This is a genomic window from Buttiauxella agrestis (assembly GCF_900446255.1).
Classification (GTDB): Bacteria; Pseudomonadota; Gammaproteobacteria; order Enterobacterales; family Enterobacteriaceae; genus Buttiauxella; species Buttiauxella agrestis.
Window position 1 is genome coordinate 2,466,667 of record NZ_UIGI01000001.1, and the last position, 115,343, is coordinate 2,582,009.

General features: G+C 52.1%; 95 protein-coding genes (1 of these 95 running past the window's edge). 51 read left to right on the plus strand and 44 right to left on the minus strand.

Going from position 1 to position 115,343, the window contains the following annotated elements:
• The 3 genes from rhmD to yfaU form a co-directional block, all read left to right on the plus strand.
• Window positions 1-752 carry the 3' portion of an L-rhamnonate dehydratase gene (gene rhmD / locus DY231_RS11950; RefSeq protein ID WP_115628555.1) on the plus strand. Its footprint begins 454 nt before the window's first position, so only the last 752 of its 1,206 coding nucleotides appear in the window; its start codon lies off the left edge, out of view; its stop codon occupies window positions 750-752.
• A gap of 87 nt (window positions 753-839) precedes the next feature.
• On the plus strand, window positions 840-2,135 hold the full coding sequence (locus DY231_RS11955; protein WP_115628556.1) for an MFS transporter: 1,296 nt from the start codon (window positions 840-842) through the stop codon (window positions 2,133-2,135).
• Entirely contained in the window at window positions 2,132-2,935 is an 804-nt protein-coding gene (gene yfaU / locus DY231_RS11960) for a 2-keto-3-deoxy-L-rhamnonate aldolase (protein ID WP_115628557.1), read from the plus strand. The genes DY231_RS11955 and yfaU overlap by 4 nt, the downstream gene beginning before the upstream one ends.
• Window positions 2,936-2,987: 52 nt before the next feature.
• On the opposite strand, the gene DY231_RS11965 is transcribed toward yfaU, so the two are convergent.
• The 3 genes from DY231_RS11965 to DY231_RS11975 are packed head-to-tail and all read right to left on the minus strand — an operon-like array spanning window position 2,988 to window position 4,650.
• Window positions 2,988-4,025 (minus strand): type II toxin-antitoxin system HipA family toxin, encoded by a 1,038-nt coding sequence (locus tag DY231_RS11965; RefSeq protein ID WP_115628558.1) that lies wholly within the window; start codon window positions 4,023-4,025, stop codon window positions 2,988-2,990.
• Window positions 4,026-4,027: 2 nt separating this feature from the next.
• Window positions 4,028-4,342, minus strand: a complete 315-nt coding sequence (locus DY231_RS11970; protein ID WP_115628559.1) for a HipA N-terminal domain-containing protein — start codon at window positions 4,340-4,342, stop codon at window positions 4,028-4,030.
• On the minus strand, window positions 4,327-4,650 hold the full coding sequence (locus tag DY231_RS11975; protein ID WP_218568339.1) for a helix-turn-helix domain-containing protein: 324 nt from the start codon (window positions 4,648-4,650) through the stop codon (window positions 4,327-4,329). The genes DY231_RS11970 and DY231_RS11975 overlap by 16 nt, the downstream gene beginning before the upstream one ends.
• Window positions 4,651-4,963: 313 nt before the next feature.
• On the opposite strand from DY231_RS11975, the gene DY231_RS11980 reads away from it, so the two are divergent.
• Genes DY231_RS11980 through DY231_RS12015 form a run of 8 tightly spaced genes read left to right on the plus strand, consistent with a single transcriptional unit; the run spans window position 4,964 to window position 12,573 of the window.
• A complete protein-coding gene (locus DY231_RS11980) occupies window positions 4,964-5,986 on the plus strand; it encodes an MsnO8 family LLM class oxidoreductase (protein WP_115628560.1) in 1,023 nt (340 codons plus the stop codon).
• 10 nt (window positions 5,987-5,996) lie between these two features.
• Window positions 5,997-7,118 (plus strand): amidohydrolase, encoded by a 1,122-nt coding sequence (locus tag DY231_RS11985; protein ID WP_115628561.1) that lies wholly within the window; start codon window positions 5,997-5,999, stop codon window positions 7,116-7,118.
• 17 nt (window positions 7,119-7,135) lie between these two features.
• Window positions 7,136-8,446 carry an LLM class flavin-dependent oxidoreductase gene (locus DY231_RS25730; protein WP_115628562.1) on the plus strand — a complete coding sequence of 437 codons (1,311 nt, stop codon included), beginning with the start codon at window positions 7,136-7,138 and terminating at the stop codon, window positions 8,444-8,446.
• A 45-nt stretch (window positions 8,447-8,491) separates the two neighbouring features.
• Window positions 8,492-9,427: an ABC transporter substrate-binding protein gene (locus DY231_RS25735; protein ID WP_115628563.1), complete on the plus strand. Its 936-nt coding sequence runs from the start codon at window positions 8,492-8,494 to the stop codon at window positions 9,425-9,427.
• Between the two features lie 10 nt (window positions 9,428-9,437).
• Window positions 9,438-9,944: a GNAT family N-acetyltransferase gene (locus tag DY231_RS12000; protein WP_115628564.1), complete on the plus strand. Its 507-nt coding sequence runs from the start codon at window positions 9,438-9,440 to the stop codon at window positions 9,942-9,944.
• Window positions 9,945-9,953: 9 nt separating this feature from the next.
• Window positions 9,954-10,904: an amino acid ABC transporter permease gene (locus DY231_RS12005; protein WP_115628565.1), complete on the plus strand. Its 951-nt coding sequence runs from the start codon at window positions 9,954-9,956 to the stop codon at window positions 10,902-10,904.
• Complete coding sequence (locus tag DY231_RS12010) at window positions 10,888-11,667, plus strand: amino acid ABC transporter ATP-binding protein (RefSeq protein ID WP_115628566.1); 780 nt, start codon at window positions 10,888-10,890, stop codon at window positions 11,665-11,667. The genes DY231_RS12005 and DY231_RS12010 overlap by 17 nt, the downstream gene beginning before the upstream one ends.
• A 9-nt stretch (window positions 11,668-11,676) precedes the next feature.
• Window positions 11,677-12,573 carry a transporter substrate-binding domain-containing protein gene (locus DY231_RS12015; protein ID WP_115628567.1) on the plus strand — a complete coding sequence of 299 codons (897 nt, stop codon included), beginning with the start codon at window positions 11,677-11,679 and terminating at the stop codon, window positions 12,571-12,573.
• Here the strand turns inward: DY231_RS12015 and DY231_RS12020 are convergent, their stop codons facing one another.
• On the minus strand, window positions 12,574-13,161 hold the full coding sequence (locus tag DY231_RS12020; protein ID WP_115628568.1) for a TetR/AcrR family transcriptional regulator: 588 nt from the start codon (window positions 13,159-13,161) through the stop codon (window positions 12,574-12,576).
• 96 nt (window positions 13,162-13,257) lie between these two features.
• Between DY231_RS12020 and DY231_RS12025 the strand changes: the two genes are divergently transcribed.
• Window positions 13,258-14,148, plus strand: a complete 891-nt coding sequence (locus tag DY231_RS12025; protein WP_115628569.1) for an ABC transporter six-transmembrane domain-containing protein — start codon at window positions 13,258-13,260, stop codon at window positions 14,146-14,148.
• Here the strand turns inward: DY231_RS12025 and tyrP are convergent, their stop codons facing one another.
• From tyrP to DY231_RS12040, 3 genes are all read right to left on the minus strand, one after another.
• On the minus strand, window positions 14,149-15,360 hold the full coding sequence (tyrP, locus tag DY231_RS12030; protein ID WP_115628570.1) for a tyrosine transporter TyrP: 1,212 nt from the start codon (window positions 15,358-15,360) through the stop codon (window positions 14,149-14,151).
• A gap of 150 nt (window positions 15,361-15,510) precedes the next feature.
• Entirely contained in the window at window positions 15,511-16,269 is a 759-nt protein-coding gene (locus tag DY231_RS12035) for a transporter substrate-binding domain-containing protein (protein ID WP_115628571.1), read from the minus strand.
• 31 nt (window positions 16,270-16,300) lie between these two features.
• Entirely contained in the window at window positions 16,301-17,461 is a 1,161-nt protein-coding gene (locus tag DY231_RS12040; protein WP_218568340.1) for an amidohydrolase, read from the minus strand.
• A gap of 91 nt (window positions 17,462-17,552) precedes the next feature.
• On the opposite strand from DY231_RS12040, the gene DY231_RS12045 reads away from it, so the two are divergent.
• The gene (locus DY231_RS12045; RefSeq protein WP_115628572.1) at window positions 17,553-18,518 is read left to right on the plus strand and encodes a LysR family transcriptional regulator; all 966 of its coding nucleotides are present in this window, start codon (window positions 17,553-17,555) and stop codon (window positions 18,516-18,518) included.
• Here the strand turns inward: DY231_RS12045 and DY231_RS12050 are convergent.
• The gene (locus DY231_RS12050) at window positions 18,442-19,362 is read right to left on the minus strand and encodes a DMT family transporter (RefSeq protein WP_115628573.1); all 921 of its coding nucleotides are present in this window, start codon (window positions 19,360-19,362) and stop codon (window positions 18,442-18,444) included. The genes DY231_RS12045 and DY231_RS12050 overlap by 77 nt on opposite strands.
• A 155-nt stretch (window positions 19,363-19,517) precedes the next feature.
• On the opposite strand from DY231_RS12050, the gene DY231_RS12055 reads away from it, so the two are divergent.
• The gene (locus tag DY231_RS12055; protein WP_115628574.1) at window positions 19,518-20,432 is read left to right on the plus strand and encodes a LysR family transcriptional regulator; all 915 of its coding nucleotides are present in this window, start codon (window positions 19,518-19,520) and stop codon (window positions 20,430-20,432) included.
• A gap of 40 nt (window positions 20,433-20,472) precedes the next feature.
• Here DY231_RS12055 and tynA read toward each other — a convergent pair whose 3' ends face one another.
• Window positions 20,473-22,734 carry a primary-amine oxidase gene (gene tynA / locus DY231_RS12060; protein WP_115628575.1) on the minus strand — a complete coding sequence of 754 codons (2,262 nt, stop codon included), beginning with the start codon at window positions 22,732-22,734 and terminating at the stop codon, window positions 20,473-20,475.
• Window positions 22,735-22,921: 187 nt separating this feature from the next.
• Window positions 22,922-24,952 (minus strand): phenylacetic acid degradation bifunctional protein PaaZ, encoded by a 2,031-nt coding sequence (gene paaZ / locus DY231_RS12065; protein WP_115628576.1) that lies wholly within the window; start codon window positions 24,950-24,952, stop codon window positions 22,922-22,924.
• Window positions 24,953-25,238: 286 nt separating this feature from the next.
• On the opposite strand from paaZ, the gene paaA reads away from it, so the two are divergent.
• The 13 genes from paaA to paaY all read left to right on the plus strand — a co-directional run bounded on the left by paaA (window position 25,239) and on the right by paaY (window position 36,625).
• The gene (gene paaA / locus DY231_RS12070) at window positions 25,239-26,168 is read left to right on the plus strand and encodes a 1,2-phenylacetyl-CoA epoxidase subunit PaaA (protein ID WP_115628577.1); all 930 of its coding nucleotides are present in this window, start codon (window positions 25,239-25,241) and stop codon (window positions 26,166-26,168) included.
• A gap of 65 nt (window positions 26,169-26,233) precedes the next feature.
• Complete coding sequence (gene paaB / locus DY231_RS12075) at window positions 26,234-26,521, plus strand: 1,2-phenylacetyl-CoA epoxidase subunit PaaB (RefSeq protein WP_034495418.1); 288 nt, start codon at window positions 26,234-26,236, stop codon at window positions 26,519-26,521.
• 8 nt (window positions 26,522-26,529) lie between these two features.
• The gene (gene paaC, locus DY231_RS12080) at window positions 26,530-27,285 is read left to right on the plus strand and encodes a 1,2-phenylacetyl-CoA epoxidase subunit PaaC (protein WP_115628578.1); all 756 of its coding nucleotides are present in this window, start codon (window positions 26,530-26,532) and stop codon (window positions 27,283-27,285) included.
• 10 nt (window positions 27,286-27,295) lie between these two features.
• Entirely contained in the window at window positions 27,296-27,793 is a 498-nt protein-coding gene (paaD, locus tag DY231_RS12085) for a 1,2-phenylacetyl-CoA epoxidase subunit PaaD (RefSeq protein ID WP_115628579.1), read from the plus strand.
• A gap of 7 nt (window positions 27,794-27,800) precedes the next feature.
• On the plus strand, window positions 27,801-28,868 hold the full coding sequence (gene paaE / locus DY231_RS12090) for a 1,2-phenylacetyl-CoA epoxidase subunit PaaE (protein ID WP_115628580.1): 1,068 nt from the start codon (window positions 27,801-27,803) through the stop codon (window positions 28,866-28,868).
• Entirely contained in the window at window positions 28,868-29,635 is a 768-nt protein-coding gene (paaF, locus tag DY231_RS12095) for a 2,3-dehydroadipyl-CoA hydratase PaaF (RefSeq protein ID WP_115628581.1), read from the plus strand. Before paaE ends, paaF begins: the two co-directional genes overlap by 1 nt.
• A gap of 2 nt (window positions 29,636-29,637) precedes the next feature.
• Window positions 29,638-30,423: a 2-(1,2-epoxy-1,2-dihydrophenyl)acetyl-CoA isomerase PaaG gene (gene paaG, locus DY231_RS12100; RefSeq protein WP_115628582.1), complete on the plus strand. Its 786-nt coding sequence runs from the start codon at window positions 29,638-29,640 to the stop codon at window positions 30,421-30,423.
• A gap of 2 nt (window positions 30,424-30,425) precedes the next feature.
• Window positions 30,426-31,907, plus strand: coding sequence for a 3-hydroxyacyl-CoA dehydrogenase PaaH (paaH, locus tag DY231_RS12105; RefSeq protein ID WP_115628583.1), 1,482 nt, complete (start codon window positions 30,426-30,428; stop codon window positions 31,905-31,907).
• Window positions 31,897-32,322 (plus strand): hydroxyphenylacetyl-CoA thioesterase PaaI, encoded by a 426-nt coding sequence (gene paaI / locus DY231_RS12110; RefSeq protein WP_115628584.1) that lies wholly within the window; start codon window positions 31,897-31,899, stop codon window positions 32,320-32,322. The genes paaH and paaI overlap by 11 nt, the downstream gene beginning before the upstream one ends.
• Window positions 32,319-33,527, plus strand: coding sequence for a 3-oxoadipyl-CoA thiolase (pcaF, locus tag DY231_RS12115; RefSeq protein WP_115628585.1), 1,209 nt, complete (start codon window positions 32,319-32,321; stop codon window positions 33,525-33,527). Before paaI ends, pcaF begins: the two co-directional genes overlap by 4 nt.
• A 22-nt stretch (window positions 33,528-33,549) precedes the next feature.
• On the plus strand, window positions 33,550-34,866 hold the full coding sequence (paaK, locus tag DY231_RS12120) for a phenylacetate--CoA ligase PaaK (protein WP_115628586.1): 1,317 nt from the start codon (window positions 33,550-33,552) through the stop codon (window positions 34,864-34,866).
• A 220-nt stretch (window positions 34,867-35,086) separates the two neighbouring features.
• Entirely contained in the window at window positions 35,087-36,019 is a 933-nt protein-coding gene (gene paaX, locus DY231_RS12125) for a phenylacetic acid degradation operon negative regulatory protein PaaX (protein WP_115628587.1), read from the plus strand.
• 9 nt (window positions 36,020-36,028) lie between these two features.
• Complete coding sequence (paaY, locus tag DY231_RS12130; protein ID WP_115628588.1) at window positions 36,029-36,625, plus strand: phenylacetic acid degradation protein PaaY; 597 nt, start codon at window positions 36,029-36,031, stop codon at window positions 36,623-36,625.
• 30 nt (window positions 36,626-36,655) lie between these two features.
• Here paaY and feaR read toward each other — a convergent pair whose 3' ends face one another.
• A complete protein-coding gene (gene feaR, locus DY231_RS12135) occupies window positions 36,656-37,564 on the minus strand; it encodes a transcriptional regulator FeaR (protein WP_115628589.1) in 909 nt (302 codons plus the stop codon).
• A gap of 247 nt (window positions 37,565-37,811) precedes the next feature.
• On the opposite strand from feaR, the gene DY231_RS12140 reads away from it, so the two are divergent.
• Window positions 37,812-39,311, plus strand: coding sequence for an aldehyde dehydrogenase family protein (locus tag DY231_RS12140; protein WP_115628590.1), 1,500 nt, complete (start codon window positions 37,812-37,814; stop codon window positions 39,309-39,311).
• A gap of 329 nt (window positions 39,312-39,640) precedes the next feature.
• On the opposite strand, the gene DY231_RS12145 is transcribed toward DY231_RS12140, so the two are convergent.
• The 6 genes from DY231_RS12145 to DY231_RS12170 all read right to left on the minus strand — a co-directional run bounded on the left by DY231_RS12145 (window position 39,641) and on the right by DY231_RS12170 (window position 51,947).
• Entirely contained in the window at window positions 39,641-40,948 is a 1,308-nt protein-coding gene (locus tag DY231_RS12145) for a glycoside hydrolase family 10-like protein (protein ID WP_115628591.1), read from the minus strand.
• 68 nt (window positions 40,949-41,016) lie between these two features.
• Entirely contained in the window at window positions 41,017-42,351 is a 1,335-nt protein-coding gene (locus DY231_RS12150) for an HlyD family type I secretion periplasmic adaptor subunit (protein WP_034495382.1), read from the minus strand.
• A 6-nt stretch (window positions 42,352-42,357) separates the two neighbouring features.
• Window positions 42,358-44,097, minus strand: a complete 1,740-nt coding sequence (locus DY231_RS12155) for a type I secretion system permease/ATPase (RefSeq protein WP_034495379.1) — start codon at window positions 44,095-44,097, stop codon at window positions 42,358-42,360.
• A gap of 10 nt (window positions 44,098-44,107) precedes the next feature.
• Window positions 44,108-49,432, minus strand: a complete 5,325-nt coding sequence (locus DY231_RS12160) for a peroxidase family protein (RefSeq protein WP_115628592.1) — start codon at window positions 49,430-49,432, stop codon at window positions 44,108-44,110.
• 737 nt (window positions 49,433-50,169) lie between these two features.
• The gene (locus DY231_RS12165) at window positions 50,170-51,129 is read right to left on the minus strand and encodes a YbgA family protein (RefSeq protein WP_115628593.1); all 960 of its coding nucleotides are present in this window, start codon (window positions 51,127-51,129) and stop codon (window positions 50,170-50,172) included.
• Window positions 51,130-51,218: 89 nt separating this feature from the next.
• Window positions 51,219-51,947: a MerR family transcriptional regulator gene (locus DY231_RS12170; RefSeq protein ID WP_115628594.1), complete on the minus strand. Its 729-nt coding sequence runs from the start codon at window positions 51,945-51,947 to the stop codon at window positions 51,219-51,221.
• 118 nt (window positions 51,948-52,065) lie between these two features.
• Here DY231_RS12170 and DY231_RS12175 point away from each other — a divergent pair, with 118 nt between their 5' ends.
• Entirely contained in the window at window positions 52,066-52,590 is a 525-nt protein-coding gene (locus DY231_RS12175) for a lipocalin family protein (protein ID WP_115628595.1), read from the plus strand.
• A gap of 89 nt (window positions 52,591-52,679) precedes the next feature.
• Here the strand turns inward: DY231_RS12175 and DY231_RS12180 are convergent, their stop codons facing one another.
• Together DY231_RS12180 and DY231_RS12185 are read right to left on the minus strand one after the other, a co-directional pair.
• The gene (locus DY231_RS12180) at window positions 52,680-53,171 is read right to left on the minus strand and encodes a DMT family transporter (RefSeq protein WP_115628596.1); all 492 of its coding nucleotides are present in this window, start codon (window positions 53,169-53,171) and stop codon (window positions 52,680-52,682) included.
• Window positions 53,172-53,180: 9 nt separating this feature from the next.
• Complete coding sequence (locus tag DY231_RS12185; protein ID WP_115628597.1) at window positions 53,181-53,615, minus strand: DMT family transporter; 435 nt, start codon at window positions 53,613-53,615, stop codon at window positions 53,181-53,183.
• Between the two features lie 97 nt (window positions 53,616-53,712).
• Here DY231_RS12185 and DY231_RS12190 point away from each other — a divergent pair, with 97 nt between their 5' ends.
• Both DY231_RS12190 and DY231_RS12195 read left to right on the plus strand, forming a co-directional pair.
• Window positions 53,713-54,648, plus strand: a complete 936-nt coding sequence (locus DY231_RS12190) for a LysR family transcriptional regulator (protein ID WP_115628598.1) — start codon at window positions 53,713-53,715, stop codon at window positions 54,646-54,648.
• A gap of 199 nt (window positions 54,649-54,847) precedes the next feature.
• Window positions 54,848-56,251 (plus strand): ISNCY family transposase, encoded by a 1,404-nt coding sequence (locus tag DY231_RS12195; RefSeq protein WP_034500118.1) that lies wholly within the window; start codon window positions 54,848-54,850, stop codon window positions 56,249-56,251.
• A 43-nt stretch (window positions 56,252-56,294) separates the two neighbouring features.
• On the opposite strand, the gene DY231_RS12200 is transcribed toward DY231_RS12195, so the two are convergent.
• Both DY231_RS12200 and DY231_RS12205 read right to left on the minus strand, forming a co-directional pair.
• Window positions 56,295-56,939, minus strand: coding sequence for a DUF6904 family protein (locus DY231_RS12200; RefSeq protein ID WP_256682708.1), 645 nt, complete (start codon window positions 56,937-56,939; stop codon window positions 56,295-56,297).
• A gap of 179 nt (window positions 56,940-57,118) precedes the next feature.
• Window positions 57,119-58,063 (minus strand): LysR substrate-binding domain-containing protein, encoded by a 945-nt coding sequence (locus DY231_RS12205; protein ID WP_115628599.1) that lies wholly within the window; start codon window positions 58,061-58,063, stop codon window positions 57,119-57,121.
• 108 nt (window positions 58,064-58,171) lie between these two features.
• On the opposite strand from DY231_RS12205, the gene DY231_RS12210 reads away from it, so the two are divergent.
• Together DY231_RS12210 and DY231_RS12215 are read left to right on the plus strand one after the other, a co-directional pair.
• Window positions 58,172-58,753, plus strand: coding sequence for a nuclear transport factor 2 family protein (locus tag DY231_RS12210; protein ID WP_115628600.1), 582 nt, complete (start codon window positions 58,172-58,174; stop codon window positions 58,751-58,753).
• Window positions 58,754-58,834: 81 nt separating this feature from the next.
• Complete coding sequence (locus DY231_RS12215) at window positions 58,835-59,557, plus strand: LysR substrate-binding domain-containing protein (RefSeq protein ID WP_115628601.1); 723 nt, start codon at window positions 58,835-58,837, stop codon at window positions 59,555-59,557.
• Window positions 59,558-59,613: 56 nt separating this feature from the next.
• Here DY231_RS12215 and DY231_RS12220 read toward each other — a convergent pair whose 3' ends face one another.
• The 3 genes from DY231_RS12220 to bepA form a co-directional block, all read right to left on the minus strand.
• Entirely contained in the window at window positions 59,614-63,078 is a 3,465-nt protein-coding gene (locus DY231_RS12220) for an autotransporter outer membrane beta-barrel domain-containing protein (protein WP_172588688.1), read from the minus strand.
• A gap of 488 nt (window positions 63,079-63,566) precedes the next feature.
• Window positions 63,567-64,466, minus strand: coding sequence for a LysR family transcriptional regulator (locus DY231_RS12225; protein WP_115628603.1), 900 nt, complete (start codon window positions 64,464-64,466; stop codon window positions 63,567-63,569).
• A gap of 56 nt (window positions 64,467-64,522) precedes the next feature.
• Entirely contained in the window at window positions 64,523-66,037 is a 1,515-nt protein-coding gene (bepA, locus tag DY231_RS12230) for a beta-barrel assembly-enhancing protease (protein WP_115628604.1), read from the minus strand.
• A 570-nt stretch (window positions 66,038-66,607) separates the two neighbouring features.
• Here bepA and DY231_RS25220 point away from each other — a divergent pair.
• The 5 genes from DY231_RS25220 to DY231_RS12250 all read left to right on the plus strand — a co-directional run bounded on the left by DY231_RS25220 (window position 66,608) and on the right by DY231_RS12250 (window position 76,877).
• Window positions 66,608-71,512 carry a pectate lyase-fold domain-containing protein gene (locus tag DY231_RS25220; protein ID WP_172588642.1) on the plus strand — a complete coding sequence of 1,635 codons (4,905 nt, stop codon included), beginning with the start codon at window positions 66,608-66,610 and terminating at the stop codon, window positions 71,510-71,512.
• A gap of 285 nt (window positions 71,513-71,797) precedes the next feature.
• A complete protein-coding gene (locus DY231_RS12235; protein WP_115628605.1) occupies window positions 71,798-72,343 on the plus strand; it encodes a fimbrial protein in 546 nt (181 codons plus the stop codon).
• A gap of 95 nt (window positions 72,344-72,438) precedes the next feature.
• Complete coding sequence (locus DY231_RS12240) at window positions 72,439-74,964, plus strand: fimbria/pilus outer membrane usher protein (protein WP_115628606.1); 2,526 nt, start codon at window positions 72,439-72,441, stop codon at window positions 74,962-74,964.
• 11 nt (window positions 74,965-74,975) lie between these two features.
• Window positions 74,976-75,698, plus strand: a complete 723-nt coding sequence (locus DY231_RS12245; protein WP_115628607.1) for a fimbrial biogenesis chaperone — start codon at window positions 74,976-74,978, stop codon at window positions 75,696-75,698.
• 12 nt (window positions 75,699-75,710) lie between these two features.
• Window positions 75,711-76,877: a fimbrial protein gene (locus DY231_RS12250; protein ID WP_115628608.1), complete on the plus strand. Its 1,167-nt coding sequence runs from the start codon at window positions 75,711-75,713 to the stop codon at window positions 76,875-76,877.
• Between the two features lie 63 nt (window positions 76,878-76,940).
• Here DY231_RS12250 and DY231_RS12255 read toward each other — a convergent pair whose 3' ends face one another.
• The 5 genes from DY231_RS12255 to DY231_RS12270 all read right to left on the minus strand — a co-directional run bounded on the left by DY231_RS12255 (window position 76,941) and on the right by DY231_RS12270 (window position 87,508).
• A complete protein-coding gene (locus tag DY231_RS12255) occupies window positions 76,941-85,523 on the minus strand; it encodes a GH36-type glycosyl hydrolase domain-containing protein (RefSeq protein ID WP_115628609.1) in 8,583 nt (2,860 codons plus the stop codon).
• A 182-nt stretch (window positions 85,524-85,705) separates the two neighbouring features.
• The gene (locus DY231_RS25225) at window positions 85,706-85,870 is read right to left on the minus strand and encodes a YnfU family zinc-binding protein (RefSeq protein WP_172588689.1); all 165 of its coding nucleotides are present in this window, start codon (window positions 85,868-85,870) and stop codon (window positions 85,706-85,708) included.
• An 86-nt stretch (window positions 85,871-85,956) separates the two neighbouring features.
• On the minus strand, window positions 85,957-86,673 hold the full coding sequence (locus DY231_RS12260; RefSeq protein WP_115628610.1) for a GNAT family N-acetyltransferase: 717 nt from the start codon (window positions 86,671-86,673) through the stop codon (window positions 85,957-85,959).
• A 6-nt stretch (window positions 86,674-86,679) separates the two neighbouring features.
• On the minus strand, window positions 86,680-87,042 hold the full coding sequence (locus DY231_RS12265; RefSeq protein WP_115628611.1) for a VOC family protein: 363 nt from the start codon (window positions 87,040-87,042) through the stop codon (window positions 86,680-86,682).
• Between the two features lie 10 nt (window positions 87,043-87,052).
• Complete coding sequence (locus DY231_RS12270) at window positions 87,053-87,508, minus strand: NUDIX hydrolase (protein ID WP_034495352.1); 456 nt, start codon at window positions 87,506-87,508, stop codon at window positions 87,053-87,055.
• Between the two features lie 200 nt (window positions 87,509-87,708).
• Here DY231_RS12270 and DY231_RS12275 point away from each other — a divergent pair, with 200 nt between their 5' ends.
• On the plus strand, window positions 87,709-89,316 hold the full coding sequence (locus tag DY231_RS12275; RefSeq protein WP_115628612.1) for an ABC-F family ATP-binding cassette domain-containing protein: 1,608 nt from the start codon (window positions 87,709-87,711) through the stop codon (window positions 89,314-89,316).
• Between the two features lie 82 nt (window positions 89,317-89,398).
• Here the strand turns inward: DY231_RS12275 and DY231_RS12280 are convergent, their stop codons facing one another.
• Entirely contained in the window at window positions 89,399-90,565 is a 1,167-nt protein-coding gene (locus DY231_RS12280) for a methyl-accepting chemotaxis protein (protein ID WP_115628614.1), read from the minus strand.
• Between the two features lie 216 nt (window positions 90,566-90,781).
• Window positions 90,782-91,372, minus strand: a complete 591-nt coding sequence (locus tag DY231_RS12285) for a lipid-binding SYLF domain-containing protein (protein WP_115628616.1) — start codon at window positions 91,370-91,372, stop codon at window positions 90,782-90,784.
• Between the two features lie 194 nt (window positions 91,373-91,566).
• On the opposite strand from DY231_RS12285, the gene DY231_RS12290 reads away from it, so the two are divergent.
• Window positions 91,567-92,292, plus strand: a complete 726-nt coding sequence (locus DY231_RS12290) for a substrate-binding domain-containing protein (protein ID WP_115628618.1) — start codon at window positions 91,567-91,569, stop codon at window positions 92,290-92,292.
• Here the strand turns inward: DY231_RS12290 and DY231_RS12295 are convergent.
• The 3 genes from DY231_RS12295 to DY231_RS12305 are packed head-to-tail and all read right to left on the minus strand — an operon-like array spanning window position 92,276 to window position 95,071.
• A complete protein-coding gene (locus DY231_RS12295) occupies window positions 92,276-93,028 on the minus strand; it encodes an ABC transporter ATP-binding protein (protein WP_115628620.1) in 753 nt (250 codons plus the stop codon). The genes DY231_RS12290 and DY231_RS12295 overlap by 17 nt on opposite strands.
• On the minus strand, window positions 93,025-94,029 hold the full coding sequence (locus DY231_RS12300; RefSeq protein ID WP_115628621.1) for a FecCD family ABC transporter permease: 1,005 nt from the start codon (window positions 94,027-94,029) through the stop codon (window positions 93,025-93,027). Before DY231_RS12300 ends, DY231_RS12295 begins: the two co-directional genes overlap by 4 nt.
• Window positions 94,016-95,071 (minus strand): ABC transporter substrate-binding protein, encoded by a 1,056-nt coding sequence (locus tag DY231_RS12305; RefSeq protein WP_115628623.1) that lies wholly within the window; start codon window positions 95,069-95,071, stop codon window positions 94,016-94,018. Before DY231_RS12305 ends, DY231_RS12300 begins: the two co-directional genes overlap by 14 nt.
• 229 nt (window positions 95,072-95,300) lie before the next feature.
• Here DY231_RS12305 and DY231_RS12310 point away from each other — a divergent pair, with 229 nt between their 5' ends.
• From DY231_RS12310 to DY231_RS12320, 3 genes are all read left to right on the plus strand, one after another.
• Window positions 95,301-96,014 carry an ABC transporter ATP-binding protein gene (locus DY231_RS12310; protein ID WP_256682663.1) on the plus strand — a complete coding sequence of 238 codons (714 nt, stop codon included), beginning with the start codon at window positions 95,301-95,303 and terminating at the stop codon, window positions 96,012-96,014.
• A 113-nt stretch (window positions 96,015-96,127) separates the two neighbouring features.
• The gene (locus DY231_RS12315) at window positions 96,128-97,084 is read left to right on the plus strand and encodes an ABC transporter substrate-binding protein (protein ID WP_502305910.1); all 957 of its coding nucleotides are present in this window, start codon (window positions 96,128-96,130) and stop codon (window positions 97,082-97,084) included.
• Window positions 97,084-98,088, plus strand: coding sequence for a FecCD family ABC transporter permease (locus DY231_RS12320; protein ID WP_115628630.1), 1,005 nt, complete (start codon window positions 97,084-97,086; stop codon window positions 98,086-98,088). Before DY231_RS12315 ends, DY231_RS12320 begins: the two co-directional genes overlap by 1 nt.
• A gap of 3 nt (window positions 98,089-98,091) precedes the next feature.
• Here DY231_RS12320 and DY231_RS12325 read toward each other — a convergent pair whose 3' ends face one another.
• The gene (locus tag DY231_RS12325) at window positions 98,092-98,601 is read right to left on the minus strand and encodes an RrF2 family transcriptional regulator (RefSeq protein WP_034495333.1); all 510 of its coding nucleotides are present in this window, start codon (window positions 98,599-98,601) and stop codon (window positions 98,092-98,094) included.
• A gap of 224 nt (window positions 98,602-98,825) precedes the next feature.
• Here DY231_RS12325 and DY231_RS12330 point away from each other — a divergent pair, with 224 nt between their 5' ends.
• On the plus strand, window positions 98,826-100,025 hold the full coding sequence (locus DY231_RS12330) for an NAD(P)/FAD-dependent oxidoreductase (RefSeq protein ID WP_115628632.1): 1,200 nt from the start codon (window positions 98,826-98,828) through the stop codon (window positions 100,023-100,025).
• Window positions 100,026-100,072: 47 nt separating this feature from the next.
• Here the strand turns inward: DY231_RS12330 and DY231_RS12335 are convergent, their stop codons facing one another.
• Window positions 100,073-100,360, minus strand: coding sequence for a VF530 family protein (locus DY231_RS12335; RefSeq protein WP_115628634.1), 288 nt, complete (start codon window positions 100,358-100,360; stop codon window positions 100,073-100,075).
• Window positions 100,361-100,494: 134 nt separating this feature from the next.
• Here DY231_RS12335 and dsbG point away from each other — a divergent pair, with 134 nt between their 5' ends.
• Window positions 100,495-101,259, plus strand: coding sequence for a thiol:disulfide interchange protein DsbG (dsbG, locus tag DY231_RS12340; protein ID WP_115628636.1), 765 nt, complete (start codon window positions 100,495-100,497; stop codon window positions 101,257-101,259).
• A 24-nt stretch (window positions 101,260-101,283) separates the two neighbouring features.
• On the opposite strand, the gene DY231_RS12345 is transcribed toward dsbG, so the two are convergent.
• From DY231_RS12345 to sad, 5 genes are all read right to left on the minus strand, one after another.
• Entirely contained in the window at window positions 101,284-102,219 is a 936-nt protein-coding gene (locus tag DY231_RS12345; RefSeq protein WP_115628638.1) for a zinc-dependent alcohol dehydrogenase family protein, read from the minus strand.
• Window positions 102,220-102,317: 98 nt separating this feature from the next.
• Window positions 102,318-103,769: a tagaturonate reductase gene (locus DY231_RS12350; protein WP_115628640.1), complete on the minus strand. Its 1,452-nt coding sequence runs from the start codon at window positions 103,767-103,769 to the stop codon at window positions 102,318-102,320.
• A 152-nt stretch (window positions 103,770-103,921) separates the two neighbouring features.
• Window positions 103,922-105,361 (minus strand): GGDEF domain-containing protein, encoded by a 1,440-nt coding sequence (locus tag DY231_RS12355; RefSeq protein WP_115628642.1) that lies wholly within the window; start codon window positions 105,359-105,361, stop codon window positions 103,922-103,924.
• A 144-nt stretch (window positions 105,362-105,505) separates the two neighbouring features.
• The gene (gene glsB, locus DY231_RS12360; RefSeq protein WP_115628644.1) at window positions 105,506-106,432 is read right to left on the minus strand and encodes a glutaminase B; all 927 of its coding nucleotides are present in this window, start codon (window positions 106,430-106,432) and stop codon (window positions 105,506-105,508) included.
• 49 nt (window positions 106,433-106,481) lie between these two features.
• Window positions 106,482-107,858 (minus strand): succinate-semialdehyde dehydrogenase, encoded by a 1,377-nt coding sequence (gene sad, locus DY231_RS12365; RefSeq protein WP_115628646.1) that lies wholly within the window; start codon window positions 107,856-107,858, stop codon window positions 106,482-106,484.
• A gap of 101 nt (window positions 107,859-107,959) precedes the next feature.
• Between sad and ptrR the strand changes: the two genes are divergently transcribed.
• Window positions 107,960-108,820: a putrescine utilization regulator PtrR gene (ptrR, locus tag DY231_RS12370; protein ID WP_115628648.1), complete on the plus strand. Its 861-nt coding sequence runs from the start codon at window positions 107,960-107,962 to the stop codon at window positions 108,818-108,820.
• Here ptrR and DY231_RS12375 read toward each other — a convergent pair.
• Entirely contained in the window at window positions 108,817-109,611 is a 795-nt protein-coding gene (locus DY231_RS12375) for a PhzF family phenazine biosynthesis protein (RefSeq protein ID WP_115628650.1), read from the minus strand. The genes ptrR and DY231_RS12375 overlap by 4 nt on opposite strands.
• 167 nt (window positions 109,612-109,778) lie before the next feature.
• Between DY231_RS12375 and DY231_RS12380 the strand changes: the two genes are divergently transcribed.
• Window positions 109,779-110,972, plus strand: coding sequence for a sugar transporter (locus DY231_RS12380; RefSeq protein ID WP_115628652.1), 1,194 nt, complete (start codon window positions 109,779-109,781; stop codon window positions 110,970-110,972).
• A gap of 43 nt (window positions 110,973-111,015) precedes the next feature.
• Here DY231_RS12380 and DY231_RS12385 read toward each other — a convergent pair whose 3' ends face one another.
• A complete protein-coding gene (locus DY231_RS12385) occupies window positions 111,016-111,687 on the minus strand; it encodes a MarC family NAAT transporter (protein WP_115628654.1) in 672 nt (223 codons plus the stop codon).
• 200 nt (window positions 111,688-111,887) lie between these two features.
• Between DY231_RS12385 and marR the strand changes: the two genes are divergently transcribed.
• Genes marR through marB form a run of 3 tightly spaced genes read left to right on the plus strand, consistent with a single transcriptional unit; the run spans window position 111,888 to window position 112,979 of the window.
• Window positions 111,888-112,322 carry a multiple antibiotic resistance transcriptional regulator MarR gene (gene marR / locus DY231_RS12390; RefSeq protein WP_034495310.1) on the plus strand — a complete coding sequence of 145 codons (435 nt, stop codon included), beginning with the start codon at window positions 111,888-111,890 and terminating at the stop codon, window positions 112,320-112,322.
• Between the two features lie 20 nt (window positions 112,323-112,342).
• A complete protein-coding gene (gene marA / locus DY231_RS12395; protein ID WP_034495308.1) occupies window positions 112,343-112,717 on the plus strand; it encodes an MDR efflux pump AcrAB transcriptional activator MarA in 375 nt (124 codons plus the stop codon).
• 52 nt (window positions 112,718-112,769) lie between these two features.
• Entirely contained in the window at window positions 112,770-112,979 is a 210-nt protein-coding gene (gene marB / locus DY231_RS12400; protein WP_115628656.1) for a multiple antibiotic resistance regulatory protein MarB, read from the plus strand.
• Between the two features lie 45 nt (window positions 112,980-113,024).
• Here the strand turns inward: marB and eamA are convergent, their stop codons facing one another.
• Entirely contained in the window at window positions 113,025-113,918 is an 894-nt protein-coding gene (gene eamA / locus DY231_RS12405; RefSeq protein WP_115628658.1) for an O-acetylserine/cysteine exporter, read from the minus strand.
• Between the two features lie 187 nt (window positions 113,919-114,105).
• Here eamA and ydeE point away from each other — a divergent pair, with 187 nt between their 5' ends.
• Window positions 114,106-115,308: an efflux MFS transporter YdeE gene (gene ydeE, locus DY231_RS12410; protein ID WP_115628660.1), complete on the plus strand. Its 1,203-nt coding sequence runs from the start codon at window positions 114,106-114,108 to the stop codon at window positions 115,306-115,308.
• The last annotated feature ends 35 nt before the right edge of the window (window positions 115,309-115,343 follow it).

Sequence of the window (115,343 nt, forward strand, 5' to 3'; positions counted from 1 at the left end):
TTTATAAGCTGTTAGGAGGAGCGGTGCGTGATGAAATTCAGTTTTACGCCACCGGCGCTCGCCCGGATCTCGCCAAAGAGATGGGGTTTATCGGCGGCAAAATGCCAACGCACTGGGGGCCGCACGATGGCGATGCGGGTATCCGTAAAGATGCCGCTATGGTGGCGCAATATCGTGAAAAATGCGGGCCAGACTTCTGGTTAATGCTCGATTGCTGGATGAGCCAGGATGTGAATTATGCCACCAAACTTGCCCATGCCTGCGCCCCGTACAACCTGAAGTGGATCGAGGAATGCCTGCCGCCTCAGCAATACGAAGGTTATCGCGAACTCAAGCGCAATGCGCCTCCAGGTATGATGGTTACTAGCGGTGAACACCACGGCACCTTGCAATCCTTCCGCACGCTGGCGGAGACGGGCATCGATATTATGCAGCCGGATGTAGGCTGGTGCGGTGGTTTAACCACGCTGGTAGAAATTGCGGCGATTGCTAAATCTCGCGGGCAGCTCGTTGTGCCGCACGGTTCGTCGGTCTACTCCCATCATGCGGTGATAACTTTTACTAATACGCCTTTTAGCGAATTCCTGATGACCAGTCCGGATTGCTCAACGATGCGTCCGCAGTTTGACCCGATTTTGCTCAATGAGCCGGTGCCTGTGAACGGACGGATGCACAAATCGGTGCTGGATAAACCTGGCTTTGGTGTTGAGCTTAACCGGGAATTAAACCTTAAACGTCCTTACAGCCATTAATCATCCCGTGTCACGTTCAACAGGGCACTAACGCCTTTTATTCGTGACACTGTCACCTTTATTGGTCTCATTGAGAGGAAGACTGCTATGGATTCCGTTTTAAATCGCGCCGTGAAGAAGAACCGCGCACGCCTGATTCCGTTCATGCTGGCGCTGTATATTCTGGCATTCCTTGACCGCTCTAATATCGGTTTTGCGAAAGAGACCTATCAGATAGATACCGGACTGAGCAATGAAGCGTATGCGCTTGGCGCGGGGATCTTCTTTGTGGTGTACGCCTTCCTGGGCGTTCCGGCGAATTTGCTGATGCGAAAATGGGGGGCTCGCCGCTGGATTGGTGGCACAACTTTGTTATGGGGAATGCTCTCGGCTGCCATGGGGTACGCCGATACCGAAGCGAAGTTTCTCATTGTTCGGACACTGCTGGGTGCGGCGGAGGCTGGGTTTTTCCCCGGCATGATCTATCTCACCTCACAATGGTTCCCGCAGCAAAATCGCGCTGCAATTATGGGGCTGTTTTACATGGGCGCGCCTCTGGCGTTAACCCTTGGCTCACCACTTTCCGGTGCGTTACTGGAAATGCATGGCTTTATGGGCAGCCCCGGCTGGTACTGGATGTTTCTGATTGAGGGGCTGCTGGCCGTGGGCGCTGGTGTGTTCACCTTTTTCTATCTCGACGATACCCCACAAAAAGCCCGTTTTCTGACGGAAGAAGAGAAGCGAGTGTTGCTGGCTCAACTGGCGCTTGAAGACGAGAAGAAAACCAACTCGCGGTTTATGGACGCCATCAGCAACAGCCGGGTATGGCAGCTCGCCATCATCTACATGACCATTCAGATTGCGGTATACGGGCTGATTTTCTTCTTACCCACCCAGGTCGCAGAACTGATGGGCACCAAAGTCGGGTTTACCGCCTCCCTGGTCACCGCCATTCCCTGGATAGCCGCTCTGTTTGGTACCTGGTACATCCCGCGTTACTCCGACAGAACCGGCGATCGTAAAAATGTGGCGGCTCTGACGCTGCTGGCCGCGGGCGTGGGTATTGGGGTTTCTGGCTTAGTCAGCCCTGTTTTCGCCATTGTTGCGCTGTGTGTGGCGGCCATTGGTTTTATTGCCGTACAACCGGTTTTCTGGACGATGCCCACGCAGCTTCTTTCAGGGACGGCGCTGGCCGCAGGCATTGGTTTTGTGAATCTGTTCGGCGCGGTTGGCGGTTTTCTGGCACCGCTTATTCGAGTCAAAGCGGAAACGGCTTTTAACAGCAATGCCGCAGGATTGCTGGCGCTGGCTGGCATCGCCATTGTCGGTGCGTTGATTATCTTCACTCTTAGCGTGGCAAAACAGGCACCGCTAACACGAATTAATAAAAAGGAATCGGTATGAATTCGCTGTTATCTAATCCGTTTAAGCAGGGCATTTTGAACAACGAGGTACAAATTGGGCTGTGGTTGAGTAGCACCTCATCCTACCTGGCTGAAATTGCGGCGACATCAGGTTATGACTGGCTTTTGATAGACGGTGAACATGCTCCCAATACCGTGCAGGATCTCTATCATCAGTTGCAGGCCATTGCCGCTTACCGCAGCCAGCCGGTGATCCGTCCCGTTGAAGGACAGCGGAGCATTATTAAGCAGATGTTGGATATTGGCGCCCGCACTCTGCTTATTCCGATGGTGGATACGCCTGAGCAGGCGCGCGAGATTGTCAGCGCCACACGTTACCCACCGCTTGGAACCCGTGGCGTTGGCGCTAGTGTGGCTCGCGCCGCCCGCTGGGGGCGGGTAGAAAACTATATGGCGCAGGCGAACGATGAATTATGCGTGTTAATTCAGGCCGAAAGCAAAACGGCACTGGATAACCTGGACGCTTTACTGGAAGTCGATGGTATCGACGGGATTTTTATCGGTCCGGCAGATTTGTCCGCATCATTGGGTTATCCGGATAACGCCAACCACCCGGAAGTGCAGCGCATCATTGAGCAGAGCATTCGCCGCATTCGTCATGCAGGGAAGGCGGCGGGATTCCTGGCGGTTAACCCGGAAATGGCGAAAAAATGCATCGAGTGGGGCGCTAATTTCGTCGCGGTTGGCGTGGATACCATGCTCTATACACAAGCGCTGGATGCCCGGCTGGCGTTATTCAGCCAGACGCCAGTGAGCAACGGTAATAAAAACAGCTACTAACAAAGCAAACCGTAGGTCGGGTAAGCGCAAGCGTCACCCGACATTTCCCAATCTACAATTCCGCCTCATCCAGGCGCATCAACCTGTCCAGGCGCTGATGGTAACAACGCAGCGTGGCGTCAATCGCCTCGGGCGGCATAAACGAATCACGATATACCGCTTCCACAATGCGACTCTCTTTTTGCAAATCACTTAATAACTTGACGATCAGTTTGTCGGTCAATCCTATCGCCAGGCCGAGTTCCCGGAAATCCATACCCAGATATTCGCCGTATGCGGTTTTAAAACCGGGCGCTAACTCGCGTTCGCCTTCCTCGCAACTCAGTAACGGCAGCGCCATAAATCCTGAGCTAAAAATGGCCGGATAGGGCGCAACCGAGACAAAATCATAAACCGGCGATAGCGTCGGCTCGCCCATACGCGGGTGTATCAGCCCGAAATTGCGCAGGTGCATATCGTTATTGCCCAGCAGATACGCGTAAGCAATGCGCCGGAACAGGTCGATTTTAAAGGCGAGGTTGCTATTCACATGCTGCGTCAGGAACTCGGCTAATTGTTGATAGCTGACGTTCTGTTTGCCGTCGCTGCCGGTTTTTCCGTACTTTTCGCCGACATTCATCGCCGCATCCAGTTGTTCCTGGTGGATTGCCGCCCCGGTTTGAATGTCTCTGTCAAAGCGGCGGATCACAAAGGCCAACTCTGGCGTGGCTTGGTTGTCTTCACACGCAAATCTCACCAGCCCATGAGGCGGCACGTCAAATCCCAGCCGCGCCATAAGCGTCATGGTGGCGTGTTCGTTTTCCGCCAGATGGGGGAATTCTGCCGGGGACGGTTTTAGGATGTATTCGCCCTGGTGTTCAACCACGGCAAATTCACCGTCGCGCACCACCATTTGCAATTTAGGCTGATAGCCGGAGATGCTCATCCCGCGCTGGGCTTTGGGCAATTCATGAATAAATTCATTGCGCGTAAAACTTAGCTGCGGGTTCACTTTGCCAGAGCCAGTCAGGTGCTTCAGCCCTTTGGTTGAATAGCCGGACTCTCGCTCTTTGGCCTGCACCAGCGGCGTCAAAAGAATAGGGCAACGCATCGTTAATCCTCTTGCATGCTGACCAGTTGCACCGCACCAATCAGGTTTTTACCGTTATCGATAAGCATCCCGAGAAGGTCATGCTCGTCGCGCTGCTGTAATTGGCTGTAGCGCATTTTCAGCCAGCCTTCCGGTGCCAGCGAGGCAAAAAAGGGCGGCAGCGTCGGGCTTTGAAAATGACCCACACGCACCGGTAAACTGAGCGACAGCGGCGGGCCGACGTAATCTGCGCGATAGCTAAATGCAAAACCGTTGTCGTCCTGGCGCAGCTCACCCACCGGTTCACCGTATAACCAGACCTCTACACGGCGGCGCATAATTTCACCCCCAGCGCCTCGGCAACGCGTAATACCGTGCCAAATTTGACCTGTTCCGGATCTTTAAACAGGCGTTTGAGCGTGGATGCCGACACGCCAGTTTGCAGCTCAAGTGTTGCCAGGTCGATGTCGAGCTCTTTGCGGCGCTGGTTGAGTTGCGCCCCGAGTTGGGCTGATTCGCTAATGACGTGTTCGCTTACGGCCAGGTCTGATTCCTGCGCCCGCAGAATCACCGCTTTTTTAACGTCATTCAATAATTCGCCCATCGCATGCAGTTTGTCGGCAAGCGTAGTGGTGTCGTAGTTCATTTCTGACCCCTTTCTTTTCATTTAAGCAGGGAAATGGTTGTCTGTGAGCCTTTGATACAAAAATGTATCATGCGTGAGCTTTATTGTCTTTTTTTTAATTTAAATGGCTCATATTTGGTCTGATCCATATTTAATAGATTATTAAAGACCTTTTTATGAATGATAAACACGACAATAGACCATTTGTGAGCTTTTAACAGGAAGCGAAATCGGCTTATCCAGATTCTGGATAACCAAATGTAAATTAATTGTTTCACTCAGGTAGCGCGAATCCCTATTAATGAAGGCATGTTAATCAACACGAGTTTGTTGCATGTCTTATCGAATCAGTTTGTTGGATAAAATCCCGGTCGCTCAGGATGACACGCCTGCTGAGGCGCTGAAGCACACGTTGCATCTGGCACAACAGGCCGAAGCCTGGGGCTATCACCGCTTCTGGATTGCCGAGCACCATAACACCGCCCGGCTGGCAAGCCCTTCACCGGAGCTGCTTATTGCGTGGATCATCGGGCAAACAAACCGTATTCGTGTCGGTTCCGGCGGGGTGATGTTGCAGCACTACAGCCCATATAAAGTGGCCGAAAACTTCAACTTACTGGCGAACCTGGCACCGGGGCGCATTGATCTCGGTGTTGGTAAAGCGCCTGGCGGTTTACCGCTTTCGACCAAAGCGTTGCAGCGCGGCGTGCAGGATAAATCCTCATTTGCCGATCAACTCGCCCAGCTCGATAACTGGCTTTCTTTACCTGCCGCACAAGATGACGAAGAAACCCTGCGCGCCACGCCGGTTCCCGCTCGTAGCGCCGATCGATTCTTGTTAGGTGCCAGTCTTGAAAGTGCGACGCTTGCCGCAAACCTGAACTGGAATTTTGTCTACGCCGCCCATCTGAATGGGGACAAAGCCCTGATGCGCGAAGTATTGAGTTCATGGCGCAGCCGCAGTTCGCTCGACACGATAGTGGCGGTGCAGGTGATTGTCGCCGCTGACGCTGAAAAAGCTGACCAATTAGCCAGTCTTGTCGAGATCTGGAGTGTTGAACTGGAAAACAACCAGCGCGTCAGTGTGGCCAGTGAAGCGCAGGCCCACGCGTTTGCTCGCCAGGCGGGGAGCGCCATCAAAAAAATCGAACGCCGCGAACCTTCACTGCTAAAAGGCACTGCGGAGACGGTTCACGCCGGGCTTGCGGCATTGAGCAAAGAGTTCGCTATCGACGAATTTATTATTGATACCCCGATTGCCGACCCGGTCGCTCGTCTTCAATCGCTGCGTTTGTTAGCTGGCGTTCAGCCTGCCATATCGCACCTCGATTTTGCTGCCCAGCATGATGCCTGGTAAGGGGACGCAGATGACATTTGAACAGCAGCTTATCGACTGGCGGCGTGAACTCCACCAGAACCCGGAACTGTCGGGGGAAGAGGTGGCAACTACCGCGCGGATACGCCACTGGCTGGAATCTGCTGGCATACGGTTATTGCCTTACTCACTGGCGACCGGCGTGGTGGCAGAAATCGGGCAGGGCGAGAAGATGATCGCGCTGCGTGCGGATATTGACGCGCTGCCGATTCAGGAAACCAGCGGCGTTGCGTTCAGTTCACACAATGAAGGGGTGATGCACGCCTGCGGGCACGACGTTCACAGTAGCGTGATCCTCGGTGCCGCATTGTTATTAAAAGCGCGGGAATCGCAACTGGCCGGGCGCGTGCGCTTGTTATTCCAACCTGCGGAAGAAAACTTTACCGGCGCGAAAGCGTTGATTAAAGCCGGGGCGCTGGAAAACGTGACCGCGATTTTCGGCATGCACAACGAGCCTGGTTTACCGGTAGGCACCTTTGCCACCCGAGGCGGCGCGTTTTATGCCAACGTTGACCGTTTTGTTTTGCGGGTGCAGGGGAAAGGTGCGCACGCTGCCCGTCCACATCAGGGAAATGACGCCATTGTGCTCGCCAGCCAGTTGGTGATTGCCCTGCAAACCATTGCCAGCCGCAATATCGACACGCTGGATTCAGTGGTCGTCAGCGTCACACGCATTCAGGGAGGGAATACCTGGAATGTGTTGCCTGAACACGTCGAACTCGAAGGAACCGTGCGTACCCATAACGCCGATGTTCAACGTCACGTTGAGAAACGAATCAGTGAGATTGCAGCCGGTTTAGCCAGTGCGTTTGGCGCACACATAGAAGTGGAATGGTTTAACGGGCCAATAACATTGCTCAACGATGAACAATGGGCGGCTTTTGCGATGCAGGTCGCACAAGATTTTGGATATCAGACCCAAACCTCTGAACTGCACATGGGCGGCGAGGACTTCGCGGTTTATCTGCAAAACATTCCCGGCGCATTTGTCAGCATTGGCAGCGCCAGCGCATACGGTTTACACCATTCGGCATTTAATCCGGATGAAGCATTAATAGAAGATGCGGCGAGATATTTCGCCACACTTGCTGAACAGGCGCTACTGGTCAATTAACTATTTGGAGAACCACCATGTCAAACAACAGACAATTGCGCCTGGGCACCATATTACATGGCGCGTCCGGGAATATGTCGGCCTGGCGTCACCCGGCAGCTATTGCGGATGCCAGTATTAATTTCGAGTTTGTCAAAGAGACGGCATTAAAAGCCGAAGCTGGAAAGCTGGACTTTTTATTTGTGGCGGATGGTTTATATATTAACGAAAAATCTATTCCGCATTTTCTGAATAGATTCGAGCCGCTCACGGTGCTGTCGGCATTAGCCAGCGTGACCACACATTTAGGGCTGGTCGGTACGCTGTCCACCTCTTACAGCGAGCCTTTTACGGTCGCACGCCAGTTCGCCAGCCTGGACCATTTAAGCAAAGGCCGCGCGGGCTGGAACGTGGTGACGTCACCGCTGGAAGGTTCGGCGAAGAACTTCTCACGTGAGAAACACCCGGAACACGCGCTGCGTTATCGCATTGCGGATGAATATCTCGATGTGGTGAAAGGGCTGTGGGATTCCTGGGAAGAAGATGCGTTTATTCGTGACAAAGAAAGCGGGCAGTTTTTTGATGCGAATAAATTACACACCTTAAATCACCACGGCGATTTCTTTAAAGTGGCAGGGCCGCTGAATATTTCTCGCACCCCACAAGGTCGCCCAATTGTATTTCAGGCGGGCGCTTCTGATGATGGTAAAAAATTAGCCGCACGCCATGCGGATGCTATTTTCACCCATCATGAAACCCTTGAAGAAGCGCAACATTTTTATCATGACGTGAAAGGCCAACTGGCCAGTCACGGTCGCTCGCCTGAAGATCTGCATATCTTCCAGGGTGTGAGCGTGATTGTCGGTAAAGATGCCGCCGACGTTGAAAACCAATATCAAACCACCGCCGCGCTGGTTTCGATTAACGATGCGCTGAATTACCTCGGTCGCTATTTTGAACATCACGATTTCAGCCAGTATCCGCTGGATGAAGCGTTCCCGGATATCGGGGACCTGGGGCAGAACAGTTTCCGTAGCACCACGGATGAAATCAAACGTAATGCCCGCGAGCGCAATCTGACATTACGCCAGGTGGCGCTGGAAGCGGCATCGCCTCGCCCGCGTTTTTCTGGCACCGCGCAACAGGTTGCAGACGGATTACAGCAGTGGTTCGAAAGCCACGCCGCAGACGGTTTTATCATTCAGGGCGGTACGCCGGACACCTTCCCACGCTTTGTGGATGAAGTGGTTCCGGTTCTGCAAGCCCGGGGGTTATTCCGCACCGAATATCCAGGGACCACGCTGCGCGAAAGCCTCGGGCTGGCGAGTCCGGTTAATCAATATTTGTAAAAGCGTCATCCGACAAAAAAATCAAAATAAGAAAGAGAACCTGTTATGAACAAAACATCGCTAATTCTGACTATCGCTCTGGCACTGTCATCGGCACAAACCTTCGCACAGGAGGTCACGATCAACGGCACTGGCGTCAGCCTGGAAGCCAATAAAACGCCTGTTAATACCGCCGTGAATCCGGCTGCGGTAGCACAACTGCCTAAAGACTATCGCTTTGCGGTGCCGGGGAAATTTACCGTGGCGGTTGCCGCACTCAACTCACCGCCGCTGACGGTGTTTGCCGAAGACAACAAAACGCTGCTGGGCAGTGAAGTGGATATTGCCCGCCTGGTGGCAGACAGCTTAGGGCTGGAGCTTAACGTGGTGCCAACCTCCTGGGAGGACTGGCCGCTGGGCGTGACATCAGGGAAATACGATGCGGCAATCAGCAATATTACCGTCACCAAAGATCGCAAACAGAAATTTGATTTTGCCACCTACCGTAAAGACTCGCTCGGGTTCTATGTGAAAGCCAATAGCCCGATTAAGAAGATTGAGAAAGCAGAAGATATTGCCGGGCTGCGCATTATCGTCGGCTCAGGCACTAACCAGGAATCTATTTTGCTGGCGTGGAACGAAGAGAACCTGAAAAAAGGGCTTAAACCTTTCACGCCGGTTTACACCAAAGATGATGCCGCACAAACCCTCGCGTTGCAGTCAGGTCGCGCCGATGCCTTCTTTGGCCCGAACGTGACCGGTGCCTGGAAAGCGGCGTTAACCCAGAAAACACAATTAGTCGGCGTGGTGGATGGCGGCTGGCCGAAAGCGGCGCATATCGCCGTCACGCTCAAGAAAGGCAGTGGCCTGGTTGATCCGGTACAAACCGCACTTAACGGCGTCATCAAGAATGGCGATTACAACAAAGTGCTGAACCGCTGGGGAGAAGGCGTCGAGCAAATCCCGGCATCTGAAATCAACCCGGCAGGCCTTGGCGATTAAGGAGACGAACATGAGTGAACAATTTCGTGATGTTTCCCCGGAAGCATCAGAACTCCAGCCTATTATCGCCGGGCTGTTTGGCGAGTATGAAGCGCGTTATGGGGACTACTTTTCCCGTGATGCGGAAGTGGAATTAACCGAATGGTATCTGGCGCCTCAAGGGTTGTTCATCGTGCTTGAACGTGACGGCGAGATTATCGCTACCGGCGCGTATAAGCCATTCGATAAATATACCGCCGAGATAAAACGTATCTGGACGCATCCCGAATTACGCCAGCAAGGGCTTGCCCAGCGCATGATGCGGGAGCTGGAAAACAGGGCGCAGCTTGCCGGTTACAGCCATCTTTATCTCACCACCGGCTTTCGTCAGCCGGAAGCGGTAAAGCTGTATCTGAGCCTGGATTACCAACCGCAGTTTGATATCTACCGCGACCGCGAAGAATACAGCGTGGCTCCTTTCGACGGGCGCTTACGGTTTACCAAACAGCTCACCGTTGCGCAGCTGAAAACGGCCTGAGGAATCATCATGACTACACCTTCAAATACACCTTCAAATACCCCATCAACTATCAAAGTGGTTCCGGCGCGTTATCCGTGGCGCACTTTCGGGGCGATTGTCGCCCTGTTTGTGCTGGCGATTGTGGTTCAGTCGGTAGCGTTTAACCCGCGCTGGGAGTGGAGCGTGTTTGCCCGCTGGTTCTTTGATCCGGTGATTCTGGAAGGGCTGGCGCAAACATTGCTGCTGACATTGATTGGCACCGCGCTGAGTGTCGTATTTGGGGGATTGCTGGCGCTGGCCAGACTCTCATCGTCATGGCTGTTGAATAGTCTGGCGTGGGGTTATATCTGGCTGTTTCGCTCACTGCCGCTGATTGTGGTGCTGATCATCCTCTATAACTTCTCCTATTTGTACGACACGCTTTCGATTGGTATTCCTTTCACCCAAATCAGTTGGGGAAGCTATCAGACCATTAACGTGCTCGGCCAGTTTTCAACGGCGGTTGTCGGGCTGACGTTAGTGCAAAGCGCGTATACGGCGGAGATTATTCGCGGCGGGTTTCTCGGCGTCGATCACGGGCAATATGAAGCGGCTGCGGCGTTAGGGCTTCCGGCATGGCGACGTACGGTGCGCATTATTCTGCCGCAGGCGTTGCGGACCATTTTGCCTTCCGGCTTCAATGAAATTATCAGCCTCGCGAAAGGGACGGCGATGGTTTATGTGCTGGCGATGCCGGAGTTGTTCTACACCATTCAGATGATTTACAACCGCACCCAGGAAGTGATCCCGCTGCTGATGGTTGGCGCGGTCTGGTATCTGGTTATCACAAGCGTACTGTCGTTGATTCAGCATCTGGTCGAACGCTGGCTGGCTCGCAGTGAACGCCGCTCGGCCATCAATCAACAAAGTCCGGCCCGCCTGGCACCACGCCAGCCCGTACTGCAAACTCAGGAGGCCGCCCATGCTCCACTCCCATAATCCAACCGGTCATATTTCGATTACTGGCGTCAGTAAATATTTTGGCCGCCATAAAGCGCTGGATAATATTTCCCTCGAGCTGGAACCGGGTTCAGTCACCGTGATCCTCGGGCCGTCAGGTTCCGGTAAATCCACCTTATTGCGGGCCATTAACCACCTGGAACGTGTTGATGAAGGGTTTATCCAGATTGACGGCGATTACATAGGCTACCGTCAGTCCGGGGACAAACTGTATGAGCTGAAAGAAAAAGAGATCCTGCGTCAGCGCGTGAATGTCGGTTACGTATTCCAGAACTTTAATTTGTTCCCGCATCTCACGGTGCTGGAAAACCTGATTGAAGCGCCGATTGCCCATAAGCAACTCAGTCGCAAAGCGGCGGTTGAACAGGCGTATCAACTGCTGGATGTGGTGGGTCTGCGTAATAAAGCGGACGCATGGTCACGGCATCTTTCCGGTGGGCAGCAACAACGTATCGCCATTGCCCGCGCTCTGGCGCTGCGCCCGCGAGTGATGTTGTTTGATGAGCCCACCTCAGCGCTTGACCCTGAACTGGTGGGCGAAGTGTTGGACGTCATCAAAAAGCTCGCGCGTTCCGGTACTACGCTGGTGGTCGTGACCCATGAAATCGGTTTTGCCCGGGAAGTGGCAGATAACGTGGTGTTTATGGTGGATGGCAAAATTGTTGAGCAAGGTAGCAGCGACGAAGTGCTTAACCATCCGCAACATTCGCGAACGCGTCAGTTTTTATCGAAAGTTCTTTAAGGAGCAGGCATGAAATTTGTCCCACTGGCGCTGATTGTTTTGAGTACCGCGAGCTTTGCTCAGGGAAGCCTGGATCTGAAGGCGAATGAACAGCCGATACATACGGCTAAAGACCCGATTGCTATCGGTAAAATTCCGCAGAACTATCAATTTGTGGAACCGGGAACGCTGACGGTGGCGATTTCCGCGCTCAATTCGCCGCCGCTGGCGATGCTGGCGAGTGATAACCGCACCAGGATCGGCAGCGATCCGGATATCGCCCGTTTGCTGGCCGATAGCCTCGGGCTGAAACTCAAACTGGTGCCGACCGCCTGGGAAGACTGGCCGCTGGGGATTACGTCCGGGCGATATGATGTGGCACTGGTGAATATCGCCGTTACAGAGCAGCGTAAAACGAAGTTTGATTTTGCGACCTATCGCGTAGATTCCCTGGCGTTTTCGGTGAAATCAGACAGTCCGATTCAAAAAATTGCAGGCCCGGTAGATGTTGCCGGGTTACGGATTATTTTGGGTTCCGGCACCAATCAGGAAAAGATCCTGTTGGGTTGGAATGAGCAAAATGAACGCGAAGGGCGTAAACCCGCCCAGCCGATTTACCTGACGGACGACGCTTCCGGGAATCTGTATATTCAGGCTGGCCGGGCAGATGCGACGTTTGGCCCGCAAAGTGTGGCCGCCTATAAAGCGGCGTTAACCGGGAAAACGCGCGTTGTGGGGCTTGGGCCTAAAAAAGCGTATGTCGCCACTACCACCAAAAAAGGTAACGGGCTGGTTTATGCCTTACAAGCCGCGCTTGATGGTGCGGTGAAACGGGGTGAATACCAGCAAGTTCTCGACCGTTGGGGAGAAAAGGGCGAAGAAGTCGCGGCGTCTGAGGTGAATCCACCCGGCATTACTTATCCTTGATTAACGCTTAACAACGAGCAAAACCTGCTCAATAAAGCCATAAATATCTTCCAGCGCCTGTTCTCTCGCCAGCGGGGCGCTGTCGATGATCAGTTGATCCGAGTACCCGTTCAGCAACGCTCCAAGCTGGCGGGTCACTCGCCAGACATCGGTCTGGCGAAATACGCCGCTTTCAATGCCCGCGCGAATGATATTCGCCAGCAACGCATCCCACTTTTCAGTCAGCGTTAGCGCAAAGTCGGCATACACTTTGTTATGCACCGCGAGACGCCACAACGAACCATACAGCTCCCAAACCGCATCGGCGCGGTCAGGCAAATAATCTTCAATAAAAATCTTCAAACCCTGCTCAGGCGGCAGTGCGCAAGACTTTTGGCTAAACGTTTCCAGTTCCGCATACATGAAGCGCGAAAACGCTTCGAGACACAGCGTCTGCCAGTCGGGGAAATAGTGATAAATATGGCTGCGCGCGATGCCGACTTGCTCGGTTAATTCACGCGTGGTGACTTTTTCCACCCCTTTTTCAGTGAACAACACGATCGCGGCATCGAGAATATTCTCTTTCAGAACAGATGCTTTTTCTTTCATCACAGTACCCCCGGTTGACTTTGAGCAAGTGCTCAAATAGACTCTTTTCATTCTTTGAGCAACCGCTCAAGAATAACAACTAAAGAAATTAAAGTCATGGAAACTTCACAAGCCGCGCAGCTTCAGCCTTCACGCGGTGCATTAAATACCATCAAAAAACTCGCAAAACTCCACAGTAAAAAATTAGTCATTACTCTGATGCTGGTGGTCGCCGAAAACATCATTTACCTGCTTTACCCGCTGATGGCCGGTTTTGCGATTAACGCCATTATCAAAGGCCAGCCACTTCATGCATTGCTGTATGCGCTGGTGGTCTTTGTGATGTGGGCGATTGGCGCGGCACGTCGCAGCATGGACACCCGCACCTTTGCGAGAATCTACGCAGAACTGGCTGTGCCGGTGATTGTGGCGCAACGTAAAGATGCGCATAGTCATTCGACTATCGCTGCACGAGTGACGTTGTCACGTGAATTCGTCAATTTCTTCGAAACACACCTGCCGCTGCTGATTACTTCCGTGGCATCAATAATCGGTGCCGTGGTGATGCTGCTGACGATAGAGTTCTGGGCCGGGGTGGCGTGTCTGGCGGTGCTGATTTTCTTCTCGCTGTTCCTGCCGAGCTATACGCGCAAAAACGAAATGCTGTATGAAAAGCTCAATGACAGGCTGGAAAAAGAGGTCGGGTTCGTCGGCACAGCCAGTGAAAATACGCTAAACAAGCATTACGACTTTTTAGCTCGCGTGCGTATCCGCCTGTCTGACCGTGAAGCATTCGGTTATTTATCGATTGGTATTGCCGCCGCGTTCCTGTTTGCCACGACCATCTTCCTGATGACCGCGAAAGGCGTCGGGAACGCCGGGCATATTTATTCCGTCATGACGTACATGTGGATGTTCGCCATGAGTCTTGATGACGGCCCATCTCTGCTGGAAAAGTATTCCCAGCTTAAAGAGATAGGCAAACGGGTAAATACCGGACTGGTGTAATTAACCCACTTCCGGTAACGCGCCGCTGGCAATCAACGCCTGAATAACAATCACGGCGATACCGCAGGCGAACACCAGAATCAGCAACGGTTTGCCGCCAGCCACACGGTAAACCGTTTCCGTTTGTAGCTGGCGGCTTTTCCAGACCAGCAAAGACGGGATAATCAGCGCCAGAATCGCCAACGCCACACCGGCATAACCGAGCGCCATCACAAAACCTTGCGGGTAGAACAGCGCGAATACCAGCGGTGGCACAAAGGTCATCAGCCCGGTTTGCATGCGCCCGGAGGCCTTGCGATTGCGGTTAAACAGGTCGCCCAGGTAATCAAACAGCCCCAGCGAAACTCCGAGGAACGACGTCGCCAGTGCCAGATCGGCAAACAGATGCACCGCCAGTTCGACGTGCGGCGAGGCCACCACTTCACGCACCGCCTGCAACAAACCATTCAGCCCTGAATGGCTGGCTAACAGCCCGCTGAATACACCCGAGTCAATCGCGCCAAGTGTGGCGATTTGCCAGAAGATATAGGCGACTAACGGAATGGCGCTGCCGATGATAAACACCCAGCGCAGTTTGCGCAGGTTGCCATCAAGATAACTGACAATACTCGGCACGCTGCCGTGGAAACCAAACGAAGTGAAGATCACCGGAATCGCCGAAAGCGCGAGGCCTTTCTCGAGCGGCAACGTCAGCAAATTAGTGTGGTGGATGTGCGGCATCATCAGCGCCAGCATCACCACTAACATGACTATTTTTGCGCTGAACAACACGCGGTTGAACATATCCACCATGTGCGTGCCGATACAGACAATCCCTCCGGCAACAATCGTGAACAGCAAAACCCCGCTGGTCACTGAAATATCGGTAGAGAACCACTGGCTAAGGCTTGCCGATAATAGCTCCCCCGCGCCGCTGATATACGCCGCCGTCAGGGCGTACATCAAGAACAACATGCTAAAGCCGGTCAGCCATTGCCCAGGTTTCCCCAGGTAGCGGCGGGCAAGGGTGCCAAGGCCGGTGTCGGCGGATACATGCTGGTAAACCTCCACCAACAGCAGCGCGGTGTAACACATCAACCCCCACAGGCCGACCAGTAAAAGCAATGTGACGCCAAAACCCACGCCCGCAGAAGCCAGCGGCATTGCCAACATTCCTGCGCCAATAGTGGTTCCGGCGACGATAAAGATACTGCCAAGAGTGCGATTCTTCACGCTTCCCTCTGAATTTACGCTTGTAATAACGAGATTATGCCGCGCAGGGTAAGGGATTGTGGTGAAGTCGTCAAATGAGGGTTACAGAGTGTGTAATGTAAACTTTACGATAAATTGCGCTGTCTCAGCCATCACTGAGACAGCGGTAGCTTAGTGCTTGCCGAGATACTCTTTTTCCAGCCGGGCAACCGTGCCATCCTGGGTCATTTTAGTCAGTGCGTCATTGATGAGCTTCAACGTCTGTTCATCACCTTTGCGCACGCCGATCGCACTATTGGCTGAGAGCATTGGGTCTTTCACCGGCTCGCCCGAAAACGCGTACTCTTTGCCAATCGGCTGGTCGAGAAACGCCGATTGCCCGGAGGTGGCAACGACAAAGGTCGCATCCAGTCGGCCATTGGCTAAATCGCCGTAAATCGACTGTTGATCCGGGTACTCCGTCACGTTGGCACCTTGCGAGCGCCATTTCGCATCAGCATATTTCGCCTGCACAGAACCCTGTAACACCCCGACGTTTTTCCCGCTTAGTGACGCTGAATCAGGTTTCAACGGCGCATTTTTGGCAGAAATTAAACGGCTGTCGTCTTCATACAATGTCTGGCTGAAGTCGATGACTTTCTGGCGCTGCGCATTCGGGGCCATTGAGGAAATGACTGCATCAAATTTTTTGGCATTCAGGCCAGGAATTAAGCCATCAAAACCGGACTCGACCCACTGGCAGGTCACGCCCGCGGTTTTGCAGATTTCATTGCCAATCGCAATATCCAGCCCAACCAAACTGCCGTCAGGTTTTTTTGACTCATAAGGTGGATAGGTGGGGTCAGTGCCAAAACGCAGTGTCTGAGCCCCAACGGCCTGGCAGACCGTCAATGCCAGCAATCCACAAACCCCTGCAACGTATTTGTTCATCTTAAGCTCCGGTGGTAGTCAGTTTTGGCTGTCATGCTGAGAGACGGTCAAGGGCGAGGGTGATGAAATAGCGCACACCCAGCGGCAGGACATCGTCGTTAAAATCATAATGTGGGTGATGGCAAAAAACGCCGCCCTGGCCGAGCAGCACGTAAGCACCAGGCCTGCGCAGCAGAAACTCTGAGAAATCTTCTGAGCCGTTCATCGGCGGGAAACTGCGTAAGACGTTCTCTTCGCCAAACACCTTTTCGGCACTTTGGGCTGCGGCCTCGGCTTGAGCAGGATGATTCACGGTTGCCGGGGAACCGTTGGCAAAACGCACGGCAATCTCACACTCACAGGTTTTTGCCACTCCTTCGCAAATCGCCTCAATACGACGTTTTGCCTGAGTTCGTACCGCCTCGTTAAAGGTGCGCAAGGTGCCTGCAAGCGAGGCATGAGCCGGAATAACGTTCGGCGTGCTGCCAGCATGAATGCTGCCGATACTGAGCACCGACATTTCTGAAGGGGAGATCGTGCGGCTGACTACCGTTTGTAGCGCGCAGACCAGTTGGGCTGCGGCAATGACCGGGTCGCGCGTGAGTTCTGGCGCGGAGCCATGTCCGCCCACGCCATCAATGGTGATCAGCACATCATCGCATGAGGCCAGCATCGCGCCGTCCAGCACGCCAAAGGTGCCGGGCGCAAAATGGGGAGCATTATGCAGGCCGTAAATTTCATCCCAGTCGAACTGGGCTTCAACACCCGCTTCCAGCATCGCCAGCGCGCCACCGCCGTTTTCCTCGGCGGGCTGGAACACAAACACCACTTTCCCGGCAAAATCGCGGTTTTGACTAAACCATTGCGCCGCGCCTAACAGCATGGCGGTGTGTCCGTCATGGCCGCAACCGTGAAAAGCTCCGGCACGAGTCGAGCGGTATTCCGGGTTGCCTTCTTCTTCCATCGGCAACGCATCCATATCCGCACGCAGGGCGATAGTGCGTCCGTGGCCGCGTTCGCCTTCCACCACGCCGACAACGCCTGTGCCGCCAATATTGCGCCAATGAGTCACGCCCCATTGTTGCAGGCAGTTGACGACACGTTCACTGGTGCGGGTTTCTTCAAAAGCAATTTCGGGATGGGCATGCAAATCACGGCGTAATGCTACTAACTCAGCAATATTTACCGTCAAATCAAGGTTATTGTTCACCACTTATAAAGCCCTCTATTATACTGAGTTCGCAAAACGACCGGCTTTATGATGCTAGAAGAGACTGAAATCATTGGTCAATTTCCAGTTTCTTATGCCTATAACAAACGGTTATAGCGGAGGGTGTATCAAAACATCTCAATTGCGGATTTTAGTGGCGGTGGCCCGACACGGAACGCTGATAGGCGCCGCTGGCGAGCTGGGATTATCTCAACCGGGTGTCACGCGCAGTATCAAAGAACTGGAATCCAGGTTGGGGGTACAGCTACTGGTGCGCAGCGGTGCAGGTGTGCGTTTCACCGCTTATGGCAACACGCTGCTGCGTTACGCTCGCACCGTGATGGCCGAAATCAGCCGCGCCGAACAAGAAATTGCCGCCATGAAAGCGCAGTCGCATGCCAGTTTAAATATTGGTGTGTCACTGCTTTCAGCCACCGTTCCGGTGTATGAGGCGTTGCGTCGCTTTCGCCTACGCTTCCCGCAGGCGAGAGTGAACGTTCACGAAGGTATGCCAGGGCAAATCATTGATGGATTACGCAATGGCGATTTTGACCTGTGCCTGGCATTTGTGGCGCAAACCGACCCCATTGCTGAATTTCGTCTGATTGCTTTGCAGCACTGGCCGCAAGTTCTGGCGGTGGCGAAAGACGACCCGCTGGCCCGCGCTGAAAATCTCAATCAACTGTGTGATGCGCAATGGCTGTGCAGTCATACCCGGGAAAGCTGGCAACCGTTTTGGCAACAGCTGGCGGGGGAACAAAACGTGCAGGAACCCACGCAGGTGAATATCTGCACTTCTCTGGGGCTTTATTCCGCGCTGGCGCAAGATGCCAATACCGTCAGCATCTGGCCAGATTTTTTACTGCGGGCGCGCACCGGGCCTGGCAAGTTAGTGCCGTTAAATATTCAGACGCAACTTCCCGATATCACCTTTGGTTTTATGCTGCGAAAAGACCAGGTGCTAACGCCAGCTTACGAATATTTTATCGACTGCATGGGTCAGGAGCTAAAGGCTTCTGCTTTGGAGCCATCGAGCAAAGGGCAATTCCCAGCGCAATAAGCAGGGCGCTGATCAGGTGAAAACCGTGTAACGGCACGTTGAGAAACAGCACGCTAAACACGCCGCCGGTCAGTGGAATCAGGTGCGAATAAACTTCACCCCGTGTCGCACCAATCGCCTGAATCCCTTTATTCCACAGCAGATAAGACAGCCATGACGGGAAGATAACCAGATAAGCCAGCCCCAACATGAAGCCCGGATCTAAAGACAACTTTAACGGCGGGCCAAAATGAGTTGCCGAGTAAAACGATAAAACGGGCAGCAGAACGATGGCGCCAATCGCCGCGCTCACCGCGACAAAGGCGTTGCCCCCAATCTGTTTGGGTTTGAGGCGTAAGAAAGCGCAATAAAGTGCCCAGCTAATGGCCGACGCCATTGTCCAGACATCGCCTCGGTTCAAATTTTTGAGCGTATTCAAATGTAGAAGGTCGCCCTGCATCACCAGATATATCACCCCCAACGAACTGAGCACCACGCCATAAATATTGCGCCGGGAGATCGCCTCTTTGAAAATAAACTTATTGATCAACAACACCAAAGCGGGCGTGGTGGATAAATAGATCGCCGCATTTAATGAAGAGGTATATTGCAGGCCAACGTACAGCGTCACCGGGAATAATACTTGCCCACACAATGCGAGGAAAAACACCGTGTATTTTGCCTCCGTCATCGCCGCCCACTGCGCTTTTATCTGGCGGAAATAGAGGCTGATGAGCAACAGCGCGGTGAGCATCCAGCGGGCTTCCGACAGGACAATAGGGTCAACCTGCGCCACTAACACATGGCCAACCACGTAGTTTCCGCCCCAGAAACAGGCAGCAAGGCTTAACAGTAAATACGGCATAATTTGAGTTCCTGAAGACGGTTTAAGCCACTCAGCTATAGATTCAATGCATACCCGAAGGATAATAAGAACATCGATTTGTGGACTACCATGCTAAAATTACGAGGAGTGAAAATCTAATTCATCTTTTTCGTGGCGAGGTATAGTTTAAAACTATGAGATTCACATTGCGGCAACTAGAATTTTTCATCGCTTTAGCACAGACGCAACAGATATCTAAAGCCGCGTCTCAATGTAATATCTCGCAGTCATCAATGACGGTGGCGATGCGTAATCTCGAATCCGCACTCAACAATCAGTTATTTATTCGTCTGCCAAAAGGGATTCAGCTCACGTCCGCCGGTGAGCGCTTTGCGCATTACGCACGTAAAATAATTAATGACAGCCAGATTGCGATAGACGATTTGCTGTATCAGCCCCAACTGGAAAAAGGCACGGTGAATATTGGCATTGCCAAAACCCTTTCCGCTTATTTATTACCGGCGATTATTCTTGAGGTTGAGCAGCATTTCCCATTAATGACGATCAACTTTATCGAAGCCAACCCGCAGGTATTAACCGAATCATTAAAACGGCGTGAAACAGACTTTTCGCTATTATTAACCTCGAATATTCCGCCAGACAGCGCGTTAAATACTGAAATCTTTATTCGTTCACCTCGTCGCCTGTGGGCGGCCCAGGGGCATCCGCTATTAAACCAGTCGGTCATTCATCTTGCCGATATCGAAAACCTGCCATTTTTATTGCTCGATACCGACGAATACCCGGATGTGATCACAGAGCACTGGCGCGCGCAGGGTGGCAGCCCAAATATCAGCTTTACCACCACCTCATTTGAAACGGTGCGCAGCCTGGTGGCAAAAGGAAAGGGCGTGACGATATTGTCGGACCTGGTTTATCGCCCATGGTCGCTTGAAGGTTTGCGCGTTATGCGTCGCAACATTGCGGATAGCACCACATATATGGATGTCGGGGCGGTGACGCTGAATCACTCGTCGATGACGGAGGCCGCCACGACAGTACTGAATTACTTGCGCAGGGCCATCACCCGGCTGGGTGATGAGAGTTGAAGGCGACAGGAGCGATATTCACTCCCGTCGCCATTCTGTATTACTTCGCTTCTTTTTTCCCCGCCAGATTTAACGTTGGCGTTTCGTCAAAGAAGTTCCACGGTTTGAGCAACGAATGAACCCATTCGGTTGGCATAATTGGCCACTCTTCAGCGCGGGCGACGTGGGTGGTGCCGGTGGTCATCCACACCACATCATCCTGATTATCCAGCGATTGATTATCTTTAGTGTAAGCCCCTAAACCCGTGTCATGCGCCGAACGGTTAGGGTATTTGCCTTCCGGGTAGCGTTCATCCGGGTTATAGCGCGTCACCCATAACTGTTTATCCATAAAGCTCAGACGGTGATAAATCCACTCGTCCGGGGCGAATTTCGCGCCGGTAGCCACGGGATGCGTGCCACCTGCATAGGGGATGATTTGATACGAAACCGGGTTGCCCATTTTGTTCTCCTTGCTGGTATTACTCAGCAAACGAATGGTGCCGGGGTCAAACTTCTGCGCCGCTTCCTGCTCGGTAGCAATATCATGCTGATTAATTTGCAGGGTACTGGTGCGCGGGCCGCCCGCCGTGTTTGGTTTCACTTCCGGGTCAAGTGCGACGAGCTTGTTGTTCTCGCCATCGACGTCCATATCAAGGCGGAAGTTATAGATGTGCTGATGGGTGGTGCCGACAATATTATGGTCGATCAGCGTGCCATATTGGGTGTCGTCTTTGGCGGTTTCGTCGTGCATGGTTTTGGCTTTCACGCCTTTTACCGCTTCAATACCCGTCGCGCCCGCATCAATGCCGATGGTGCCATTCTGATGGAATACCCAGTCGAAAATGTAATCGTAGTTACCGACTGTGCTAATCCAGCGCACCACTAATTCCCGGCGCTCGGTGCTGATATTCGGTTGACTCATTTCCTGGTGTTTATATTCAGGCCCGGCGTAGCGTTCAAAAATCGCCACCGCATGGGGAATGGTGGTCGGTTTACCGGTGTAATCGGCAATCGTTTCATCGAGTAATACAGCGTTGCCCGGTGCGTCTTTTCCGCGTGCAATGGGGGAGGTCAGCGTACCCATGCCGTAATCGCCTGCATCCAGATAGGCCTTGAAATACCAGCCCACATCCGGGTCGCCATAAGGCACAATCATGCCGCCCAGCGAGCCTTCATACATCACTTTGCGTTTGGTACCGTTGTCGTTATAAGTCACCGTTGACAAGATCGGCCCAACGCGCGAGTTCAGGCGCAGGTGGAAATCCCAGTTCTGCCAGTGAATGGTGTCGCCCGTGATGGTGTAGTTTTTGCCTTCCGGCTCGATGATTTCCAGCGGCTTAACAACCGGTGCCGTGCGGTCACGGCCATCAAACGGACGCGGGTTCATCGGCACCGGAATGACCTGGCCTTCTTCGATTTTGATGATTTTCTTCTGCTCAAGATCGACTACCGCTACCAGGTTTTCGATAGGGTTCGCCCAATAATTACCATCGCCAACGTCAAGATAACTCACGACTTTCAGCAAGCGCTGGTTTTGCTCCAGCCCGTCTTTCCCATCGAAATATCCCACGGTCAGTGGGGTAGTCATCACCTTGCTCGGATCGTTTACGCCATGTTTTTTCAGCGCATCTGCGTATTCTTTGCTGCCATTAATAATTGACTGCACGCTGGCGAAATCATCAAGCAGAACCATGCCATGCGCGCCCTCAATTGGCTTCCAGGACACCACTTTCCCGGCGTTTAAATCCACCACGCCTTCAACAATATGAATCCCATCGAGCATAATCACGTCGGCCATGCGCGGAGCCGTCACCGCCTGGCCGCTCAGTACAAACTGCCAGACCTGATCCTTCGGCGGTTCATGGAGTGATATTTCGGTAAAGCGGCTCCCGGTTTTATATTCAGGTGCGGCCTGAATTACCTTGACCACCTGATTTATTTCATTCGCCGTCAGGGAATTAAGCGGATGGGGTTTTTTCTCGACCGCGAAAGTTTGATCCAGGCCAGACTGGAAAACCTCGTTAATAAAATCTTCAGAGATATAAGCGGTTTTATTTTTGAAGATGACCGGCACCTGTAATTGCAAAGTCTTGCCATTCACCATGGCCGATTTTGTATTGGGTTTTACCTTCACAAACGCACCATCTTTAACGATGGTGAACATTTGCGCGTAATCATCCCATTGCACATCAGCGCCAAATTCAGCCAATGTTTTTTCCATCGGCACCATATGCGCTTCACCGCCGTGAGCCGAAGCATGCGAAGAAATCAGGAGTGCAATGGCTAAAGCCAGGGCTTTTTTTCCGGTGGTTAAATTCATCAAATTCTCACTCCTGGAAGATGTCGATTATTGTTGTGGGTTTTATAAATAAGCCTGAATTCAACATAACAACTTCCTGAGCCGGATATATTGTGCTGCTTGCCAGGTGTTTTGTTAGTTTTGCCAAAATAACGGTGGATAAGGCTTACGCTTATCCACCAGACAGCAGTCATCCAACAAAAATGGGCTAATTCTTACGCGCAACCAGCGTCAAAATGGAATACAACGCCACGGATTGGTTGTCCTGATTTAGCACTTCTACCGCCCATTCCACGACACCGACCGGTTTATCCTCCGCCGTTTTTTGCGGTTTGGCCGTTTTGCGCTTACATGTCAGGCGCACCTGAATGGTATCGCCGATTTTGACCGGCTCGATAAAGCGCAGGTTTTCCATCCCGTAGTTGGCGATGACTGGCCCTACGCCAGGGTCGACGAACAGCCCGGCGGCGGCAGACACCACAAAGTAACCGTGGGCCACGCGCTCGCCAAAGAACGACTCTGCCGCGCCGATTTTATCGACATGCGCGTAGAAATGGTCGCCGCTGAGGTTGGCGAAATTGACAATATCGGCTTCGGTAATGGTGCGGCGGGCGGTCAGCAAACTCTCGCCAATGACCAGCTCTTCAAAATGTTTACGGAAAGGATGAACCGGATCTTCTTTGACTGCCGCGCCATAGCTCCACTGTTTGCTCACGGCGGCCAGCATAGAAGGGCTGCCCTGAATCGCTGTGCGTTGCATGTAATGTTTTACCGCCCGCAGGCCGCCTAACTCTTCACCGCCGCCCGCGCGGCCTGGCCCGCCGTGCACCAGCATCGGTAGCGGAGAACCGTGCCCGGTAGATTCCACTGACGACTCCTGATTCAGCACCTGAATACGCCCGTGAGCACGCGCCGCACCGAGAATAAACTGACGGGCAATGTCACCATCCGCCGTCACCAACGTTCCGACAAGGCTACCCTGGCCTGCACGCGCCAGCGCCATCGCATGTTCGCCATCGTGATAAGGCATGACGGTGGCGACCGGGCCGAAGGCTTCGAGTTCATGTACGGTGGGTGTTTCACCCGGTTGCTGGCATAACAATAACGTCGGCGGGAAGAATGCCCCAGCGCGTGTGGTATCGGCTTTTCCACCCACAACCACCTGGCAGCCAGCCGCGATCAGCTGATCCACTTTGTTTTGCACATCATCACGCTGTTCGAGACTGACCAACGCGCCCATTTTCACGCCTTCCTGCGCCGGGTCGCCGGGCTGGATTTTTTCAAGTTTTGCCTTCAGCGCCTGAGTCACATTCTCCAGTTGCGCCTGCGGAACGATAATCCGGCGGATAGCGGTACACTTTTGCCCGGCTTTGGCCGTCATTTCGCGAACGATTTCGCGAATGAACAGCGCAAATTCAGGCTGCTCAGGCGTGACATCTTCCCCCAGCACGCAGCAGTTCAGGGAATCTGCTTCCATGGTGAAGGGGACTGAGCGGGCGATAATATTTGGGTGACAACGTAACTTTTGGCCGGTCTGTGCGGAACCGGTAAACGTCACCACGTCCTGCTCGTCGAGCAAATCAAACAGGTTAGCCACGCCACCGCTAATCAGGCTGATCGCACCTTCCGGCACCAGCCCGGAATCGACAATAGATTTCACCATCGCGTGAGTTAACTGAGCGCTGGACGTACCTGGTTTTATCATCGCAGGCATTCCCGCAAGCCAGGTCGGCGCCAGTTTTTCTAACATGCCCCAGCACGGGAAGTTGAAGGCGTTGATATGCAATGCCACGCCGGATTTTGACGTCAGCACATGGCGAGCGGCAAAACCGCCTTGTTTCGACAGCGGGATCATTTCGTCTTCAGGCCACAACACGTCGTCCGGTAATTCGCGGTTCCCCATTCCGGCATAGGCGAACAGCGTGCCAATTCCGCCTTCGATATCCACCCAACTGTCAGCGCGTGTCGCACCCGTCTGGTAAGAAACCTCGTAAAACGACTCTTTGTTTGCCAGCAGATGTTTCGCCACTGCTTTGAGCAGGGCGGCGCGCTGCACGAAGGTCATGGCGCGTAAAGCTTTGCCACCGTTGTCGATGGCATAACGACGAGCCAGCGCCATATCCAGTCCTTCGCTCGTCACCTGGTACAACGCTTCGCCGCTAATTGCATGATTTATCGTGCGTTCTTTGCCATGACCCATCAGCCATTGGCCCGAAAGATAACTGGTTAACTGCTGCATCTCACACCTCATTAAGTATTACGTTTAATGCAATCAATGTTTGATTTGTGAATCATAAAAATCAAGCTGTAATTTAATAATTTGTTAACAATGTGATTGAGTGTGGTTTTGGTGATTTTCATATCGGTATGTTTAATAACGATTTATGAAAATATATCGTGATAACGCTCACAAAGCGTACGTGTTATTTTTGCTGTTTTAGTTAACTTATCTGTAACTTTTAATCATTAAGTGATTCACATAAACCGATTATGTGAGTCTAAATTGAATCATAAAAGGTGATGACGTGACTGAACAACACCGCTTTGATGAGCGAATCGCACAGGAAATTGCGATTGAAGCGCAGGACTGGATGCCGGACGAATACCGTAAAACGTTGATTCGCCAGATTGGGCAACACGCACATTCCGAGATTGTGGGCATGTTGCCTGAGGGCAACTGGTTGACGCGTGCACCGAGCCTGAAACGTAAAGCGATTTTGCTGGCGAAGGTGCAGGACGAAGCCGGGCACGGGCTTTATCTGTATAGCGCGGCGGAAACGCTGGGTTGTGCGCGGGAAGACATCTACCAAAAGATGCTCGACGGAAAAATGAAATATTCCTCGATCTTCAATTATCCCACGCTGAACTGGGCCGACATTGGCGTGATCGGCTGGCTGGTTGATGGCGCGGCCATTGTTAATCAGGTCGCGCTGTGCCGCACCTCTTACGGCCCGTATGCCAGGGCGATGGTGAAAATCTGTAAGGAAGAGAGTTTCCACCAACGTCAGGGGTTTGAAGCCTGCATGGTTCTGGCACAGGGAAGCGATGAACAACGCCAGATGTTGCAGGACGCAATCAACCGTTTCTGGTGGCCAGCACTCATGATGTTTGGCCCCAACGACGACAACTCGCCGAACAGCGCCCAAAGCCTGGCGTGGAAAATCAAACGTTTTGGCAATGACGAACTGCGCCAGCGTTTTGTCGACAACACCGTGCCACAGGTGGAAATGCTCGGCATGACGGTTCCAGATAACGATCTGCGTTTCAACGAAGCCACCGCTCATTACGAGTTCGGTGAAATCGACTGGGAAGAATTTAACGAAGTGATCGCCGGTCGTGGACTGTGTAACGAAGAGCGCCTGGCCGCCAAGCGTAAAGCTTGGGAAGAGGGGGCATGGGTTCGTGAAGCGGCGCTGGCTTACGCAGAAAAGCAACATGCGCAAAAAGTCGCATAAAGAATTTGTAGGTCGGATAAGCGCAGCGTCATCCGACATTTACGCCCGACTTAAAGGAAAAACTGATGAGCAATGTTCACTGGCCGTTATACGAAGTATTTATCCGCAGTAAACAAGGGCTGTCGCATCGCCACGTGGGCAGCCTGCATGCCGCCGACGAACAAATGGCGCTGGAAAACGCACGGGATGCGTACACCCGTCGCTCCGAGGGCTGTTCGATTTGGGTGGTGAAAGCGAGCGAAATTATTGCCTCGCAGCCAGAAGAACGGGGTGCGTTTTTCGATCCGGCGGAAACCAAAATTTATCGCCATCCCACGTTCTACACCCTGCCTGATGGCATCGAGCACATGTGAGGCGCGAAATGACTTATTCCCCGTTAACCACATACACCCTGCGCCTTGGTGACACTTGTCTGGTTCTGGCCCAGCGTTTAACCGGCTGGTGTGGACACGCGCCAGAGCTGGAAATTGACCTCGCGCTGGCAAACATTGGCCTGGATTTACTCGGCCAGGCACGCAATTTCCTGAGCTACGCGGCAGAGCTTCAGGGCGAGCAGCTTGATGAAGACAAACTGGCGTTTGGCCGTGATGAACGCCAGTACCACAATTTGTTGTTAGCTGAACAACCAAACGGTGATTTTGCCGACACGCTAATGCGCCAGTATTTGCTGGATGCCTGGCATGTCGAACTGTTTGAGCGCCTTGCTCAAAGCCGCGACCCGCAACTGGCCGCAATCGCGGCGAAAGCCATTAAAGAGGTGCGCTACCACCTGCGTTTCAGCCGTGGCTGGCTGGTTCGCCTGGGCAACGGTACAGAATTCTCACAGCAGAAAATGCAGCAATCCCTGAACAAACTGTGGCGTTTTAGCGGCGAAATGTTCCAGACCGACGAGCTGGAAATCAGTCTGGCAGAACAGGGTATTGCGGTTGACCCGCGTAGCCTGCGTGCAGCCTGGGAAGCGCAAGTATTTGGCGCTCTGCATGATGCCTCGCTGGTCAAACCGCAGGAGGCGCAATACCGCAGCGGCGGCAAGCAAGGGCTGCACACCGAGCACCTCGGCCCGCTCCTGGCAGAAATGCAGTATTTGCAACGCGCTTATCCTAATCAGCAGTGGTAGCGAGGTGAAGATGCAAACTCTCGACGTGGTTGAACCGGCGCAGGTGCGCGAAGTCTGGCGCATTCTCGGGCAAATCAGTGACCCGGAAATCCCGGTCCTGACCATCACCGATTTGGGGATGGTGCGCAGCGTGCGCCATCGCGAAGACGGCTGGCACATCGGATTTACGCCAACCTATTCCGGCTGCCCGGCGACTGATTTTCTGCTCAAAGCGATTCGCGAGGCGATGGAAGCCGCCCGGCATACCCCGGTGCATATCGAACAGATGTTGCATCCCGCCTGGACCACCGACTGGATGACACCAGACGCGAAAACACGTTTGCGTGAATACGGCATCAGCCCACCGCAAGGGCATGCGTGCCACGCCGATTTAGACCGCGAAGTGAGTTGCCCACGCTGCGGCAGTTTGCAGACCTCGCTGATTAGCGAATTCGGTTCCACAGCCTGCAAAGCGTTATACCGCTGCGATAGCTGCCGCGAACCCTTTGATTACTTTAAATGTATTTGAGGTTGCCATGACGACGTTTCATTCGCTAAAGGTGGCGCGCATTGAGCAGGAAACTCCTGAAGCGGTTGCCATCACTTTTGCAGTGCCCGCAGATTTGCTGACCCATTACGCCTTCAAACCCGGTCAGCATTTGACCCTGAAAGCCCGTCTTGGGGGCGAAGAACTGCGCCGCTGTTACTCCATTTGCCGGGCCGAAAAGCCGGGTGAAATTTGTGTCGCGGTGAAGGCCATCGACGGTGGGCGTTTTTCGCAATATGCCGTAACCGATTTAATCGCCGGAATGGAGATGGACGTGATGATCCCGCAGGGGACATTTGGCTACCAGCCGCAGCCTGAAACCGCAGGCAACTATCTGGCGCTCGCCGTCGGCTCCGGCATTACGCCAATGCTCGCCATCGTCAGCACGACACTGGCGACCGAATCAAACAGCCGCGTGACGCTGGTTTATGGCAATCGCAGCAGCCGCAGCATGATGTTCCGCCAGGCGCTGGCCGACTTAAAAGACCGTTATCCGCAGCGCCTGCAACTAATCTATCTGTTCAGCCAGGAACTGCAGGAAAGCGAGTTACTGTGCGGGAGACTGGATGGTGCGAAGATCAAAGCGTTGGGCGACAATTTGCTCAACCTGAAAGGCTTTGACCGTACCTTCATCTGCGGCCCGCAAGGCATGATGCAGGAATCCGAGGCGGCGCTGCTGGAAATGGGTGTCGCGCAGCACAACATCTTCATTGAGCACTTCAACACACCAGGCACCGTGCCAAGCCTGCGCCGCCGTGAACAAGCGGCAGGCAAAGTGGTGACGCTGCGCCAGGACGGGCGCGACCGCCGCATCACCCTCGATTCCCACGACGAAAGCATTCTGGATGCCGCATTGCGCCAGGGCGCGGATTTGCCCTACGCCTGCAAAGGCGGCGTGTGCGCAACGTGTCGCTGCAAAGTGGTGCGCGGCGAAGTGGAAATGGGCGTCAATTACAGTCTCGAACCGGACCAACTGGCGGCGGGTTATATCCTGAGTTGCCAGGCGTTGCCCAAAGGTGATGACGTGGTACTCGACTTTGACGCGCAGGGGCTGTGATGAGTGAATTACTGATTAGCCAGAACGAGCGCGTGCTCACGCTGACGCTCAACCGTCCGCAGGCGCGAAACGCCCTGAACAACACACTGCTCGAACAAATCGCGCAAGCGCTGGAAGCCGCGCAGCAAGATGAAACACTCGGTGCGGTAGTCATCACTGGTAACGCGCGTTTTTTTGCCGCCGGAGCCGATCTCAAAGAAATGGCGAGCCGCGATATGCCCGCCACGCTAAACGATCCACGTCCGCAGCTTTGGGCGCGAATCGAACGCTTTAACAAACCGTTACTGGCGGCGGTCAACGGCTATGCGCTCGGCGCGGGCTGCGAGCTGGCGATGTTGAGTGACATCGTTCTGGCGGGCGATAACGCCCGTTTCGGGCTGCCGGAAATCACGCTCGGAATCATGCCCGGCGCAGGCGGCACGCAGCGCCTGATTCGCAGCGTCGGTAAAGCGCTGGCCTACAAAATGGTACTGACCGGCGAGGCCATAACGGCGGAACAAGCGCAGCAGGCCGGATTAGTTGCCGACGTTCACCCCAGCGCGCTGACGCTGGAATACGCCCAGAACTTAGCTGCCCGCATCGCCCAACACGCTCCGCTGGCGTTGCAGGCAGCAAAAATCGCGCTGCGCCAGGCGCACGAACTCTCTCTGACCCACGGATTACAACAGGAGCGCCAGCTTTTTACGCTGCTTGCTGCCACTGAAGACCGCCAGGAAGGCATCAATGCTTTCCTCGAAAAACGCCCCGCAGCGTTCAAAGGACGATAACCATGACTTTTATTGTGAGTGACGTGCAAAACGGCGTAATGACGCTGACTCTAAATCGCCCGGAACGCCTGAACAGTTTTAACGATGAAATGCACCGCCAGCTGGCGCAAGCTCTGACGCAAGCTGAACGTGATGACACCATTCGCTGCCTGTTAATCACTGGTGCAGGCCGTGGATTTTGCGCGGGGCAGGACTTAAACGACCGCAACGTTGACCCGAGCGGCGAAGCCCCTGATTTAGGCGCGTCGGTCGAAAACTTCTATAACCCGCTGGTAAAACGCCTGGCGGCATTGCCAAAACCGGTCATTGCGGCGGTAAACGGCGTGGCCGCAGGGGCTGGCGCGACACTGGCATTAGGTTGCGACATCGTGATTGCCGCCCGGTCGGTAAATTTCATTATGTCTTTCAGCAAATTAGGCCTGGTTCCCGATTGCGGCGGCACCTGGTATTTACCACGCCTTGCCGGGCGCGCACGGGCGATGGGGCTGGCGCTGATGGGCGACAAACTCAGCGCAGAACAGGCGCAGCAGTGGGGAATGATCTGGCAAGTTGTTGATGACGAAGCGTTGAGTGATACCGCTCGCCAGCTTGCCAGCCATTTTGCCAGCCAGCCGACGTTTGGCCTCGGTCTGGTGAAAAAAGCGCTGCTGGCCTCTGAAACCCACACGCTTGAAGAACAGCTCGATATCGAGCGTGATTATCAGCGTCTTGCGGGACGCAGCGAAGATTATCGCGAAGGGGTATCGGCATTCCTGGCGAAGCGCCCACCCGTGTTTAAGGGGAAATGATAATGCTGACGCCACAATCAGTGATCGCCGTGATTGGCAGCGGAACCATGGGCGCAGGCATTGCGCAGGTTGCCGCGCAGGCCGGGCATCCGGTCAAAATTTATGACATTCAACCTGGCGCTGCGTCACGCGCAATCGACAATATTGCGACCGTACTAAGCGCCAGGATGGCGAAAGGCAAACTTTCTGAAAGTGACAAAAATGCCACAGTCTATCGATTAAGCGCCGCAAACAGCCTCAATGATCTGGCCGATGCTGCCCTGGTGATTGAAGCCGCCGCCGAGCAAATCGACATCAAACAGGCGATTTTCCGCGATCTTGCTGCGGTCTGTTCCGCGCAGACGATTTTCGCCAGTAACACCTCGTCAATTTCGATTACTGCCATTGCCAGCGGCGTTGAGCATCCGCATCGCGTAGCCGGAATGCACTTTTTTAACCCGGCTCCGGTGATGAAACTGGTGGAAGTGGTGAGCGGGCTGGAAACCGCGCCAGCCGTGCTGGAAAGTTTAACCACGCTGGCGCTGCGCTGGGGGAAACAGCCGGTACGTTGCCATTCAACGCCAGGGTTTATCGTCAACCGCGTGGCGCGTCCTTTTTATTCGGAAGCGTGGCGGGCGCTGGAAGAAAATATTGCACCTGCGGGTGTGATTGATGCGGCGCTGCGTGACTGCGGGGGCTTCCCGATGGGACCGCTGGCGCTGACCGATTTGATTGGCCAGGATGTGAATTTTGCCGTTACGTGTTCCGTGTTTAACGGCTTCTGGCAGGAGCGACGTTTTCTGCCCTCGCTGATTCAACAAGAGCTGGTACTCGGTAAGCGGCTGGGTAAGAAAACCGGGCAGGGAGTGTATCGCTGGCCGCTCAACGAAGCGCTGCCGTATCTGCCCGCCGAGCCAGCTATGGCCGGGGCAAAACAGATTTGTCGCCACGGACGTGCTGCCTGGCTGAATAATCACTCATCAAGTGACGGTGTCACTGAATCTTCGCTGGAACTCGACGATGTCTGGGTGCAGGTGACTCAGGGCGAAACGGCAACGCAACTGGCAAAACGTCTGCAACGCCCGGTAGTGCTGCTGGATTTAGTGAATGACTGGCAGCGCTCGCCCCTGGTCGTGCTGGCTGCGGCGGCGAATAACCGCCCGGAAGACACCGCCAAAGTGATTCACTTCTTCCAGCAACAGGGCAAACAGGTGCTGATGATCAACGACTACCCTGGCATGTTGGTGTGGCGCACGGTGGCGATGTTGGCAAACGAAGCGACAGACGCGGCTCAGAAAGGCGTCGCCAGTGAGCAAGACATCGATACCGCGATGCGCCTGGGCGTGAATTATCCGCACGGCCCGCTGGCGTGGGGGGCAGAACTTGGCTGGCAGCACGTGCTGCGCCTGCTGGAAAACCTGCAACAACATTACGGCGAAGAGCGTTATCGCCCCACGTCCTTACTGCGCCAACGCACGCTGCTGGAGACGCAACATGAGCATTAATGCATGGGCCAACGCCCGGGAAATGTACGCCCGCGATAACTGCGCACAGCAGATGGGCATTGAAATCCAGGAGATGGGCGAGGGTTTTGCGCGCCTGACGATGACCATTACCGAAGCGATGCTCAACGGCCATCAAACCTGCCACGGCGGGCAACTCTTTACGTTGGCGGATACTGCCTTTGCTTATGCCTGCAACAGCCAGGGGCTGGCGGCAGTGGCATCCGGTTGCAGCATTGATTTTGTCAGACCGGGTATGGCGGGAGATACGCTAACGGCGATTGCCCAGGTGCGCACTCAGGGGCGACAAACCGGCGTTTATGACATTGAAATCATTAACCAACATGAGAAAACGGTCGCGCTGTTTCGCGGGCGTTCACATCGCATCGGCACAACAGTTTCTGGAGCCAAACTATGAATGACGCATTTATCTGTGACGGCGTGCGCACCCCAATTGGCCGCTATGGTGGAGCGCTTTCCTCCGTGCGTGCCGACGATTTGGCGGCTATCCCGCTTAAAGAACTGATGGCGCGTTATCCGAATCTTGACTGGAGCGCGGTCGACGATGTGATTCTCGGATGCGCGAACCAGGCGGGGGAAGACAACCGCAACGTGGCACGTATGGCGACGCTGCTTGCCGGATTGCCGCAGTCACTTTCTGGCACCACCATCAACCGTTTGTGCGGCTCCGGCCTTGATGCGTTGGGCATGGCGGCACGCGCGATAAAAGCGGGCGATGCCGAACTGATGATTGCCGGTGGCGTGGAGTCGATGTCGCGTGCGCCGTTTGTTATGGGCAAGGCCAGCACGCCGTTTCAGCGCCAGGCGGAGATGTTCGATACCACGATTGGCTGGCGTTTTGTGAACCCGCTCATGGCTGAACACTTTGGTACTGACAGCATGCCCGAAACGGCAGAGAATGTAGCGCAGTTGTTAAATATAAGCCGTGAAGATCAGGATGCTTTCGCCTGGCGTAGCCAGCAACGTGCGCAGCAGGCTCTCGAGAAGGGTGTTCTGGCGCAGGAAATCGTCCCGGTGGTGTTGAAAGATAAGAAAGGCGTGGTGACGGAAATTCGTGAAGACGAACATCCGCGCCCAGAAACAACTTTGCAACAACTCAACGGGCTGAAAGCGCCATTTCGCCAAAACGGCGTGATCACAGCCGGAAACGCCTCCGGTGTGAACGACGGCGCTGCCGCGCTGATTATTGCCAGTGCCGCCGCTGCTCAGCGCCACGGTTTAACGCCAAAGTCACGCATTGTGGCGATGGCAACGGCGGGTGTGGAACCCCGTCTGATGGGCCTTGGCCCTGTGCCAGCGACGCGCAAAGTGCTGGAACTGGCGGGGCTGTCCATTACCGATATGGACGTTATCGAACTGAATGAAGCCTTTGCCGCACAGGCGTTGGGGGTTTTACGACAATTGGGACTTCCTGACGACGCCCCACATGTTAATCCCAACGGCGGTGCAATTGCGTTAGGCCATCCATTAGGTATGAGTGGAACCCGACTGGCGCTGGCCGCCAGCCACGAACTTCATCGCCGCAAAGGGCGTTACGCTCTGTGTACGATGTGTATCGGTGTTGGTCAGGGCATTGCCCTGATCCTTGAGCGTGTGAGCTAATCAACCCTGCGAGTACCCTATAATGATAACCTCTACTACAAAGCTGGAACCGATTGAAACCGCGTCAGTTGATGAGCTGCAAGCCCTGCAAACGCAGCGAATGAAATGGACGCTGAATCACGCCTACAACAATGTGCCGATGTACAAACGCAAGTTTGATGCGGTCGGCGTGCACCCTGATGATTTTAAAGAGCTGAAGGATATTCGCCTCTTTCCTTGCACCACCAAGCAAGACCTGCGCGACAACTATCCGTTTGACACTTTTGCGGTGCCGATGGAACAGATCGTGCGTATTCATGCGTCGTCCGGCACGACCGGTAAACCAACGGTGGTGGGTTATACCCAAAAAGACATTGATACCTGGGCGGATATTGTGGCTCGCTCTTTGCGTGCTGCGGGCGGTACGCCGAAAGATAAAATTCACGTTGCCTATGGTTACGGACTGTTTACCGGCGGCTTAGGTGCGCACTACGGTGCAGAACGCCTGGGTGCCACGGTGATCCCCATGTCCGGCGGGCAAACTGAAAAACAGGCACAGCTTATCCGTGATTTCCGCCCGGATATGATTATGGTGACGCCATCCTGGTGCCTGAATTTGATTGAAGAACTGGAACGTCAGATGGGTGGCGATGCTCGCGATTGCTCGTTGCGCGTGGGGGTGTTTGGTGCTGAACCGTGGACTCACGCCATGCGCCGTGAAATTGAACGCCGCCTGGGCATTACCGCGCTGGATATTTATGGCTTGTCAGAAGTGATGGGGCCGGGTGTGGCGATGGAATGCCTGGAAACCACCGATGGCCCAACGATTTGGGAAGACCACTTCTACCCGGAAATTGTTAACCCCATCAGCGGCACTCCGCTGGAAGATGGTGAGCAGGGCGAATTACTGTTTACCACGTTGACCAAAGAAGCGCTGCCGGTGATTCGCTACCGCACCCGCGATTTAACGCGTTTGCTGCCAGGAACCGCGCGTACCATGCGCCGCATGGATCGTATTACTGGCCGTTCAGATGACATGTTGATTATCCGTGGTGTGAATGTGTTCCCGTCGCAACTCGAAGAAGAGATTGTGAAATTCGAACATCTGGCCCCGCATTATCAGTTGGAAGTGCATCGCAACGGGCATCTCGACACGCTTTCCGTCAAAGTGGAACTCAAAGAAAGTAGCCTGCATCTGAGCCATGAACAGCGTTGCTCCGTGTGCCACCAGTTGCGCCACCGCATCAAATCAATGGTGGGGATTTCGACGGATATCAGTATCGTGAATTGTGGCAGCCTCCCACGCTCGGAAGGGAAAGCGATTCGCGTAAGTGATTTGCGCCAGGCTGCGAATCAGTAGAACCACCCTCACCCTGACCCTCTCCCTGAGGGAGAGGGAATAAACCATTTAGCTCCTTCTCCCTGGGGAGAAGGTTGGGATGAGGGGAGGATTGAATACACTTCACCCCATGCCAAAGTTCGAAAAATTGTGAATCACATTGTTAATGACATGATTTAAATCATCTTTATTGTGCTATGTTTTATATTGCTATCGACTTTAACCACGGATTTGGCGGGCCATGAGCAACAAACTGGAACAGTTTATTCAGCAGGCGGTGAGTGCGGTTCCTATTAGTGGAACGTCACTGATTGTCTCTTTGTACGGCGATGCGCTGGCGCATCGCGGCGGTGAAATCTGGCTTGGCAGTCTGGCGACGATGCTGGAATCACTGGGCTTTGGTGATCGTTTTGTACGAACGTCGCTGTTCAGACTCAATAAAGAGGGCTGGCTTGATGTGGAGCGCGTTGGACGGCGCAGCTTTTATCGCCTGACCGAAATGGGGCAGCGTATGACTCGCCGGGCAGAAGCCAAAATTTACCGTGCCGGGCAACCGGAATGGGACGGTAAGTGGCTGCTGTTGCTTTCAGAAGGGCTGGAGAAAAACACGCTACAACAAGTGAAGAAACAGCTTATCTGGCAAGGGTTTGGCACGCTTGCGCCGAGCCTGATGGCATCGCCATCGCAAAATCTGGCTGATGTACAAAGCTTACTGCATGAGGCAGGGGTGTCGGACAACGTGATGTGTTTTGAAGCGTCTTCACCGCTTCAGGCTTCGAAAACGGCACTTAAAGCGCGTGTTGAAGAGTGCTGGTTGCTGACGGACAAAAACGAACGCTATGGCGAGTTTATCAACTCGTTTCGTCCTTTGCTGCCGTTGCTGCGAGAGGCCGATGAGAGCGAGTTGACGCCGTTACGCTGCTTCCAGATTCAGCTTTTGCTTATTCACTTCTACCGCCGTGTGGTGCTGAAAGACCCTCTGTTGCCTGATGAATTGCTGCCGCCGCACTGGCAGGGGCAAAGCGCCCGCCAGTTGTGCATCAACATCTATCAGCGGGTTTCTGCTGGCGCGTTAGCGTTTGTCACTGAGCACGGTGAAACTTCAGTGGGCGACTTGCCGCAGCCGGGTAGCGGTTATTTCCAACGTTTTGGTGGACTCACGCTGAGTCCGTAAGGAGAGATTATGCCGATATATCAAATTGACGGGCTGACGCCTGTCGTCCCCGAAGATAGTTACGTGCACCCGACTGCGGTACTGATTGGTGATGTGGTGCTCGGTCATCGTGTTTACATCGGGCCAAATGCCAGCTTGCGCGGTGACTTTGGGCGCATCATCGTTAAAGATGGGGCGAACGTGCAGGATAATTGCGTGATGCACGGTTTCCCGGAACAGGATACGGTGGTTGAGGAAGACGGGCACATCGGCCACGGTGCGATTCTGCACGGTTGTGTAATTGGCAAGAATGCGCTGATCGGAATGAATGCGGTGATTCTGGATGGCGCGCAAATCGGGCAGAACAGTATTGTTGGGGCCGCTGCGTTTGTGAAAGCCAGGGCTGAATTTGGTGCCAGCCAAATGATCCTCGGTAGCCCGGCGAAGTTTGTCCGTGAATTACGCCCCGATGAGATCGAATGGAAGAAAAAAGGCACGCGTGAATATCAGGATTTAGTGATTCGCTGCCAGCAAACCATGCATCAGGTGGAGCCGCTGCGCGAAGTCGAAGCGGGTCGCGGTGAGAAAACCATGAGCAGTATTTACCAGCCAAAATTGCAGAAGTGAGTGAGCTAAGGGGAAGGAGTAAAAATCCCCTTACTGCCAGCGCTTACGATATTCCCCCGGCGACACACCGAAACGCAGCTTAAAGGCTGTGGAGAAGTGACTGTGATCCGTAAACCCCCAGTGGTAGCCAATTCCTGCTAACTTTTCTGAGCTATTCGCCGTGCGTAATGCCTGAGCGCAGAGATCCAGACGACGGTTTTTGATGTACTGCGCCACAACTAAACCTTTGTCGGCAAACATGCGATAAAGGCTGCGCACGGACATTCCTGCTTCGCTGGCGATCCACTCCGGGCGCAGGTCTTCAGACTGAATGTTGTTATCAATCAAACCCATCACCCGGTCTAATTGCTTTTCGCGTTTTGACGGCACCGCGTCACGCACCTGCAACACCGGGCGCAACAGGCAAATAATCGCTTCCAGTGCCGCCTCACTTTCACCGACGTTAAGCGTTGGGTTCTTCATGCTTTCGTGCAGCAGACGCTGGCTCATTTTCACCACCGGCTTCCCGGCATCTAAGCGTTGCGCGCATGGGATAACACCAGTGCGCAGGTTTTGCTCAAGCAAATGGCGCGGCACCAGAAGGGAAATTTGTCTCGCGGTTTGCGAATAGGTAAAGCGGCTGGGACGGGAGGCATCAATCAGGGTGATATCACCCCGGCGCATCAACGCCTGGCTCTCGCCTTGTTCCATCACGGCTTCGCCATCAAGCTGAAATACCGTGTAAAACCAGGCGTCGTTGCCACCGTCGATTTCACGTTGTGTGCGGAGCAGGCGGGCATGGGCAATGTTGACCATGCTGAGTTTCATGGCGTTGGCGTGGTATTCCTGCAAGCTGCCATGGAAACCCTCGGCCAAAAATTGCCCGGAGAATTGGCCGCAAGCGCGGTTGATATGCCCCAGCCAGCGATCAAAACGTTCGTTAGTTTGCGATTGTGCCATTGCTTACCTCACCAACTGCTTAAGTGTTAATTCATTGTTACAGCTTGCGCGATACGGGAGAAGAGCTTCGCGTCTGGTATAGGAATTCACTATAGATAATTCCCGCATCAAAACGGCGAGCTTTGTCGCCAAATGCGTGTGCTGTCACAGGGAACAAAGCAATTGTCAGGCAGAGAAAAACCTTTTCTGCGGCGTGACTCTAGACTTCTGGCAGGGCTTTTCGCCATGACGATAATAAGGAGAAACTATGTCTGCAAATACAGTTGCTGTTCTCGAGTCGGTTCAACGCTTTCTGGCACGCCACCATGGGTTGTACATCAACGGAAGCTGGCAGCCTTCAGAGTCTTCATCGCGCCTGAGCGTGTTTAACCCGGCTGACGGACTGCAAATATCCAGCAGTGCAGATGCCAACGAAGCCGATGTCGATAAAGCCGTCGCGTCAGCCTGGCGGGCATTTACCAGCGGAGTATGGGCGAATATGCTGCCTGCCGCGCGTGAGAAAATCCTGCTGAAGTTTGCCGATCTCGTTGAGCAAAACAGCGAAGAACTGGCGCAGCTTGAAACGCTGGAGCAGGGCAAATCGATTAACATTTCTCGTGCGTTTGAAGTCGGCTGTGCGCTGAACTGGATGCGTTATACCGCGGGGCTTACCACCAAAATCAGCGGTCGCACGCTGGACGTGTCGATTCCAATGCCGGAAGGGGCGCGTTATCAGGCGTGGACGCGCAAAGAGCCGGTCGGCGTGGTGGCGGGCATTGTGCCGTGGAATTTCCCGCTGCTGATTGGCATGTGGAAAGTGATGCCCGCGCTGGCGGCGGGGTGTTCGATTGTGGTGAAACCCTCGGAAACGACACCGCTCACGCTGTTACGGGTAGCGGAATTAGCCAGTGAGGCGGGTGTACCAGATGGAGTGTTTAACGTTGTTACCGGGAGCGGTGCGGTCTGCGGGCGGGCGTTAACGGAACATCCGCTGGTCGCCAAAGTGAGTTTTACGGGTTCTACGGCTACCGGGAAAGGCATTGCGCGTGCCGCGGCAGACCGTTTAACGCGTGTTACGCTCGAGTTGGGCGGTAAAAACCCGGCGATTGTTCTCAAAGATGCCGACCCGGCGATGGTGATTGAAGGCCTGATGGCGGGAAGTTTCCTGAATCAGGGGCAAGTTTGTGCGGCAAGTTCACGTATTTATATTGAGTCACCGCTGTTTGATTCGCTGGTGAGCGGCTTTGAACAGGCGGTGAAATCCTTGTCTGTGGGCGCAGGAATGGATACCAATACGCATATCAATCCGCTGGTTTCACGCGCGCACCAACAAAAAGTCGCCAGTTATCTGGATGATGCGCAACGAAATCATGCGGAGCTGATTAGCGGCAATCATGGGCCAACCGGCGAGGGGTATTACGTGACGCCAACGCTTGTGGTGAACCCGGCGGCGGAACTGCGTCTTAATCATGAAGAGGTGTTTGGCCCGGTGGTTAATCTGGTGCGGGTAAAAGACGCAGAGGAGGCGCTCCGCCTTGCCAACGATACGGAGTATGGTCTGACGGCCAGTTTGTGGACTCGCAACCTACAGGCGGCGATGAGTTACACCTCGCGCATTCAGGCTGGCACCGTTTGGGTGAACAGCCACACATTGATTGACGCCAATATGCCGTTTGGTGGGATGAAACAATCGGGTTCCGGTAGAGATTTTGGCCCGGATTGGCTGGATGCTTACACTGAAACAAAATCAATTTGTGTGCGCTATTAATTAATTACCCCGGATGCTTCCGGGGTGAATTTATACCAGGCTTATTCTTAATGGTAGTGGTGGTGATGCCAGCCGTGGTGACGGCCACCATCGTGATATATACATCCTGAAAGACTCATAACAATTACTATACTGCTGATAATCAATGCAAATTTCTTCATGTGTTCATACCGCTTGTCACTGTGAATATTGCATTTGATTATCGGTTTATATAAATCTGGAACAACCAGAATAAACTCAATTTTCCGGCCTTCACATTTTCCTCAATATTGCTCACTTATTATCCTGGGCAACAATTTAATATATTTTTCTATATTAATGGTATTGCGTTAGCCGTTATTCCAGCGATGTTTAATGTAACTGACCGCTTCCTGCGTTTGTGGCTGGTTGAGATAATTCTCCCGGAACAAAATTGTGCCGTTGATGTTGGGGAGAGACTCATTTAAATCGAGCTGTTTTTTCAGTTCCGGCACACCGCCATTGACCGTCCAGTCGGGTTCATTTTTTGATGACTCACCGACTTTATAAAACGCCACGCCAATATAAAGACGAGTGTTGGTCGGTTTCACCACATCAGCCCACCATTTTGCCAGCACATCATAACGCGCCGCTTTGCGTGAGAAGGGCCAATAGACCTGCGGGGCGATGTAATCCAGCAGCCCTTTTTGCACCCAAAGACGCGTATCGGCATAGGCTTCATCATAAGCCGCGGCACCAGAAGTTTCGGAACCGGCCGGATCGTGTGAGCGGTTGCGCCAGACGCCCGCAGGGCTTACCCCAAATTCGACGTTGGGATTTAACTGTTTGATAGTCCGGGAAACTTGTTCAATTAACAGCTGCGTATTGTGCCTGCGCCAGTCTGCTTTAGACGCGAAACCCTGACCATATTTCTGGAAAGTCTGGCTGTCATTGAGCGTCGCCCCTGGCGATTCAGTATAGAAATAGTCATCAAACTGAACACCATCAACAGGATAGCGTTTAACGACTTCAGCAACGACACTGGTTATCCAGTCCCGAGCTTCAGGAATGCCAGGGTCCACGACATAACGATCGCTTGCCGTGCGAATCCAGTCGCGATGCAGCACAAATACGCTTGGCGGCTGATTCGTTAAGGTGTTGTTGAGTTCCGCGACGGTTGAGGCTTTGGTGTTCGTCGATACACGATAGGGGTTAAACCACGCATGGACTTTCATGCCGCGCTTGTGCGCTTCATCAAGCATAAACTGCAACGGATCGTAGCCAGGATCTTCGCCAATTTTGCCGGTTAATGTGTCTGACCACGGCAAAATCTGTGATGGCCACAGCGCGGTGCCATCCGGTTTCACCTGGAAAAATACCGTGTTGACCCCCAGGGTTTTAAGCTTATCGAGCTTATCGGTTAACGCTTTTTGTTGCTGGCTAATCCGGTTTGCGGGACTGGCATTCACGGAGGCGATAGGCGGCCAGTCAAGACGTGAAACGGTTGCCAGCCAGACGCCACGCATCGGTTCTTTATTCAGCTGAGATTTCCCCGGTAAGGGCTGTTTCGCGACCGGGGGAAAAGGCGTAACCAAAGACTGCGGCGGTTTCGATGAACAACCTGCAAGTAAAAGAGCAAACGCAACGAGCGTTCCTGTTCGTTTAACCGTTAACTTCATCGTATCCAGGCTCTTTTAAGGCGTTATTAATGCATGGCCTGCAAGATTATCAGTAAATAAAGAGGGTGTCAGTATTCCTTAAACGCCAGCTCCAGGCGGGCGATCAGCGGCTTGAACAAGTAACTTAAGAAGGTTCGTTCCCCGGTTTTTATCGTTACGCTTGCGGGCATACCGGCTTTAATTTTGTAATCGCCAAGCAACTGTACGCCTTCTCGTGAAACCTGGACTTCTGCGAGGTAGTAGGGTTGTTGCGTGACTTCATCCATTAAACGGTCTGCCGAAATAGTCAGAACGCGAGCCGGAACCGACGGTAATAAAGCATGGTTGAGGGCAGGGAATAACACATCCACTATTAGCCCTGGCGCCATTTTATCAATCGCATGCACCGGGATTTTGGCGTCTATTTGCAGAGGCTGCCCGGCGGCGACAATATCCATTAAATGTTCACCCGGCTGGATAATCCCGCCGACGGTACTGACTTTAACATCCAGAACAATGCCATTAATCGGCGAGCGAATTTCGGTGTTATCCAGTTCATGCCGTGTCGATACCAATTCATCTTCCAGCATCGCGACTTCTTTTTGTTTATCTGATAACTCGGACTCCACTTCGCGCAGGTATTGATGACGTACTTGATAGGCTTTGATCTTTAGCTCGTTTTGCTGGGATTTTAGTTTGGCAATATTCAGAATATCTTCGGAGACACTACTGGATATTTCAGCCGCTTCACGTTCAAGCACCAGTAATTGTGCTTTTGGGTAGTAGTTTTTTTCACTGAGCGCTCTGATGGCACCCAGTTCGCGGCTGATCAGCGTGAATTGGTGATCGCGGAATCCTTTTATTTTATTCAGGTTTTCGGTTTGCCCCACCAGGCCGTCGAGTGTTTCCTGAATCATTGATAATTCGTCCTGAATTGTTTTCCGGCGCGTATCGAATAGCTTTTCCTGGAGATTTCTTGCATCCGCCAGGCGTTTATTATTGGCGAACTGTTTTGTCAGGCTCGCATCGAAAGCGATAGTTTCCAGACCATCTCTTTCCGCCAGCAAACGGTCTTCATTGCTTTTGGCTGAGATATATTGCGCGTTTAAGGCACTGAAACGCATGTCGAGTTGCATTTTGTCCAGGCGCACTAATATCTGATTTTTTTGGACCGCATCTCCCTCTTTAATAAAGATGTCGGTCACTCGACCACCGCTCAGGTGTTGAATTGTTTTGCGGTTGCTTGAAACGGTGACGGTGCCGTCAGCCACCACGCCAGCGTCCAGCGGTGCCTGTACCGCCCACAATAAGAACCCTCCAACGCCTATGACTATCACAATAATCCCGCGCAGAATCGGGGGCCAAATTTGAGTGTCCACGCTGCCGGAACCGTCTGTTTCAGGGTTATTTTTGTTCTTTTTCATTTTCTGTCAGGCCTCACGTTGCTGAACATTCGCCGCTGAAGCAGGAGTGGCTACCGGTTTTAAGATGTTGGCTTGTCGCAAATTCGCGAAGACCTGATCGCGGGTGCCGAACTCCTGCACGGCCCCCTCGTTGAGAAGTAAGACTTTGTTGACCACGCCGAGCAGTGTTGGGCGGTGAGAGATAATGACGGTGGTTTGCCCCTGTGTGCGCAGCGTATTAATGGCCTTCACGAGGGCAAATTCACCGGCATCGTCGAGGTTGGCGTTGGGTTCATCAAGGACGATAAATGCCGGATTGTTGTAAACCGCACGCGCAAGCCCAATTCGCTGGCGCTGCCCGCCGGAGAGTTGATGCCCGCCCGCGCCCAGTGGCGTGTCGTAACCTTGTGGGAGGCGTAAAATCATGTCGTGCACGCCCGCCAGTACCGCGGCTTCGACGATAAGCGTGCTGTCGTTGTTGGAAAAGCGGGAGATATTTTGCGCGATGCTGCCATCAAATAATTCAACATCTTGCGGCAGATAGCCCATGGATGGGCCAAGCAGTTCTTTATCCCACTGGCAAATGTCCGCTCCGTCCAGGCGAACTTTGCCGGATAACGGTTTCCAGACCCCAACCAGAAGTTTGGCGAGCGAAGTTTTGCCGGAAGCCGATGGGCCGATGATGCCCAACACTTCGCCTTTTTCGAGTTGGAATGAAATATTACGCAGCAGCGGAGCATGCTGACCGGGCGCTGCGGCAAAGACACTTTCAACGCTGATATTGCCCTTTGGGCGCGGCAGCGTCAGGACTTCTTTCGCCGCCGGATATTCTTTCAGTAGTGTGGATATCTGGTGCCACGCGCTACGAAACTGCACAAACTGTTTCCAGCTACCAATGATTTGTTCTACCGGATTCAACACTCGGCCAAGAATAATGGAGGCGGCAATCATTAACCCCGGAGTAATTTGCCCCCCGATCACCAGTAATGCCCCCGCCCCGAGTGCAACGGATTGCAGTAATACCCGCACAAAGCGGCTCAGACTGCTTAAATTCGCGGTTTTGTCGGCAATCTGGGTTTGTAGAATCAATACTTTGCTGTGCTGTTCCTGCCAGTTAAGTTTCAGGGTGGAAAGCATGCCCATGGCTTCAATCGTGTCGGAATTTTGCAGTTGTTTATTGAGTTTTGTGGCGTTATTGATGGTTAACGCATGGGCTTGCTGGATAGGGCGTTTGGTTGAGAATTCAGAAACCAGCGTCAGAATAAAGAGTATTAATATCCCGGCCAGAGAGAGGTATCCCAATAGCGGGTGGACAAGAAAGGCCATGAATAAATAAATAGGCGTCCAGGGGATATCCAGTAACGCAAATAAACTGCTGCCGGAAAGAAACTGGCGAATTTGATCCAGTTCTGCCAGTGACTGCGCGGGGTTATTTTCGCCAGTGGCGACCTTGCGTTTAAAGGCGGCATTAAAGACTAACTGGCTTAATTTAACATCCAGGCGATTACCGAGTCTTATCATGACGCTGGAACGCGCGGATTCAATCATTGCAATCACGATGTAAATACCGACAATCAGTAACGTTAACATCAGTAAAGTGGTGGTATTTTTGCTGACCAGAACACGGTCATAGACCTGCAACATATAGATTGCCGGCGCCAGCATAAGCATATTAATCACACAACTAAAAAACAGCAGCATAATAAAGGTGGGTTTCGTTCCCTTTAATGCATCCTTCAGTTCTGTTGGCGTATGCTGGCGCGACATGGTATTCCCCTTACGCGATGAGTGAGTTATTGCCGTTGTTAGCGGCAAACGGTGTCGGTATTTCCAGTACAAAATCACCCATATTGACGGTGGTAGAGTTAACGCCGACTAAAGTAATGGTATCCGCGCCGATGGTAACGGTGGTGTTACCACCGCTGCCGCCAATCGCGACGTTGCTGGCGAAGGTACTCGACGTAATGCCCAGCAGACTCAAATCGAGGTAATCTTGTCCGCCTGTGGCATTGCTATCGAACCCGTTAATGCGGTCTTGCCCGAAGCTTGCGCTAAAGGCGAAGATGTCATTTCCGGTGCCGCCGTCCATGATGTCATTGCCTGCCTGACCATTGAGTCTGTCGTTGCCTGTGCCGCCGGAAAGGGTATCCACACCCGCGCCGCCGAAGAGAACGTCATCGCCAATCCCGCCTTGCAGATTATCAACACCATCGCCGCCATCGAGGGTGTCATTTCCTGATCCCCCCACCAGTTGGTCGTTTCCTCCCATGCCAGACAGCGTGTCGTTACCATTACCACCGGTCATAAGGTTGGCCGTCGCATTCCCGATGCCGACGAAATTGCCCTGGCCGGTGAAGACCAGTTGCTCCACGTTTTCGGTCATGGTGTAGCTATTGAGGCTGGTTTCGACGATTTCCGTCCCGCCATTTAGCGCTTCGATGACGATATCGCCTGCGTTATCAACGATGTAGGTGTCGTTGCCGTCACCGCCTGCCATGGTGTCGGCACCCTGGCCACCATCGAGGTCGTCGTCACCCGCATCACCTTGCAGAGTGTCGTTTCCTGTGCCGCCGGAAAGGGTGTCACTCCCGGTTCCGCCGACTAACAGGTCGTCACCCGCGCCGCCATTAAGGGTGTCGTTGCCACCTTCACCGCGCAGAATGTCGCTCCACGCCGTCCCGGTGAGGACGTTACCGGTATTTGTGCCCGTGATGAGGTCGCCAACAGGTTGAGTCGTCGTCGAAGTCAGAACGACAGGCGGGTTGCCTTCATCATCAATGACGGTGACAACGACCTGTATGGTTCTGCCCACCATGGCCTGCGTCGGGGTGTAAGTTGCCGCGGTAGCGCCGACAATGTTGGTGAAACCCGTCCCGTTGCTCATTCTCCATTGGTAGCTAAAGTTGCCGCCGCTCAAGCCATCAGCATCCGCGATACCGGAGACCACCGCCGTCAGCACCAGGCTTTCGGTTGGCGTCGCATCGCTGATCACCGGAGCCCCGGTGGTCGGCATATTGCGTGGGACAACCGCCTGAGTTTGACCCGACACTAATCTTTCGGCGTCACCCATACGGTCGTTGAACGTGGCGACAACGCGCACTGGCGCACCCTGAATCGTGCCCGGTACTCTGAACTCCTCGCCGACGGCCTGATCCCGCCATTCGCCGCCAATCAGTGCCTGCCAGGTCAGGGTGATAGCGACGTCGGCGACCAGCCCGTTACCATCATGCAAATCGGCAATGTTGACGCGCAGAAGATCGCCCACCTGAGGCGTTGCGCTACTGACGGAGAGATTGCCCGTGGCCTGTTGCGCCGTGACCCAGAGCTGTTCACCGTTGCCAAACTCCAGTTTTTCGATGTTCAGCAGGCGGTCGATACCATCATCAAGATTCAACGCGGCATCCGGCGTGGCGTGGTCAACTCTGAGGCTGCCGTCCTGCATACGGGTAAAGACATAGTTGCTGCTGATATCGCGATACACTGCGACGTCAGTTTCTGTGCCATCACCTTCATGCAAGATTTCACGCACGATCGCGAGTTGGTCGGGTTTTAAGGTGCCTGCCAGCATGTAAGATTTCAGTTCGTTCATGCTGTCGACACTGGTGATACCCGGCAATCCCGTGACTGCGATGCGAACGTTCAGCCACGCGTCACCATCAATAATGTCATTGCCTGCTTTACCGGTAATGCGGTCGCTCCCGCCGCCACCGAGTAAAATATCGCTGCCATCATCCGGGTTTAACAACACCGCGTTAGGGTCTGCGGAGTGCGCAACGCCGAGGATGTCCTGAAGCCCAGTGATCCTGTCAGCACCTTCCTGGGTGAGATTATTAGAGAGGGGAGTTCCCAGAACCGGCGCGGTTCCGAGAGGCTGTTCGGTGCCAACTAACACATCGTTATATTTCCATCCCGATAACCCTTCGACCAGGTCGAAACGGTCGCGCAGGATGAACTCCTGTTGGTTGACGAAAATCGGAATGCCGAGGTCAGAGTTCGCGCCGTGCGGGTCGCCTTTGTGGATGGCCCAGTCGAAACCGGCCATGCCATTGTTGCGCTGAATACCCGCCCCCTGAACCATGATGTCGTCGCCCGCTTCGCCATCGTAGTCCGTATCGTTACCCTGGCCATTGAGCACGTCGTGGCCGACAATAGTGCTGTTGAAGAACAGTTCAGAGTTTTCGCCCGTTAGCGAGTCAAACCCGTCACCGCCTTCCAGCCAGTCGTCACCTTCGTTGCCAAGCAGGGCGTCAGCGCCCGATCCGCCCAGCACAAAGTCATTGTCCCGGCCCGCAAACACTTCCTGGGCATCTTCGCCGACAACTACAAAATCACTGCCGCTGCCGCCGAAGACCAGGTCGTTACCGTTCCCGGAGAAGATCACGTCATTACCCGCATCACCATGCAGGAAATCGGCATCACCAACTGGTGTTCCGGTGTCGGTAATAATGTCATCGCCGTCACCGCCGTGGACCACATCAGCCTCGTCGCCACCATCAAGGCGGTCGTCGCCACCGTCGCCCCACAGGCTGTCGATACCTTTGCCCCCGATGAGCGTATCGTTCCCGGCGGAACCGCCGAGCACCACATGACCATCTCCGGTGTATTTAAGATATGCCCCGTCAGCCGCGCCATCGCCGTCCACATCCTGAGTGGCTGCACGCCGCGTCATCAACGGAGTGAGCAAATCCTTGAGCGGATTTCCCCATTTCGGGTCGACTTCTGTTTGCAGCGCCTGGTTCACTTCGAAAATGTGATCCGGGGTCTGGAACAGGTTCGCAGGCAGGTGCGAGGAACCGTTTTCGCCCAGGTCACTGTTGCGCATCACCAGAGCGGAGAACGAGTTCGCTTCCAGTTCATTGAGCATATTCATCCCTTGAACACGGCTCAGGTAGTAGAAACGGTCGCCGTCTTGCAGCATTTCCATTTGCGTTTCAAAGACGAAGTTGAAGGTCGAACCGAGCATGCCGCCAAACTCGTTTTTGCGCTCCGCAAGGCCGCCAATCCAGAAATCGACCATATTCAGGCCGCTCTCTTTGGTCGCCCAGGCGCCGGTGCTGTTGAAGAAATCAAGTGCATCGGCAGGCGGCGCGTTAACCCCATCACCGAACAGCAGGAAATTCACCGCATCGCGTTTCCCTTCGATAGTGGAGGCGGCCAGAATCAGCTCGTGTTGGCCATATGCGGCCATAAAGTTGATGATGGAAGCCGGGTTTTTGAGGTAAGTCGTAAAATCAGACCAGCTGGTATAAGGCCGCAGTTCACTGTTTCCGCTTAATTCAAAGAACTGCTCGCGAGCCTGGTTCAGCGTCGGCATTGCCGTATCACGGCCACGGGCAATGTTCAGCGCACCTAAATCCAGCGGCAGTCCAATCAGGTTATTACGCAGGGCATCGGTAATAAATTCATCAATTTCGTTACCGACTTGACGCGTCATACCTCGCACAATCGCGCCGATTGCCTGCTCATCCGTGACGTTGGCACCGTTGATTTCATTAAAAGCGACTGGATTGAGGAACGCTTCAATCAGGCCGATATCGCCGTTTTCCATATCAATATCGGTACGGGCGACGGTTTCTGTCAGCATCGAGTGGCCAAAACGGTAAACCACATGCGCAAACTCAGCGAAGATCAGCGGGTTGATATCCGCGCTGTTGGAGAAGACAAATGGGTCGACTGCGGGTTGCACGGTGCGGGCGAACTCTTCGAAAACCAGGTGCTGATACTGCATTTCGGTAGTGAAGCGACCCGCCTGGAATAAGTATTCGCCGTTCCATACCAGGGTACTGGTATCGGCTGGCAGTTCAGTTATCTGGTGCGAAGGCATCAGCCATTGATTGATTAGGCTGATATCCCCGGTTTCCAGCAGGGTCGTTTTGTACTCTTCCACCAGGCGGTTGTGTTCGCTGTGGAAGACGGCGTGTACCGCGGTTAAGCCGATGTTTTCGTTACCGCGTCCGTCGCCGGTGATGAAGTGGCGGTCGAGTAATTCGTCATCGTAAGTTCCAGCGGGTTGAGCGCCACCGATCACATCATCGTCATCGGCCACCAGCCCGGCTTTTGGTGCGGCGGTATGGGCAATATCGTCGAGGAAAGCGTGCCCGGTGCGCAGCGTTCCGGCAGGTAAAAAATCACCGTTAGCTTCAACCAGCCCGGCGGTGGTCACAATTTGCACTTTGCCGTTTTCACTTAAGATTAAATTGCCGTAGCGGTCGGTGGCGAGCAGCGGAACATTGAACACATCCTGATCGGTGAGTTTGATACCGAGTAGGGTTTCAGCCTGGTTTTTGACATCGGCCCAGGTTGCCAGCCCGCCATTCGCACCGCCTAATAAATTGCCGGTGGGTTCAGGCTTGCCGTCGATCATGACGTATTCGCGAATGAATATTTGATGTGAAGGGTGGGAAGTATAAGTTTGGTTTTGATCGATGAATGGGGTGGTGAGGTTTACCGTTTCATGGTTGGCATCTACTTTTGCTCGGGTTAATACCATGAAGTTGGTCGATGACCCTTCCACATATAAGGGGTCATCGGGTTGCAACGGAATAAATACAATGCCGTTTCCCTCCTTAGGTATTAAATCCAGACCATGGTCAAAGAATTGCCCGAATAACGTCATCCAGCCGTTAAAAGCAGGGGAAAGGCCGACATCTGGCGAAAGGTTAGGAATCGACAAGCTGCCATTTGCCGATGTTGTTCCTCCTCCTGGGGCATCTTGCAGGCCATTATGCGCGTCGACCGCAGCCGGGTTAGACGCAGTTTGATCCGATATTAAGTTACTGATAATTCGCGGGTCTGCATCAACAACCATCCCACCGAGTTGGGTATAACTGGTCATTGCATCCGCATCTTGCCAGTTTAATGCGGTTAATCTTGGCATATTTTGATCGGCGGCACCGTAGAGTTCCTGGCCCGGCAGAAGGTTATTCCACGAGCCATCGACGGTACGTATCCCGTAAGGAAGCAACGGGCTGGAAACTAAATCGCGAAGGGCATCGCCATTAATACTGCCGTCCGGGTTTGTCGCTGCTTCAGATATTTTTATCTGCTTGAGAATAAAAGCAAGATCGTGCAGCGTGACAGTAAAGTCATATTGTGAGGCCATAAATAATTACCCCTATCTTTACTTTGAACTAGCTATCATCACTCGTTCCTGTCGTTTTCAAAAAAGGCAGGAGAATGAACCGTGTGTATTGAAAGAAATTATCGAGTTGCAATGAAGCAACCAGGGTCCATTTTTATTTAATTTAAATTGTGCACTACCTTTTTAGAGTTATTCTCCTTGCGTAAATCCTTAGCGGAATAAGTTTAATTTCACTCGTAAAGATAATTATTGGTCATTTACAGGCGGCCTCAGCCCTTTGAATGCGTGGATGCATTCAAGGCAAGGGGGTTTAAATATAAGCGTGCTATTTATTTGCCTGAGGTTTTTATCTCACATGACACCGTAGTTATGTTCCTAACTATGGTTTTTCTTTGTGTTACTTCTCTCATGCTTTTTTATTACCAATAAAATAAATCTGTAACTAATTTGTCATGCTTTATACATAAAACGGAACTTTTATCAGGTGCCTGGCCGATATAAAGTGAGTAAATGATAAATAAAATAGTGCTGCTGATTATTTTTTGGGAACCATCTGACTGATAAATATGGATTGTTCTATTGGGGGGCAGGGTGAGTTTATTGCGCCAAATGCATAAAACTCACAAATAAGAAGGGTTCTCATTAGCTATAGAGAAGAGGGCTTATTTTCATTTCTTTACGTTACTATTTAACGTTAAGCCCTGATTACCATTTTCAGATTTCAGCAATTTAGGCGATAGCAGCGAAAGGGGTAATGATCAGTTAACCATCAAACGCAGGCATAAATTATCGGGATAGGGTGAAAAGTAGTTTTGCGTCTCCAGGTAACGATCCGGGTAATCGCCAAGATAATGCTTCAACAGGGTCAGCGGCGCGAGGAGCGGCAACAGCCCATCACGGTAATGCAGAATCACATCCCGTAATTCTCCGCGCTGGCGGCTGTTTAACTGATTACGGAAGTAGCCCTGAATATGCATCAGAACGTTAGTGTGATTTTTCCGCGACGCGGGCGTTTTCAGGATCGCCATTAGTTTTGCGCGATATTCTACAAAGAAGCTCTCAAGGTTTTCCCACTCGTGCAAAGAGGCGACGAAAGGCCCGATTTCCCGGTAGCCTGGCTGGTGATGCGCCAGCAACTGAAGTTTGTAGCGACTATGGAAGTCCAGCAGCGCGCGACGAGTCAGGCCATTTGCCCGCAGGGTATTCAGCTCATGCAAGGCGAAGACGCGCTCGACAAAATTTTCCCGCAGCACCGGATCGTGCAGACGGCCATCCTCTTCAACGGGCAGCCACGGGTATTTCTCCAGTAGCGCTTGCGTAAAGATGCCAACTCCCTCCTTGCGCCCGCGATTGCCGTTTTCGTCATACAGCCGCACGCGCTCCATACCGCAACTTGGTGACTTAGCGCAAACGATAAAGCCAGACAAACCGCCTTGCGATGACAGGAACGAGTCCGCGAAGGCGGTCATTTTGTCCGTAACATCATCATGAGGTGCATGGCTAAAGCGCATCCGCAAATCCCCTTCGCCGGTCTGTACCAGACGTAGCGCCGGACGCGGAACGGGCAGGCCGATGGCCATCTCCGGGCAGATGGGTTTGAAATTCACCCACTGCGCGAGTCCGTCCATCACAAATCCCATCCGTTTATGACCGCCGTCAAATCTGACTGTGGAGCCGGTTAAGCATCCGCTGATCCCAATGACTGGTTTAGTGCTCATGAATTTCACCTTGCCTGTGAACAATGTGGTAATCACATTATTAAAACTTAGACAAATAATAGTGTTTGTACAAGTTTAGGGGAAGGATTTTAGAGCGCAATGACCTCGAGCGAAGCGACTTGTTGCTGCCAGAGCTCAATCTGATTTTTGCGCGCGGCGGTCAGTTTGCCACTAGTGACCAGCAGCCATTTTCGATCCGGGAAGATCTCCGGGGCCAGCATGACAGGCGGCACGGGAAGCACGTCAATCCGCTGTCCTTGCCCTGTACGCTTTAACGCTTCAAGCCAGATTTCACAAGGATCGGTAAGGTGCCAGCCGGTGATTAAGTAATTATCGCCCGGCGCTTTTTTATCACCTTCGAGGCAAAATGAGGTGTAGGAGATGATGATGCCGTCGAGGATTTCGCGCAGCGTCATTATCGCGGGAATGTTGGCGGAGACTTTACTTCGCAGCGGACGCAGGACTTCCGAGACCAACTCCGGGCGCGGATATTCGCGGCCCGAATCGTAAATTTGTTGACGCAGAGACTCGATTTTTCCCTCTTTCAGCCGCTGCAACATGCTCTCCTGAAGACTGAGCCAGTTGTTTGTCTGACGTGTTTCAGGCCTTGCCAGCAAGGGTTTAACCTGGCTGACCGGAACGCCTTTTTTCACCCAGTCGAGAATTTTTAACGCCTGCTCGACATCATCATCACTATAAAGACGGTGTCCGCCATCAGTGCGCATCGGCTTGATCAGACCGTAACGACGCTGCCAGGCGCGGAGCGTGGTGGCGTTTATCCCGCAAAGACGGGCAAATTCACCGATGGAGTAGGGCATAAGTCTCACCTGATAATAGAGAATATTCTCAATATACTACGAATATTACCGGGCTGAATGTAGCGCAGGATGTTTGCACTACACTTTATTTCCAACCGCGTAGATGAAAGGAGTTCCCATGAAGCTATGGCCTGTTGTGACCGGAGTCGCTATCGCACTAACCCTGGTTGCTTGTAAATCTCCCACGCCGCCGAAAGGAGTTCAGCCTATTACTGGGTTTGATGCCAGCCGTTATCTTGGCAAATGGTATGAAATCGCTCGCCTTGAAAACCGTTTCGAACGTGGCCTTGAGCAGGTCACTGCAACTTATGGTAAGCGCAGCGATGGTGCGATTAGCGTGCTCAATCGTGGATATGATCCGATTAAAAACAAGTGGAATGAGAGTGAAGGGAAAGCTTCGTTCACTGGCGCACCAACGACGGCTGCGCTGAAAGTGTCATTCTTTGGGCCGTTCTATGGCGGGTATAACGTGATCAAGCTGGATGATGATTACCAGTACGCGTTGGTTAGCGGTCCGAACCGTGACTATTTGTGGATTTTGTCTCGAACGCCAACCATTCCGGATGCGGTGAAGCAGGATTACCTGAACACGGCACGCACGCTGGGATTCAAAGTCGAGCAGCTCGTGTGGGTGAAGCAGTAAGTCATTGCACCGGGTTCTGTCCGGCGAAAGATGCCTGAATCGAACCCGGTCATTATTACTGGCAGAATGCGCGTGTATCTAATCTGCGTTTAGCCTTGCTCTGACACCTGACCGGTATTTTTTTCTGTCGCCGCGACATTAGCTTTATTACTGGAATAGATGAAGAAAAGCGCAATTCCCAGGCAGACCACAGCACCCAGGCGTGTCGCTGAGAAGTGAATGACCTCATTACCTAACCAGCCAAAATTATCAATAAGCATACTCATTGTCAGTTGACCTAAAATTACCGCAACTGTTGCAACAGCCGCACCAATACGCTGAACAGCCAGCACCATAATGACGATATAAGGAACACCACAAAGTGCGCCAAGCAATTGCCATTTCGGCACATCCAACAAGGTTAGGGCATGCTTTGGTTCGAAGAAGAAAATAAGCAGGGCGGTGACCAGTGCGCCAACGGAGAAAGTCAAAAACGCACTGCGGAACACGCCAACATTGCAGCCTAACTTTCCATTAATGGCAGCCTGCACGCTAAGGACCGCACCGCCGATGACCGCCAGAAAAATCATTAATATATTCACAGTTTCACCTTAGCCTTTGGCCACAAGGAACAGAGCCGCAATAATAAAAATCAGCGCAATAATTCGCTTACTGTCAATTTTGCGATGCGCCGCACCGAACAAGCCGTAGTGGTCAATGACCAGGCTCTTGAAGACTTGTCCTGCCAGAATGCCAATCATCGTCATTGCAATCCCGATAATGGGAACCGCAACGGTCAGGATGACGACATATACCGGGCCCAAAATTCCACCCAACAAAGTCCATGAAGGTTGAGTAAAGAATGAAGGGCTGTTTCGTGGGCTAAAGAACAGCATCAGCAAGAATGTCAGCGCCGCGCCGACCCCGAAAATGCTGAAAGTGGCCCATAAGTCGCCGACCTCACCGCCCAGCGGCCCTAATAAACCCGCTTCAACGGATAACCCCATCCCGCCGGAAACGACGAGAAATATAAATAAAAGCTGCATATAACACTCTCCAGTGGCTTAGGTGCAGGATCCTATAGCAGCGGGGAATAATGAAAAACGGTATAATTCAGGAAACACCTTTGCAGGAATCGAGATAATGTACGATCCGAGCGCCATTAATTTCCGCACGCTGATGTTTTTCATCGGTGTGTTTGACGAACAGAGTTTTTCAGCTGTCGCAAGGCGAGAAGGGGTCTCAGCGTCAATGATTTCGCGGGTGATCCTGCAACTTGAGGACACGCTTGGGCAGCAGCTTTTTTATCGTAATACCCGAGCAGTTATCCCCACTGAAGCGGGTCGCCTATTTATTGACTATGCCCGCGCAATGACTGACCAGCTGAGTGAAGCGCGTAAAGCGATGCTGGACCGATCCCTCGAGCCCGCAGGGCTGATACGAGTCAATGCGCCAGTATTTTTTGGCCAGCGACATATTGCTCCATGGCTTACTGAACTTTCAGCCCGCTATCCGAGGTTGCTGATTGAACTGACGCAGACTGATAACTATATCGATCCCCACAGGGACGCGGCAGACGTGATTTTCAGAATTGGCACACTGACGGATTCCTCTTTCCATGCCCGCATATTTGGAACCCAGCATTATCATCTGGCAGCTTCCCCAGGCTATATAGAAAAGTATGGAGAGCCGGAGCTCCCAGCGGATCTCATTCATCATAAATGTCTGGTTTATAAAGGATCAGTAGGGCCAAACCGTTGGTTATTCAGGGAGCAAGGCGGCAGTTGGACTCATTATCCGGTAACAGGGTTACTGACATCTAATAATGCGGAATCGTTACTGACCAGCGCGCTGGGTGGTATGGGATTGGTTCTTTTCCCGGACTGGCTCATTGGCGACAGTCTTAAAAATGGTGATCTTGTCAGAGTCATGGAGGGATTCGAAGCGGCAATTAATACAGAGCCGCAGCATATCGCCGCCATTTATCCCAACGCGCGACGACCGCCATTAAACGTACGGGCGGTCATTGATTACTTTGTGGAAGTTTACGGCACGCCGCTTTACTGGCAGCTCGATTGATGTGAGGTGAGTTAGCCTGGTGAGTTCTGAGATGGTATCGGGTTTGTATCCTGATAGTCTATTTAACATAATATACATTATGCGCACCAAAGTTGTAGCAGCTCAATAGTAGTGTCCGCCTGTAGCTCAATTCACGTGACCGCGATATGGTGAGTCTCACGGAGTCGTTTTTCATCAGTAAAAACTACCGGAGATTGCCATGTGCGCAGAAAGCTCAGGAATGTTTACCTTGAAAGAGATCAACCGCGTCAAAATTATCCAGGATGTCATCGAGCGCCGAATGACAACGCACCGCGCAGCTGAACACCTCGGGATCAGCGACAGGCAATGCCGCCGGCTTCTGGTGCGTTACCGTGAAGAAGGTCCGCTCGGTATGGCCAACCGGCGACGTGGCATGCGTGGTAACAGGCAACTTATGCCCGGTCTTGCCGATCAGGCTCTGGAACTTATCAGGACACGTTATGCTGATTTCGGTCCGACACTCGCGCAGGAAAAACTCGCAGAGCTCCACGGTCTGATCCTCGGTAAAGAGACCGTGAGGCGCATTATGACGCGTGCGGGTCTCTGGGTTCCCCGTAAACAACGGGCAGCCAGGATCCATCAACCTCGTTACCGGCGCCCGTGTACTGGTGAGCTGATACAAATAGATGGCTGCGACCATGAGTGGTTCGAAGACCGTGGCCCGGCCTGTACCGCTCTGGTCTACGTTGATGATGCAACCAGCAAAATTATGGAGCTTCTGTTCGTCAAATCAGAGTCCACGTTCTCTTATTTTGAAGCCACGCGACGCTACATCGACAAACACGGTAAGCCACTGGCGCTGTACAGTGATAAAGCGGGCGTTTTTCGGGTGAATAACAAAAATGCGACCGGGGGTGATGGCCATACGCAGTTTGGTCGGGCCATGCACGAGCTGAGCATTCAGACTATCTGTGCCGATACCAGTGAGGCGAAAGGTCGCGTCGAACGTGCACATCTCACCCTGCAGGACCGCCTGGTGAAAGAGTTCCGGTTACAGGGGATCAGTTCAATGGAAGCGGCCAATGCATTCGCCGAAACATACAGGGCTGATTACAACCGACGCTTTGGTAAAATCCCGAGGCATGATTTTGATGTTCACCGCACCGTGGAACACGATGAAGATCTGGATCTGATATTCACTGTTCGCGAGAAGCGAAAGGTCTCAAAAGCACTGACCATTCAATACGATAAAATGTTGTATCTGATAGAAGACAGTGAATATAGCCGCCGCGCCATGGGTAAGTATATTGATGTATATCATTACCCCGATGGGCAAAAAGAGCTGCGTCTGAATGGTGTGGCTCTTCCCTGCTCTACCTACGATCGGCTCTCTGAAATCGACCAGGGTGCCATTGTTGATAATAAACGTCTCGGCAGAACACTTGAGTTTATCCGGCTGGTACAGAGCAACCGCGATGACACTCGCTCACAGTCCGTTCCTGCAGGTGATGGCCCTTCCCGACGACGTCCCAGAGCGGCCGGTAAAAAGACCCAGCGTGCGCTGAACCAGGATGACATGCTTGAAGCCCTGAAGCAGCTTCAGTCGCGTTCTGAGCAAATCTTTGGCAAAAAGCCTGGCTGATTCAACCGTTATTGATGAGTGCGACGACAACTTAATGACGTGCTTACCAGTGAATCGTATCTGGCCAGACCCAGTCCGTATTATTCATGGTATTCAGCATTTTTGTATCCGGCTTTTCACGGGCATATTGACTCCAGAGTGAATCAAAGGAGCAAAGGATCTTATCCAGTTTTTCTTTTCTCTTTGCAGGTGGCTGACTGAGGAAATAACAACACCGGCTGTCAATATTGTCCTCAAGCCATTCAAAGTCAGAGTCAGCTGCGCTGCTGGCCAGTTTTATCATCACTTCTGCCCGGTTACCCGGCAGAAACGCCTGTAAAGCGGACTCCAGAAGATGCTCGAATGCATACATAATGGATAACTGTTTTTTATCTGTCTGGATGTAACTCATTGAACGTCTGAGGATTGCAGACTGAAGCAAGACCAGTGGCCATAACAGTTCCACGCCATAAAGCTGATAGGAATCCCCTTCTTCATACTGATACTGCTCAGTACGGCGACAACCTTCCCGGGCTTTGCGGATGTCATAGGCCAGGGCGAGCATAAAGCCATCTTTAATCTTTATCAGAGGACTTTCGTCCACAGCGAAATGGATAAACTGGTGTAATTCATCCAGTGCTGCCGTATCTCCCCATAAAATAATACCGGCATTATTGGGTGTTAATTCAAATCGGAACATAACGTCCATCTTCACATTATTTCAGTATGAAAAAAGACTATCAGTAATGATTTCATTCAGCATCCGGTATTAAACAAAACACCGAGATTAATTGAAAAGAAACAGGATTAATGGTCATTTCAATTGAGCCAGATAACGGTCAGTTTAATTGAGGTTTGACAAAAGTAAGCTAAGGCAGAATCCAGTGATTAATCAGCTTCATTGCCCTGGTGGCTGATAGCCTCTGAAAGTTCATTCTCCAGCACTGATTCCATCATTCGTTTCCGACTGTGGTTGAGATAAGCAATAACCGCGGCGCTGGATTCGTCTTTACGACTAACCATCATCAGATTTGCTGACAACTCTTTCGAATCAAGTACCCGATAAACGACACCGGGGATGGCCACCTGAGCTAACGGCGCGGGAACCAGAGCAATACCCAGCCCGGCACCGGCCATGGCGAGAACACTCAGTGAACTGGAAATACGCCACGCAATGTTCAGGGAATCGCCAAGTAGCCTTTGTAACTGAGTATCCAGTTGCGAATCCACATCATTAATTGAGTACATAATCATTGGTTCATGAGCCAGCATGTCTATTGTCAGGCGCTCTTTGTCGGCGAGCTTATGATCGCTTGCCATCACCACGACTCTTGACCATTCTCCCACGCATTCATACACAAGGGCTGAATCATGCACCGGATAGTAATCCGGCATATAGCCCACATCTAAAGTCCCGTTCTGGATGGCTTCATGTTGCAACTGCGGCGCAAGTTCCTGGCAAATCAATTCAGCATCCGGATAAGCCTGATGAAATGAGCGTATGTCCTGCATCAGCCTGCCACTGAAAACCGCATTACCGGCAAACCCTATCCGCACCCTGCCCGTTTCACCGCGAATAGAACGCTCAACGGCAAGGCGAGTATGTTCCACTTGTTCCAGCGTGCGCGTGGCCTCAACCTGCAAAAGTTTCCCGGCATCGGTGAGTTCAACATGGCGGCTGGTACGAATGAATAACGGGCCGCCCAACTCAGCTTCAAGGGCTTTAATTTGCATACTTAAGGCCGGTTGAACAATGTTGAGCCGCTGCGCCGCCCGGCCAAAATGTCGCTCTTCGGCGACGGCTAAAAAATACTTCAGGTGACGTAAATCCATAACCACTCCATTAATCATTAAAAATGATTAATCAGTAAAATCTATGTATTTGAGCTTATCGCATTTTGCGTCCAAACTAAATCCAGTCAACTAACAGGAATTGAAAACATGCAAAACCCACTACAAGATCGCCAACAACTTAATGACCTGATGAATGGCTGGATGCACCGCGATTTAGGCGAATGGGATCGGTTACGTGACCTGTTTCATCCTGATGGCACGATTGAAATTACCTGGTTTGAAGGACTGGGAAGCGATTTTGTCGATGGTTCAATGCGCATGGGGGCTTCTGACCTGCGCACTAAACATCTCATCGCAACACCTGCCATTACCTTCAATGAAGCCGGGGATAAAGCGATTCTTGAAACTAACGCGATCATCATCGCCGAGAACGTGAAGCTCAATATTGGCTGTGAGTGTCACAATCGTTTTTACGATCTGGTAGAAAAAAGAAATGGCGAGTGGAAACTGTTCCACCGTCAGAGTGTTTACGATATCGGCACCTTTACGTTCCCGTTAGGTCCGGTGGAGATTGATCAGACGATTGTTGTGAAATATCCGCGCGAATATGCCGCGCTGGCCTATTTGCTGGAGCAAAGCGGATTTCCTCTGGGTCGCGTATTTGCGACGCGCGGCAGTGAACTTGAAGCAAAAATGAAAACCGACGGTCAGCGCTGGTTGGCAGCATGATTTCAGAAATACCCTCGCCCTTCCCCGTAAATTCGCAGTTTTTTCTCTGATCCGCTGTTTGTTCGCGAGGGGAAAGGTCTGGTGGCTACGACGGTCGCAGAAAATTTGCATCTTCACCTCAATGATGGATTTAGCCATCTGCTAAACAGTCTGGATTACTTCTCTGATGCCAGTACGAAAAGCAAATTTACTATCCATTCAACTGCTTATGCTGCTACTCGCTTGATGCCTGATATTTGTGCGCATGTCGAAGCAAATGCGTTGCATTGCACTATTTCGCATATCAGTTCAGATGCCATCATGGATAACGATGAAGATATTTTGATTTATCGCAAAGCGGATATTATTTTTGACACCAAGCCTTTCTACAGCTTTTCTACTATTACTGAACCCTATATCAGCGAGCATGTAGTGGCTATCTGTCGTCAGGATCACCCTCGCCTGAAAAATACATTAACGATGGAAGAAATGGCTCTCGAAAACTCCACGTTTCTGACGGTGGGTTCAGATGGTGTGAAACGGCTTCAGAATGATATTAATAGTTATTTCGGCGACCGGGAATTTTCCTTTAGTAGTAGTTCCATTATTGCTAATACAGCGATTGCCGAAAAAACCAATTGTGTCAGCTTCATTCCTCAATGGTTTGCCAATAAATTTGCAAAAAGTTTCAACATTAAGATTCTGGAGTGCGAATTTCAGACCGAACCCGTCACCATGTATCTGACATACAATAAATCCTCGCTAAAAAATAATAATTTCATCGAGGTTTTAAAAATAATTAATCAATGCAAAGAATTGTATTAGAAGTGAACATGAACCCGCACCATTACGAAATACAGTGCGGGTTCTGCTTTCATGTCTTACCAGGAATACTTGCCGCCCACCAGGCCGTGCACACTTGAGTAACCGTCTTTACCCGCTTCTACACCGGTAGCGACCCACAGTTGCCAGTTTTTACCGACATTTGTCTGCGCGCCAATTTTCACCTCGTAGCGGTTAACCGGAACGTTATCGCTTACTGTTGCGTCATCCATCTGAATACTATTACTGCTGCCGCCATGCCACCAGTTCACTTCAACATAAGGTTGCGTCGATCCGGCATCGTGTAACTGGCCGTAGAGACGTGAGCCAAGACGGGTTGTTACGCCGCCAGAATCGTCACTGTGGACGCGCGTTCCGTTGGATTCGTACTGATCTCCCTGGCTGTATTTTGTATAAATCGCCTGGAACTGAGGCTGTATATACAATCCGTGTGCTGAACTGAGTTCCAGGTCATAACCTGTTTCCAGGGAGCCGGTCCAGTTGTGACTGCTGTATTTCTCTTCCGGTAAATCGCTGCCGTTAACGGTGTTATGGAAAGTGCCATATTGCAGCCAGGTATCGACGTAAGGCCCGGTTTTTTGGTCTGCGGATCCACCATACCAGGTGCCATAAATCCCAAAGTTGTACCCTTTGAGATTGCTGTCGGAAGTGGCGCTTACGCCGCGCGAATCGGTGTGCGAGCTAACATCGGCATACCCTGTCATCACCCCAACATTGATGCGCTGATTCCCGAAATCATGGCGATAAATATCGCTGCCGACGCGCAATATCGCGGTGTCGGAACCGGTCGAAAGAGAATCGCTTCCGGCCTTGCTGTTGATACGTCCTGCATCAAAATGTGCCCAGGTTAACGGTGAATCGTCACCGGACTGACGGTTTTCACCATTACGATCGTGCATTGTCGTCAGGAATACGCTGTTCGCCAGCCTTTGGTTAGCGAGATACGAGCCATCTTCCGGGCGCAGCACGGGTGTATCGGAGCCGGGTTCAGGCGTTGGGCCATCAGGGTTTGTCGGGTCGGTAGGATCAGTGGGGTCTGTTGCGTTTGATTGTGAACGCAGGTACCAGTTGCCGTCGTTTTCTGTCGGTGTACCTTGATACAGAGAGTATTCGTAAGCGCCCGAAACTGCGCGCCCTTTCAAGGTAAAGGTGCCGTCAGACTGGCCGCCAACGTTGACCACCTCAATTCCGTTGACCGTCTGCTCACCCAGCCCATGCATATTATTCACGGTAACAAGAGTGTTGCCGCTGGTATCACCATTGACGACCATTTCATCCGTCGGAGAATCATCACCATTAAGATCGCTGTTGATAATCAGCTGGCCATCGTTGCTGCTGTAGTTACCCTCCACCGTCAGGGTATTGCCAGCGACGTTGTTGGTCAGGTCAACTATGCCATTGTTTTCCAAATCCCCGGCTATGTGTAACTGGCTGGTGCTGTCACTCAGTACGCCGACGACGCCATTGTTGACCACGGACCCGCCAACGAAACCATTTCCGCGTAACGTACCCGCTGCCTCAACGTAGACCGTACCGGTACTGTCGAGACTGCCCTGCGTCTCGCCAATTTGCAGCGTCCCCCCGCTGATATGGGTATCGCCACTGTAGGTGAGGCCGCTATTAATGATCAGTGTGCCGCTGCCGGTTTTATTCACGCCGCCGCTGCCACTGATAGTATTGGTTAACGTCCAGTCGCTATCGTTATTAAAGTTCAGCAGGCCGTCGTCGGTAACGCTGGCACTGCCGAGCTGGGAAGCCTGAGTCACAATGGCACTGCCCGTGATATCCCATAGCCCTGCAAACGCCGTATTATCACCAGTGATTGCCACATCCGTTCCGCTCACCAGCGCCTTTCCGCTGCCGCTTATGTCGTTGCTGAAACTCTCGTCGTTGAACGCCAGTTCCAGCGTGCCTTCATTATTGATTAATACACCGCCCGTTCCCGTCGCCTGTGCCTGCGTCAGTAACAGATCGCCCGCTTCTACCGTCGTTCCTCCGCTGTAGGAGCTGGTTCCACCCAGACTCAGCGTGCCGCTGCCCTGTTTGGAGAGGCTGCCGCTGCCTGTAATCACACCGTCAAATTGATCGTTGCCCTGCGCAACGTCAACACCGAGTTCCGCGCTACCAAGGGACACATTCCCCGTGCCGGTCAGCCCATTAAGCGTTTGATTGTAACCATTCAGAATAAGGCTGGCTCCGCTGGCAATGTCCACGCCGCTGCTGCTGTCCAGCGTATGCGCAATACCCGTCGTTAATGAACCGCCGTTAATCAGCGTAGCCCCGGTGTAGGTGTTCAGCGCGGACAGCGTTAAATTACCCTCGCCAGCTTTGGTCAGGGTTTTGCCATCCCAACCGGTCGCGGCATTTGCTGCCTCATCGGCCAGGACCACGTCGACATCAAAATTGTCTGTTGCTGGCGTCAGCGTGAAGTTGCCGTTAGCGTCTGCGCCGCCGGAGGTCCAGGCCAGCTCATAGCCCACGTTGTAATCCAGGTTGTCTGCCGATTTCTCACCGTGAGCAATCAGATAATCCGGCATTCCCGTGGTTCCGAAACTGACAGTGGAAAAATCACCTCGAATACCCGCGGTGGTGTGTATCACTGTCGTCAATGATTGTGGCAGTTCACTGGCTTTGGTCGGCGTACTGCTCCCCAGACCGACAATGTTCAGGGTAGCCTGAGGGCCAATGATGGCATCTTTAGCCGTAATCAGCCCGCCGTCGCTACTCACGTCGGTATCCAGTTCGCCAAAAAGATAAGCGCCGCCAGTGGTATTCAGATGCGCCCCTGAATCCAGACGGAGGGTGCTTTCTTGCTCACTCGTCACCCCGCCGCTGCCGAAATTCACGGTCGCGGAAGACGCCACTTCAACGCTCCCCGAGGTGATATAAAGGGAGTGTTGGGATAGCTCGTCACTCAGGATTAAATTACCGCTACCTGACTGGTTCAAGTCTCCCGTCCCGGTGAGTCCACCAAGGGTATAATCATCGCTGTGAATAACCGTCAGAATGCCGTTATTGACGATATCGCCAGCCACACTGCCGGTGGTTCCCCCATTACCCAGGAAGAGAACCCCTTCATTGGTCGTCAGCCCTGTGTAGGTATTATCGGCAGTAAAATGAATGTTCGCGGAAGGATTGCTAATATTCACATTCCCGGTGCCGGAAATCGTCTGCGCAAAAGTTTCGTCATCATGACGATCAATAACCAGCGTGCCGTTATCAATGATATCGCCGCTGACCATGCCAGAGTTTCCGCCAATGCCCAGAGAGAGCGTGCTCCCGCTGTCAATGGTGGTGGTGCCGGTAAAGGTGTTATCACCCGTTAAAAATAGTATGCCGCTGCCGGTCTGAACCAGACTACCCGTCCCGGAAATATTATCGGAATCGACAACACTATCACTGTTGTCAAAGACCAGTGTCTCGTCATTAATAATACTGTCGCCCAACACTGTCGCAGCCTGCGCCACCCCACCGATACCGGCAATCACCGCTGCTGTCAGCATTTTTATTAAAAAAGGAGACCTTCTGATATTCGTTTTTGCGGATACCTTATTAGTCTGCGGGTAACGCTGAGAATTACGTTCAGTTTTCATCTTTACCATGCTTATTGAATTAAATCTGAAGGAGGTGTGGTTATTATGAACAACCAATATGAGCAACAATAAAATGGATCACTCACTAAACTTAAAAATATGATAAAGATAAATAGCGCTATTGTTACGTTTGTTAAAATAATTTGGATGAATTTATTACACTGTCGCTATTTACCCTGATAACTTTCACCACCTTATTAAAGGAGTCATTAATAATAAGTTCAAATTAATGGGCTGGTGCTACTGATAAACCATTTTATCTTTTTTCTTTGGAGCACCAACTTAATGATATTTTTAGTTCAACTAAAGATATCGATCCGGGAAGAAATCACAGGCAGGGTCTGCTACATGCCATCAACACGAGCAGACCTTTGATGTCTTATCCTGATAAAATTTCACTAACGCATTTTTTCCAGTAGTTTGAAAATGGACTTTTTACCCTCTTCATCACGGAGGTTTTTTCGATAACTCATATAGACGTCTGGTTCTTTAAATCCGGGACCAAAGTTGTGGTTCAGGCTTTTTATCGAAAATGACATGTTCAGTTTAAGGAAGACGCTCACCGGTATAATGCCAATCATTTCAGTAACTTCTACGGCGGAGAGTAAATTAATATAGTTATTACAACAAAACCCAACATTTAGGCCAGGCAACAGGTTTTCCCATTCTGGAGTACCCCACTCTTTAATTAAGTGTTGTTGTTCAAGGACGGCATGCGTTTCCGCAACGTAATTTTTTAAATTAATCGACTGTGATAAACGCGGGTGATCTTTACTACAGATGATGCAAACTTCTTCTTTAAACAGTTTTCTGAACATGACCTCCTGATGATAAATCGGGTCATAATCAAAAATAACATCAATGCTCTTATCCAGCAGTGAGTCCAAAAAATCACCGTGTGAAGCCGGTAAAGGCACAAGCCTGACACCGTTAATATTTTGCTCTTTCGCCAGATTGAACGTTAAAGGGATAATGTTATTAGCAACATAATCCGTGCTGGAAATAACGAGTGAATACTGTTGCGATTGCACAAAGGTATAGTCTTCTTTGATTTCTGCAGGGTTCAACATATCCTGGATTTTATCATGTAACGATAAGGCGAAAAGCGTGGGCGTAAATTGCTTATTCTTCCTGACAAAAAGTACGTCAGAATAAATCTGACGCATCTTTTTGATAGCATACGTGACACTTGACGATGAAATATTCAATGAGTTTGCTGCATCCTTGGTACATTTCAAACGCATAACTGCATCAAATATTTTCAGAAGCCTTAATTCCGCATGGATGACAGGTATCATTTACATACATTCCTTTTATGAAAATAAGTGTCATTATTAAAAATAAAAATAGATTTTTACTCATTTGTATAAACACTGAATTTTTTTACTAATTCCCTGAGCTGATCAATTCGGGCGTCGTAGCGCGCCTGATCCAGTTTGCTTCCGGTACCCGAAGCACTCGCTTGCTTAAGGAGTGTTACCGCATCCTCGAGTTTACCTTTCAACGCTAAACTCTCGGCTCGCGCTGCAAGCTCCTGGTCCCTCTCGCCTTCTGCGGCACTTGCTCTTTCCAGCAGCGCCCAGCCGTTGGGATCATCCGGTCGGGTAAAAGTATAATTATTCAATAAATTATGAGCTTTAGCGTTTTGCCCAGCTTCGATACAGGCATTGGCCAGATTGAGTTGCAGAACCGGACTGGTTTTGACTGCCCTGCTCTTTTCAAGCCTGGTCACGGCCTGCCCGGTTTGTTGATTGGCGACATCGACATCGGTCAGCGCATCTAAAAACCACTCGTTATCCGGTGCCTGCTTGTTCAGAACTAACAGCAATGCGCTGGCTTTATCGTATTGCTGATCCTGATACGCCAGAATAGCCTCGCCATATTGCGCGGCGGTCTTTTCATGCGCGGAACCCGCAGACAGTTGTTGCAGGAATTGCCGGGCATCAGCCGTGTCATTCCCGCCATACATCGTCATGACGCGCACCTTGGCCAACAGAAAATCGAGCGAAGCAGCGTGATGAGGCGGCCGCGCCATCTGCCCCGCCCGGTTACGGATATCGGCCAGACGGCTGTTAGGCAACGGGTGCGTCAGCAGCATTTCCGGAGGCATGGCTGAACCTCGGGATTCATCGGCCAGTTTTTGTAAAAAATCAGGCATGGACTGGGGATCAAAACCAGCCCGCTCGAGCACCTGAATACCAATGCGGTCGGCCTCTTGTTCATTGGCTTGCGTGAAGCTAATCATATTTTGTTGACCGCCCGCCAGCGTACTGGTCAGTGCAGCCATACCCGCTTGCGGACTGGCAGTGGCCAGAATGATTGACCCTAATGCCCCGACCCAGGTTAACGGCGCATTACTCTTTTGGTCTTCCATCGCTCGGGCCAGGTGTCGCTGTGTGACGTGCGAAATTTCATGCGCCATCACTGAAGCTAACTGGTCTTCATTATCGCTATAGCGAAAGATGCCTGAGTGAATAACCACATTGCCGCCAAAAAAGGCAAAGGCATTGAGTTCATTGTTATTCACCAGAAAGAAATGGAACGGTGTTTTTACCGAATAAGCATGGGAAACCAGCTTTCCACCGAGTTGATTGATATATCCCGTCAATAAAGGGTCATCAATCAACGGGGTGGCGGCCCGCAGCTGACGAACATAAAAGTCCCCCATTTGCATTTCCTGGCCGATGCTCAGTGTGTTACCTGCGGTGGTGCCAATGTCAGGCAGCGTATCTGTTGATCCGCTTGTGGGTATCGCAGCCGGGGTTTTATCCAGCCCCCAGTAGTTCTGTTCTGTTGCCGCTGAAACAGAACCCCCTAATAGAGTACCGACGATAATGGCTAAAATCTTTGTTCGTAATTGCGTTGCCATAGTTTTGTTTTCCGCCTGGCTTTATATCTTTAATAAAACAGGTGTAATAAGGAATAGAGCGTACGGGGACATTAACACTTCCTGTACGGGGCAATTATAATAACGCATATGCTGAAATTATCATCACCCGAGCACATTAGAATTACTTACATCACTTGTTATAAAAATTTAATCCAGTCGCCCTTCGTAATAACGCATCCAACTCTAACAACCCAGCAAAACATTTTAATGAGAGAGTTAGTCACTATCGAGCCATTTTTAATTCACCCTTAATTATCATGCACTTAGACATAGTGAATTTTAAAGTAATTGTATTAAGTTATTCTAAATGATTCATTTCATAAATCTAATAAATGACCGTATATTTACACTCATAACTTCGTGATATATTTCATCGTCAACTACGAAATAGCCCTATCACCTTTGAAACAAGAGTCGCTGATATCAACACACTCAGGCGAACCATACAGTTTATGCATGAATTCTTGTTTTATTCTTGATGAGCATTCGAAAGATCTCTCAATAACGGACCTCAGTTGAGATTCACATCTAAAACAAATGGATATATTTATGCAAAAGAAAATGATCTCCTTATGTATTGCCCTTGCCGTCAGTAATAACGCTCTGGCAAGTGGCGAAATTGAATCAAAACAAAAAGCTAATGAACAAACTTGCCCCACAAAAGTCGGTTCGTTAACTGAAGAACAACGCGCTAAATTACCTAAAAAATGCCTGACCGCAGAAGATGACAACACCTGGCTTTGGATTGCGGGCGGCGCAGCGGCAGCCGTTGCAGGTATTGTCGCGGCGGCCAGTGGTGGCGGTGGCGGCGGTGGCCATCACAGCAGCGATACGCCGGTTGACCCAGTCGACCCGGTTGATCCGGTGGACCCAGTCGACCCTGTTGATCCCGTCGACCCTGTTGACCCTGTTATTGTCTCCCCGACGACGTTTGCCAACGGGGCTATTTTTGACCCTGCCAATCACTCCGTGACGTTCAACAATATTGCCTATCAGTACGCTCAGGAAGGCGATCATTATGTTCTGACCGCTCCGGACGGCAGCGTGCTGTATACCGACAGCGCGCACTGGTCTGTGGATGATAAAAACGATCTGTCCATCAGTGGGAAAAATGCCGATGGCCAGTACTGGGCTTATGATGCGAACGGTAAATTCATCCAGGCTGATGCCAACACCAACGTAGTGATTGGTGATGGCACTAACACCACGATTGATAAGCCAAACAACGCGTCCGGCAAAGATAGCGCCGGGACGATTGTTTCCGGGGATAACACCAATACGGTCATCAGCGGCGGCACTAGCGCAACGGATGGCGGCACCGGGACTAAAGTTGATGGCGACAGCGCAACCGTTGCTAACACAGGTTCCACCACCGTTTCCGGCGAAGGCTCAACCGGTACCGATATCACCGGCGACAGCGCAGCCGTTGATAACACGGGTAATACAGACGTAGCTGGCGGCGGCACAGGTACGGCCATTTCAGGCGATGACGCCATTGTCTCCAATAAAGGCGACACTGGCGTTTCCGGCGATGGCTCAATCGGTACCAATATCACCGGTGACGGCGCAGCCGTTGATAACACGGGCAAAACTGACGTGACTGGCGGCGGTACAGGTACGGTAATTGGAGGCGATGACGCCGCTGTTACCAATAACGGTGACACTGGTGTTTCCGGCGATGGCTCAATCGGTACAAATATCACCGGTGACGGCGCAGCCGTTGATAACACGGGCAAAACTGACGTGGCTGGCGGCGGTACAGGTACGGTAATTGCGGGCGATGACGCCACTGTCGCCAATAACGGTGACACTGGCGTTTCCGGCAATGGCTCGACCGGCACCGATATTTCCGGCAACGGCGCAGTCGTTGATAACACGGGTAATACCGTCATTGCTGACGGCGGTACGGGTACGACAATTTCAGGCGATAACGCCACTGTCAACAATACAGGCGACACGGCCGTTTCCGGCGCAGGCTCAACCGGCGTAATTATTACCGGCAACGATGTTGTGGTTGATAACAAAGGTGATACCGACGTCTCTGGCGGTGCCACCGGCACCCAAATTGACGGCGACAACGCCAAAGTTGATAACACAGGCGATACGGCTGCCAGCGGAACAGACAGTAAAGCAGTTGTGGTCAATGGCAATGGTGATCAGGTCAATCTCAATGGCAACATCGCCGTGGCAGATGGCGCAATTGGTACTGAGGTTATTGGTAACGACGCGGCGATAACCATTAAAGGCGACGGCTCCACCCCGACAAAAATTGATATCAAATCTGGTGGTAAAGGTGTGGTGATCAAGGGGAATAATACCAATCTGGTCATTGATAACATGATAGCCACTGCGGATGGCGCGGGTTCTGTGCTGGCCGAAATTACCGGTGATGATGCCAAAGTCAGCGTGGGCGGTGAGCTTCATGTCACTAATGGCGCGACGGGTATTGATATTGACGGTGCGCGAGCTGCCGTAGACACTGCTGCGAATATCTTTGTTCAGGATTTGAATTCTGTTGGTATCAATATTTCTGGTGCTAACGCAACGTTTAACAACACGGGTGGTATCGACGTAAAAAATAATGCTTCCGGTGTCGTTATTAGCGGTGATTCTGCTGCTACTACACTGAATGGTGATATTAATGTCACTTCAGTGCTGGGTTCAGATGATGTATTGCAGCTGGCCAATGGCGTTGTGGTGAGTGGTAATGGCGGCACCACTAAAGTGGTCGGAAACGTAAATGTTTCAAATCAAGACATTTCAGGCGCTGATAAAAACATCATTTCAGGGAAAATGAGTGGTGTAGATATCAAGGGTGAGAATAATGTTATTGATATCGATGGTACTATAAACATCGAAGCAAAAGGAAATACTACCACTCTCGATAGCAAGGTAGGGACAACATTTATTGGTGCAAAGGTAGAGGGTTCGGGTAATCAGGTAAATATCACTGGTGGTGTGAATGTAACCAAAGAAATCGCCAAAACTCTTGGTAATTCCGCAAGAATTCAAGGCATCTATATTACTGGAGACAATACAGTTACAGTCAGCGGTCTTTCATCTGTAGAAAATAACACTGACTGGTTGAACCAAACACAATATGCCTATGTAACAGATGGGGGGCAATTGTTGTTGACAAAGGATTCCGTACTGAATATTGATAATAAAACACTCAGCGACTATGGGGCCCAGTCAGCTGGTGTAATCATAGCCGACGGGATGAATTCAACACTCAACAACGCTGGTGTAATTAAAGCCAACATTAACGCTGGTATTATTTTGCAAGTAAGTGGCAGTGCTACAGGTGAAAATACCGGTAAAATATCCACGACTTTCATTTCTGGCAATCAGCCGAACCAGGGAATTATTGCTAGCGCGCTAGCTAATTCAAAGTTCGACAATAGCGGGGCTATGAACATTACCAGTAATAATACCCCGTCAACCGCATACGGCGCTGTCAGTATGTATTCTGATGCTTGGGTCGTTGGTGCATATACAGGTATTCAAGCAACTGGTGTAGGAAGTATTGGTGATAATACAGTTGAGGGGAAAATCAACCTGGCGGGTGCCGGTCTTTATGGCGTTGCCGCAACACAATCGGGCACAGCATTAAACGAAGGAGATATTTCGCTCAATGGCTTCATTCAGCAAATGGATGAAGCGGGAAATGTGACTTCTCAGGAGAAATATACTGTTGAGGATAAATCAGCTTATTATCGCGGTGCAGGCATGATTGCTGGCTCCGATAATGGCGCTGCTAAGGGTGGTGGTGCAACAGCGTTAAATACCGGTAACATTGAAGTCAAAAATTCAGGTTTCGGTATGTTGGCTATGGCGGGCGGCACGGTGACTAACCAGGGCATTATTACTCTGGATGCCGATGCCACTACCGTCAGTGACAATACCCCGACGCAACTTATCGGCATGGGCGCGATGCAAGGCGGTAAAGCCATCAACGACACGACCGGTGTTATCAACATCAATACCGATTTAGGTAAAGCGTTCTACGTTGATAGCGGTAAAGGCAGCGTTATTGTTAACAAAGGCACCGTCAATTATAACGGCGTCGCTATCGATAATTCTGACTCGCATATGGGTAGCACACCGCTGGCAACCGATCCGGTTTCTGGCCAGCAAGTAGTGAAATCCGTTCGTGGTTATCAAGTGGGTACTAACGCCGACGGTTCAGCGGGTACGTTCAACGGTAGCCATATCGATGTCTCTGAGGTGACGGTTAATACCGGCTTTACCGAAGGAACGGCGGATAAAACTGCCAGCTTCGATAACGTGTTTAAAGGTACCGATATTCAGGGTGCTGAAAACATCAAGTCAGACACCGTAATGTGGAATGCGCAGGCTCAGACGGATACCAGCGGTAACGTTGATGTCACCATGACCAAGAAAGACTACCAGGAAGTGGCCGATACCAGCGTCAGCAATGTCGCCGGTGCTCTGGAAGCGGGTTACACCAACAACGCGCTGTTCAACAGCCTGAACCTGAAAACTGCCGGTGAAGTAACCAATGCCATGAAGCAACTTTCTGGCATGAACGCGACCAGCGCCTTTAACGAAGCGCGTGTCCTGAGCAACCGCTTCACCATGCTGGAAGATAACGCTGTTGTCACCTCAAGTGGTCTGGGCTTCAACGTGGTCGCCAAAGGGGACAAACGTGCCGAACTGGGCAACAACACCCAGTACGACATGATGGCCCTGAGCCAGAAGTTCACTTTAAGCCCGAACCAGAACATGAAGCTGCAATACGGTATTGCGCGTCTTGACGGTAACGGCGATGTGAAGAATGCCGGTGACAATGGCCTGACTGGCGGTTACAGCCAGTTCTTCGGTCTTGAGCACAGCCTGAAACTGAGTGAAAACTACAACCTGGATACCGCGCTGCGTTACGACAACCAGCAGTTAGACAGCAGTCGTTCCATTCAGTACAGCGGCGTTAACGAAGTGGCGAACTCCAGCAACAGCCAGCAGTACATGGAGCTGAAATCCGGCGTGAGCCGTGGCTTTGCCCTGAGCGACACGCTGAACTTCAAACCGTCTGCGGGCGTGAAACTGCGCCACACGGTTGAAGGTGCTGTGAAAGAAAGCGGTGCTAACGACTTCAACCTGAGCATGGATTCCAGCACAGAAACCGCAGTCGATGCCGTTATCGGTATGCAGCTTGATTACGCTGGTAAGAACGGCTGGTCAGCGTCGGCGAAACTGGAAGGCGGGCCAAACCTGTCTTACAGCAAGAGCCAGCGCACCGCTGAACTGCAGGGTGCCAAAGGCCAGCGCTTCAGCGTTGACGATGGTCAGAAAGGCGGCGGCATCAATGGTCTGGCGCAGGTTGGCGTGCATTACAACCTGGGCAACACCACCATGGGTGTGGACGCGTATAACTGGCAGGAAGATGACGCCAACGATAAAGGTCTGAACCTGAACGTTAAAGTGAAGTTCTGATCACGTTGAAAGTCTAAAATTCTTTACGTAGTCACCACATGCCCTTCTGATTAATATCGGAAGGGCATTTTTATTTATGCATAACCATTTTTAACATCCTGCCCTCCCCTTATACCAGGATGATTCTTGTCAAGCCCCCCGCTACTCACTGCTATTTTACTAAATATTGAAGTAAGTATAGCTAATTTCAAATTAAACAGACTCTCTGTATAATTAAATTATGTTGATGCCAGTAATAACTTATCAACACATTTCAAATTACACTCACTTTCTTCAGGCGATATTATGAAATTAAAAACATTGGTTTTAATGGCTCTTTGTCTTTCACCTTTAAGTACATTCGCTGCAGATGGCGATATTACTTTTAATGGTGAAGTGACAGCAGCAGCCTGTACTTTCAACGGCTTTAACAATGGCACTACCACCACCGGTGCTGTCATGGTTTTACCAAGCGTGACGCCAACATCTTTCGTTGGCGCAGGCGGTTATGCCGGGATGCAGGATTTCACCATTGACCTTAAAAACTGTACTACTACCACACTCAAGAATGCCCAAGTTTCTTTCAGTGGCACTCCAGATGTGACTGATAACTCTATTCTTTCTAACATAGCAGGTACTTCACCCGCCACCGGCGTAGGTATCGCGCTTCTGGAAAATGACGGCTCCACCCCGATCAGCATCAACGGCGGTGCCCCGGCGAAGGCTCAGGCGTTAGTCGATGGTGATAACTCCCTGAAGTTTAAAGTCGCTTACAAAGCGAATACGTCTACTCCGGCAGTCACGGCGGGTAAAGTCAGCGCCAAAACGTTTGTCGACATTGCGTATAATTAATCCGTTTTCAGACTTAATAACATTTCTTTAATAGTTTAATTTACCCGCTTATAACAAACAGGCCATTCGTGATGTGGAATCATTTATCATTAATAATGAAGACTATCATTTGTGTGCCTGTTTTATTTATTCCTGTATTACATGCCGCAGATAACCCAAACAGCACAAATAAAGAAGCATCAGAATTCGATGCCGATTTCTTACGTAAAGATTCAGAGGTTATTCCGCAACAATTTTATCATCCTGAAAACATCACTGCGGGGATTAAAACCGTAGATGTGGTTTTAAACGGCCATACCTTATTTAAAACTAAGGTCGAGTTTATCCCCGTTAAAGGCCACGACAGCGCAGTGCCTTGTTTAACCCAGGCTTTATTGCACCAGTTGGGGTTGGAGCATCATCTCGATGAGCTGGCGAAGTCTGGCAATGAAGTGTGCTACGACCTGCTAGCCAAATGGCCTGATGCCAGCATTAAATATGATGAGTCGATGCAACAGCTGCTGATCACCGCTCCGCAGGCGGCAATGAACGTGGCGACGCAAAGCGAAATGATCGATCCGTCATTGTGGGATAACGGCGTAAACGCGTTGCGGTTGAGTTATTCAGGGTACGTTTATCATTCGGAAAATCACGGTTCCAACTCAGATTCATCCGGCAGCGACAACGCCTATCTGAGCCTGAACTCCGGTCTGAATCTTGGCTCATGGCGTTTTTACAGTTTCGATACGTTCAATAAATCCGACACGGGCTGGGAACAAAACCACGATCGGGCGTACGCTGAACGCGACATCTCATCGCTGGTATCACGTTTTACGGTCGGGGATGTTTACGCCTCCACTTCCAGCGATATTTTGGGCATTTTGCCCCTGCGCGGCATCACGCTGGAAACCAATAACCAGATGCTTCCGGCGTCCACATTCAGCTATGCGCCGGTGATCCGTGGCGTGGCGCGTACCAATGCCAGAGTTGTTATCCGCCAGCGCGATAACATTATTTACAGCAGCACTGTCGCCCCAGGCAGCTTTGCGATTACTGACCTGACCAATGGCCAGATTGGCGCTGACCTGGACGTAACGGTAGAAGAGAGCGACGGCAGCCAGCAAAAATTCACGGTGCCCTATACCTCGCTACCCAACATGATCCGCCCCGGAACCTGGCGTTACAGTCTGAGCGGCGGCCGTTACCGCGATGACTCGCTTTCATATCAGCCGTTGGTGGCTCAGGGCAGCCTGCAATACGGCTGGGATAAAATCACCCTGAGCGATCTCGTCATTGCCGGGGAAGGCTATCAGTCTATGGCCGTGGGCGGTGCATTTAGTCTGGGGGCGTTCGGCAGCGTGTCCCTCGACTGGGCGCTCGAGCGTCACCAAACGGTTGAAGAGTTAAACAACGCTTATGGCACGAATGGACCGGAAGCCGCCAATGACAGCGGTCGCGCCCTGCGCCTTCTTTATGCGCGCCGCTTTGATGCCACCGACACCTCGTTACAGCTGATGGGTTTTCGCTATCAGACGGCTGAATTCATGGATTTCCCGGAATATGCGGACTGGCGCTGGGGCGACGATGAAACGCATCATCACCGCAAAAATGAAGTGCAGGCCACGATCAATCAGGGGCTGGGCGATTATGGCAACGGTTATCTGACGTTGCAGCAGGACAGCTATTACGACTCCAGCGCCAAAGATACCTCACTGACGCTGGGCTACAGCTTTAACATTAAATCGGTCAATGTCAGCGTGAACTACAGCTATCAGGCCAATACCGACGGTGACGGCACAACAGCCAATAGCCCCGACCGCCAGCTGTCGCTCAATTTTTCCGTGCCGCTTGATGTCGGCGAAAAACGCAGTCGAAATCTGTCGTTTACCACCAACACCAGCAATCACTCCGGCGATTCGCAGATGGCGACCGTCTCAGGCACCGAACTGGATAGCGCCATGAACTATTCACTGTCTGTCCAGCATGACCACAGTGGGTATTCGCCGTCAGCGGCGGTCGCCTATCGCAATAGCATTGCCAACATGAATGCCAGCGCCAGCGTCAGCCAGAACAGCAGCCAGTACTCCGCAGGGATCTCCGGCGGCGTGGTGGCCTATCGCCACGGTGTGGTGCTGTCTCAGCAATTGGGCGACACCATCGCCATTATTGAAACCCCTGGTGCGGAAGACATCAGCGTGGAAGGCCAGCCGGGCGTGACGACCAATCGCTGGGGTCGCGCGGTCGTCCCGTCAATTTCGCCGTATCGCGACAATTCATTGTCGCTCGATACCCGCCATGCGGCGGATAACGTTGAATTGATTGATGGTGGGGAGAACGTTATCCCTACCCACGGAGCGGTAGTTGTCCGCCGTTTCCAAACAAAAGTAGGACGCCGCGCTATAGTGATGTTATCGCTGACAGACGGCAAGCCAGCACCTTTTGGCGCAAGTGCATGGCAAGGGAAAGAGCAGGTCGGCATGGTGGCCGATAACGGATTGTTGTATCTCAACGGCGTACTGGCCGATGGCGAGACAACTCTGCACGTGACACTGGAAAATAACACCCAGTGCCAGTTCGAACTACCTGCCGCCGGCGGTCATTCCGACCCCTGGTATCAACAAATTAATGCGGTTTGTCGCTAAGTAGAGAAAGTATGAAATTCAATAAATTTGCAGCATCACTGATTGTCAGCACCTTAATTTTATCCGGCGTCGCCAGCGCGGCTGTGCGCCCCGCCCTGACCCGCGTTGTCGCGCTGGAGAGTGATAAAGAAACCTCCATCAAGCTCATCAATGATGATAAAAACAAGGACTATCTGGTGCAGTCCTGGGTTGAAGATTTGCAGGGTAACGATAAAAACTTACCGTTAATTCTGACGCCGCCGCTGTTTAAAATCGGTGCGGGTCGTGAAGGGAAACTGCGCATGGTGATTGTGCCGGGTAAAATCCCGCAGGATCGTGAATCCGTGTTCTGGCTGTGGGTCCAGGAAATTCCACCCGTCAGTAAAAGCACCCAAAACCAGCTCGAAGTGGCGGTTCGTACCCGTCTGAAAGTGTTTATTCGCCCGACGACATTGTCTGAAAAACCTGCCGATACGGTGAACAAATTGCAGTGGCAAGTGGTGAAGGAAGGCGGCAAAGCCTGGCTGACGGCGCAAAACCCAACGCAGTATTACGCCAGCCTTTCCGAGCTAACCGTCACCGTGGCGGGCAAAACCGTGGCAGTCGAGGGTAAAAACACCATGGTGCCCGCAAAAGGCCAGTCCCGCTATGCGCTGCCTGCCAGCGTGGCCGGTAAATCAGGCTCCCTGAATTATTCCGCCATCAATGATTTTGGCGGTGATTCTGCGGTGCTGCATCAGTCATTGACGTTCTAACGGACAGATCCTATGAGAAAACGGCGCCCACTGACCACAATCCTGCCTGCCATCATGCTGATGCTGGCAGGCTTTTTCCCCGGCCTGAGTTGGGCTGGCGTATTACATTGTGATATCGACTCCGGCGGTGCCTCGCCGTTTTCCCCTTACACGCGTGAAAATCCGATCGCGGCAGATCAAAACACCCCGGATTATACCGTAGTGCTGTCGCTCGATTACGCCCAGTTTCTGCCGAATATGCGCCTGACCTGCACGTCTGACGGCCAGGAGTTCACCGCTCCGGCCTCTTTTGACGGCGATATATCGCTTAGTCTCAGCGCGGTCAATGACCAGCAACTGGACTGGGCGGGCGAGGCTCAGACCAACAATAATGGCATCAAAATGAAGATGTACATCAAGGCGGTGTCTATTAACGAAGAGCCGCTGGCGAACAGCTATCCCCCGGCGAAAATGGCGGCGGGCAAGCGCCTGGGGGTCGAATATCCGATAGTCGACGGTAAAGATGACACCACACTGGTTCAGTTCGGCGCGCAATATAATGCCGATAAGTCATTGTATAAATACGATACTAAATACAACTTCGCCATTGAGTCGATGCGCGCGGAGCTTATCAAATTGGGCTGGATGGAATATGGCTCAACCGCTGTTATTCCCCCTGGCACACATCTCACCTTTTCCATTGACGGACTGGGCGGAATTGCCACCGTCGACGTGCCTTTAGGCTCCGGCGTGTATATCGCCGCGCCGTCGTGCTCGCTGGACAACAAACACCAGATAGTCGAACTGGGTGTGCTCCACCCTGATAGCACGGGCAGTTATCCGCAGAACGGGCCGATGACCCGCTTTGGTATGGATTTCACCTGTAGCAGTTACACCAATAATGTTGAATTCACGTTTGAAGACGCCAATGCCGTTATCAAAGGTAAAAAAACGCTGGTCGTGCACAGCGCGGCGAATGGCAAAACCGTGAACGGTCTGGCGGTCGGAATGTATAACAGCGAAGGCAAGGAAGTGGTGACAGGGGTGAAACAAGACCTGGGGATTGGCCAGAAAGGGAAAAATACGGCCTCATTTCAGGCCGCTATTATCCAGACCGCAGCCGAAATTACCGATTCAAATAACAACGCTTTCACCGGGAAATTTACAGCAAAAGCGAATGTGACGATTACCTATTACTAATGAGAATCAGTTTTGCAGGGTGGATAAGCGATAGCATCCACCCTTTCCCTTTGTTATTCGCCATCACTCGGGCATGGTGATTTCCACAACATGTCGCTGCCCATCATCAACCAGCGGAATGTTATGTTCCGGCAGCAACACGTCATTCAGCATGGCCTGATACTCCCCCGCACGGCGCTGCACATTAATCTGATAATCACTCGAACCGTGGCGATAAACCAGGCTCACTGAAGGCCAGTCACGCGGCAGTAACGGGTGAACGGTGATCGAATCGCCGTGGCGCTCGATCCCCAACAACGTTTCGATGATTAACCGATACGCCCAGCCTGCCGAACCGGTATACCAACTCCAGCCACCGCGCCCGGTATGCGGCGCAACGCTGTAAATATCCGCTGTCATCACGTACGGTTCGACTTTGTAACGCGCTATCGCATCCGCATTAAGGCCGTGATTTATCGGATTGATCAGCGCCCAGAGCTGCCAGGCCCGTTCGATATTGCCGCTGCGCGCAAAAGCCATCACCACCCAAATAGCACCGTGAGTATATTGCCCGCCGTTTTCACGCACGCCAGGCAGATAACCCTGAATGTAACCGGGGTTTGGCCCATTGCCGTTAAATGGTGGAGTCAGCAGTTTTATCAGCCCGGCCTCGCTATCAACCAGGCGTGAGTCCAGCGCCTGCATCGCTTGCGCACAACGTTCCGCACTTCCCGCGCCCGACAACACCGCCCAACTTTGGGCAATAGCATCTATCTGGCACTCTTTCGCACTCTGCGACCCGAGCGCCTCCCCGCTATCAAAATAACCCCGGCGATACCAGGCGCCATCCCAGGCTCCCGCCTCAAGTTTGATTTGCAGTTTTGCCGCCTCATCACGGCACAGCGTGGCGGTTTCGTCATCGTGGATTTGCTCGGCAAGCTTCGCAAATTGCTGCAAAACATCGTAGAGGAAGAACCCCAGCCAGACGCTCTCGCCCTTGCCTTCCAGCCCGACGAGATTCATGCCATCATTCCAGTCTCCCGCGCCCATCAAAGGCAAACCGTGTTGACCAAAACGCAGACCGTGGCGAATGGCTTTAACCCCGTGTTGCCACAGCGTTTCTTCCAGCGCGCTGATAATCGGCTGTTCGTAGGCCGACTCTTCACCCGGCTGCAATTCACGGCCTTCAAGGTATGGCAAAGGATGTTCGAGTAAACCGACATCACCGGTCGTCGCCACGTAATGGCAAATAGACAGCGGCAGCCAGAGATAATCATCGGAACAACGGGTGCGAACGCCATTGCCTAACGGCGGATGCCACCAGTGTTGAACGTCGCCTTCCACAAACTGACGCGAAGCGCAGAGCAGAATTTGCTCGCGCAGGCGTTCTGGCGCGGCATGGCTCAAAGCCAGCGTATCCTGAAGCTGATCGCGGAACCCAAAAGCACCACCAGACTGGTAGTAGCCGCTGCGAGCCATCAGGCGGCAAGCGATGGTCTGATACAGCAGCCAGCCATTGGCAAGCAAGTTAACCGCCGGGTCAGGCGTGGAAACGACAATCTGGTCAAGCATGCGGTGCCAGTAACTGTGAACATTCGCCAGCTCGCTGCGGGCGGCATCTTCATTCAGATACTGATTTATCATCTGTTCCGCATCCTGCGTGTTCTGCCCGATACCCAGCACAAAAATAAATGTCCGCTGATCGCCGTCAATGAGGGTGGTGGCAGACTGAATCGCACCGCACGGGTCCAGCCCCGCGCCGGTTTTACCCGACAAAGTACGCTGTTTCATGGCCGCTGAATCACGCAGTGAACCATTGCGCCCCAAAAACTCCCGGCGGTCGCCCGTGACGGAACAATGCACGCCCGTCACCGCAAAGAAAGCGGTTCTTTCCGACCCATTGCTACTGTAGAAATTATTCGCCAGCACCCCACAGCCAAGCCCGGTCGTCGAGGCGCGAGTCACCACATGCATCGCCGATTTGCCACGAGACTCACCCAGCGCCCATTCCACATAACCGGTAACAGAGATTTTGCGCGTGCGCCCGGAGGTGTTACTGAGCGTCAGAATAGCGATTTTGACCGGAGCATGTTCCGCCACCAGCACTGTTAATTCCGTGTCGATGCCCGTTTCACGGTGCGCGAAAACGCTATAACCAAAGCCGTGACGGGAAAGATAGTGCCCGTTGCCGCGCACCGGTAACGTGGTGGGCGACCAGACGGCTCCGCTTTCTTCATCGCGCAGGTAATACGCCTCCCCGGAACGATCGCTGATCGGATCGTTTTCCCACGGAGTGAGGCGATACTCATGGGCATTTTCATACCAGGTATAGGCTTGCCCCGCTTCAGATATGACCGTACCAAAACTGGCATTCGCCAGCACATTTGCCCACGGCGCGGGCGTCTGGTCGTTTTCATCAAGCGTAATCTGGTATTCACGGCCATCTTGCGAGAACCCGCCGCGGCCATTGAAAAACACCAGAGCGCGGATATCCGGCTGCCACGGTTCGTGCTGATTAGCCGGTGTAGCAATGCGCGGAATAAACGCCTGCTGGGTTGGGATCGTTACCTGAAGCCGCTGATTGAGCTGCTCTTTCAGGCCACCAGCGCGATCGTCCAGGACAATTTGCGCCACACTCAGCAGCAAAAGCCGGTCTTCCGCCGACATATGCTCGCCGTTACGCACGAAGATACCGCCGGGTTTGTCTATCTGGCTGGCTTCAGAACCGGCCATCAGCAGTTCCACTATTTGATTTTGTAACTCCTGCTGATAACCCCCAGGATTATCGTTGAGAATCACCAAATCGACCGCCAGGCCTTTTAAGCGCCAGTAATGGTGCGCCTGAATCATGGTGGTGATGAGCAGAATACTTTCATCGCTAGTGATATTAAGAATGACAATCGGCAGGTCGCCGGAAATAGACCATCCCCACAAACCTGACTGCCCGCGCCGGTTACGACACAGGGTTTTCGCATCCGCACGCAGTTCCGGGCCTGGGAAAAGCACCGCGCTTGCCAGGCGGTTAAACAGCGTTGCATCGTCTTCATTGGCATTAATCTGGCGCAAGACTATCTGGCTGTGCGACCACGCGAGTTCAAATACGCGATCGGCAATCGGATGGTCATGATATTTCTCGACCAGTGCCAGGCTTTGCTGGCGGCTTTCCGTCACGCCATAAATAATATCGACCGTAACCGGCAAGCCAGGCTGTAAAACGATGGACTGGCGAATGGCCAGAATCGGGTCGAGCACTGGCCCGACACTGTTACTGAGCAAACCGCCTTGTTCAGTCACAACGGCATTGGCGGGCGTTCTTCCGCGCCCCAGGAATTTTGCGCGGTCAGTTTCAAACGAGATTTCGTTTTGCGCCTGCCCGTGTACCACCATGGTATGAAACATCCACGGGCAACGTTCATCCGGCGCGCGAGGGCGACGATGGCAAAGAATGCCGTGCTGCTCAGGGACCAGCTCCGTCTGAATAAACAAATTACTGAATGCCGGATGCGCCATATCACTATCATTGGGTGCCAGAACCACTTCGGCATAAGTCGTCAGTTCAATAGTGCGCGGTTGCCGCCCCCGGTGCAGCAGCGTCACCCGGCGCAACTCAATATCATCTTCGGGTGAGACAACAATCTGCGTTTTCACGCCAACCGTTCCCGCCACAAGTTTGAACTCGGCTCCGGCATCGGTAAAGATCGCGTCGTACTGGCTGACCGGTTCACCGAGCGGTTGCCAGGTATTACTCCATACTTCATTTGTGACAGGGTCACTGATATAACAAAACGCGCCCCAGTTATCGCAGGTCGCGTCGCTGCGCCAGCGGGTTAACGCCAGATCTTTCCAGCGGCTGTAACCGCCGCCTGACTGGCTAACCATCAGGTGATAATTTGAATTCGATAACAACTGGACTTCGGGAATCAGGCTATCAACATCGGTAAACTCGCGGGTTTCATACTGAACGGGTTGCAGTACCCCTTCGTGAGATTCGAAATGACGACGCGGGCTGTACAACTCAACCGCATCAGGCACCCGTTCTTGCAATAACAACCGTGCCGACTGAAATGCCGGGCTGGTCATAAATCTGTCTACCATTGGCGCACCTGAAAGCACATGCGAAAGTGCCTGGAAGGCCATTCCCTGGTGGTGCGCCATCCACGAACGCACCACGGCATACATCTGGCCGCTGGCGAGGCGTGACGGCGTGTAGTCCAGCGATTCGTAAAAACCGTATTCACCACGAGCGCCGTTTTTCTCAAGTTTCAGAAGATTTTCACAGGCTTTATGCGGCGAGATAGTTAACGCCATCATGGTGGCGTAAGGGGCGATCACCATGTCATCCGCAAGCCCACGGCGTAAGCCAAGCCCTGGCACACCAAAAGCGTGATACTGATAATTTTGCAGCGCATCGAAGGAGTAGTAACCCGACTCTGAAATCCCCCACGGCACGCCCCGCTCTTTGCTCCAGTCAATCTGGCGTTTCACCGCCGACTGGCTCATCTCTTCGAGCAGGCTTCCGGGATAGGTCGGCATCACCAGGTTTGGCATCAGGTATTCAAACATTGATCCACTCCACGACATCAACGCCGTTTCGTTATCAATGGTGGTAAATAGCCTCCCGAGCGCAAACCAGCTTTTCAGCGGTAATTGATTGGTGGCAATCGCAAGGAAACTGGTCAGGCGAATTTCAGAGGGCAGCAAATCGTAATGGCTGTTATCGAGCTTATTGTTATCGCAGTTATATCCCACACTCAGCAGGCTGGTGACTTCGTTATACAGGAAGACGAAATCCATTCGGGCGTGTTCAGTCAGGCGTTGTTCCAGCTCGGTAATAATATCCAGACGCGTGCGAGCCTGGCGAATCACGGATTCCGGGGGTGTACCTTCGCCGCTGTGTTTCGCCTGCGCCAGCCAGGACAGCGTGGGTAGCGATTCACTCTCCCACTGCGCGGGCAGCCAGCTGAGAAAATGCGTCCACTCGTGGCAGATAAGCACTAACTGATGCTGAAGATGATCCACCCAGCGGCGAATCCTCCCGTCCTCGTGACTACACAGGGCGTGCAGGCGATTACTTTGCGCCCGCATATTTTTCAGTTCTGGAAAGAGTAACGACGGATGGAGTGTAAACGCCGTTTTGCAATGGTTGTGCAACTGGCGCAACGACGTCGGGGCATGTTGACCCCAGGTTTTCTCGAGGATTTGCAACGTATCCTCAAGCCCCATCAGCAATTGCCGGGTGTTAAGGATCGGTTGGTTGCGCAGCCCGGTTAAACCCGCGCTAAGGGTAAGCAAATGCCCGGCCATATTCCCGCTATCCACACTTGAGACATAGCGCGGATTGAGCGGAGCCAGGGTGCGCGTGTCATACCAGTTATATAAATGCCCCCGGTAATGCTCCATTTTGTCCAGCGTGTCGAGCGTCAGCGTGATGCGTTGCAACATGTCACCTTGCGGAATATAACCAAAATCCCACGCCGTCAGGTTGGCCATCAGCGACAAACCAATGTTGGTCGGCGAAGTGCGGTGCGCAATCACCGGCTGGGGAATTTCCTGGTAGTTATCCGGCGGCAGCCAGTTTTCTTTCTCAGTGACAAACGTTTCAAAAAAGGCCCAGATCTCGCGGCTACTCTGGCGCAACAGCCGTTTGTTTTCAGCATTAAACGTGATGGACTGACGGACAGGTTCGCGGCTCAACCAGCTTAATAACAAAGGTGCCAGGCACCACAAAACGCCGATGGGTACAGCAAAAAACAGCAGCATCGGTGAAAGCCAGGATGCCAGAGCGATTAACGCCATACCTGAAACCACATTGAGCCACATCGCTCGATAAAAACGCAGCGGTGATGTTTTGGCTCCTGACACGTTTTGGTCAAAACTGGCCCACTGATTGAGGTTGTGATGGCTAATACCCAGACGCCATAACGTCACCGCAATGGCCTGAAGCGAATACCCGGCTTCATGAGGAAGCGTGATAAACCCCATGCCAACGCGCATCAGACGTTTAAGCCCTCCGTAAGAAACCAGTTTTAGATGCTGCAAGAACGGTCGTCGGGCAGGTTTATTCACAATATCCTGGGCCAGAACCAACGCGCCAGGAAGTAGCAGCGCAACGGTCAGCACCGCCAGCCAGAACAAGGGATTTGGAACCAACAAAATGGCGCAAAACACCAGTATCAGAAATGACGGAGCGACCAGGCTGCGGCGCAAATTATCCAGCAATTTCCAGCGAGAAAGCGTGGTCAGCGGGTTTTTGTCATGCGTTCCGTCCGCCTTTCTGACGTTGAATTTCAGCCAGTTGAGCAACTGCCAGTCACCGCGTATCCAGCGGGTACGCCGGGAAACATCAGTCAGGTAATTATTAGGGTACTGCTCATAAAGCAAAACTTCACTGAGCAACCCCGAGCGGGCATAGCATCCTTCAAGTAAATCATGGCTCAGTACCAGATTTTCCGGGCAGGTATTACGCGTGGCTTGCGCAAAAGTATCGACATCATAAATGCCCTTCCCGACAAACGATCCTTCGCCAAACAAGTCCTGATAAATGTCCGATGACATCATTGAGTACGGGTCATTCCCCGGCACATTACTGGACATCGCCGCATAGCGGCCCTGCCCGTCACGCGGAATTTCCTCCGCAAGCCCAGGCTGCAAAATCCCATACCCTTTCACGACGCGCTGTTTTACCGGGTCGTATACCGGGTGATTGAGCGGGTGCGCCATCGTCGCCACCAGTTTATGCGCGGTATCTCGCGGCAGAACGGTATCGCTATCCAGGGTGATGACATATCTCACGCCGGAGGGTGGCGTGATGACATTGCCGTGGACTTCAGAAAACTGCGCTGCGGGTTCGCGTAACCAACTGTTCAGCATCGACAGTTTGCCGCGCTTACGCTCATAACCCATCCAGACGTTTTGCTGTTCATTCCACTGCGCCGAGCGGTGAAGCAGGAAAAACAGAGGCTGGGAGACAGAGGCATAGCGCCGGTTCAGATTCTGCATTTGCGCTTCCGCCCAATGCAGCAACTCGTCATTTGCCACCGAATTTTCATCCGGGGAATCGGCAAAATCCGTCAGTAATGCAAAGTACAGGTTTGGCGTATTGTTACCGAGATAGCACACTTCCAGGCTGTTAAGCAGCCGGTCGATTCCCGCCCGACTGGTGAGCAGACAAGGAATCACCACCATCGAACAAAACTCAGGCGGAATGCCCGTCGAGAAATCCATACGTGGCAACGGCATGGGTGAGCGAAAACGGGTTGTCGCTTCACTGAGTAAATTCACCGCTAACTGGCTGACTATCACCACCAGCGGCAGCGCCAGAAGCGCCAGCGGCCAGGTCATACCTTGTTCGTGGGTACGGGACAAAACGTGGGCAGTAAAGGCAGTCGTCAACAGGCTGAGACTACCCAGCCAGGAAAGCAGCGGAATTTGATTAAAGCTGTGGCGCAACCGCACCACCCAGGACGTATTGGCCCCAAGCTGTTGTTCGAGGGCTACGCGCCCTTCACCGATTAAGTAATACCCCACATGATGCCCCGGCGATTCGGCGTCCGCAGCCTGAGCCATGCCCAGAATATGACGCGCAACTTCCGGCTCACTGTGATGGCTGTGCCTGGCGAGTATTTCAATGATGTGCCGATAATGGTCGCGGGTATCAAAATGCATGGCCGGGTAAATCCCCGACGGATCGCTACGCAATGTTTGTTCAACCAGGCTCATGGCTTCGGCGAAGTCCGCCCAGTTGGTTTCACTGAGCAGGCGCAAACCGGCGATGCTGTTACTGACGGAAAGCTGGCTGGCGGCAAGTTGCTGGTTAAAGCGATGAATCAGGTAATCGGTCGTGACACCTGTCTCCGCCAGGCGCTGTTCAACCCAGGTCAGCGGCAAAGAGAGCATATTCCCTCGCCCCTGTAAGCGGCGAACCAGCTCCGCCACAAAAGCACTGCTTAATGGCGGGCGCGAACGGGCCATATCCGCAATCACCATAATCAAATCGGCTGGCGTGTTTTCGGCGCATTCAAAAATTCGCGTCACCCAGACATCCGCCAGATTACGTTCTTTCTGAGCTTCGGCCACTTCGATACTGACCCGGCGTAAATTCTCAATCAGCGCCAGGCGCAACATGCCCGGCAGCGCCCAAAGCTCGCCAAGCGTTAACGGCGTCACCTGCTGATACGCCGCGATATAGCTTGTCAGGCTGACTGCATCCCAACGCCCATCGGCATGCGCAATGGCTTCGGAGGCAATATCATAAATACGTGGGCAATTGTGCGGCGCGGCAAGCGGTGGAAGCCCCTTGCCAAAGTTCTTGGGCAAATGATGGCGAACCACGCGGATCTGTTCTTCAATCAGATAATAGTTATCCAGCAGCCATTCACCCGCAGGCGTAATACCCGATTTTTCACCCGCGTTGAGCAAATAACAGTTGCTGGTAATGATCGCTTCGTTATCTTCCAGGCGTTTAAGCAAATAGTAAGGCAGCCTGGTGGTCGATATTTTATGGGAACGCGCCAGCTTCTGGCCGTAACGTTCCATTTGAGCGGCAGAAAATAGCTCTGCTTTGATAGGGCTTTCGTTTGCGGGTTCTGTACCCAACCAGCCAGGAATTTCTGAATGGGGCTCCAGTGTGTTACTCGCGGTAAACCACTGTTTTAAATTTAATTTCATGAATTTGCTCGTCAGGCGATGTGAACGCGCAGGAGCAGTTGTTCAATCAAATCAGAAACGTTCTCTCAGGATGGGGTGTCAGGCATCAGGGATTTAACAGCTGCAAGATTCTTCAAAGTATAGGTTAAAACTTGTTCGTTTTATTCTTGCGGGATTTTCGTCAGGCGTGCCAAAAAGGGTAATCAGCGCGGAACGACGAAGAGTGATTTGCATTTCGGGCAGAGCAACGTTTGTCCCTGACGGATTTTGCTGGCGGCAAACTGGGATTTGTTGCCGCAGATCGGACATGTGACGGAGCCGTTAGCGGCATTTTTGAAGCGTTTCATTGCGGAATCTAAGAAGGACATGATGATTTACCTTTCAATGAATGAGGTTCATCGTATCACGCCCTGAATAAATAACGCACAGTTATCGGTTGGTCAGTTTCAATAGACTAGCGAGCCAGGCTGGAGTCTTTGAAAAAGGTTTCAAGTTTGCGTTTTTGCGCGCCGTTCCCGGTGAAATTATCCGGCGAAAGCCATTGCGCCAGCGCTTTTTCAATCACTTGCCATTCGCCGTCAATAACAGACAACCAGTCCGTATCGCGGTTACGCTGCTTGCGGGTCATCGCCTGGCGGAACCGCCCTTCAAAGGTGAACCCCACGCGTTCAGCCGCATAGCGTGACGCCACATTCAGAGAATCACAGCGCCACACCACGCGCCTGTAACCCAGAGAAAAAGCATATTTTAGCAGCAGGTAAATCGCCTCAGTGCCCAGAACAGTTCTTTGCATCAGCGGCGACCAGGTAACATGCCCTATTTCCAGCGCGCCGTTAACCGTATCAATATTGTTAAAGCAGACCACGCCAACCGCCCGGGAGTTTTTTACATCTGTCACCGCCCACGCCACCAGTTGACTGTCTTCAATTTTATGCGCGATCCAGTTCATCATTTCTTGCAGGCTCGCGGGCTTTTCTGCACCCAACCAGGTCCAGTCCCGGTCATCTTTCGCCTGCGAAAACGCCTCGAACAGCGCTTCGCAATGGCTGACTTCAAGCGGCTCGAGCTGACAATGCAGCCCCTTTTTCAGGCAGCGCTCCGGGAATGCCACCGGTTGCCAGTCAGGCAATGAAAAACCCACTTGCTGACCGTATTTATTGGTATTCGACATGAAATCTCACCAGGCCTCAGGTTCGCGCAGCATATGAACGATATTGCATGGACTCATCACCCATCCTCCTTTAAAACCCTCTGGTAGCGGCTCGACCGCATCACAGCGAACAACGCCAGAATCAGCAATATGTTTTTCAGCCTGCTTGAAATCCGGGGTAAACAGTTCGAGCCAGACTTCAGCCTGGCTTAATGCAGGCGCTTCATCTATCCACAAGCGGTTCGGGCCAAGTTCGAACCCGGTGGCAGGCGGTTTATCGGTAATCTCAGGAAGCCCGAGAACATTGCGGTAAAAATCGAGTGTCTGTTGAAACTGATGGGATGGAACTTTGATGGCAATATCAATCCCACCTTTAAATTCTGCGCTCATAAAGTTCTCCTTATTGATGGCTTTTAAACGCTGTTTCGATCATTTCAGTCAGATTGTGCGGGTAAACCAAATCAGAAGTCGCGCGTAACTCATCCGCACTCCACCAGTGATGGTCGCTGATAATTTTAACTTCATTATGGCTCCAGCACTGGGTATTTATCGCATGACTGCCCGAGCGCACCACGTAATACCGCTCCTGCGCCTGAACGATTTCCCCGCTGGGTAGCTTCATGATGAAATCTCTGCGCGCGACAGACTCCCCCATATCCTGGCAAACAATGCCAGTTTCTTCCTGTAGCTCCCTGATGGCAGCTTGCTCGAAGGATTCACCTGCTTCAACTCCGCCACCCGGCGTGGCCCAATAAGACTTGCCTGCCAGCGCATCATCCTTATGGGTGTATCTGAACAGTAATAGTCGCCCTGCTTCGTCAATAATCAACAATCTGGCTGCGGGTCGCTTTCTCAATTTTATTCTCCTGTCTGACGAGGCGATTCTGCTCAAAAAAAATCCGATTCTTTACTTTATCGCTCCCTGAATTAAAATAGCTCACTTCATTTCTTCTCTATAGGTATTCGTCCAATGCGCTATTGATGCTGCCGTCACCGTGACGGCCAATGTTCTTGCCCCGCATTTGCGGGTCAGTTTCTGGCATCTGTGGAGTACCTATGACGAATATTTATATCGCGCTGGAAAGCGTTGGTTTTACCTTACCTGACGGCACACCGCTGTTCACTCAACTTAACGAAAGTTTCGACTCGCGACACACTGGCCTGGTCGGGCGCAATGGCGTGGGGAAAAGTGTGCTTGCACAAATTCTGGCGGGCAAAACCTCTCCGTCGTCCGGGCGCTGTATCCGTTCCGGCTCGGTGTATTACCTGGCGCAACAAGTTACCACCTGGGCAGACAAAACCGTCGCTGAACTGGCGGGTGTCGGGAATATTATTGCTGCGCTGGAACGTATCGAAATGGGCAGCGTATCTCCCCTGGATTTTGATACTGTCGGCAACCGTTGGGATATCCGTCAGCAGCTACAACATGAACTGGAGCGCTGCGGCCTGGGATACCTGGAAGCATCAACGCCCGCCCAACGGTTAAGCGGCGGTGAATCTATGCGCGTTTCGCTGATTGGCGCATGGCTTTCCGAAGCCGATTTTTTGATTCTTGATGAACCCAGCAACCACCTCGACCGCGCCGCCCGACAGGCACTCACTGCGCAGTTACAGCGCTGGCCCGGAGGATTAGTGGTCGTCAGCCATGATCGGGATTTACTGCAATCCCTGTCGCGAATTGTGGAGCTATCATCACAAGGATTGAGCAGCTATGGCGGTAACTATTCGCTCTATGCACAGCTCAAAGCGCAGGAAACACAAGCCACGCTGCAACAGTATGAATTACGCAAACGCGAGCGTCAGCGCGAACAAAAAGCCCTTCGCGAGCAAAAAGAACGCCACGAAAAACGGCAGGCGCGAGGAAACCGCCAGGGACGCGAAGCCAATCAGGCTAAAATTTTACTCGGCGGGCAGAAGCAACGAAGTGAAGCGTCAGCGGGTAAATTGCACCAGCAGCATGCCGCCACGCTCTCGACTCTCGACCAACGGGTACGCGAAGCGGCAAGCCAGGTGGAGGAAAACGCCGCCATCGTCGTGCATTCGCTGGCAGTGAGTTCGCCCTCGCGTCGCCAGATTTGCCAACTTAAGGATGTCCAACTTCCCTTCGTGGCAAACTTTGTTACGCCGTTGAATCTGACGTTAACCGCCCAGCAACGCGTTGGTGTCGTCGGGAATAATGGCTGTGGGAAATCCACCTTATTGAAAGTTCTGGCGGGAAAACTCCAACCGTTAGCCGGAGAGTGTCAGGTTGTTGAGCAGAATGTCTGGCTTGATCAACACCTCGCCACCCTTGACCCACAGCGCACGGTTCTTGAGCAAATGCTGGAAGCTAATCGCACATCAGGGGAAGCCGATTTACGTATGCGGCTGGCGCAGATTGGCCTGGACGCAGATAAAATCCAGGCGCCCAGCGGATCACTGAGCGGCGGCGAACGCCTGAAAGCCGCGCTAGCTTGTGTGCTGTATGCCGATCCCACGCCGCAATTACTTTTGCTTGATGAGCCTGGCAATCACCTGGACTTACCGTCAATTCAGGCACTCGAAACCATGTTATGCCACTACCAGGGGGCAATGGTTGTGGTTTCACACGATGAGGTGTTCCTGAAGAATCTGAATTTAACCGAGCGTTTATCACTGACTGAAGGGAGTTGGTGTCTTGAATAAATGGGTTTTGTGAGGTGGATGAGCGTCATCCACCCTTTGTGCCAGAGGTGTCGGATGACGCTGCGCTTATCCGACCTACAAGTTAAAATGTCTGCCAGTGTCCTTCTGGTGCATTTTTACTTAATTTCTTTGGCACCGGTTGTGCAATTACCGCCGCCGCGACATTTTGCTCGTCACTCAAACGCAAATTGCTGGTTCTGTTTTGCAATTCGACAACCTGATTTTTAAGCACGTCGGAGGATTCAGCGAGTTCATCAACGACCGCGGCATTACTCAGCGTGACCTTTTCCAGCTCGGACAAGGCAATCGTAATTTGCTGAATCCCTTTTTCCTGCTCGTTTGTTGATAAGAAAATATGCTCCATCAAAACATTAAGATCTTCTGACCCCGATACGATGGCCTGCATATTTTTTTCAGCTTCAGAAACCAGTTTCGCCCCCTGCAAAACATTGGTATTGGTCGTTTCAATCAGCGATTTAATGTTTTTCGCCGATTCTGAGCTTTTTTGCGCCAGCACCCTGACCTCACCGGCGACCACCGCAAATCCTTTACCGTGCTCGCCTGCTCTGGCGGCTTCAACAGCGGCATTCAAGGCTAAAATATTGGTCTGAAAGGCAATGCCGTCGATGATGCTGATGATTTCCGTCATTTTCTTCGAGCAATGGGTAATCGATACCATGTTCTCGGTCAGCTTCTGCATCAGTTCGCTGCCATGGCCTGCGGACTGATGAGCCTCGCTGGTAATGGTATTTAATTGACGGGTGTTTTCGGCGTTACTTTTCGTCCCAGCCGAAATTTCTTCCATGCTTGATGCGGTTTGGATCAACATGGCGGATTGCTGCTCTGTTTTTACTGATAGTTCGGCACTCTGATTAGCAAGCGTGGCGGATAATACGCTGGCCGAATTAGAAGACTTTCTAATATCCATCACCAGACTGGAAATTTCTCGAGCGAGGCTGTTTATACCGGGGATTAATTTACCTGCACAGTTATTACCAAATTCACGGATAGATATTGATAAATTCCCGGAGTTGATTTCATCAATATTTCTTTTTACTTCATTAATCGGTTTCACCAGATATCGCGTCATGTAAAACCAAAGCGTTAAAAGTAATACGATGCCGATCCCATTCAGCATGAGGTAAAAATTCATATTTGCTGATAATAAATACGCCATGACATCCATCATGACCAGAGAGGCTGCTGTAAAAACAATGATAACGGTTCTGACGCTGTAATTGTTAAGCATGTTTTACTCTGGAGACTATTTTGTTGGTACCTTTATTTATTGCGGGTATTCAGGGAAAATCCAGTCCGGAATACAAATTGAAGCTATCTCCTGACATAAGTAAATGAAGGAGTCTTTTACACTTCTTTACTTGTCGCCTGTTCAAGGCTGGCGGGTAATAAATGGGTTTGTTGGGTGGATAAGCGTCAGCGTCATCCACCGTTTACCGTTGCTCTTTTATTTACCGTTCAGCGCATCATCAGGCCAGTATTTATAGCCGTTGACCATCGCCTGGGCTGCAAGGCCTTTTTCGGTAATCTCATAAACATCGACAGGTTTTGGAGCCGAGATAGTACCCGGCGCTACGGCGCTGGCTGATGCGCCAACGGCTGGCAATCCTTTATCGTCATATTTAGCGGCGGCATTCGCATCTGCCCCCACGATATAGCCATTCTTAACGAAATCGCTCAGCGCTTTGCTGTCATTGAACACTAGTACAGTGCGCAATTGTTTCACGCCGATACCCACCCCGGCACCGGCCTGAGCCATTTTCATGTAGGTGTCTTTGCCCGTTTTGAGGTCTTTTACCACGCCGTAGCCACTGCCAAATCCGAAGACAAAAATCTTGCTGCTGTTATTGGAGAAAACGGCATACCCTTTTGAGTTCAGAATTTCACTTCGCGCTTCGGGATGAATCTTATACAGTTTCGATAACGTATCAATGCGCATATGTTGGATACTATTTCGTTGCTGACTCGCGGTATCCCCTTTCGCACTACAACCGGCCATCGCCAAAACAGCAATAAGGATCAGTTTTTTATAATTCATGTGTACCCTAAAACAAAAAGACAATCGGCAAACCTTAAGCGCGTAGCGGGTAAAGCTGCCAAAAAGAGCGCGAATGTTAATGGAATGAGCAGGCAAACTATTATTTTTTTGTGCGAGTTCTGAATCTAAATTGTTTAATTTTGCATAAAATAGGGTTGGATTTTAGAGAGCTTGTAATCTAAGGAACACAATTAATCATGTCTCCATTACACTTATTTGCCGCAGGCAGTTTACGACTGGCTTTCACGCCGCTGCTGGCGCGATTTACGGAACTAACCGGCATTGAAGTGGCGGTTCAGTATGGTCCGGCGGGCCTGCTGCGAGAGCGCATTGAAGCAGGCGAACCCTGCGCCCTTTTCGCCTCCGCTAACCGTGAGCACCCGCAGCATTTGCTGGCAAGCGGCAAAGCGTGTGAAACCCACACCTTTAGCTGGAATCAACTGGCTTTAACGACGCAAAAAACGGGAGACTGGCTGACGTTATTGTGTGACCCCACATTACGTATCGGGACTTCCACTCCAGGTTGCGACCCTTCTGGTGATTACACCTGGGCGCTATTCGATAAGCTTGAGCGGTATAAAACCGGCTTAGGGCAACAACTGCGTGAACGCGCGATTCCCCTGGTGGGCGGTCGCGACACGCTGCATATTCCGGCGGGTGAACTTGCCAGCGCGTGGATCCTGCGCCAGGGATTTGCGGATGTGTTCATCGGCTACGCTCATTACGCCAAAGCGCTGTCCGGGCAAACGGATATTCGCTGCATCACACTTGCGGATGATCACAATATCTTGTGTGAATACCAGTTGGCGGTGCTCGACAGCACACGCGAAGTCCACATGCTGGTCAGTTTTATTCTTAGCCCTGAAGGGCAAGCGTTTTTGACGGCTGCGGGCTTTTTAACTGTCACTTCTCAATCATAAAAAGCGGCGCAATAAACGGGGTGGCGTAATTCTCCACCCTGAATTTACGCAACGCTAATCCATACGCCTGATGCATATTTTCTTCAGTTACGATGGTATCGGTCGCTCCGGCCAGCCATTTACCTTCCGGCAAAAGTAGCAGCGTATGGGTTGCGACCTGTAATGCATGAACCGGGTCGTGAGTGGTGAAAATAATGCCGCGCTGCTGGCGGTGCGCCAAATCGCTGATGAGCTGTAACACCACTTGTTGATTGGCTAAATCCAGAGCCGCGCAGGGTTCATCCAGCAACAGCGTTTGACTGGCGGTCACTAACGCGCGGGCGATCATCACCAGTTGCTGCTGGCCGCCGGAAAGCGAGCTAAACGTGCAGGCGGCCAGATGCGCGATATTTAACTGTTCCAGCACATCAATTACCGCCTGTTTATCTTTACGCCCCGGCTGTGAAAAAAGCCTCACATGTTGAGCGCGTCCCATCAGCACCACATCGCTCACCCGATATGGGAACGGCAGGTGCGAATGCTGGGCCACGATGCCGACACCGCCCTGCTGTTCGATACTCCCGCCCAGCGGTTTCAGGAAACCGGTAAGCGTATCGAGCAGCGTGCTTTTCCCCAGCCCGTTGCGCCCGAGCACCGCCCAAACGTGTCCACGCTGGCAGTGAAAATCCATTGCTTCAAATAGCGCTGAATCATGGCCGTATAACAATTGCTGAACGCGCAATTCCCCGTTTTTCATCGGCGTCCCCGGCGGCTGGCGTGAATTAACAGAACGGTAAACAGCGGCGCCCCCACCAGCGCCGTAATGATCCCGATGGGGATTTCGGCCTGCATCAGCGTGCGGGCGATATCATCGACGAGAATCATAAAGCCACCGCCCAGCAAAAAAGCCGTGGGCAGCAAGCGCCTGTGGTCAACGCCCACCAAAAGCCGCGCCAGATGAGGGATCACCAGGCCAACCCAGGCAATACTGCCACTCACCGCAACTTGCGCTGCCACCAGCAAAGCACAACAAAACAGCACACAACGCCGCAATGCCACGACCGAAACGCCCTGCGCTCTTGCGTCTTTATCGCTCAGGGATAACAGATTGATGCGCCAGCGCAACTGGAACAAAATTGCGGCAGCAATACTGACCGGGATCGCCAGCATCCAGACTTTGTGCCAGTTTGCGGTAGCAAAACTGCCCAACAGCCAGAACACAATGTTGGGCAAAACCTCTTCGGTGTCGGCCTGGTATTGAATCAGGCTCACCAGCGCGGCAAAAAAACCGCTCAGAATGATGCCGGAGAGAATCAGCACCAGCGCATTTTCTCGCCCTTGCAATGCCGCGATGGCGTACACCAGAATCAACGCGCTCAGCCCAAAAAAGAACGTTGAACCCATCATCAGCAATGGGTCGAGACTGAGCAAAATCGCCAGTGTGCCGCCAAAGGCAGAACCGGAAGTTACGCCGATAATATGCGGATCAACCAGCGGGTTGTGAAACACGCCCTGAAGTGTTGCGCCGCACAAACCCAAAGCGCCGCCCGCCAGTAGCGCCATTAAAATACGCGGCAAACGTACTGACCAAATCACCTGACCCGCGATACCCGAAGATGGCGAGTAATGGGTTAGCTGGTGGAAAACTTCACTCAGCGGCAAGGGATAATGGCCGAGACTCAGCGAGCCGACGCCCAGCGCCAGCACAGCGATAACCAGTGCCAGCTGCCGGGTAATAAAAGCCTTACTGCTTTGCATTGGTCTGCCAGTTCACGCGGTAAAAACGCTGATAATAATCCTGCGCCTGGGCATCCACATCGACGTTTTTATAGGCATCGGGATAGAGTTTTTTCGCCATCCACAACTCACCGATTGCCAGCGCTTCCGGCATAGGATAACCCCAGGCTTTCGCATATTCCGGCATCAACCAGACACGATGATTTTTCACCGCATCAATGCCCTGCCAGTTCGGATCGTTCTCGATTTCAGATACCACTTCCGGGTAGCGATCCTGCACAAAAATAACCTGCGGATCCCACTGCAACACCTGCTCAAGGGAAACCTGACGCGCGCCCTTCACACTCGCGGCTGCCACGTTTTGCGCCCCGGCGTGCTTCATCATCAGGCCGGTATATTTGCCAGAACCGTAAGTCATCAAATTCGGGTTCGCCATATAAACGCGGACTTTTTTGGCATCGGGAATGTTGGCTACTGGCGCATTAAATTTAGCGCGAGCGTCAAAGGTATATTTGATCAGCTCCTCGCCTTGCGTTTTACGCTCCACCACATCAGCGATTAAACGAATCCCCTGTTTCAAGCCTTCGTTGTACGCCTGCTCTTCATCACCCATCGTCGGGTTCATTTTGTCTTGCTGACCGCCCGCATCTTTTCTGAGCGAAACTGCCACGACCGGAATGCCCGCGTTCTGAATCTGCTCAATCATCGCCTCAGGCGCGTAGTTGGCGACGAACACCACCTGCGGGTGGATCGCCAGCAGGCTTTCTATATTCACCTCGGTCAGGTCGCCAGGCGTTGGCAACGAGGTAATCGACGGCATAAAGCGGGCAAACTCAGGGCCGAGCTGCTTTTTCCAACTGGTCATCACGCCCGCGATATTTTTTTGTGCATCAAGTTGCACCAATAGATTCAGCGTCTGATGCTGGAGCACCACCACCTTATTGACGTGATCGGGGATCGTGACCTGGCGGCCAAGCTGGTCGGTAATCATGCGGTCGGCGTGAGCAGAGGATGCGAAGAACGCACTGGCACAAACCAGCGCGATATGACGAAGAGTTAACATAAGTGCCATCTGGATAAGAAGAAAATTCGATGTATATTAAATTATATAACGAACTGTCTGGCAACTGATTATCGCGGCTTTTGACTTGCCCAAGGCAACATGGCTGTTATGCTACCTGCCAAATTTTTAGTAAATGACATGCCCGATGAAATCGCCACAGCCTGAATCCTTACTCTCAGTTCGTCACCTTACACACTTTTTTTCCGGTAAAACTCCGCAGGTTAATGCGGTGTCTTTCGATATTAATGCCGGAGAGTTTGTGTCGATCATCGGACCGAACGGAAGCGGGAAATCCACCGTGTTACGGCTGATCATCAGCGAACTGCAACCCGCAGGCGGTGAGATTGTGATTCAGGGTAAGACGCTCAAGTCTATGAAGCCGTTGGAACGCGCTCGCTCCGTGGCACTTCTGACTCAGCATGACAACGCCGATCTGCGTCTTACGGTCAGTGAATATGTGGCCCTGGGGCGCATTCCCTGGCAGGCTGAATACTCGAATGGTGAACATGAAAAAGTGATTACCGATGCGATTAACGATGTCGGTATCGCGCATTTACAGCATGTTTCTTTAGGGAAATTATCCGGCGGTGAGCGCCAGCGCGCGGGGTTTGCACGCGTTTTAGCCCAGCAGCCCGCATTGTTATTGCTCGATGAGCCGACGAACCACCTCGACCCGCTGGCCCGGCATCAGTTACTCAGCCTCATCAAACACAAAAACATGACCACCGTTGCCGTGTTGCACGACCTGGAATTGATTCAGCCCTTCTCCGACCGGGTTCTGATGATGAATCAGGGGGAACTGGTGTGCAGCGGAACGCCTGCACAAGTTCTGGACTCATCGTGGCTGGAACAGGTTTTCGGCATGCAAAGTCTGCACGTCACGCATCCGTTGAGTGGTAAAACCCTGCGCATCTTCGAAGCCCTGCCTGGCGAAATTAATTAATCATAGTTTGATCTCAGTAGACCTATTCACTGCATCAATTCCTGTATGGTGCAGCGGCTGGAATTATTCCGGCTGTTAAGTGAGGTGTAATGCCTCATGAATCAGGAGTATATGTGAACAAATTAGCAATCCCGGCGTTACTGGCCGTGATGTCCAGCCCGGCTATGGCCTCCGGTTTCCCCGTCACTATTGATAACTGCGGGCAATCAATGACCTTCACCGAAGCGCCAAAGCGCATGGTGGTTCATGATATCAACATGTCTGAAATGGCATTCGACTTGCACTTGCAACCCCGCATGGTGGGCGTCAGCGGAATTACCGGCTGGTACAAAGATATTCCGGCATTTAACCGTCTACAGGGTTCCATCCCTGAAATTGCGCCTAAATATCCTTCGATGGAAACGCTGCTGGCCGTGAAACCCGATCTGTTTTTTGCAGGCTGGAACTACGGTTTACGGGGCGATGTCACGCCTCAGGCGCTGGCAAAATTCAATATCAAAACGCTGATCCTGACTGAAAGTTGCATTCATGTTGATAGCCATCGCCCCCGTGCCAGCATGGACCTGCTGTATGGAGATATGGTGCGTTTGGGCAAAGTATTCGGCAAAGAAGAAGACGCGGTAAAACTGGTGAATAGCTGGAAAAAACAGGTGGCCACCACACGAGCAAAAACCGCAGGGCTTAAACCCGTACGCGTTTTCCTTTATGACTCTGGCGAAGACAAACCCTTTACCAGCGGTGCTTACGCCATGCCCACGGCGATTATCGAAGCGGCGGGTGGCAAAAATGTGATGGATACCCTGAATAAAAGCTGGGCGACCACCAACTGGGAAAGTGTCGCCGCCACGGAACCGGAATTCATTATTCTGATGGATTATCAGTCTGATTATAACGGTGGCGCAGATGGACTACGGCGCTTCCTGGAGCAGCATCCGTTGATGAAAAAAACGCCTGCGGTGCTTCATCATCGTTATCTCAAATTGAAATACCAGGAATTGACCCCAGGTCCCGCCAACATTACCGCCATTAACAAACTTGCCCGGGCGCTCTATCCGGCTGCATTTAATTAATGTTCGGCAATAAACGCTACCTGCTGGCATGGATTGTGGCCCCGCTTCTGCTGCTGGGGCTGATTCTTACCAGCGTCGCGACAGGTAGCGTGCCGCTCTCGTTTACCGACGTTTTAACGGCACTGGGTCTGGCACACGGCGATATCAACGAGATGACCAAAAGCATTGTGCTGGAGCTACGTTTGCCACGCACTTTGCTCGGCATCATTGCCGGGGCTGGGCTGGCGCTCGTCGGCGCACTGCTGCAAACCACGACGCGTAACGATCTTGCCGACCCCTTTTTATTTGGCCTGTCCTCTGGCGCGTCAGCGGGCGTGGTGCTGGTGATAACCCGCCTGGGCGACAGCCTCGGTGCCTGGACGCTACCCATTGCCGCTTTTGTCGGGGGCATGTTATCGGCCGCAGCGGTGATAGTCATCTTTATGTCTCAATCACATAAAGGCACGGAAAAGCTGATTATTTGCGGGCTGGCGGTGTCATTTTTATTTGGTGCCTTAACCAACTTCCTGATCTTTTCCGGCGACCAGCGTGCAGCCAGCAATGCCCTGTTTTGGGCGCTGGGAGGTTTAGGTCTTGCTCGTTGGGAGAACCTGGGATTTGCTGCCGCCGCGCTAGTCATCCTTATCGTGCTGATTTCGAGGCGCAGCCGCGCCCTGGATGCCTTACTGGCGGGTGAGCAAACGGCCTGGTCACTGGGCATTAATGTCAGTCGCTTAAGAACCGAAGTGTTTATCTGTTGTTCGATGGCGACCGCAATTTTGGTTTCTCTGACCGGAGTGATTGGTTTTGTCGGCTTGATGGTGCCACATCTGGCGCGGCCATTTACCGGCGTGCGCCACAGGCGGCTGTTACCGTTGGTGGGCGTTCTCGGCGCAATACTGCTTTCCGCAGGCGACATTCTTAGCCGAACCCTCACCGCCCCTCAGGAATTGCCGATAGGGATTATAACGGCGGGTGTTGGCGGTGTGTTTGTGCTGGTCATTTTGCTGCGCCGCACCGGTTAGCACTCACGCATCTTTACGACGGTTGCCTATCCATTCTTCAATCTGGATGGGCAGCGCTTCCGGCGCTTTTCTGAACATTCTACGCGCCAGATCCAGCACCGTATGCTGCGCGAGTGCTTCTTCCATTCGCTGTTGAGCAACCTGCATCACCTGGCGCACACCGCAGATGCCCTCACATGCCCATGCGGGAGCTGGCTCATCGAAAATAGCCATGCGCTGGCGGATCTCCTTACAATCGAAAATGGATTTTTCCCCATCAATTGCCGCCACAATATCCAGCACGGTTATCCGGTCGGCAGGTTTCGCGAGGCGAAAACCCCCACCTTTTCCTTCTGTACTTTCAACCAGTTGGGCCTTAGAGAGCTTGGTGAAAATTTTAGCCAGGTAGTCGTAAGGAACATTTTGCAACTCTGCAATTTCGCGCACGCTCATCTCACGCCCGTCGCCTTTGCTATCCACTAAACACATGAGGCTATGGATGCCATATTCCACACCTGAACTGTAAAACGCCATAAATGCTCCGCCCGAATGATTCTTAGTTAGATGATAAATCCTTCATCCTGCCCAGGCAATTACCGCATGCGGTAAATTTCAGTTAAGTTTTAAATATCAAATAAATTCAAATTGTTATCTGTCATTGCTTGTATGCAGCACGTAAAAGCCTTGAAAACATTAACTACGACAAATATGATCGTAGTTAAGAAATCAAATGACCACTGAGATACCAGGGATACATCATGAAACAGCAAGTTCTTATTTTAGGTGCAGGTTTTGCAGGCATGTGGGCGGCACTGAGTGCGGCACGTTTAACCGATCTTCACGACAGCAACGAGATTGAAATCACCGTCCTGGCACCGCAGCCAGAACTGCGCATTCGTCCGCGTTTTTATGAAGATGGTGTTGAAAACTTTGCAGCACCGCTGTTGCCGTTATTTGCCGCGACTGGCGTTAAGTTTATTGCCGGTTCGGCCAGTGAGATTGACGTGGCGAACAAACAGGTCTGGTATCACACCGCGCAAGAAAACCTCTCCGCCATGCATTACGACCGCCTCGTGCTGGCGACCGGGAGTCATATCAACCCGATGTTCCCCGGCGCGAAAGAACATGCCTTCGATGTCGATCAACTGGAAAGTGCTGCACGCTTTGAGCAGCATTTAAATCAGCTGGCACAGCTACCAGAAAGTGATGCGCGTAATACGGTGGTGGTTTGCGGCGGCGGCTTTACCGGTATCGAACTGGCGACAGAACTGCCTGCTCGCTTGCGTGCCATTTTTGGTGAACGTGCATCAACACGCGTGATTATCGCTGACCGCAGCCCGGTTGTTGGGGGCCGTTATAGTGAAGAACTGAGCGCTGTTATCACCCAGGCAAGTGAAGAACTGGGCGTGGAATGGAAACTTAATGCTGAAATTGCGGCAATAGATGCACAAGGTGTGACGTTCAGGAATGGCGATTTTATCGCGTCCAACACCGTGGTAATGACCATGGGGGTGCAGGCCAGTCCGCTGACGTCACAAATCCCTGCCACACGCGACGCGCAAGGCCGTTTACATGTCGATGAAAACTTAAAAGTCGTCGGCCAGGAAGACATTTACGCGACCGGTGATGTGGCGTTTGCCCGTACCGATGACCAGGGCAATACCGCCCTGATGACCTGCCAACATGCGATTATGTTAGGGCGTTTTGTTGGTAACAACGTCGCCGCCGAACTGCTCGGCGTGGCTCCGCACCCATATCGCCAGGTGAATTACGTCACCTGTCTGGATTTGGGCGGATTTGGTGCGGTTTACACCGAAGGTTGGGATCAGGTGGTGAAATCGACGCGCTCAGAAGGCAAGAAAATCAAAGTAGCGATCACTAACGAACTGATTTACCCGCCGAAAGCTGAGAAAGAAATTGCCTTTGCGGCCGCCGATCCCCTGGCAGCGTTTGTTTAAGTTCTAATCTAAAAAATCATGGCGAGTGATATCTCACTCGCCTTCTATTATTCCTGACCTTTCTTACTCTGCCAGTTCGCCCACGGGCTATCCGCCGGAATATCGTTTTCAACCACATCCATATCTAACGAATCGATATACAAATCTTCGACTTCTTTTCGCGCCCACGGCGTGCGTCGCAAAAATTTCAGGCTGGATTTAACGCTTGGGTCGCTTTTAAAACAATTGATGTTGATGCGTTTCGCCAGTTCTTCCCAGCCAAAACGGGCAACCAGCGCATTAACAATGGCTTCAAGAGTCATGCCGTGTAGAGGATCTTTTGAAGGATGGGTCATAGTGAGTCCAGTGATTCTAAAAAATTGCGCATACCATAACAAAATAACGCAGATTCATCTTTCTTTCCTTCCGTGCCAACGACCTGTAGCCTAGCTGGGCATACATTCATCAAGAGAATGATAAGGATTACGTAATGAAAAAAGCAGTATGGACTCTCTCGCTTGCCCTGTTATTCAGTTCCTCCGTGCTGGCCGCAGAGGTAAAGCTCCCTGCTCCCATCATCGCCCTACAGCAGCAAGGCTTTGAGCTTAAAGGTGAATTTAAAGGCCCCGGCGATTTACCTGGCTACGTGATGCAAATCCAGGGGCAAGGTACCACGGTATTCCTGACGCCCGATAAACAGCACGCCATTATGGGTAATCTGGTCGATGCCGCGGGGAAAAACCTCAGTGATGAGCAGGTCGAGAAATGGGTTTATGCGCCCATGGCAAAAGAGATGTGGCAAAAACTCGAGAAAAATCATTGGATAGCCGCAGGCAAAGCGGATGCCCCCCATGTGGTTTACACCTTTGCTGACCCGTATTGCCCGTATTGCACACAGTTCTGGGAAAATGCGCAGCCGTGGCTGAAATCAGGCAAAGTGCAACTGCGCGTGCTAATGGTCGGCATGTTGCGCCCGGATAGCGGCCAGAAAGCCGCAGCGATAATGATGGCGAAAGATCCTGCGAAAACGCTCGCAGAATATGAAAATTCCAAAGGGAAAATGGAGCTGAAAATCCCTGCCACCATCAAGCCTGAAATCACCAAAGCACTGGAAGACAACCTGGCGCTGATGGATACATTAGGAGGAACGGCCACACCTTCTATTTATTACCTGAATAAAGACGGACGACTGCAACAACATCAGGGTTTGCCTGACGAAGAAACCATGAAAGCCATCATGGGCAGCGATAAGTAACGCCTTAAAGGTGACGTTGTCACGTTAAAGAGCCAGTACCGGCTTGCAACGTCGCCCTTGCGTAGCAAACTCACGTAACGCATCCCGCCATTCTTCCAGATTAAACAACTTCACTTCCGGCAATTGGCTATTCGCAAGCAAGAGCCATAGATCGGAAAACCACGACTGCCATTCAAGCGCATCCGTCACGGCCAGGGTATCCCGCAGATGAAAACGCTGCGTTTTTGCCTGCGCACTGCGCGCATCGTAAGGCTGCCCGCTCAACAAACCGTATGAGACAAAATCAGCTTCCGCGTTCAGATTTGTCAGCATTAGTGTGGCAAGTGCTCCCCCGACGGCATCAAACACCACATCAGCCTGCTGTGCGACACCACGAAGCATTACAGTGTCGTTGATAAGAACGGGCGTAATGCCGTTCTGGAGCAAAGCCGCTTTTTGCCCTTCACTCCGACAAACACCGTAGACATGCACCGCGCCATAAATCACCGCCCACTGCGCCAGTAGCGTCGCACAGGACGAGTTCGCCGCGGTCAGTAATACTGTTTTTCCTTTTACCGGCCATTTTTTTAGCATCACAAATGCCGCCAGCGGGTTGATGTAACCTCGCGCCGCTAACAGGTCGGGAATCGCATCAGGAACCGGAATCGCCCAAAGCGGTGAGCAATCCAGCCAACGCTGCCATGTTCCTTCGCCCCGTAACGGGAGCACGCGCTGGCCAATCAACCCGGGATTGTCGGCATCCGTCACCACGCCCATCCCTTCATAGCCAATCACGCGCGGCGGGCTAACGCGATGACGATAGGCACCGGTTACGGGGATTAAATCGGAGGGGTTAATCGGCGCATAACGCATTTGCACGCGTAGCATGCCGCCTGGGCGCGGTAAGATTTGTGAATGTTCGAGCGTGATAACGTGTTCAGGTTGGCCAAACTGGCGAAACCAAAGAGCAGTGTTATGCATAAAAAAATGCCTGTAAGCAACGTTACAGGCACTATATCAAGGTTTTACCCTTAATTCGGGTGGATAAGCGCAAGCGTCATCCACCACTATCACAAAAATTAGCAGTAACGTGCGAGCGCAGCGCGCATGCCCAGGCTTTGAATCGCCTGTAAATCTTCGCTCACTTTCGCCACCAGACCCGGAACTTTAGTCAGGTCTTGATCCCAGTGAACGCTGTCGCTCAGTACCGCTTCAACCAGCTGCTGCTCGTTGATTTGTTTGTCACCCAGAGCCGCCCACAGTTGCTGGTAACGCACCAGCCAGTGTTCGTCATCCTGCAACGGATAGGTTTCTTCGCCGCGCACGCCTTTATAGAAAGCAATCAGCGCTGCCAGGGCGAAAGTCAGACGTGGTGGCAAAGTGCCGGTCGCCTGCTGGCCTGCCAGCAATTGCGGCAGAATACGGGTACGGAACTTCGTCATGCCGTTAAGCGCGATAGACAGCAACTGATGCTGAATGTACGGGTTCTGGAAACGGCTCGTCACCGCTTGTGCAAAGGATTGCAGCTCGTCACGAGGCAAATCCAGCACCGGAATAATCTCTTCCGCGATAGTTTTTTCCACGAATGCGCAAACTTCAGCATCGTTCATCGACTCGCCCACAGTGTTCAGGCCCGCAAGATAAGCGACTGGCACCAGCGCAGTGTGAGCACCATTCAGAATCGCCACTTTACGTTCTTTATAAGGCTTGATGTCATCGACAATCAGCACGTTCAGCGGGAATTTATCCAGACGCAGTTCTTGCGCAAGCGTTGCTGGCCCCTGAATCACGAACAGGTAGAAGTGTTCTGCTGCCGCCAGGAAGCTGTCTTTGTAGCCCAAAGATTCTTCAATTGCAGATGCTTCGTCGCGCGGATAACCGGTAACGATACGGTCAACCAGCGTAGAACAGAAAGTATTAGCCTCGTTCAGCCATTGGGTGAACGCTGCTGGCAGCTCCCACTCTTGCGCGTAACGCAGAACCAGTTCTTGCAGCGCGTCGCCGTTGTAATCAATCAGTTCGCAAGGAATGATGATCCAACCTTTGTCCGCAGCGCCGTTGAAGTGGCTGAAACGTTCGAACAGCAAACGCGTCAGTTTAGCCGGGTAGCTTACCGCTGGCGCATCTTCAAATTTGTCACCTGCGTGGTAGCTGATGCCCGCTTCGGTGGTGTTGGAGAAGACGAAACGCATCTCTGGGTTATGAGCCAGTTTCAGGAAGGTTTCATATTCTTGATAAACATTGATTTCACGGTTCACTGAGCGAATCAGACGCGCGTCGCTTACCGCTTCGCCCTGCTCGTTCAGGCCACGGATAACCGTGGTATACAACCCATCCTGAGTAGACAGCGACGGCGGGAATGCGCTGTCGATAGGACGTACGATCACAACACCCGCATTCAGATCGGTGTGTTCATTCAGTAAATCAACTTGCCAGTCAATGAATGCACGCAAAAAGTTACCTTCACCAAACTGGATAATACGTTCAGGGTATTGAGCGCCAGGGAAGTCTTGACGATTAAGTGTTTTCACTATGTTGTTCCTTGGTGAGTACAGGATGGGCGAATAAAAATCCTCTCCAAACTATCAGAACTCAACAATGTGAAACCCCGTTTTGATCAAACTAGAGTTGTTATACCAATTTTTTTATTGATGTTTTTTGGTAGAACAACTCTCAACAGACGCTAACTATTCAGCGCAAGCTCTTTATACGACGCGGTACTGGTCTGATTGCGACCATTACGCTTGGATAAATAGAGATATTTATCCGCTTCTGCCAGCAGCGAGTTAAACGCATCAAGCAGGGTTTGCTTTTCTGGCGTCACGGTCGCAAGGCCGATACTCACCGTAATGAACAACGTCTGTTGCTGATAACGAAACGCCGTAAGCTCAATGGTCTGGCGAATTTTCTCGGCGATAGCGAGACCTTTTTCTTCGGTACAGGTGCTACAAGCCACCACAAACTCTTCGCCACCCAAACGGGCCACCAGCCCTTCATCCCCCACCACTTTTCGCAATTGCTCGGCAAACGCGGCCAGCACCACGTCACCGCATTCATGACCATAGCTGTCGTTGATGCGCTTGAAATAATCAATATCCAGCAGCATCACGCACAGTTTCTGGTTGGGCAGATGCTTCGTCGGCATGTTGATTTTTAGCGCTTCATACAGGCCGGAACGGGAATAAACGCCGGTAAGATAGTCGTAATCTGCTCGCAGCGAGGTTTGCTGAATTAAGCGGTTAATCGCATCAACGCTCACCGACACAATCAGCGGGCAAATCGCCATCGTGGCAATCCCAAGACGGGCAGAGAACATCTCCGTCACCACCAGCGGGACATTGTGATGAATCACAACAATCGAGTTTGCTACCAGAATGATTTCCGTGCCGCCCGTCAAAAACGTGATTAATGCGGTTATTGGAAGCGGATAACGAATCGCGCACCAGATCAGTGCCGGGAGCGGAAACGCCAGGCTCCCGGCCCCGCCAATCACCACCGAGGCCATCACAGAGACGACAACCGCCACCAGCGGATAAATTTTCGACAGATGAAAAGCGGGCAACTTACTCCACTGCGGCCATTTCGCCATCAGCAAAAATGGCATCATCAGTACACCTGTTGAAAATTGCTCGCTAAACCAGTCAGAGAACAGTGAAATAAATTGACGATAATCCGACGACGGCCCGGTCGATCCCATCGATCCTAATAAAGAGCTAAGAATGGCACCAATAAGGCAGGCGTAGAAAAGATTAAACGCATTCAGCGCCCAATTACTTTCATCTTGCGTGCGGGAATAACGCAGTAATAACCGGGCAACAACAATAATAAACACCATGTTAGAGAGATTAATTATCGCCGACTGCCATCCCCAATGTGTGGTGAATGCGTCATAGACAATCATTGCGCTATAACAAACGAAATAATAAATCGGACGATTTAGGAACGGGGATCGCACGAACACCGCCGCCAGCACCGCATTCAGCGGCCAGAAGAGCGACAACTCATCAATCAGGCGAAGCGAGGCACCAAAAAAGTAAAACAATGTCGTAATGACAAAAATAGAAACGGCGTTAGCCAACCGTTTTTCAGGCGAACAGAACATAAACTTAGCTAGATTAGCCATGCTATTTTGACTCGTATTTAAACGTGCACTGCGCAATGATTTAATACAACTGTATGAGTGCAAAAAATAATTTTTAGCTTAGCATATTTTATCTGGTACGGCCTGTGGCCCAATCGATATAGACAAATATGCCAGGCTTGTAGTTTAAAAGATTGAACGCCCGATTCGCTGAGCCAGGATTTCGAGTGCCGCGGTACCGGCAAGCGAGTTTCCTGATGCATCCAGCTCCGGGCACCAGACCGCAATAGACATCTCATGCGGAACGATAGCAATGATCCCGCCGCCAACACCGGATTTCCCCGGCATCCCTACCCGATACGCAAATTCACCCGCACCGTCATACATGCCGCTCGTCACCATCAACGCGTTAATCTGCCGCGCTTGCTGTGCGGTGATAATCGGTTCATCAAGATGCAATGCCCGCCCCTGATTTGCCAGAAACAGAAACGTTTTCGCCAGCTCCAGGCAGCTCATTTTCAGCGCGCAATAATGGAAGTAGTTGTGCAACACGGTAATCACGTCGTTATCAAAATTACCGAAGGATTTCATCAGCCAGGCAATCGCGGCATTACGCGCCGAATGTTCAAACTCAGATTTCGCGACTCTGCCGTCGTAAGCCAGATCGGGTTGTTCCGCCAACGCGCGCACCACTTCCAGCATGCGCTGTTTCGGCGCACTCAGGCGAGTCTGCAACATATCGCACACCACTAACGCGCCCGCATTGATAAACGGGTTGCGCGGTTTGCCTTGTTCAATTTCTAGCTGGAGCAAAGAGTTAAACGGTTGTCCCGAAGGCTCTTTCCCCACGCGCTGCCAGATTTCATGTTCATCGTAACGCCCCATGGCAAGCGTGAGACTCAGCACTTTCGAAATGGACTGTATCGAGAAACGTTCCTTCGCATCCCCTGCGCTAAAAACTTCACCCTCGACGGTACACACTGAAATCCCCAGTTTGTTGCCGGGAATTTCTGCCAGAGCTGGAATGTAATCAGCCACTTTACCGCGGCCAATAAGCGGGCGAACCTGGGCGAGAATATCTTCCAGCAATTGATTATCTAACAGACCTGGCACTGCAAACTCCTGATTGGCGGGTATTTTACGCCCGCCAGTATATCAGCAACTAGCGGCGGTCTTTCCATACTGTCTGCACATTACAAAACTCATGCAGGCCAAAATGCGAAAGCTCACGCCCGAAGCCACTTTTCTTCACGCCGCCAAACGCCACACGTGGATCGCTGGCGCTATAGCCATTGATAAACACGCCACCGCATTCAAGACGCGCCGCAAAGTCATCGGCAAGATGAGTATCAGAGGTGAATAACGTGGCTGAAAGGCCGAAGTCACTGTCATTTGCCAGTTCCAGGGCATGTTCCGCATTACGCGCTCGGGTAATAGCCGCCACCGGACCAAACAACTCTTCACGAAATGCCACCATATCAGGCGTGACATTCGCTAAAACGGTTGGCGCGTAGTAGTTGCCCGTGCCTGCCATTTTCTCGCCGCCGAGCAGTAATGTCGCCCCTTGCTCAAGTGACGTTGTCACCTGTTTATGCAACTCATCACGCAGATCGTAACGCGCCATCGGGCCGATAGTGGTTGTATCCATAGTGGGATCGCCGATTTGCAGCGCCTGAACGGCTGCAACAAACTCCTCGGTGAATGTGTCCGCAATCCCTTCTTCGATAATGAAGCGTTTCGCAGCCGCGCAGACTTGCCCGGTGTTCTGGAATCGCCCCGCAACTGCCGCCTTCACTGCCTCATTAATATCAGCGTCATTGAGCACGATAAACGGGTCTGAACCGCCGAGTTCCAGCACGCATTTTTTCAATGCAGCACCTGCCTGCGCCCCAATCGCCGCCCCCGCACGCCCGCTACCCGTCACGGTGACAGCCGCAATTCGCGCATCATTAATCGCATGGCTCACCCCTTCAGGCGTGACATTAATCACTTCAAACACGCCCTGCGGAAATCCCGCTTCGGCGAACATTTGTTTAATCAGTAACGCGCATCCCATGACGTTTGGCGCATGTTTGAGAACGTAACTGTTCCCCGCCAACAGAATCGGCACCGCACCGCGCAGCACTTGCCAAAGCGGGAAGTTCCAGGGCATCACAGCCAGAATCGCCCCCAATGGCCGGTATTCAATCACCGCCTGATGGTTTTCCACCAGAGTGCCTTCGGTTACCAGCATGGCTGGCCCGTGTTCTGCATACCAGTCACACAAATTTGCTGTTTTCGCCACTTCCGCACGAGCCTGGGTAATCGGCTTACCCATTTCTGCGGTGATCATTTGCGCCAGCGTTTCAGCGTGCTGACGCAACGCCGCGCCCAGGTGGCGTAATTTATCCGCCCGCAGAGCCAGCGGCACATTCCGCCAGACGTTAAATGCCGCGTGATTCCCCGCCAGCGCGGTATCGAGCTGCTCGGTCGTTTCAAGCGGTATGGCGGAAAGCTGCTCGCCGGTGGCCGGGTTCATTGAAATAGCGTGATGGTTCATGGTTGCTCCTGTGTTCGCGTTATGCCCATACCTTAAACCTGCGTGACAATCATGAAAAATGAATAATAATGAGCGAGTCATTCACGTATCGAGAAAGGTTTATGGATCTCACGCAGCTTGAAATGTTTAATGCGGTAGCGGAAACCGGCAGCATCAGCGCGGCAGCGGCGAAGGTTCACCGGGTGCCGTCCAATCTCACCACGCGCATTAAACAGCTTGAGGCCGATCTCGGTGTTGAGTTGTTTATTCGCGAAAACCAGCGTTTGCGCCTCGCCCCAGCCGGGCACAATTTTCTCAGCTACAGCAAACGTATTCTGGCTTTGGTTGATGAAGCGCGGATGGCGGTTTCCGGTGACGAGCCACAAGGAACGCTGCCGCTAGGTTCGCTGGAAAGCACCGCAGCGGTGCGGATTCCGGGTTTGCTCGCGATGTTTAATCAGCGTTTCCCGAAAATTCAGCTCTCGCTTGCCACCGGGCCTTCGGGCGACCAGATTGATGGCGTGTTGGATGGGCGGCTATCGGCGGCCTTTGTCGATGGCCCGATATTGCATCCTTCCCTTGACGGTATTGCGGTTTACGAAGAAGAAATGGTGATTGTCGCCCCGGCGGATCATGACGCCATTACGGATGCAAACCAGGTCAGCGGCGTCAGCATTTATGCGTTTCGCGCCAACTGTTCGTACCGCAGGCATTTTGAAAGCTGGTTTCACGCCCACCACTCGGTGCCGGGCAAAATTCATGAGATGGAGTCGTATCACGGAATGCTGGCGTGCGTGATTGCCGGAGCGGGTATTGCGCTAATGCCGCGCAGCATGCTGGAAAGCATGCCCGGCAGCCACCAGGTGTCGATATCGCCGTTGCCTGCTGACTGGCGTTATCTCAACACCTGGCTTATCTGGCGACGAGGGGCAAAAACCCGACAACTTGATGCGTTTATCGGGCTGCTTGAGCAAACGTCTTAGCGCAGTAATACTTTGCCGACTAAATAGGTGGTCGCCTGGCCGGACATTAACACCCTGTCGCCCACCAGTTGGCAACGTATATCCCCGCCGCGTTCGGAAACCTGACGCGCCAGCATCTGCGTTTTACCCAACTTTTCTGCCCAGTACGGAATCAACATGGTGTGAGTCGACCCGGTAACCGGGTCTTCTGTCAGCGCCGCCTTCGGAGAAAAGAAACGGCTGACAAAATCATAGCCTTCTGTTTGCGCGGGCGCGGTGATACACACTTTTTGATCCAGTTGACGCATCAGATCAAAATCAGGATTAATCGCCTCAACCTGCGCCTGGCTCGCGAGCAACACGGTATAGGTGCGCCCCAGCCGCACTTCCTGGTATTCGCTGATACCGAGCGAGTCCAGCAGCAACTGCGGCGGTTCAACGGGTTCACTGCCCGATGCCGGGAAATCCAGCGTCAACCAGTCGCCGTTGCGCGTAACCGTAAGCGGGCCAACGAAACGCGTCTCAAAATGAATGGTGGTTTCCGGGTAATTCAGGTACTCGAAAATCACATGGGCCGAAGCCAGAGTCGCGTGGCCACAAAGATTGATCTCCCCTTGCGTGGTGAACCAGCGCAATTCAAAACCGCTGTCGGTGGTAATAAAAAATGCCGTTTCCGACTGGTTATGCTGGCGTGTCATCGACAGTAACGTTTCATCTGGCAGCCATTCGGTGAGTGGACATACCGCCGCGGCGTTGCCACCGAAAGTGGTATCGGTGAACGCATCAACCATATAAAAATCAATTTGCTGCATGGTCTTTTCTTCCTGTGTGGCCTGATGACATCTACCATGCCACGCCTTGCGCGATTCGCGGAACAATAAAATGAGAGTTAAATCACAAAATCAGTTGTATGGCTGGATTGATGGTTTTATGATCGCCTGCTCACCAAACCTTTCATTTATCAGCGCGAAACCCATCTATGACAACAAGCAACGTATCACGCAAAACGGCGTGGCTACGCGTCGTTACGCTGGCGGTCGCCGCCTTTATTTTTAATACCACGGAATTTGTTCCGGTTGGTTTGCTTTCTGACATCGCCGATAGTTTTGGTATGCAAACGCCACAAGTCGGGATCATGCTGACGATTTACGCATGGGTCGTCGCGCTGATGTCGCTGCCGTTTATGCTGCTGACGAATAAGGTCGAGCGTAAGCGGTTGTTGATTTGCATTTTCGCCCTGTTTATTGCCAGCCATGTCGTTTCTTTTGCCGCCTGGAATTTCACCGTCCTGGTGATCAGCCGCATCGGTATCGCCTTTGCCCACGCAATTTTCTGGTCGATTACCGTATCACTGGCCATTCGTATGGCTCCTGCCGGTAAAAAGGCGCAGGCGATGAGCCTGATTGCCACGGGAACCGCGCTGGCGATGGTCTTAGGTTTGCCGCTCGGGCGCATGGTGGGGCAATATTTCGGCTGGCGCACTACCTTCTTAGGCATTGGCGCAATCGCCGCCCTGACACTGTTTTATGTCATTAAGCTGCTGCCAAAATTGCCAAGCGAGCATTCGGGCTCGCTGAAAAGCGTGCCTGAACTGTTCAAACGCCCGGCGCTGGTGAGCTTGTATGCGTTAGTCGCTGTGGTCGTCACCGCGCATTACACCGCCTACAGCTATATTGAACCGTTCGTGCAAAACGTTGCGGGCTTGAGCGCCAATATGGCGACTTTCCTGCTGTTAGTGTTGGGTGGTGCCGGGATTATTGGCAGCGTGATGTTCGGCAAATTGGGCAACCGACATTCATCGACACTGGTCAGCGGCTCCATCGGGCTGTTGGTTTTGTGCCTGGCATTGTTGTTACCGTCTGCGCAAAGTACCGTGAATTTAACCATTCTGTGCCTGTTCTGGGGCATCGCTATTATGGTTATCACACTCGGAATGCAGGTGAAGGTTCTGGCGCTGGCGCCGGATGCAACCGACGTCTCGATGGCCTTATTCTCGGGGATTTTCAATATCGGGATTGGCGCGGGCGCATTAGTCGGAAACCAGGTGAGCCTGCATTTTGAGATGTCCAGCATTGGCATGGTGGGAGCCGTGCCTGCCCTGGTCGCCCTGATTGGGTCAGTATTAATTTTCCGCCGCTGGCCGGTTTCTTTAGAAGAACAGCATAACCATTGATGAAATGAGGGCGACGGCAATAAACCGTCGCCCTTTTTACCGCTTAATTTGCCGGGAAATGGGTCACTATTTCCAGTATGCCGTTAATAATAAACTGCACGCCCATACAGACTAATAAAAAGCCCATCAGACGAGAAATCGCTTCAATACCGCTCTTTCCTACCAGCCGCATTATCGCCCCGGAGCTGCGTAAACTGCCCCACAGAATCAGGCCAACCAGTGCAAAAATGATTGGCGGAGCCACCAGCACAACCCAGCCCGGGAAGTTCACACCGTGTTCCACGGTTGAAGAAGAACTGATTATCATCGCAATCGTACCCGGCCCGGCCGTGCTTGGCATGGCGAGTGGGACAAAGGCGATATTGGTATCCGGCTCTTGTTCAAGCTCCTCCGCTTTGCTGTGAGCCTCTGGAGACTCATGGGCTTTTTGTTGCGGGAAAAGCATGCGGAAACCAATAAACGCAACAATTAAACCGCCAGCGATACGCAAACCAGGAATGGAGATACCAAATGTATTCATCACAACTTGCCCGGCGTAGTACGCAACCATCATGATGATGAAGACATTGATGGATGCCATCAACGAGGTTCGATCGCGCGCCTTCTTGTTCATATCTCCGGCAAGCCCGAGGAACAATGCTACTGTGGTCAACGGGTTAGCAAGCGGCAGTAATACCACTAACCCCAGCCCAATAGCCTTAACCAAATCCATCATCTGCTGTCCTTTATTTCGGTGTCTTTTTGCGCTGCTGAGTATAGCAGCCAACCTGTCCCGCGTTGGTTATCAGAATTGTATCAATGTTAAAAACTGAACCGTTTTAGCTATTCGTGTCATCACTGATTCATAACGTTGACTTATGCTTGCCTGAGCAATAATATCTGCCGTGATTAAATATACTTGCCTGGGCAACCATAGTGAAAGATAAAAACGATCTGTTCAACGAAATGATCCCCCTCGGACAACTGATCTACATGGTTAACCAGTACAAGGAGCGCCTGCTCAACGAGCATCTTTCCCCGCTGGATGTCACCTCGACCCAATTTAAAGTGCTCTGCACCATCTATCGCGAAGAATGCATTACCCCGATGGAGTTGAAGAAATCGCTTTCTGTGGACCTCGGTGCGTTAACCCGCATGTTAGACCGCCTGATTTGCAAAGGATGGGTCGCGCGTTTACCGAATCCCAACGACAAACGTGGTGTGCTGATAAGACTGACTCCGGAAGGAGCCACGCTTTGCGAGAAATGCCGCAGCCTTTTGGGGAAAAGCATGCACCAGGAACTGATAAAAAATCTGACCGCTGATGAAGTGGACACGCTTTATCAACTGTTAACAAAGGTATTACCGTAAACCTGAAAAGAGGTGAAACGATGTCCAGACGGAACAATGATTCAATAACAATACAAAGCATATTGGACTGGATTGAAGAGAACCTGGAAAACCCCCTCTCCCTTGAGAAGGTTTCACAGCGTTCTGGTTACTCGAAGTGGCACCTGCAAAGGATGTTTAAAAAAGAGACCGGTCATTCATTAGGCCAATACATCCGTAATCGAAAACTGACGGAAATCGCCCTCAAGCTAAAAGAAAGCAACGAGCCGATTCTGTACTTAGCGGAGCGCTATGGGTTTGAGTCACAACAGACACTGACCCGCACGTTCAAGAATTACTTCTCTGTGCCACCTCACAGATTCCGCGTTGCATGTTCAGGTGGCGAAGGAAAGTATATTCATCCGCTAAATCATTAAAATAGTTAACAAACGCTATGCAACCGTCTGGTTATCCAGACACCGAGGATTTATGAAACGTATTATCTCCGCTGCGAGCCTGCTTCTGATTCTGGCTTCCGCAAACGTTATGGCGGAGCAATCAGGTAATTTCAGCACCACCCAGGCTAATCACGGCAGCATGATCATTCCCCCGTCTGAAAGCCGCGCACAGAACAGCAACACGATTGGCGATAAGTCAGAATTCCTGGGTACACCGTACTACCAGGAAAATGCTAACTAATTCTCTGTTTGGCGGGCCTTCATTTTTGCCCGCCAGCTTTCTGTTTTAACTCACCACCGCCCGCCGGATCCGCAAACCAAATACGTTGATATACAACCCACCCATAATTAACGCCGCACCCGCAAGTTGTGTCGCAGACAGCGTTTCATCCAGCAACCATGCCGCACTGGCCATTCCCACCACCGGAACAAGCAGTGACAGCGGAGCCACACGCCAGGTTTCGTAGCGCCCAAGCAGGCTACCCCAAATACCGTAACCCACAATCGTTGCCACAAACGCCAGATACATCAGCGATAACACCGTCGTCATATCAATCGCAATCAGGCTTTGCCACATCAGCGCCGCGCCGTCGAGCAGCAAACTGGCGACAAAAAACGGGATGACCGGAATTAGCGCGCTCCACACCACCAAAGACATAATCGGTGGACGCTTCTCGAGCTGCATAATCTTCTTATTGAATATGTTGCCGCAGGCCCAGCTAAAGGCGGCTGCCAGCGTCAGCATAAACCCGAGCAAGGCAACGTGCTGGCCGCCAAGGCTACCTTCAATCAAAACCAGCACGCCGATAACCGCGAGCGAAATTCCCGCCAGTTGCTTGCCTTGCAGGCGTTCCCCGAACACACACGCACCGAGAATAATCGTAAAGAATGCCTGCGCCTGAAGCACCAGTGACGCAAGCCCGGCAGGCATACCGAACTTTATCGCACTAAAGAGAAACGCAAACTGGCCGAAGCTGATAGTCAGTGCGTACGCGGCCAGCAGGCGAAAAGGAATTTTAGGGCGAGCGACAAACAACAGCGCGGGGAAGGCCACCAGCAGAAAACGCAAACCGGCCAGTAACAGCGGAGGCATATTGTGCAGCCCCATTTTAATCACTACGAAATTCAGCCCCCACACCACAACCACCAGCATCGCCAGCAGCCCATCTTTGCGCGTCATACCCTGCCCCTGTTTTATTGCAATTTTGTTAAAATCTAAGGCTATACCCAAATAATGAATAGATACAGATCGCACTTTTCAGCGGCGGTACAGTGAAAAAATTAACATAAGCACAACCTATACTTTGTTGATCCTTCATGATAAATCTTGTCTTCCCCCAACAAATACATTCTAAAAAAACGATAAAATGGTTTCCCTGACGACACGCTTTTCTGGCAAGCAACTCTCCATCAGCGTTTTACTGCTCTCTTCGCTGCTCCTCACCGTGGGACGTGGTTTAACGCTGCCGTTTATGACGATTTATCTTTCCCGGCAGTACGGCATGCCGCTAAATGAAATCGGGATGGCGCTCACCATCGCCCTGACGGCAGGCGTGGTATTTAGCCTGTGGTTTGGCATTCTGGCCGATAAATTCGACAAAAAAATGTACATGCTGCTGTCGATTATTATTTTCCTCGGCGGATTTGTGGCGATCCCATTGGTCAATAATGCCGTTCTGGTGGTGGTGTTTTATTCGCTGATAAACTGCGCGTACTCGGTGTTCGCCACGGTGTTAAAAGGCTATTTTTCCGATGTGCTGGAAATTCATCAGAAGCCGAAAATCTTCTCGCTCAACTACACCTTTGCCAATATCGGCTGGACGGTTGGCCCGCCGATTGGCACGCTGGCGGTGCTTTACAGCACTAATCTGCCGTTCTGGTTATCGGCGTTAACCGCCATCATTCCGTTTATCGTGATTAGCCGCTATGTGCACAGCGTGTCGGCGAACGAAACGCAGGAAATCAACAACGTCAGGCTTTCGCCGGTGCAGATGCTCAAAGACAAGGCGTTGATGTATTTCACGCTTTCGGCATTCCTCGGTTCACTGGTGTTTGGCTCTTTCGCCGCCTGCTTATCACAGTACGCGATTGCTATCTCGGATTCGGATCTGGCGCAAAAAGTGGTTGGCGTTGTACTGCCGGTGAATGCGTTTGTGGTGGTCGTTTTCCAGTATATGGTCGGCAAACGTATTCGCCCGGACAATATCAAAAAGCTGATGGGCTACGGCACACTGTTCTTTATGGCGGGGTTAGCGGGCTTTATGATTTCGGGAGATAACCTGCTGCTGTGGGGCGTTTCTGCTGCGGTGTTTACCCTCGGCGAGCTAATCTTTGCACCGGGTGAATACATGCTGGTGGACAACATCGCCCCCGCAGGATTGAAAGCCAGCTACTTCTCAGCCCAGCAACTCGGTTGGTTAGGCGGCGCGTGCACTCCACTTTTTACCGGTTTGATTCTGACCTGGTTGCCGCCCTATATGTTGTTCGTGGCGCTGATGGCGGCAATTGGTTTGTCTTACCTGATGATTGTGAAAGGGATGGCGGTGAAACCGCAGCTGGCTTTGAACTAAATGGTGGATGACGCTTCGCTTATCCACTCTACAAA

Coding starts and splice junctions, on each gene's coding strand:
- DY231_RS11955 (WP_115628556.1), top strand. CDS start 840: ATGGATTCCGTTTTAAATCGCGCCGTGAAGAAGAACCGCGCACGCCTG.
- yfaU (WP_115628557.1), top strand. CDS start 2,132: ATGAATTCGCTGTTATCTAATCCGTTTAAGCAGGGCATTTTGAACAAC.
- DY231_RS11965 (WP_115628558.1), bottom strand. CDS start 4,025: ATGCGTTGCCCTATTCTTTTGACGCCGCTGGTGCAGGCCAAAGAGCGA.
- DY231_RS11970 (WP_115628559.1), bottom strand. CDS start 4,342: ATGCGCCGCCGTGTAGAGGTCTGGTTATACGGTGAACCGGTGGGTGAG.
- DY231_RS11975 (WP_218568339.1), bottom strand. CDS start 4,650: ATGAACTACGACACCACTACGCTTGCCGACAAACTGCATGCGATGGGC.
- DY231_RS11980 (WP_115628560.1), top strand. CDS start 4,964: ATGTCTTATCGAATCAGTTTGTTGGATAAAATCCCGGTCGCTCAGGAT.
- DY231_RS11985 (WP_115628561.1), top strand. CDS start 5,997: ATGACATTTGAACAGCAGCTTATCGACTGGCGGCGTGAACTCCACCAG.
- DY231_RS25730 (WP_115628562.1), top strand. CDS start 7,136: ATGTCAAACAACAGACAATTGCGCCTGGGCACCATATTACATGGCGCG.
- DY231_RS25735 (WP_115628563.1), top strand. CDS start 8,492: ATGAACAAAACATCGCTAATTCTGACTATCGCTCTGGCACTGTCATCG.
- DY231_RS12000 (WP_115628564.1), top strand. CDS start 9,438: ATGAGTGAACAATTTCGTGATGTTTCCCCGGAAGCATCAGAACTCCAG.
- DY231_RS12005 (WP_115628565.1), top strand. CDS start 9,954: ATGACTACACCTTCAAATACACCTTCAAATACCCCATCAACTATCAAA.
- DY231_RS12010 (WP_115628566.1), top strand. CDS start 10,888: ATGCTCCACTCCCATAATCCAACCGGTCATATTTCGATTACTGGCGTC.
- DY231_RS12015 (WP_115628567.1), top strand. CDS start 11,677: ATGAAATTTGTCCCACTGGCGCTGATTGTTTTGAGTACCGCGAGCTTT.
- DY231_RS12020 (WP_115628568.1), bottom strand. CDS start 13,161: ATGAAAGAAAAAGCATCTGTTCTGAAAGAGAATATTCTCGATGCCGCG.
- DY231_RS12025 (WP_115628569.1), top strand. CDS start 13,258: ATGGAAACTTCACAAGCCGCGCAGCTTCAGCCTTCACGCGGTGCATTA.
- DY231_RS12035 (WP_115628571.1), bottom strand. CDS start 16,269: ATGAACAAATACGTTGCAGGGGTTTGTGGATTGCTGGCATTGACGGTC.
- DY231_RS12045 (WP_115628572.1), top strand. CDS start 17,553: ATGCCTATAACAAACGGTTATAGCGGAGGGTGTATCAAAACATCTCAA.
- DY231_RS12050 (WP_115628573.1), bottom strand. CDS start 19,362: ATGCCGTATTTACTGTTAAGCCTTGCTGCCTGTTTCTGGGGCGGAAAC.
- DY231_RS12055 (WP_115628574.1), top strand. CDS start 19,518: ATGAGATTCACATTGCGGCAACTAGAATTTTTCATCGCTTTAGCACAG.
- tynA (WP_115628575.1), bottom strand. CDS start 22,734: ATGAATTTAACCACCGGAAAAAAAGCCCTGGCTTTAGCCATTGCACTC.
- paaZ (WP_115628576.1), bottom strand. CDS start 24,952: ATGCAGCAGTTAACCAGTTATCTTTCGGGCCAATGGCTGATGGGTCAT.
- paaB (WP_034495418.1), top strand. CDS start 26,234: ATGAGCAATGTTCACTGGCCGTTATACGAAGTATTTATCCGCAGTAAA.
- paaC (WP_115628578.1), top strand. CDS start 26,530: ATGACTTATTCCCCGTTAACCACATACACCCTGCGCCTTGGTGACACT.
- paaD (WP_115628579.1), top strand. CDS start 27,296: ATGCAAACTCTCGACGTGGTTGAACCGGCGCAGGTGCGCGAAGTCTGG.
- paaE (WP_115628580.1), top strand. CDS start 27,801: ATGACGACGTTTCATTCGCTAAAGGTGGCGCGCATTGAGCAGGAAACT.
- paaF (WP_115628581.1), top strand. CDS start 28,868: ATGAGTGAATTACTGATTAGCCAGAACGAGCGCGTGCTCACGCTGACG.
- paaG (WP_115628582.1), top strand. CDS start 29,638: ATGACTTTTATTGTGAGTGACGTGCAAAACGGCGTAATGACGCTGACT.
- paaH (WP_115628583.1), top strand. CDS start 30,426: ATGCTGACGCCACAATCAGTGATCGCCGTGATTGGCAGCGGAACCATG.
- paaI (WP_115628584.1), top strand. CDS start 31,897: ATGAGCATTAATGCATGGGCCAACGCCCGGGAAATGTACGCCCGCGAT.
- pcaF (WP_115628585.1), top strand. CDS start 32,319: ATGAATGACGCATTTATCTGTGACGGCGTGCGCACCCCAATTGGCCGC.
- paaK (WP_115628586.1), top strand. CDS start 33,550: ATGATAACCTCTACTACAAAGCTGGAACCGATTGAAACCGCGTCAGTT.
- paaX (WP_115628587.1), top strand. CDS start 35,087: ATGAGCAACAAACTGGAACAGTTTATTCAGCAGGCGGTGAGTGCGGTT.
- paaY (WP_115628588.1), top strand. CDS start 36,029: ATGCCGATATATCAAATTGACGGGCTGACGCCTGTCGTCCCCGAAGAT.
- feaR (WP_115628589.1), bottom strand. CDS start 37,564: ATGGCACAATCGCAAACTAACGAACGTTTTGATCGCTGGCTGGGGCAT.
- DY231_RS12140 (WP_115628590.1), top strand. CDS start 37,812: ATGTCTGCAAATACAGTTGCTGTTCTCGAGTCGGTTCAACGCTTTCTG.
- DY231_RS12145 (WP_115628591.1), bottom strand. CDS start 40,948: ATGAAGTTAACGGTTAAACGAACAGGAACGCTCGTTGCGTTTGCTCTT.
- DY231_RS12150 (WP_034495382.1), bottom strand. CDS start 42,351: ATGAAAAAGAACAAAAATAACCCTGAAACAGACGGTTCCGGCAGCGTG.
- DY231_RS12155 (WP_034495379.1), bottom strand. CDS start 44,097: ATGTCGCGCCAGCATACGCCAACAGAACTGAAGGATGCATTAAAGGGA.
- DY231_RS12160 (WP_115628592.1), bottom strand. CDS start 49,432: ATGGCCTCACAATATGACTTTACTGTCACGCTGCACGATCTTGCTTTT.
- DY231_RS12165 (WP_115628593.1), bottom strand. CDS start 51,129: ATGAGCACTAAACCAGTCATTGGGATCAGCGGATGCTTAACCGGCTCC.
- DY231_RS12170 (WP_115628594.1), bottom strand. CDS start 51,947: ATGCCCTACTCCATCGGTGAATTTGCCCGTCTTTGCGGGATAAACGCC.
- DY231_RS12175 (WP_115628595.1), top strand. CDS start 52,066: ATGAAGCTATGGCCTGTTGTGACCGGAGTCGCTATCGCACTAACCCTG.
- DY231_RS12185 (WP_115628597.1), bottom strand. CDS start 53,615: ATGCAGCTTTTATTTATATTTCTCGTCGTTTCCGGCGGGATGGGGTTA.
- DY231_RS12190 (WP_115628598.1), top strand. CDS start 53,713: ATGTACGATCCGAGCGCCATTAATTTCCGCACGCTGATGTTTTTCATC.
- DY231_RS12195 (WP_034500118.1), top strand. CDS start 54,848: ATGTGCGCAGAAAGCTCAGGAATGTTTACCTTGAAAGAGATCAACCGC.
- DY231_RS12200 (WP_256682708.1), bottom strand. CDS start 56,939: ATGGACGTTATGTTCCGATTTGAATTAACACCCAATAATGCCGGTATT.
- DY231_RS12205 (WP_115628599.1), bottom strand. CDS start 58,063: ATGGATTTACGTCACCTGAAGTATTTTTTAGCCGTCGCCGAAGAGCGA.
- DY231_RS12210 (WP_115628600.1), top strand. CDS start 58,172: ATGCAAAACCCACTACAAGATCGCCAACAACTTAATGACCTGATGAAT.
- DY231_RS12220 (WP_172588688.1), bottom strand. CDS start 63,078: ATGCTGACAGCAGCGGTGATTGCCGGTATCGGTGGGGTGGCGCAGGCT.
- DY231_RS12225 (WP_115628603.1), bottom strand. CDS start 64,466: ATGATACCTGTCATCCATGCGGAATTAAGGCTTCTGAAAATATTTGAT.
- bepA (WP_115628604.1), bottom strand. CDS start 66,037: ATGGCAACGCAATTACGAACAAAGATTTTAGCCATTATCGTCGGTACT.
- DY231_RS25220 (WP_172588642.1), top strand. CDS start 66,608: ATGCAAAAGAAAATGATCTCCTTATGTATTGCCCTTGCCGTCAGTAAT.
- DY231_RS12235 (WP_115628605.1), top strand. CDS start 71,798: ATGAAATTAAAAACATTGGTTTTAATGGCTCTTTGTCTTTCACCTTTA.
- DY231_RS12240 (WP_115628606.1), top strand. CDS start 72,439: ATGAAGACTATCATTTGTGTGCCTGTTTTATTTATTCCTGTATTACAT.
- DY231_RS12245 (WP_115628607.1), top strand. CDS start 74,976: ATGAAATTCAATAAATTTGCAGCATCACTGATTGTCAGCACCTTAATT.
- DY231_RS12250 (WP_115628608.1), top strand. CDS start 75,711: ATGAGAAAACGGCGCCCACTGACCACAATCCTGCCTGCCATCATGCTG.
- DY231_RS12255 (WP_115628609.1), bottom strand. CDS start 85,523: ATGAAATTAAATTTAAAACAGTGGTTTACCGCGAGTAACACACTGGAG.
- DY231_RS25225 (WP_172588689.1), bottom strand. CDS start 85,870: ATGTCCTTCTTAGATTCCGCAATGAAACGCTTCAAAAATGCCGCTAAC.
- DY231_RS12260 (WP_115628610.1), bottom strand. CDS start 86,673: ATGTCGAATACCAATAAATACGGTCAGCAAGTGGGTTTTTCATTGCCT.
- DY231_RS12265 (WP_115628611.1), bottom strand. CDS start 87,042: ATGAGCGCAGAATTTAAAGGTGGGATTGATATTGCCATCAAAGTTCCA.
- DY231_RS12275 (WP_115628612.1), top strand. CDS start 87,709: ATGACGAATATTTATATCGCGCTGGAAAGCGTTGGTTTTACCTTACCT.
- DY231_RS12280 (WP_115628614.1), bottom strand. CDS start 90,565: ATGCTTAACAATTACAGCGTCAGAACCGTTATCATTGTTTTTACAGCA.
- DY231_RS12285 (WP_115628616.1), bottom strand. CDS start 91,372: ATGAATTATAAAAAACTGATCCTTATTGCTGTTTTGGCGATGGCCGGT.
- DY231_RS12295 (WP_115628620.1), bottom strand. CDS start 93,028: ATGAAAAACGGGGAATTGCGCGTTCAGCAATTGTTATACGGCCATGAT.
- DY231_RS12300 (WP_115628621.1), bottom strand. CDS start 94,029: ATGCAAAGCAGTAAGGCTTTTATTACCCGGCAGCTGGCACTGGTTATC.
- DY231_RS12305 (WP_115628623.1), bottom strand. CDS start 95,071: ATGTTAACTCTTCGTCATATCGCGCTGGTTTGTGCCAGTGCGTTCTTC.
- DY231_RS12320 (WP_115628630.1), top strand. CDS start 97,084: ATGTTCGGCAATAAACGCTACCTGCTGGCATGGATTGTGGCCCCGCTT.
- DY231_RS12325 (WP_034495333.1), bottom strand. CDS start 98,601: ATGGCGTTTTACAGTTCAGGTGTGGAATATGGCATCCATAGCCTCATG.
- DY231_RS12330 (WP_115628632.1), top strand. CDS start 98,826: ATGAAACAGCAAGTTCTTATTTTAGGTGCAGGTTTTGCAGGCATGTGG.
- DY231_RS12335 (WP_115628634.1), bottom strand. CDS start 100,360: ATGACCCATCCTTCAAAAGATCCTCTACACGGCATGACTCTTGAAGCC.
- dsbG (WP_115628636.1), top strand. CDS start 100,495: ATGAAAAAAGCAGTATGGACTCTCTCGCTTGCCCTGTTATTCAGTTCC.
- DY231_RS12345 (WP_115628638.1), bottom strand. CDS start 102,219: ATGCATAACACTGCTCTTTGGTTTCGCCAGTTTGGCCAACCTGAACAC.
- DY231_RS12355 (WP_115628642.1), bottom strand. CDS start 105,361: ATGGCTAATCTAGCTAAGTTTATGTTCTGTTCGCCTGAAAAACGGTTG.
- sad (WP_115628646.1), bottom strand. CDS start 107,858: ATGAACCATCACGCTATTTCAATGAACCCGGCCACCGGCGAGCAGCTT.
- ptrR (WP_115628648.1), top strand. CDS start 107,960: ATGGATCTCACGCAGCTTGAAATGTTTAATGCGGTAGCGGAAACCGGC.
- DY231_RS12375 (WP_115628650.1), bottom strand. CDS start 109,611: ATGCAGCAAATTGATTTTTATATGGTTGATGCGTTCACCGATACCACT.
- DY231_RS12380 (WP_115628652.1), top strand. CDS start 109,779: ATGACAACAAGCAACGTATCACGCAAAACGGCGTGGCTACGCGTCGTT.
- DY231_RS12385 (WP_115628654.1), bottom strand. CDS start 111,687: ATGATGGATTTGGTTAAGGCTATTGGGCTGGGGTTAGTGGTATTACTG.
- marA (WP_034495308.1), top strand. CDS start 112,343: ATGTCCAGACGGAACAATGATTCAATAACAATACAAAGCATATTGGAC.
- marB (WP_115628656.1), top strand. CDS start 112,770: ATGAAACGTATTATCTCCGCTGCGAGCCTGCTTCTGATTCTGGCTTCC.
- eamA (WP_115628658.1), bottom strand. CDS start 113,918: ATGACGCGCAAAGATGGGCTGCTGGCGATGCTGGTGGTTGTGGTGTGG.
- ydeE (WP_115628660.1), top strand. CDS start 114,106: ATGGTTTCCCTGACGACACGCTTTTCTGGCAAGCAACTCTCCATCAGC.